Below are 114,246 nucleotides of genomic sequence, written 5' to 3'. Positions count from 1 at the left end.
ACTCTCTTGTCCAGGCCATGAATCGATGGCGATGTGCGCGGCGATTGGCCACGCAGACCGATGCAAGGTTCGGCAGTCCACGATCGCCGGGAGTTCCCTGGATGGCGAGCAGGCGCCAGGATCCGACGATCCCTTATTATGATGTCGTCTTTACCCGATGCGAGACGACCATGCATTATCTGATCCTGCTCCACGAGGCCGAGAATGGCTCGGCACGGCGGCCCGATGCTCGCCCAGCGCATCTAGCGCGACTCGACGAACTTCGCCAGCAAGGCCGGCTGGTACTGGCCGGGCCCTTACCCAAAATCGACGCCGACGACCCAGGCGCGGCGGGTTACAGCGGCTCGGCCATCGTGGCGCAGTTCAACGACCTGGATGCCGCGCGGATCTGGGCCGAAGCGGATCCTTATCGCACAGCCGGGGTCACCGAACGCATCACGGTCTTCCCCTTCAAGCAGGTCATGCCATGAGCACCCCATCGATTCCCGAACGCATTCGATTCCTGCTCGAGGCGGAATTTTGCCCCACGCAATTGGTCATCCGCGATGACAGCGCCCTGCATGCAGGACATGCCGGCGCCGGAAACGGTGGGCATTATCACGTTCTGATCCGCTCCTCGCGCTTTAATGGCTTGTCGGCGCTTGCCCGTCACCGAGCGGTCTATGCAGCCGTGGATCCCCTGATGGGGAGCGCGATCCATGCGTTGACGCTACAGACCCTGGCCCCCGATGAGGCCATTGCGTGAAAAGGCGGGCGTTTTAATCCGTCTGGGGCTACCATTCAGTTCTTTCCAATCCTTCAAGGACCGTTATGATCACTCGCAAATCGTCTCTTCCCGTCCTGCTTGGCTTGACCCTGGTATTGACCGCCTGCGACCAGCCGAAAACCACCGGTCCCGGTTATCAGAGCGCGGTCCCCGGAAAAGCCGTTGTCACCGTCGACGGCACGTCGATCAGCGAGCCGGTGTTCGAGTCCTTTGCCGCAGCCCAAGGCCTGAGCCCGGCCACTGCCGAAAACCGCGAGGCGCGGCAGAAGCTCGCCGAGCAGCTCACCGATCTGGAACTTCTGGCTCAGGACGCTGCGCGCCAGAAGCTGGATCAGGACCCCGAAATGGCCTCCTCCCTTTTGGCACAGTACTACACCACCATGGCCGGCCTTGCGGTGCAGCACTACACCACGGATCATCCTCTGACCGAGGAGCAGATCCAAGCCGCATACGCGGATTGGGTCAACACTCTGCCCAAGACCGAATATCACGCCCGTCATATCCTGGTGAAGGACGAAGCCACGGCCCAGGCGATCCTTGAAAAACTCGATCAGGGCGCTGATTTTGCCGAACTGGCCGCCGAGCATTCGCTCGATCCCTCAAAAAGTGAGGGCGGCGATCTCGGCTGGTTCACGCCGGATCAGATGGTCGAGCCGTTCTCAGCCGCGGTGATCGCGCTCAAGGCCGGGGAAACCGCCGAAGCGCCGGTCCAGACCGATTTCGGCTGGCATGTGGTGCGCTTGGACGAAACCCGCGAGGCCGAGATCCCCAAGCTGGATGAGGCGCGCGACACCGTCACCAATCATGCCAATAACAAGCAGATCGAAGACTACCTGGCCGAGCTGCGCAAGAACGCCAAAGTCAAGGTCGATAAAAAAATCATCGCCGGCGACAAGCCGGTGGAATCCAAGACCTGAGCGCGGTTGCGGCACGCCCGATCGCACATCGCTTCGGCCGCTTCAATGGGGTCAGCCGGGTCGCCAGGCTGGCCCTTCTTCAGGGCTGGCACGAGCACGGTTCGATGCACCCCCGGGGCCCTCATCCCGGATCACCACGCTGCAACGCGGACCCCGGCGCCGAAGCGGCATCGGCCCGCGCCATCAAAGCGCGCAGCAGTGGAATAGTCAGGCGCCGCTGCGCAGCCAGCGCCTCACGATCGAGACTGTCCAGAATCGCGAACAGATGGGCCGGATGTCGGGCCTCCCGTGCAAGCAGATAGCGGCCAACCGTGTCGCTGAGCGCCAACCCGCGGCGCTCAGCCCGCATCTGCAGGGCCCTGAGCTTACCCTCATCGTCCAGCGGCTGCAGACCAAACACCCCGCCCCAACCCAGTCGAGAGGCCAGATCGGCGAGCGCCCACGGGTAGCCCGCCGGGGGCTTGGCGGCCGCCGCGGCAAAAACGCCACCTGTCTCCTGAACCTCGTGGTAAAGCGCGAGAATCGCCGCTTCCCAATCGCGTTTTCCCGCGATGCGGTCGATGCCATCGAGCGCCACCACGGCGCATACCGGCGCCCACCCCTCGAGCAGCTCGGGCCGCCATTGAGCATGTTGATCCAGACACAGGTACCGCACCGGCCGATGGACCTGACTGTCCCGACACAGCGCCTTGAGCAAATGGGTTTTGCCGCTGCCCGAAGCCCCCGAGAGAAACACCGTGCCGGTGGCCGCCGGATGGGCCAGCGCCTGAACCGCCGCCAAGGTAATGCAGTTGCCGTCATCGCCCGCGGCGGCCCGATAAAAATTCTCGAATACGGCAGCGTCATCGAGTTGAACCGGCAAGGGCAGCTGCCCGCTGGGCGCATGAGACGACGAGCCCGCTCCGCCGTTCATGGGCTCGCGGTCCATTCCAGTTCCAGCCGGTCCGCACGGACGGCGTCGGTCCCGAATTGGCGTCGCAAACGCCCCCCCGACTCGAGCAGCTCGATCAGGGACTCCGGCGGCACGTTGGTGTTGGTCAACCAGATGAAGGTCGTCGGGCTGGCCTCCTCGAGAAACAACTCGGTGAGTGCACCGAAGGTGCGCAGCTCGCTCGCCACACCGACATAATCGCCGTACTGCAGGATCCCATGCACCGCGATCCGCACCAGCCGGCGCTCACGCCGGGCCGGTGAAGCCCCGGTCGCTGCAGCTTCGGATGGCGCCAATCGCGCGCGCAGGATCGCTTCATGATGCGTCATGGCCGCCTCGGCCAATGCGCGCGCAGTAGCTGGGCCGGCCTGCGAGGTGCCCGCCTCCTGCCCCCCCAGGAGAGTCTGGATCCGCGCATCCCATTGCCCCTCGCCAGCCTCGGAGAGCGTCAACGCCAGCACCAGATTTCCCGAGTCAGCGGCCGCGCCTTCTTCGCCTGCATCGATACCCGGCGGCGCGGGATTCAGCGGCAAGCCCAGCCGGTCGGCCTGCGCAAGGCATTCGGCAACCAGGGTTGCATGTGCGCCCGCCTGGTCTGTCATGTGCCCGGCTTGCGCCCGCACTACCAGCCGGGTCGTTGGACGCGGCGCCGTCCAGGGCGTTGCACCCAGTCGGGCCAACGCCGCCTCAACCGCCGCTGCGTCGTAGGTTGCCTCGAACACCCGGCGCCCCAGCGCATCACGCGCATAGCCGTAGCGGATCACGAGATCCTCGACACGCACGTCGGTCAGCTTCCGGCCGGGCCCGACCAGACGCCGGACCACCTGGTCGAGCCCCTGGCTGAACAAGGCTGACTGCTCCGGCGCGGCACCGGCATCCAGGGGAAGCCGCGCCTGATACAAATCCCGCACAGCCGCTTCGGCGTGCAGCGGCACCGCCAGCACGGCGAGCCATAACCCGACGCACCACAGGATGCGCCGCACCGCTTCGGTCACTCGCATGCATTCTCCTTTTTCGAGCCCCTGCTCTGGCTGGGGTAAGATACACCATGCACCGTTTTTCACCTCGCATCGCCCAAGGAACCCCATGAGCGGCAAAACGCCTCTGACCTATCGCGACGCCGGCGTCGACATCGATGCTGGCAATCGTCTGGTGGACCGCATCAAACCCGCGGCACAACGCACAACCCGTCCCGAAGTACTCAGTGGCCTGGGCGGCTTCGGCGCCCTGTTCGCACTGCCGATCGATCGCTACCGCGAGCCAGTGCTGGTCTCCACGACCGACGGTGTAGGGACCAAGCTCAAGCTCGCGCTGGACATGAACCAGCTCGACACCATCGGTATCGACCTGGTGGCCATGTGCGTCAACGACCTCATCGTCCAGGGCGCCGAACCGCTCCTGTTTCTCGACTACTACGCCACCGGCCGGCTTGATGTCGATCGTGCCGCCATGGTTATCGAAGGCATTGCGGCAGGCTGTGCCGAAGCAGGCTGCGCCCTCGTCGGCGGCGAAACCGCGGAGATGCCGGGCCTTTACGCCGAAGCCGATTTCGACCTCGCGGGTTTCTCGGTCGGCGTGGTGGAACGCTCGCGCATCCTCGATGGACGCGCGGTCGTGCCGGGTGATGTCATCCTCGGCCTATTCTCCTCGGGTCCTCATTCCAATGGCTATTCGCTGATCCGGCGCATCCTCGCCCGCACCGATAGCACGCTCGATGCACCCTTCGACGGGACAACGCTGGGCGCGGCACTGCTGGCGCCCACCCGGCTCTACGTCAAACCGCTGCTCGCCTTGCTGCAGTCTCAGCCAGTGCACGCCCTGGCTCACATCACCGGCGGCGGACTGGTGGAAAACCTGCCGCGCGTGCTGCCCCGCGGCACACGTGCCCTGATTGATCCGGCATGCTGGACGCGCCCGGCCATCTTCGACTGGCTCCAGCAGCAGGGCGAGGTGCCCCAAGCCGAAATGTGGCGCACCTTCAACTGCGGGATCGGGATGTGCGTCTGCCTGCCATCCGATGCCGCCGCGCCGGCGCGCGAACTGCTCGCCCGGCAGGGGATCGACAGTGCCCTCATCGGCCGGATCGAGGCAAGCGACGAAGAACGGCCGACGGTGGTTCTGGGCGCCTCATGAGTCCGCCCTTGCGTGTCGTCATCTTGATATCGGGAACCGGCACCAACCTGCAGGCCATTCTCGATGCCCAGCGCACCGAAGGCTATACAGTGGCCGGCGTGATCAGCAACCGGCCGCAGGCGGCAGGCCTGGCCCGTGCTGCGCAGGCCGGTGTACCGTCATGCGTCGTCGATCACACCCGCTACCCCGACCGCCCGGCATTCGAGGCCGCGCTCGAAGCCGAGATCGTCCGGTTCGCCCCCGACCTCATTGCGCTGGCTGGCTTCATGCGGGTCCTCACGGCCGATTTCGTAGCCCGCTTCGAGGGTCGAATGCTTAATGTGCACCCGTCTCTGCTGCCCGCCTATCGCGGCCTGCATACCCACGCCCGGGTACTGGCCGCCGGTGAGCACTGGCACGGCAGCAGCATCCATTTCGTCACGGCCGAGCTTGACGGCGGACCCGTCGTCCTCCAAGGCCGGCTGCCCATCCGGCCGGGGGAAAGCGAAGACACTCTGCGTGAACGGGTGCAGGGTCTGGAACATCGGCTCTACCCCACCGCGCTTGGCTGGATCGCCGGCAGGCGATTGCGCTGGCAGGACGGGCCATGGTTCGATGGCGCGCCGCTTCACGAACCCATTCAGTGGAGTGAAGCGGTGGACTGCGTATCATGAGTCGCCGCGTCTGCAGACGCATCGGCGCGTTGCTCCTGTTGGTGAGCGCGATGTCCATGACCGGGATTGCGTCAGCGGCCGCCGCTGCCCCCTTCGGTACTCTGCTCACGCCCTATCAGGCCACCTATCGCTTGCGACAGGGCCCCATCACGCTGGCGCGGGCGACTTTTTCCCTGCGCAAGGTCAGCGGCCAGGACGAATGGGAGCTGACCTCGCTGACCGAGACGCAAGGGTGGCTGTCCACCGTGCGCGCCGATCGTATCGAGGAAACCAGCCGTTTCCGCATCCAGGGCGATCGTCTGCTGCCCCTGCACTACCAGATGCGCCATGAGGCGCCCGGCGAGATCAAAACCGAGACCGCAAATTTCAATTGGCCCGCCCAGCGGGTCACGGGTGCCGTCGACCAAAGCGCTTTCGATCTAAGCCTGCAGGCGCATACTTACGACCGTCTCAGCCTGCAGGTTCTGGTCCGGGCAGCCGCCCTCCGTGACATCAGCCCGATACGCATCCGCATGCTGGAAAAGAACAAGATCAAGCCGATCCGCTTTGAAAGCACGGCGGCGGTCGAAACGCTGGAGACGCCCGCCGGCCGATTCGAAACGCGGCGCATGACCCAAGTCGACAGCAAGAAGCCGATGACCTTCTGGCTTGCGCCAAAGGCCCACTATCTGCCAGTGCGGGTGGAACAGGACCGCGGCAGTCTGCATCTGAAGCTGGAATTGGAAGCCTTGAAAATGGGGCCGGCAAGCGTCACGCCCGCGGCAAGGTGACGCCGACCTGACCCTGATATTTCCCGCCACGATCCTTATAGGACGTCTCGCAGACCTCATCCGATTCGAAGAACAGCATCTGGGCCACGCCCTCATTGGCGTAGATCTTCGCCGGCAAGGGCGTGGTGTTGGAAAACTCGAGCGTCACATAGCCTTCCCATTCGGGTTCCAGCGGCGTGACGTTGACGATGATGCCACAGCGGGCATAGGTACTCTTGCCGAGGCAGATGGTGAGCACATTGCGCGGGATGCGGAAGTACTCGACCGTGCGGGCCAATGCGAAGCTGTTCGGCGGGATAATGCACACCTCGCCGGTGAAGTCGACGAAGCTGTTGGCACTGAATTCCTTGGGATCGACGATGGCCGAGTTGATGTTGGTGAAAATCTTGAACTCGTCGGCGCAGCGCACATCGTAGCCGTAGCTGGAGGTCCCGTAGGAAATGGCCTTGTGGCCCGCCCGCTGCTTCACCTGACCGGGCTCGAAAGGTTCGATCATGCCGGCCTCTTCGGCCATGCGGCGGATCCAGCGGTCGGATTTGATGCTCATCGGACGTCCTGATTGTGAGTAGCCCATGGGAAACGGGGCAATTTCGCACGAATCGCGGCCCGGGAAAAGGCTCAGCCCCGGGACCGTCATCGGCGCACCCATTCGCCGGAAACCCGCAACGCCATGGAACTGAAGCATGTCGGCATGCGTCTTAACTGCCATGAACTGGCGCGGCGTTATCGATCGCGCCGCACCACTGATGGAGTTCCGATGGATCTGCTGCGCATCGTCATCGCCATTGTGCTGCCACCCTTGGGCGTCTTCCTGCAAGTCGGTTTCAAGGGCGCGTTCTGGCTCAATATCGTGCTTACCTTGCTCGGATATGTCCCGGGTCTGGTGCATGCCATCTGGATCATCGCCAAGCGCTAGAGCCAGACGCCTCCGCCAGATCGCTCGCTGCGCTGGCCAACGGCTCAGTCCTCGACGATCCGGATTTCCGGAAAATCGCTCGGACCGGCATCCAGAACCAGCTGGGCCGTGGCCTTGCGGGCGATGTCGTGATAGGCCTGCGCCAGCGCGCCGCCCGGCTCGGCCACGACAGTCGGCCGGCCGCCATCGGTCTGCTCCCGAATACGCAGGTCCAGCGGCAGGCTGCCAAGGAACGGCACACGGTACTGAGCTGCCATGCGCTCGCCACCGCCTGCGCCAAAGATGGGTTCCTCGTGGCCGCAACGCGAGCAAATATGCGTGCTCATGTTCTCGATGACCCCCAGCACCGGAACCGCGACCTTTTCGAACATGCGCAGCGCCTTGCGAGCATCCAGCAGCGCGATATCCTGCGGGGTGGTCACGATCAGCGCGCCGCTGAGGGGCACCTGCTGGCTGAGCGACAGCTGCACATCGCCCGTTCCCGGCGGCAGATCGATGATGAGGTAATCGATTCCGCCCCAGTCGGTGTTGCGCAGAAGCTGGGTCAGCGTCTGCGTCACCATCGGCCCCCGCCAGATCACCGGCTGATCCTCGTCCACCAGATAGCCCACCGACATGGTGCGCAGACCATGGCGCACGATGGGCGGCAACCGCCCGTCTGGACCCGCTTGGGGCGCGCCGCCCACATAGCCCAGCATGCGCGGCTGACTGGGGCCGTACAGGTCGGCGTCCAGCAGGCCGACGCGCGCGCCATCGGCCGCGAGCGCCAGGGCCAGGTTCACGGCGGTGGTCGATTTGCCCACACCGCCCTTGCCGGAGGCGACTGCCAGTATCCAGCCGACATCCGGTATGGACTGCCGAGTGGCGTTCTCGGCCGGCTTTTTCAACACCCTGCGCGACTCGACCCGAATCGCCATACCGGGCAGCGCGCGAGTCAAATGATCCTGGGCTAGTGCGGCCAGTGTGGCGGCATGTTCGCCGCACGGATAACCCACCTTCAGCTTGACCACCCACTGATCGTTGGCCTTGGTGACGGCATCCACCATACCCGCGCGATGAAGATCGCAGCCACTGTAGGGATCCTGTACCTCGCCGAGCAGGCTTTCGATTCGGCTTCGAACGGCGGCATCGTCGCCCATATCGCATCCCCTCGAGATCAAAATCGCGATTCTACGCCAGAACAGTCGGCATCGGCCGCTCATGGGGGCTATGGCATACTAGAGGGCATTTCCAGCAGCCCCCACCACCTCCAATGAACACCCCACGCCGCATTCTCGTCACCAGTGCCCTGCCCTACGCCAATGGCCCGATCCACCTGGGCCATCTGGTCGAATACATCCAGACCGACGTCTGGGCGCGGTTTCAGCGAATGCGCGGCCATCAGTGCTTCTATGTGTGCGCGGACGATGCCCATGGCACGCCGATCATGCTGAAAGCGCGCGAGCACGGCATCGCACCCGAAGACCAGATTCAGCGCGTGTGGGCCGAACACACCGCCGACTTCGCCCGCTTCGGCATCGGCTTCGACCATTACCACACCACCCACTCGCCCGAGAATCGCCACTTCGCCGAGCTGATCTATACCCGGCTGCGCGATGCCGGGCATATCGCGCGTCGCAGCATCCGCCAAGCCTACGACCCCTCGCAGAAAATGTTCCTGCCCGACCGCTTCATCAAGGGCGAATGCCCACGCTGCGGCGCGGCGGATCAGTACGGCGATTCCTGCGAGGTCTGCGGCGCCACTTACGCCCCGACCGACCTCAAGAATCCCGTTTCGGTGCTCTCCGGGGCCACGCCGGAGGAGCGCGATTCGGAGCACTACTTTTTCCGGCTGGCCGACTTCGAGCCGATGCTGCGCCGCTGGATCGACGACGGCGCGCTCCAGGGCGCGGTCCGCCACAAGCTCGCGGAATGGTTCGACGCCGGACTGTCGGACTGGGACATCTCGCGCGATGCGCCTTATTTTGGTTTCGAGATCCCCGATGCACCGGGCAAGTATTTCTACGTCTGGCTAGACGCCCCGATCGGCTACATGGCGAGTTTCCAGGCCCTGTGCGAGCAGCGCGAAGATCTCGTCTTCGAGGACTTCTGGGCGCCGGGGACAGACACCGAGCTGTACCACTTCATCGGCAAGGACATCGCCTATTTCCACACGCTGTTCTGGCCGGCCATGCTGCACGGCGCGGGCTTCCGCATGCCAACCGCCGTCTTCGCCCACGGCTTCCTCACCGTCAACGGTCAGAAGATGTCCAAGTCGCGCGGCACCTTCATCCGCGCCGAGACCTTCGCCCGCCACCTCACGCCCGAATACCTGCGTTATTACTTTGCCGCCAAGCTGGGGCCCGAGGTCGAAGACATCGACCTCAACCTCGAGGATTTCGCGGCCCGCGTCAACGCCGATCTGGTCGGCAAGCTCGCCAACATCGCCAGCCGCTGCGCTGGGTTCATCACCAAACGCTTCGACGGCAAGCTGGGCGCGGTCCTGATCGGCGGCGCAGACCCGCAGCGTAGCGGTGATCACGTCGATTCGCTCACCTTCGACCTGATGCAGGCGGCCGATGAAATTGCCGCCTGCTACGAGCAGCGCGAATACGCGCGTGCGATGCGCCGAATCATGGCGCTCGCCGATGCAGTGAACGCCTACGTCGATCAAAAAAAGCCCTGGGAACTCGCCAAAAACCCAGCCGATGCTGCACAGCTCCATATCGTGACCAGCATCGCGCTCAATGCCTTTCGGCTCCTCATCCTCTACTTGAAGCCGGTGCTGCCGGCCATGGCCGAGGCCGCCGAACATTTCCTGAACATTCCACCCCTCACCTGGAATGACGCGGCAAGCCTGCTGCCGACCGGTCACGCCATCGGCGTCTACCAGCATCTGGCGCGGCGCATCGAACCTGACGCGCTGGCCCGGCTCGTCGCTGACTCGACAGAAGCCGCAAGCCGCACGACTGCGCCGGAAGAAGTACCCGCCATCGCGCCAATCGCGCCGACCATCGGCATCGAGGACTTTTCCCGGATCGACCTGCGCATCGCCCGCATCGCCTCGGCCGAGCACGTGGAAGGGGCCGACAAGCTGCTGCGTCTGCAGCTCGATCTCGGCGGTGAGCGGCGCCAGGTATTTGCCGGCATCAAGGCGGCCTATCGCCCTGAAGAACTGGTTGGCCGGCTCACGATCATGGTCGCCAACCTCGCCTCGCGCCAGATGAAATTCGGCCTTTCCGAAGGCATGGTGCTCGCTGCCGGCGACGGCAAAGGAATTTTCCTGCTCTCCCCGGATCAAGGGGCCGAGCCGGGCATGCGTGTGAAATGACCGCCGTCATCACCGCCATCCGATACGGACCTGATGGATAACTGGACCACCCCTTTCGTTGCCACCGCCCTGTTACAGAATGCGACACTCGCGTTGGGGTTGGGGGTGAGTCTGGCCCTGGCGGCACCGGCACGGCTGGAGCAGGTCGTGATCGGCTGCCTGCTTGGCATTCCGCTGCTGACTGTGGTCAGCGCGCTGAGCTATCTGCTGGACGTGCTCTGGCTCCACCCCCAAGGATGGGAAGTGCTCCGGCTGCCCCTCGTCATGGGGCTCACCGCGCTCCTGGCGCAGGCCGCTGCGTTGATGCTGCGCCGGCAATCGGGCGCGGTCCACCGCGCAGGGCGAACGGATCCATGGCTGAGCCTTTACTGGACCTTGTTGGGAATCGCGCTGGTCCTGGCCCCGCCCCCCCGATCGCTGGGATCGGCGCTGGGAATGGGAATGGGGACGGCAGGCGGCGCCGCATTGGTCCTCATTCCCTTTGCCGCGCTCACCGCGCATCTGGCGGCGGCCGCAGTGCCCGCCCCATTCCGGGGCCTGCCGATTGCCCTCGTGTCACTGGGCGTGATCGCGCTGGCCTTTCTGGGCTTCAACGGACTGGTGAAGGTCTAGCCGATGAATTGGCTCGCACTGCTGGCATTGACCGGACTGTTCGCGGGCCTGGGCATGGCTCTTCCCTGGCTGGCGCGCCGCCCGGTGGCCGCACAGGCCGATCTGGCGGCGACGCTTGACGCGCTGCTGCCCCAAACTCAATGCGGCCAGTGCGACTATGCCGGCTGCCGGCCGTACGCGGAAGCCTTGGCGGCGGGAACCGCTCCCCCGAACCGTTGTGTGCCGGGCGGAACCCGTACCCGCGATCAGTTGCTGGAACGACTGGAGCTCTGGCATCTGGCGGAGGCCTACCCCGCACCCCGACGCCCCGAGCCGACCCTCGCCCGAATCGATGAGGCGCGTTGCGTCGCCTGCACCTTGTGTCTGGACGCCTGTCCAGTCGACGCCATCGTCGGCGCACGCGGCCTGGCCCATACGGTCCTGACCGACGAATGCACGGGCTGTGCGTTGTGCCTGCCAGTCTGCCCGGTCGATTGCATCGAGCTCGATCCCGTGCCGCCCGCCGCTTGGCTGTGGCAGGCGCCCACCCCGTTGCGCCCGGAGCATCTCCCTCGTGGCCACCATTGAAACCAGCCGTCACCCCTTGCACGGCGGCCTGGCACTGGAACCCGCCCGACCCGCTGCCGCGTTGCCCTGGTCAGACGGGCCCATCCCATCGGTACTGGTGCTGCCACTGGAGAGCCCATCGGGGGTCCGAGCCACCCCCTGCGTCGCGGTGGGGGACAAGGTCAAGCGCGGGCAATGCATTGCCCGGCCACCAGGGCCTTGGGATGCTGCCATTCATGCCAGCAGTTCGGGGGAGGTCATCGCCATCGAACCGCATCTGGTGGCCCTTCGAAATGTCGCCGCGCGCGCCTGCATGCTGATCCGCACCGACGGCGAAGACCGTTCCGAGGCGCCCATGTCACGCTGCGATCCAGCAACCGAGAACCGCGCCGCCGTACTGCGACGCCTGGCCGAGTCCGGCGTGGTCGGCCTGGGTGGTGCGGTGTTTTCCACCGCAGCCAAGCTATCCTGCGCCAGCGCAACACCGATTGGCACGCTGATCGTCAACGCAGCTGAATGTGAACCCCACATCCGCTGTGATGAGGGACTGCTGGCCCACTGCCCAGCGGACATCGCACAGGGCATTCATGCGCTGTCTACGTTTCTCGGGCAGCCGGAAGTCCTCATCGGACTGAAGGAAACGCTTGATTCGACACCCCTCGCGGGAGCCTTGGATGCAGCCGGCCTGAATGCCGTCCGCATCATCCGGGTGCCCGCCCGCTATACCGCCGGCGCCGAGGAGGTGCTCATCCGCCTGCTGACCGGTCGGGAGATCCCCCGCGGCGCCCTCCCGACCGAAGTGGGCTGCCTGTGCCTGAACATCGCCACGGTCGCGGCCGCCGGCAAGGCACTGCTGGAAGGCACGCCGGTGATCTCCCGCATCATTACAGCCAGCGGCCCTGGGCTGGCCCGGAGCGCCAATCTCAGTGCCCGCATCGGGACTCCGGTATCCGCCATCCTCGCCGCTTGTGGTGGCACCACGGACACGGCCGGCTCGCTTATCCTCGGTGGCCCGATGATGGGCGTGGCGCTGCCCAACGATGCCATCCCCATTACCAAGGGCAGCCAGGCGCTGTGGGTCCCGACCCAACAACCATTCGAGGAGAGTGCGCCGGTCCAGCCCTGTATCCGCTGTGGGGCGTGCGCGAGCGTCTGCCCGATGAATCTGCTGCCGCAGCAGTTGTACTGGCATGCGCGTACGATGGACCAGAATGCCCTGGAAGCCCATGCACTCGATGCCTGTATCGAATGCGGGTGCTGCGATGTGGTCTGCCCGAGCCGTATTCCCTTGGTCGAAACGTTCCAGACGGCCAAGTTTCAACTGACCCGTGCAACCAGTCTCGATCAGCGTGCGGCCTGGCTCAAGGAACGGATTGAAGCGCGGGAAAGCCGCCTGGAAGACCGCAGGGCCCAACAGGTGACCCAGTCCGGTACACGCGGCGAAGATCCCCGCGAACGATTGGCCCGGCTCCGGGCTCATCGTGCGCGCAAAGACGCCACACCGAATCAGGAGCCCTGATGAGCAAGGCGTTTCCGACCGCCTCAGCGCCTCACTTGCCGCATGCACGCCCGGTCAGCTGGGTGATGAGCCAAGTGCTGCTGGCGCTGTTGCCTGGTGCGGCGGCGACGCTTTTCTATCGCGGTCCGGGGGTATTGCTCAACTTGGCTCTGTGTCTGGCAACGGCCTACGGCTGTGAAATCCTCGCCATGAGACTGCGCGGACATCCGCCCAAGCCGGCCCTCCAGGATGGTAGTGTGGCGGTGACGGCAACGCTCATCGCACTGGCGCTTCCGCCCTGGTTGCCGCTCCCGCTACCGATTCTGGGCACGGCATTCGCCGTGTTACTGGTCAAACACGCTTACGGCGGGCTGGGGCAGAACCCCTTCAATCCCGCCATGGCCGCCTACGCCCTGTTGCTGGTGAGCTTTCCCGTGGCCATGACCCGGTGGCCCGCTGCGGCATCGGCCTGGGATTGGCACCTGGCAGCACTGGCTTGGACCGGTGCAGAACACGCTTGGGATGGATTGACCGGCGCCACCGCGCTGGGTGATACCCGCACGCGACTGGCCCTCACCCATACCTTGTTCGAGATCCACGCAGAGGGCGGCCCCGCGGGTAGCCGGGCGGGGCTGGTGGTGAACCTGGCCTACGCAGCCGGTGGCGGTTACCTGCTGGCACGGGGCGTCATCGGCTGGCGCATCCCCGTCGCCGTGCTCGTGGCGGTTGCCACCGGAGCGCTGGTTTTTCAGGTCATCGACGCGGATCGCTATCCCTCGGCGCTGTTCCATCTGACACAAGGGGCGACGATGCTGGGCGCGTTTTTCATTGCCACCGATCCCGTCTCGGCGAGCACCACCCCGCGCGGCCGGTTGCTTTACGGCGCGGGGATCGGCGCGCTGGTTTATCTGATCCGCACTTTCGGCGCCTATCCCGACGGCTTCGCCTTTGCCGTTCTGCTGATGAATCTGGCTGTCCCCCTGATTGACCGCCTGACCATCCCGAGACCTTATGGCACGCCCCGCGACGACTGAGTCCGCCCGCTGGAGCCTGCTGCGCGCCGGCCTCAGCGTCGGCGGCTGCGCGCTGGGCGTGCTGGGACTGGTGCTGGCGACGATGTACTGGACTGAACCGCGCATGAGCAAAAACCGCGAATGGGACCGGCTGGCCCAGGTGCGGGAAATCGCCGGATCCCGCATCGCCCAGCCGGATGCCCTGCGCTCGCTGAGACTTCCACCGGCCGGAGAACTCCACCAGAATAGCCCGTTCAATGCCTATCAGGTGGTGGTGGACGATCGCGTCGAGACCGTGATCGTGCCGGCCGTAGCGCCCGATGGGTACAGCGGTCGGATCGAGCTATTGGTGGGAATCGATGTTTTGGGCGCGATCGTCGCCGTGCGGGTAACGCGCCACCACGAAACCCCGGGGCTGGGCGATCGCATCGATCGGGCGCGCTCGGCCTGGATTACCCAGTTCGACGGCCACAGCCTGGGAAGTCCTCCGGAGGGACGTTGGAACGTGCGTAAAGATGGTGGTGATTTCGATCAGATCACAGGCGCGACCCTGACCCCTCGCGCCGTCATCCATGCGGTGGCCGGTGCCCTGAAGTATTTTGAACGCCACCGGGTGCTGCTGCTCACCCCTGCGCCGCAGGACGCCGTGAAATGACCATTGCACCCTCACCGGAATCTGCAGCCGGCGAGACCCCACGGATTGCGCTGGCGGCGGTTCCTCTAGCCATCGCGAGCACCTCGCTCATCTCCGGGCTGGCTTTGGGACTCGCCGCCGGCGCCCTGTTCGCAGCCATCAGCGTCTTGCAGCCGCGGCTGACCCGTCTTCCGGACGCGGAACTGCGACTGCCTATCGCCACACTGCTGCTCGCCGGCTTCATTGCGATCCTGGACCGTCTCATCGATACCTACCTGCACCATCTGCATGCCGCCATGGCTGGCCCCCTCCCCCTAGTGGCGGCAACGGGACTGCTTCTGCTGATGGTGCCGGGTCATCCAATAGAACCGGCGCCGGCGGTGCGGCCATCGTTCTCGCGGCGTACGCTGCTGATCGTCGCGGGACTGCCGCCACTGATGGGCGCACTCCGAGAACTGGCTGCCAGTCTCCGCATTGGACTGTTGCCCCTGATCGGGACCGGTCCGATCCCCGTCCCTCGCCACCTGGTCTTCCCCATCGCGGCCTGGCCCACTGGAGGTTTCGTGGCGTTCGCCCTGCTGATCGTCATCGGACGGACCTTGAGACACCGGACGCCATCGCGGACCATACCCCCCATGTCTGCGGAGTCGATCGAATGACGCCCGAATGCTGCGCCACCTTTTTTGCGCGCCTGGCTGCGGCCAACCCGGAACCCGAAACCGAACTGGTCTACCACAACACCTACCAGCTGCTGGTCGCGGTCATTCTCTCGGCGCAGGCAACCGATGCGGGCGTGAACAAGGCGACCACGCCCTTGTTCGAAAAAGTCCGCACGCCGGAGGACATGCTGGCGCTGGGCGAACCAGGGCTGACGCAGGCCATCCGCACCATCGGACTGTATCGATCCAAGGCCCGCCACGTGATCGCGATGAGCCGCATGCTGGTCGAACGCCATGGCAGCCAGGTCCCGCGCAGCCGCGCCGAGCTCGAGGCCTTGCCTGGGGTCGGCCGCAAAACCGCCAATGTGATCCTGAATGTCGCGTTTGGGGAACCAACCCTGGCGGTCGATACCCATATCTTCCGGGTCGCCAATCGCACTGGCCTCGCGTCGGGCAAGACCGTACGGGAAGTCGAGGATCAGCTGATGCAGTGTGTTCCATCCGCCTACCGCCAGCACGCCCATCACTGGCTGATTCTGCACGGACGCTATGTGTGCAAGGCACGCAAGCCCTTGTGCGCGCAATGTTCGGTGCGTGACCTGTGCGCCAGCGCCGCGCTCTTCGGCGATTCGGCTCCGCGACACGCCCATGCCCCAGAGACTCAAACCGGAGTGCACTGAATGTTCGGCAACGACCGCGCAGGCCTGCGCGCCCAATATGCAACCGCTTGGCAAAAAGCCCGGGCCGGCGAAGCTCTGAGCCCCCTCGAAACCGCCCTCGCGACACTCGTCGAGGAGCATCCGGAATACCAGTCGCTATTCGAGGGCAGCGGCGAAGCGCTGGCGCAGCATGAATTTCCACCCGAGCGGGGAACGGAAAACCCATTCCTGCATCTTGGCCTGCACATGGCGCTACGGGAGCAGGTCACGACCGACCGACCGAGCGGCATTCGCCGCATCCACCAGCGCCTGAGCAGCCGTCAAGGTTCGGCCCACGCCGCCGAACACCGGATGATGAGCTGCCTCGGACAGGCCCTGTGGGAGGCACAACGATCCGGACAGCCGCCCGACGAGAACCGCTACCTGGAATGCCTCAAAGGGCTGTAGCACGAATCCGACCCTGAGGCCTGCATGGAACCGGCTCCGAACCAGCGTCCCGCCGACAGTACCCGCCTGCAGCACATCATGCGCGAGGTCAGCGAGCTGTTGCGCAAGCAGCATCTGGTGGAACAGCTTCTGGACCGCACCGATACGCCGCGCCATGCCCTGGAACAGCAGGTATTGCACCGGCAGCACCTGAGCGAACTGGAACGCAAGCTCAGTCGTCTGCATCCGGCAGACATCGCCCATATCCTCGAAGCCCTTCCGCTGGAGGAGCGGCTGACAGTCTGGGATCTGGTCCGCGCCGATCTGGACGGCGAGATCCTGCTCGAGGTGTCCGATGCTGTCCGCGAAAGCCTGATTGCCCGCATGGATCAGGCCGAGCTTCAGGCCGCAGCGGCCCAGCTCGATGCCGATGAGTTGGCCGACCTGGCGGCCGACCTGCCACGCGATGTGCTGCAGAGCGTACTGGATGCCATGGACGCGCAGAATCGCGCACGACTCCAAGCCGCTCTGTCCTATCCCGAGGACACGGTGGGCGCCCTGATGGACTATGCTCCGGTCACGATCCGGGAGGACATCAGCTTGGATGTGGTCTACCGCTATCTGCGGCGCATTGGCGAGCTGCCCGATCACACAGACAAGCTGTTCGTCACCAATCGACACGGCCAGCTCACCGGGATCCTGCTGCTGCGGCGCCTCGTGGCCGAAGATCCGGCGCGGCGGGTGTCGGAGGTCATGGCGCGGGATGTGGTCACGTTCTCTCCCGGCGACCCTGCCGAAGAAGCGGCACAGGCCTTCGAGCGCTATGACCTCGTCTCGGCGCCCGTCGTCGATGAACGGCGCCATGTCCTCGGACGCCTGACCATCGACGTGGTGGTCGATTACCTGCAAGAGCTGCGCAATGCGGAGATGCTGGGGCGCGCAGGGCTACGGGAGGACGAGGACCTCTTCGCCGGCGTTGGGCCGAGTGTCCGCAACCGCTGGCCCTGGCTGGCTGTGAATCTGGTCACGGCACTCATTGCCTCGCGGGTCATCGGCCTGTTTGAAGGGACCATCGAAAGGCTGGTGGCCCTGGCAGCGCTGATGCCCATCGTCGCCGGCATCGGCGGCAATACCGGCAACCAGACTTCGGCATTGATCATCCGTGCCCTGGCGCTGGATCAGCTCAACGACAACAACACCCATCGCCTGATCCGTAAGGAAATCCGGGTTGCCCTGCTCAATGGCTTGGTATGGGGCAGTGTGGTCGGGGCAGTGGCCTATGGTCTGTATGGCAACCCCGCCCTGGGGGTGGTGATGAGTGCGGCGATGCTGCTCAACCTCCTGCTCGCAGCATTGGCCGGCATGCTCATCCCACTGGCCATGCATCGGCTGCGCCGAGACCCGGCGCTGGGTTCGAGCGTCCTTCTGACCGCAACGACCGACAGCGGTGGATTTTTCATCTTCCTTGGCCTGGCCAGCGTGTTTCTGCAATGATTCCCGATATCCTGCGTCCTGGAGACCGGCCTTTGAAACCGATCATCCCCCGCGCCATCCTGCTCAGCCTCGTGATGATGCTGGTCGCGTGCGCACCCACATGGGGGCCCGCCACCCGCATGCCGTCGGGATCGGCCGCAAACGCCGATGTGGCGTCCCGGCGGATGGAAGTGGTGGCACACGCCTTGGCAATGACCGGCCAGCCCTATCGCTGGGGCGGCGCCGAACCCGGCGGGTTCGACTGCAGCGGGCTGGTGACCTACGCTTATCGGCAAGCCGGATTTTCATTGCCTCGTCGCGCGATCGACCAGGCCGAACGGGCGCGGCGGGTGCCGCCACATGCACTGGCCCCCGGGGATCTGCTGTTTTTCCGCGTCGATGGTGCCATCTCCCATGTCGGGATCTACATGGGTGACGGACGCATGGTGCATGCGCCTGGCTCAGGAAAGGTCGTGCGGATCGATGCGATCGATGCGAACTATTGGGCGCCGCGCTACGCCGGTGCACTGCCCATGCTTCAGTTGATCGCCAACGATTCCTGAGGGTCTGTTACGCCATCACGGCTCCGAGCAACGACCCAACACTGGCATCATGACCCCCGTCCCGATTCAAAGGGACCAAACCGTTGATGTCCCCCGTCAGGAGAGCAATTCATGGTCACTGCATCCCCCCCTTCTGCCCACCAGATTGTTGTCATTGGCGGTGGCGCCGCTGGTCTCGCGGTCGCCGCCCGCCTCTTGCGATTGAACAATCATCTGGATGTTGCGGTCATCGAGCCAGCTGAGTTCCATTTCTACCAACCCGGCTGGACGCTGGTGGGGGGCGGGGTTTTCCCCGCCACCGCAACCCGCCGGCCCATGCATGGCTTGATGCCGCTGGGCGTGACCTGGATACGCCAAGCGGTGGCCGCGCTCGAACCCGACCAGAATCAGCTCGTCCTGGACGATGGGCGACTCGTCCACTACGAGCATCTGATTGTCTGCCCGGGCATCGTCAGCGACTGGGGCGCCGTGGCCGGATTGGAGGAAACACTTGGACAGAATGGCGTCTGCAGCAACTACCACTACGATCTCGCGCCATACACCTGGCAGTGCATCCAGGAGTTCAGCCGCGGACGCGCCGTCTTCACGGCAGCGCCCATGCCCTTCAAATGCCCAGGCGCCCCGCAGAAGATCCTCTATCTGGCGGCCGATCACTTCCAGCAGAATGGCCGCGAGGCCGAGCTGCACTATTACTGCGCCACGCCGGTAATCTTCGGAGTCGCCCCCTTTTCCCGCGCGCTGGAGCGGGTCGCCGACCGCTATGGTGTGCAGCGCCATTATCAGCATACACTCGTCGCCGTAGACGGACCGGCGCGGGTCGCCACCTTCGAGCACACCGGTGCGGATGGCCAGAAAACCCGAATCGAGCAGCCGTTCGATCTACTGCATGTCACGCCGCCGCAACGACCGGCCGATTTCGTTCGCCACAGCCCACTCGCCAATGCGGCAGGCTATGTGGACGTGGACAAGTTCACGCTGCGCCATGTGCACTATCCCAACGTCCATGCGCTGGGTGATGTCGCCTCGACACCAAACTCCAAAACCGCCGGCGCAGTGCGTCAGCAGGCGCCCGTGGTGGTGCGCAACCTGCTGGCGGAGCTCGGCGGCAAGCAACCGACCGCGCGCTACGATGGCTATGGGACCTGCCCGCTGACCACGGCCAAGGGCAAGGTCATGCTGGCCGAGTTCGTCTACGACGGTGTGGTCACGCCCACCCTGCCGCTCGACCCGTATGTCGAACGGCGCAGCATGTGGTGGCTCAAGACCAGTCTGCTGCCCTTCCTGTATTGGGAAATCATGTTGCGCGGCTATGAGATCAATACGCCCCATCACCGCGCCCGCAACTACCCGGAGCCAGACTGAACGAATCGCGGACCGTTGGGCGAAACGCTTCCGTGACACAGAGTGATCATCGAAAAATGTGATCGCCTTCTGATCATTTTTGGATTGCACCCATCCGACCGGCTTGCTTTAAGATGTCGGTCGAGTCCATCCACCCCTTCGCAAAGGAGCCCCCTCATGAGCGTTCTGGTCAGCCAACCTGCCCCTGATTTCACCGCCGCCGCCGTGCTTCCCGACGGCAGTATCAACGAAAACTTCCGTCTTTCGGATCTGAAGGGCAAGTACGTCGTTCTGTTCTTCTGGCCGCTGGATTTCACATTCGTGTGCCCTTCCGAAATCATTGCTCACGACCACCGTGTCTCCAAGTTCAAAGACCTGGGTGTGGAAGTGGTCGGGGTTTCCATCGACTCTGCCTTCACCCACCATGCCTGGCGGAACACGCCGGTCGAAAAAGGCGGCATCGGTCCGGTACAGTTTCCCATCGTGGCGGATGTGCGCCACGACATCGTCCGTGCCTACGGCGTCGAACATCCGGACGGCGTCGCGCTGCGCGCCTCTTTCCTGATCGACAAGAACGGCATCGTGCAGCATCAGGTCGTCAACAACCTGCCGCTGGGCCGGGAAGTGGATGAAATGCTTCGCCTGGTGGAAGCCCTGCAATTCACCGAAGAGCACGGTGAGGTCTGCCCCGCCGGCTGGCGCAAGGGCAAGCCTGGCATGAAGCCCACTGCCGAAGGTGTGGCAAGCTACCTCGCGGAGCACAGCAGCGCGCTGTGAGACACGCCGTGCCGGGCGTCAGTCCTCGCGCGAACAGGCGATAGGCCGCGCCCGGCATCGGACCTCACGATTTCATCGACTATTCGGGTTTCGAGGATTTTTCAATGGCCGAAAGCAGCCATGCGCGTTTATTGATTCTGGGTTCGGGTCCGGCCGGCTACACCGCCGCCATCTACGGCGCCCGAGCCAATCTCAAACCGGTTCTCATCACTGGCATCCAGATGGGCGGGCAACTGACCACCACGACCGAGGTCGACAACTGGCCAGGCGGCCAGGAAGGTCTGCAAGGCCCCGCGTTGATGGAAGAACTCAAGGCGCATGCCGAGCGCTTCGAGACCCAGGTGGTGTTCGACCATATCCATACCGCGGATCTCGGGCAGCGCCCGTTCCGGCTCGAAGGCGACAGCGGCGTGTATACCTGCGATGCCCTGATCATTGCGACCGGAGCCAGCGCCCGCTATCTGGGCCTTGCCTCCGAACAGGCGTTCATGGGCAAGGGGGTTTCAGCCTGCGCCACCTGCGACGGGTTTTTCTATCGCAACCAGAATGTCGCCGTGATCGGTGGCGGCAACACGGCTGTGGAAGAAGCGCTGTATCTGGCCAACATCGCGGCGCACGTCACCGTCATTCATCGCCGCGACCGGTTCCGGGCGGAGAAAATTCTGCAGGACAAGCTGTTCGCCCGCGAGCGCGAAGGCAAGATCACCATATTATGGAACCATGAACTCGACGAGGTTCTGGGCGACGAATCCGGCGTGACCGGACTGCGGGCACGCAGCACGACTGGTGAAACCCAAGAGATCGCGGTCGCAGGCGTATTCATCGCCATTGGCCATACACCCAACAGCCAGCTCTTCGAAGGACAGCTCGACATGCAGGGCGGCTACCTGAAAGTCAACAGCGGACTGGAAGGCAATGCCACGGCCACATCCATCCCGGGTGTATTCGCCGCAGGTGACGTGATGGATCATGTCTATCGCCAGGCCATCACCTCCGCCGGCACCGGCTGCATGGCGGCCCTGGACGCCGAGCGCTTTCTCGACGAACTCACCAACGACTGAACGCCTGGCAGCCGGCCCGACCGGGCCGGTCTGTGCGCCGATGCATCCATTCGTGGATTCCCTCGTGATCCGCGTAGCGAAGCTCGGCTGCTGGGCACGCAATGGTGCGCCGGGATCTTGATTCCAGCCGCCGGCTCGAGCGCGCGTCGCCTCGCCCCTTCACCTTAGCGAAACAGTTCAGCTCCTTTACAATAGGCCACTTGACGCCATCTCATCGCACGAAGGGGAACTACCGATGCAAGCACGCCTGATCCTGATCCGGCATGGCAAATCCGTCTGGAATGCCCAGAACCGATTCACCGGTTGGGTCGATGTCCCCCTAGCGGCGGATGGCTGGGAAGAAGCAGCCCAGGCGGGCCGCCTGCTCGCCGACCGCGCGTTCGATGTCGCCTTCACCTCTCACCTCCAGCGCGCTATCACGACCCTGCAGGTCGTGTTGCGAGAAAATCGCAGCGGCCGGACGCCCATCTTCCTACCCGCCGAAGGTACGCTGCCACGCGAGTCCTACCGGCCCGGCGCAAATGAATTTCCGGTCTATCTGCATGTGACCGCCCTGGCCGAACGTCACTATGGCGACCTGCAGGGCCTCAACAAGGATGAGGTTCTGGCCCGCCATGGTGAGGCGCAGTTCAAACAGTGGCGGCGCGGCTACGATACACCGCCGCCCAACGGCGAGAGTCTGAAGGACACCTGCGAGCGGGTACGCCCCTATTTCGAGCAGCACATCCGGCCCGAGCTGGCCGCCGGCAAGCAGGTGCTGATTTCCGCTCACGGCAATTCGCTGCGCGCGCTGACCAAGGATCTGGAAAGCATTTCCGATGCCGACATCATGGGCCTGGAAATCCCCACCGGTGTGCCGATCGCCTATGATCTCGAGGTGACGCCGGAAACGATCGACATCCGGTCCAAATCGATCCTGGCGTAACGGCGCGAGCACCAACCTGCCGCGGAGGTGTGCCGCATCAAGGAGAGTCACACATGGCATGGAGCCTGTTACTGATCCGGTTTCTGGCCGGTATCTTTCTGGCCAACGGCATTCCGCATTTCGTTCACGGCGTATCCGGCAAACCGTTTCCCTCCCCGTTCGCGCAACCGCCCGGCGTCGGGAACTCCTCACCCGTGGTCAATGTGCTGTGGGGATCTGCCAATTTCGTCGGCGGCTGTCTGCTGTTGGGCGCAATGAGCCCCTATCAGCCTGGCTACAACGGCGAAACGGCCGCGCTGGCGCTGGGCGCATTGACGCTTGCACTGGGCTTGGCGTGGCATTTCGGACGGGTCCAGGCTGCGCGCGGCGAGACATGAACGGGCACATGGGTATTCGGCATTGGCCAGCTTTGTTATCGTTCTGAAATATCCCGCCGGGAGCCTTCTTCATGTCGATGCGATCATCCGCCTTTCCCCAGACCCCGTCCTGTGAGCTGAAAGGCAGCGGCTTCACCTTCACGGTCCTGAAGGTCTTCGATCCCACCCCCGAACGGGTGGTTTCGGACGTGCGGCGGCGCATCGATCAGGCGCCCGGATTCTTCAAGGGCGCGCCGATCATCGTTGACGTGCAGGCAGTCGAACAGGTGGCGTGGACGATCGCCGCACTGGTCGAAGCGCTGCGTGCACTCGAGCTGATCCCCATCGCCATCCGCGGAGCAGACCCGATACACGAACAGCAGGCACGCGATCTGGCGCTGGGTGTGCTGAACGAGACCCGTTCATCGGCAGTCGATTCGCAACCCAAGGCGGTCGAACGGAATATGCCCGCACGCCTGATTACTGAGCCGGTGCGATCCGGACAACAGGTCTATGCCAAAAGCGACCTGATTGTTGTTGGACCGGTCAGCCATGGCGCGGAATTGCTCGCAGACGGCAACATCCATGTCTATGGCGCGCTGCGGGGTCGCGCGCTCGCGGGCCTGCGTGGCGACCGGACAGCGCGTATTTTTTGTCGATCGCTTGAAGCAGAGTTGATTTCCATTGCGGGTTATTACCGGCTGGCCGACGATCTGGAACCGGCGCAGCGCGGGCAGCCGGCACAGATTCATCTGGACGGCGAGAACCTTCACGTCCAGGCCCTGTGACGCAGCGCTGGGCGATCCATGCCCCCTGCACTGAATGTCATGACTTTTACGGAACAAAATGAGGAGCATCTCCCTTGGCACGCATCATTGTGGTGACCTCTGGCAAAGGAGGGGTCGGAAAAACCACCACTTCCGCTGCTTTCGGAACTGGCCTGGCGCTGCGCGGTTTCAAGACCGCGGTGGTCGACTTCGACGTCGGCCTGCGCAATCTCGACCTCATCATGGGGTGTGAGCGCCGCGTCGTGTATGACTTTGTGAATGTCATCCACGGCGAGGCCTCCCTGGGTCAGGCCCTGATCCGCGACAAGCGTCTGCCCAATCTCTCCATCCTCGCCGCCTCACAGACGCGGGACAAGGATGCCCTCACTCAGGACGGCGTCGGTCGCGTCCTCGAAGAGATGTCCCAAGACTTCGATTACATCCTTTGCGATTCGCCGGCGGGCATCGAGAAGGGCGCACATCTGGCCATGTATTTCGCCGACGATGCCATCATCGTCACCAATCCCGAAGTGTCCTCGGTCCGCGATTCGGATCGGGTCCTGGGACTGCTCGCCAGCAAGACACGCCGCGCCGAGCGTCAGGACGGCAAGATCAACGAGCATCTGGTCATCACCCGCTATGCACCCAAACGCGTCAGCAAGGGTGAAATGCTCAGCCTTCAGGACGTGCAGGAGATTCTCTCGATCCCGTTGTTGGGTGTGATTCCCGAATCACCGACCGTGTTGCAATGCTCCAATGCCGGAACACCGGTGATCCTGGAGGACAAGAGCGAAGCCGGCCAGGCTTATGCCGATACCGTCGCCCGTTTTCTCGGCGAGTCCCGCCCCCTGCGCTTCGTGGAAGAGGAGCGAAGCTTCCTGCGACGGCTGTTTGGAGGCTGAACCATGGGTATTCTCAGTTTCTTCCGTTCATCCAACAAGTCCAGCGCCTCGGTGGCGAAAGAGCGTCTGCAAATCGTGGTCGCCCACCAGCGCCGCGAGAGTCAGCGCCCGGATTACTTTCTCAATTTGCAGCGTGATTTGTTGGAGGTGGTTCGACGCTATGTCACCGTCAACGATGATGCCGTGAAGGTCGAGGTCGATCACCAGGGTGATTGCGACATCCTGGAACTGAACATCATCCTTCCGGAACGCTGATGCGCATCGCATGATCCGCGTCAAAAGCCGGTTTTGAAGTTTTGCTATCGTGCAGACGACACGACCTTACTTTGGAGACGGCGCCATGACGCATGCTGAGCAGACAGTCTGGATTCTCGTCGCGGACGCAGCACGCGCTCGCTTCTATCAAGCCCAGGGTGCCCGCGGTCCCTTGCTCGAACTCGAGGATGCCGTGCACCCTGCATCGCGCCTTCCAGGCCATGAACTGCTCGCCGACCGGCCCGGACGTGCGCTGGACTCCCATGGTGAACACCGCCACGGGATGGAGCCGACGATCGACCCCAAGGATGAGGAAGCCCGGCGCTTCGCCGCCGAGCTCTGCGCGCGACTGCGGGAACGATACCAGGCCCACGCCTTTAACCATCTGGTCTTGGTCGCGCCCCCGCGGTTCCTGGGATTTCTGCGTGACGCGCTGGATCATCAGCTTGCATCGCGGGTGCTGGCCAGTGTCGATCTGGATCTCACGCACTGCACGACGCCGGATGTCGTCCGCGCCCATCTGCCGGATCCGCTCTACTGATCTACTGAAATTCCAGGCGCCATCCAAGCCGCCCGGTCCGGCGAAGCCGGTCTGGGCGGATAGCTGCTCAAGCTACCGTCGTACCGCCCCGGCCCAGACCTATCCCTGCTCAGACCTCAGCCGGCTGTGATGGCGGGCATAGAACACATAGACCGCCATGCCCAATGCCATCCAGGCCACGAACCGCCAAAGCGTCACGGCATCCAGACTCGCAATCAGATAGGCGCAAAAGGCGATGGCCAAGAGCGGAATCAATGGCACCAGGGGCGTCCGGAACGGGCGATGGAGATCAGGGCGCGTGTAGCGCAGCACCATGACCGCCACCGAGACCAGGATGAAGGCGGCAAGTGTACCCACGTTTACCAGTTCTGCGACCTGACGGATCGGCATGAAACCGGCAACCAGCGCCACCACGAGCCCGGTCATCAGCACCACCTGGAACGGGGTTCTGAAGCGGGGATGTACGCGCGAGAAAACGGGGGGCAGCAGTCCGTCACGGGACATGGCGAAAAAGATGCGACTTTGCCCGTAAAGCAACACCAGCAGGACCGAGCTCAGCCCGGCGATGGCGCCGACGCTGATCAAACCCGCTACACTGTGAGCGCCGATCAACGCCAAACCCGCTGCCACAGGATCGGGCACATTGAGCTGGGTGTAGTTGACGATCCCGGTCAGTGCCCCGGCTACCAGAATGTAAATCAGCGTGCAGATCACCAGGGAGCCGAGAATTCCGCGCGGGATATCGCGTTGTGGGTCGCGCGCCTCCTCCGCTGCTGTGGACACCGCATCGAATCCGATATAGGCAAAAAAGATCAGCCCTGCGCCACCGACGACGCCACTCCATCCGAACGGAAAATAGGGATCCCAGTTGGTGACATCGATCTTGGGAATGGCCGTGACGAGAAAGAGCGCGATGATTCCGAGTTTCAGCACCACCATCGCGTTGTTGAATCGGCTGGTTTCCCGGACACCGACTGCCAGCAGTGCGCTGACCACCAGAATCACGACGAATGCAGGGAGATTGATCCAACCCCCATCGAATGGCGTGCGGGTCAGCATCTCAGGCAGACCGAGGCCCAGTCCTTCCAAAACCCGGTTGAAGTAGCCCGACCAGCCGATTGCAACGGCAGCCGAAGCGACCGAATATTCCAGGATCAGATCCCAACCGATGATCCAGGCCGGCAGTTCGCCAAGGGTCACATAGGAGTAGGTATAGGCACTGCCGGAGAGTGGAACGGTGCTCGCAAATTCGGCGTAGACCAACGCCGCGAACAGGCAGGCCATCCCGGCAATGACAAAAGACAGGGTCAGCGCCGGACCGGCTTTGGTCGCGGCGGCAATCCCGGTCAGGACGAAAATACCCGCGCCGATGACGGCACCGATACCGAGAAACGTCAGGTCCAACCCAGACAGAACCCGATGCAGGCCGCCCTCTCCTGCTTCGAGCGCCTGATCGATCGGCTTGGTCCGCCACCATCCTTGTCCCGCCATTTCCCCTCCTGACTCAACCACTATCCGATGCCCCGATCACCCGGGCACTCTGCCGAACACATGCCATTTTCGTGCCGCCCGTCGTCGCGCGTTCGCCTGACTGACGGCAGATGGTTCACACTCACCGCTGCCTCGTTGTCGAGGATGCCCGTCAAGACCCTGCGCAAAGGAGACACGGTCGGCCGAAATCAACCATTCCGAGCCGCCAGGGGTGGGAGCGCGAACGACGTCGTCGCAGAAAAGTGGCGGAGAGAGAGGGATTCGAACCCTCGATGGGCTTTTGACCCATACTCCCTTAGCAGGGGAGCGCCTTCGGCCTCTCGGCCATCTCTCCGTGATCGGTAGACAGCAGCATCGTCGAGAACCGCCGGTGCTGCCAAGAGAAGAGCGCCGATTCTATCGGGATTGCGACGCGGGGTAAAGCCGCCCGGCTCAACGCCCGATTACATCCCCCGGTTCCATATCGTCATGCTCGTGCTTGATGCGCTGGTAAATCTCTTCCCGGTGAACCGCTACATCCTTGGGCGCATTGATGCCGAGACGTACCTGGTTGCCCTTGACGCCCAGAACGGTAATGGTGATCTCATCGCCCACCATGACCGTTTCGCCCACTCGCCTTGTCAAAATCAGCATTGAATGCTCCTTGCTGTCTATCAACGTGTTGGGGTCGCCACATCCTGTGATACCCCGTTTTGATATCGGCCCAAGACGGGTCTGTTTGAACGTTAGCGATGAGGCGCCCGATCCAACGCGAAGGCCTCATGAAGCGCCCGAACCGCCAACTCGACATATTTTTCGCTGACCACGACCGAAATCTTGATCTCGGAAGTGGAGATCATCCGGATGTTGATTCCTTCGGACGCGAGAACACTGAACATGCGCGCCGCGACGCCGGCATGGCTGCGCATCCCGACCCCGACCAGCGAGATCTTGGCGATCGCCGAATCACCGGCGATCTCGCGGGCGCCCAGATCCTTCTGTCGCCCACGCAAGATCTCCATTGCACGCTCATGGTCGTTGCGATGGACCGTGAAGGTGAGGTCGGTCGTCCCGTCACGGGCAACGTTCTGCACAATCATGTCCACTTCGATGTTGGCATCGGCAACCGGCCCGAGCACGCGGTAGGCCACACCCGGATGATCGGGAATTCCGCTCACCGTGATCTGCGCTTCGTCACGATTTTGCGCGATTCCGGAGATGACGACCTCTTCCACTTGCTGCTCCTCATAGGTGATCAGCGTGCCGGGCCCTTCCTGGAAGGTGGACAGGACACGCAGCGGAACGTTGTACTTGCCCGCAAATTCGACGGATCGGATCTGCAACACTTTGGCTCCGAGGCTGGCCAGCTCAAGCATTTCCTCGAAGGTGATGTGATCCAGTCGCCGCGCTGTGGGAACAATGCGTGGATCGGCGGTATACACCCCATCGACATCGGTAAAGATCTGGCATTCATCTGCCTTCAAGGCTGCCGCCAGGGCCACACCCGTGGTATCGGAACCACCCCGTCCGAGTGTGGTGATGTTGCCCAGGGCATCAACGCCCTGAAAGCCCGCCACCACGACCACCTGGCCGGCGTCCAGAGCCGCGCGCACCTGGTGCGGATCGATGCGCGCGATCCGCGCCTTGCCATGCGCCGAATCGGTGATGATGGGCACCTGTGCGCCCGTATAGGAGCGTGCGGGACAGCCGAGCTTCTGCAGCGTCATGGCAAGCAGGGCGATGGTGACCTGCTCACCTGTCGAAATCAGCACATCGACTTCCCGGGGTTCGGGACGGGACGCGATCTGGCGCGCCAGCCCGAGTAACCGGTCGGTTTCCCCACTCATTGCCGATACGACGACGACGACCTGGTCGCCTCGCGCGCGGGCGGCGATCACCTTGCGAGCCACGCGTTCGATCCGCTCGATGGTGCCGACCGAGGTGCCTCCGTATTTTTGGACGATCAAGGCCATGGTACCTGCTGGATCCTTCGCTGAATTGCGGCTCGCGCCAAGGCTCATTGCGGCGGATTGTCACCGCCCGAGCATCCGGGGCCCAAAGGCGCCGATTATAACTGAACCGCAACCGGTGCAGATGCCGGCGGCATGGCTTCAAACATCCACCCAGATCCGCCCCTCCTTCACTTCGACCGGATAAGTGGTCAGTGGCTTGTGACCGCGCAAGAAGTTGAGCAACTGAACGCCCGGCGGAAAATTGGCCCATTGCTTGACCGCCCCGGTGCGCACATCGAAGCGCGCGCGATGCAAGGGGCACACGACGCATCCGTCCTCGAGCTTTCCGCGGTCCAACGGCCCCCAGGTATGGGTACACAACCGCTGGGTGGCGTAAAAGCCGTCCTCGAGCCGATAAAGGATGATGGCGGTTCCGGCGACATCGAATTTCTGCATCCCGCCGACCGTCAGATCATCCACTCCGCAAACTTGTCTCAGCATTGCCCTTCCTCCTGAGTTTATTCAGCTCCACGCTTTTGGCGTGTGCGATGTTCCTGCCTGCAATCTTAGCTTGCTTGCGAACATCGTACCCGCCAGCGAGATCATTGAGGCAATCCGCACACCATGGCGGTGATTGCGGTATCGAGTGGGCGCAGGACGCTCCCACAGACGCGACATCGATAGATCGTCCGGCCGGTCTGACTGCGTCGATGCGCCACAGCGCCGAGGGTATGCTGCCGGCAAGCGCACCGGTAGGCGTACCGCCGCCCCGTCTTGAGACGCGCTCGCGTGACATCGAAGTCGTGGCACCGTTGCGCCGGCGCACCCAGCCACGCCATGACCTGCCGCCACTCCGCACCGTGAGGCGAGGCGCCCGGACGCCAGCGGAATACGATCCAGTGCGCCACTTCATGCGGCAACGTCAGCGCCATGAATGCCGCAGTATTTTCGCGAAGCAGCACGGGATTGAGACGAATCGTGCCCGCGCTGTCCGAACTCCCGGCTCGGGTACCGCGCAAATCGAACACCAGCCGCGGAGGGTGCGGCGTCAACCCCGCATGGCTCGCCCCACAACACTCCAGTGCCGCTGCCTTCCGGATCAGCAGTGCCACCGTGTCCGGCTGCTCGGCCAGCCACTGATGCGCCTGCTCATAGGGGTTCAAGCGTTGCTGTCCTTGGGCTCCAGAGCCTTCTGTCGCAAGGCAGCCTGGACCGGTGCGGTATCCGGGCGCACGCCACGCCAGAGCTCAAACGAGAATGCCGCCTGTTCAATGAGCATGCCCAGACCATCCTCGGCGCCCGCTGCGCCCTGTGCCCACGCCCAGCGCTGAAATTCCGTCGGCTCCCGACCGTAGGCCAGGTCGTAACACTGCGTGTGACTGGCCACCAGGCCCAGCGGCAGCACCGGCAGCGCGTTGGACAAGCTGGCGGATGTCGCATTGAGGATCAGATCGAAAGCGCCGATGCCGAACAGATCGTGCAAACCACAGCCGCGCACCGGCCCCAGAGAGTGGAATCTCGCCGCCAATGCTTCCGCTCGATCGGGGGTGCGGTTGGCGACCACGAGTTCCCGTGGCCCCTCTTCCAGCAGAGGCCCCAGGATGCCGCATGCCGCGCCTCCGGCGCCAAGCACCAGCAAACGACGCTCGCATAACAGCCAACCCAGAGCGTCTTTCAAGTCACGGACCAATCCGATCCCATCGGTATTGTCGCCCCACAAACGGCCGTCGACACCGATACCTATCGTGTTCACCGCGCTGGCTTGCGTGGCGCGCGGCGAGCAGACATCCACCATCACAAAGGCCTCGGCCTTGAACGGCACTGTCACATTGAGTCCTTTCCCGCCCTCGGCCAGAAATTCGCGAACCGCCACGCCAAACCCCTCCAGCGGCGCTAAGCGCTTCTCGTAGACCATGTCTTGCCCGGTCTGCGCGGCGAACAGTTGATGGATCAACGGCGACTTGCTATGGGCGACGGGATTACCGATCACGGCGTAACGATCGGTCATCTCCCGCCTCCTGTAGCGTCGTCATGCAGCCAGCGCAATGCCCGCGGCGCAAAATAGGTCAGAATGGCGTCGGCACCGGCTCGCTTGAAGGCCAGAAGGGATTCCATCACAACCGCCCGTTCATCGAGCCAACCCGCCCGCGCCGCAGCCATGAGCATGGCGTATTCGCCACTCACCTGATAAGCCAGTGTGGGGACACCGAAACGGTCCTTCACCCGCCGCACCACGTCGAGATAGGGCATTCCCGGCTTGACCATCACCATATCCGCACCTTCCGCGAGATCGAGCGCCACCTCGCGCAGGGCCTCATCGCTGTTGGCGGGATCCATCTGATAGGTGCACTTGTCGGCCTTTCCCAGCGCGGCTGCGGAACCCACCGCCTCACGGAACGGGCCGTAGAAGGCCGAAGCGTATTTCGCTGCATAGGCGAGAATGCGGGTATCCGAATGCCCGGCAGCCTCCAACGCGGCGCGAATGGCGCCGACCCGCCCGTCCATCATGTCCGAAGGCGCCACGACCTGAGCACCTGCATCGGCATGCGACAAGGCTTGCCGGACCAGCACTTCGACCGTTTCGTCGTTGAGTATGCGCCCGCTCTCACCCAGGATCCCGTCCTGGCCATGGCGCGTGTAAGGATCGAGTGCCACGTCGGTGATGATGCCGAGTTCGGGAAATGTCTGGCGCAATGTGCGAACCGCGCATTGCACCAATCCATCCGGGTCATAGGCCGCTTCGGCCAGCAGGGATTTGCATGGTGCAGGTACCACCGGAAACAAGGCAACCGCCGGGAGACCCATGGCAACCAGTGGCGCCAGGGTCTCTTGCAGGATCTCCAGGCTCACACGCTCGACACCCGGCATCGAGGCCACAGGCTCACGCCGGCCGGCCCCATCCAGCACGAACACCGGCCAGATGAGATCGCCCGGAAGCAATGTCTGCTCACGCATCAGGCGCCGGGAAAAGGCATCCTGGCGCATGCGACGCATACGGATGCGAGGAAACACGGCATCGTTCACAGCAGCATTCCTGAAACCACGGGGCTTCTCATTGTGCCCACGGGCGTGATCTGCGACAACGACCTCGCCGGCCCGGGGCCGTTCAGTGCAGCCGCTGAGCCTGCGATTGGGCTTGTGTCGCGGTGGCAGGCGGAACGGAAATCACCTTGGTGGACGATGCACCAGCCGGGACGGGTTCAAGGCTGAAGTAGGTCGCTGCAATCGCGTTGTGACATTCGGCGAGCTTGAGCTGCAGTTCATCCATGAACAGATGCAGGGTCCCGGACTCGTGTGCCAGCGCACCGATGTCCGCACGCTGCAGCATGCCCCGTAATTGGGCAACGGCACGCAAGGGCGCCTCATTATGAGGCAGCTTCGACAGGCAATCCTCTTGGGTCCGAATGCAGGCCTGGACCGACCGAGGGAAGCGCTCCTCTCTGAGCAGAAAACGCATCACGTCGACGCCGGACACCCGGCTGCGCACCAGACGCCGGTACATCTGGTAGGCCGTGAGCGATTTGAGCACACTCATCCACTGCATGCGGCTGTAGGCCATCAGGTCAGTCGGCATCTCCGCCAGCAGATCCCCGGATCGGACATCGATGATGCGGGTAGTCATGTCGGCGCGTTCCAGGTAGCGCCCCAGACGCATGAACTCGAATGCCTCGTCCCGACTCATGGCGCCATGCAGCAATCCGACGATCTGCTGGCAATGACCGATGATGGCTTGCAGAAACTCATGGCGTCCCCGGCGTGACAGCCCCTCGCCCATCTTGTCCTGGACGATCAGATGAATCCGGTTGAGCTGTTCCCAGGCCTCGGCAGGCACGATATCGCGCGTCGTGCGAAGATTTTCGCGCGCTTTGGCAAGCGAGCTGATCAGTGAGCCGGGATTAGCGCGATCGGCCAGCAGGAACTGCACCACGCGATGTTCGCTCATCTCGCCGTGCCGTTCCATGAATACGTCGCGGCTGCCGGTGATATCGATCAGCGGCTCCCAGTCGGTGGCAATCCGCCGGGGCAGATCCAGCATCAGATTGGTGGTTACCGTCACCAGTCTGGCGGTATTTTCGGCCCGCTCCAGATAGCGGGCAAACCAGTACATATTCTCGGCCATTCGCGACAACATCAGTAAAGCTCCTTGTGGCCGTCATCGTCCGGACTGAGCCTCGGCGTCGCCGAGTTCAACCACCCAGGTGTCCTTGCTTCCACCCCCTTGCGACGAGTTCACCACCAGCGATCCTTTGACCATCGCCACACGGGTGAGGCCGCCAGTGGTGACCTGGATCTCGTTGCCACTGAGGATGAATGGGCGCAGATCGACATGGCGCGGCTCGGGGACATGATCGGTGAGCGATGGAACCGTCGACAGCGCCAGCGTCGGCTGGGCGATATAGTTGCGCGGATCGCTTTGAATCAACTGCCCAAAGTGCGCGCATTCGGCGCGGCTGGCCTTGGGTCCGACCAGCATGCCGTAGCCGCCCGACTCGTTCGCCGGCTTGATCACCAGTTCGGGAAGCTGGGCCAGCACGTGTTTCAGCGATACCGGGTCCTCACAGCGCCAAGTCGGCACATTGGGCAGAATCGGATCCTCATCCAGATAGTATTTGATGAAGTCCGGAACATAGGTGTAGACCACCTTGTCATCCGCAACCCCCGCGCCGGGCGCATTGACCAAGGCCACCTTGCGCGCTCGCCAGGCCCTCAGCAGCCCCGGCACGCCCAAGGTGGAGTCGGCCCGGAAGGCTTCTGGATCGAGAAAATCGTCATCGATGCGACGGTAGATGACGTCGACCCGCTCCGGCCCCTGGATAGTGCGCATGTAAACACAGTCATCCTCGCCGACGTACAGGTCCGAACCCACCACCAGTTCCACGCCCATCTGCTGGGCCAGATAGGCGTGTTCGAAATAGGCCGAGTTATAGATACCCGGGGTCATCACCACGACGCAGGGATAGTCACCCGGGCGAGGCGACATCGCCGCCAGCATGTCGAAGAGCTGCGAGGGATAGTCATCCACCGGCAGGATGAGCTGGTCCTCGAACAGTTCCGGAAAGACGTGCTTCATCACCATGCGATTCATCATCATGTAGGACACACCCGACGGCACCCGCAGGTTGTCTTCCAGGACATACAGCGTTCCATCACGGTCGCGCACCATGTCTGAACCGCAGATGTGCGCCCAAACCCCAAGTGGCGGCGTGAAATCGCGGCATTGCGGGCGAAAATTCCGGGAACTGGCGATGAGCGCTTCGGGGAAATGCTTGTCCCGAATGATGTGTTGCGGCCCGTAAATGTCGTTGATGAACAGATTGAGCGCCTGCACGCGCTGCTTCAGGCCCGCCTCGGTGCGCCGCCATTCGGGCGCCGGAATCACCCGTGGAATGATGTCCATCGGCCAAGCCCGGTCGATGGCGTTGCCGTCACTGTAGACCGTGAAAGTGATGCCCAGCGTCTTGATCTCGAGTTCGGCGGCGCGTTGCCGTTCGCGCAGCGTCTCGGGTCCCAGTTTGTTCAGATGCTCGATCAGATGACGCGCCGCCGGGCGCGGCCCATCGGGGCCAATGAGTTCATCGTAGAAATCCTGCTGCAGGTAATCGCGCCATTGCTGCGACATGTGGGCTCCCGATCGTGAGATGAATCCAACGGCCATCTCAGTTTTTCACAATTTCCTTACAAGAAACGCGCCGGATCACCCTAGACACGACAGGAGCAGGTCGTCCCCAAACAGCCCGAGTAATTCGTGCCGAGATGATCAATCCACCTTTCGGGCATCTCAGCAGGGTCACAAAAGAGCCTCATAATGGTGCGCCAGCGGTATCTTGGGGGCGTAGCGATTCTTACGCCAGCCAGTACAGGCGGGGAATCACCTGAATCCGGAAACGCCACCGGGCTGGCATGATGTTGGCTAGTCAAGCGGCATCAATCGCATCCCACCAACGCTCGGGTCACAATCACTTGCTGAGAATCCCCCCCTGGAGGCCCTGATGTCCCTGCGCGTGGCGCTCAACCACAAGACCGTCTACCACTATGATCGCCCCGTTGCGCTGTCCCCGCAGGTGATCCGCCTGCGTCCGGCGGTGCACAGCAGGACGCCGATTCTGTCCTACTCGCTGCGCGTGACGCCGGAGGATCATTTCATCAACTGGCAGCAGGACCCGTTCGGCAACATCCTCGCCCGGGTCGTCTTTCAGCAGGAAACCCGGACTCTCGGCATCGAAGTCGACCTGATCGCCGAGATGGTGGTCATCAATCCCTTCGATTTCTTCGTGGAGGAATATGCCAAGCATTTCCCCTTCACCTACGACCGCCAGTTACGCAAGGAATTGACGCCTTACATGGAGGTCACGGAGAACGGCCCGCTGCTGCGCAAGTGGTTGTCTGGCGTGGAACGCGGAAAACGCCCGTATGTCGTCGATTTTCTGGTGGACCTCAACAGTCGGCTGCAACGCGATATCGGCTATCTGATCCGGATGGAACCCGGCATCCAGAGTTGCGAGGAGACTCTGAAAAAAACCACCGGTTCGTGCCGGGATTCGGCTTGGCTGCTGGTCCAGATCATGCGCCACCTCGGTCTGGCCGCACGCTTTGTCTCCGGTTATCTGGTTCAGCTCAAACCTGATGTCAGGTCACTGGACGGCCCCTCCGGGCCCGAAGCCGATTTCACGGATCTGCATGCCTGGTGCGAAGTGTATGTCCCCGGCGCGGGCTGGATCGGCCTCGATCCCACTTCCGGGCTGTTCGCTGGCGAAGGCCATATCCCGCTGGCCTGCACGCCGGATCCGGTGAGCGCCGCCCCCGTGACCGGCAACTTCTGGGGTGATCCCGACACCGAAGTGACGTTTTCTCACCATAACGAAGTCCAGCGCATTCATGAGGATCCCCGCGTCACCAAGCCCTACAGTGACGACCAGTGGCAAGCGATCACACTTCTGGGACGTGCGGTGGACGATCAGCTTCGGGCCGGCGACGTGCGGCTCACCATGGGCGGGGAGCCCACCTTCGTGTCGGTCGACGACATGGAGTCTCCCCAATGGAACACCGCGGCGCTAGGCCCGCACAAGCGAGAACGCGCCGGCGTGCTGTTGCGCCGGCTGCAGGATCGATTCGCACCCGGCGGGGTCTTCCACGTGGGACAGGGGAAGTGGTATCCCGGCGAGGAACTGCCCCGCTGGGCCTTGTCGCTTTACTGGCGGACCGATGGCCGGCCGGTGTGGCAGCGGCCCGACCTACTTGCCGATGATGGTAAGGATTATGGATGCACGATCGACGATGCGCTGTGCTTCGGCCGCGAACTGGCTCGTCGCCTCGGGGTTGCGCCGGACCACGTGCAGCCGGGTTATGAGGACACGCTCTATCACCTCTGGAAGGCGGACAGCCTGCCGCTCGACCTCGACCCCCTGAAACTCGCGGACAAACAGCACCCCGATCATGCGAGCCTGCGGCAGGTCCTGGAACGAGGACTCGACATGCCGGTGGGTTACTGCCTGCCGGTGCGCTGGAACTACGGCTCGAACCGGTGGGAGAGCGTGCATTGGCCGTTCCGCCGCGAGGTGATGTTTCTGCTGCCCGGCGATTCGCCCATGGGCCTGCGCCTGCCCCTGGATCAATTACCCTGGAGCGCCCAGCAGCGTGAACGGCGCGAGGTCGTTCCGGAACCAAGCCCGTTCGAGCCCCGACCACCGCTGGATGACCTGCAGGGCGAAGTCGCACGCCATTACAGCACCTGGACACCAGCGCCGCCCCAGCCCATCCGTGAAATGGAACAGGCTGATGATCTGAACCCGGCGCGCTGGGCGGATGTGTTTCGCACTGCACTGTGCATCGAACCCCGCGACGGCTGCCTCCATATCTTCCTGCCACCGGTCAGCTATCTCGAACACTACCTGAATCTGCTCGCCTGCATCGAAGCCACCGCGGCGCAGCTCGGCCTGCCGGTCCGCCTCGAAGGCTATGAGCCGCCGCATGACTGGCGCCTCAAACGGCTGCATATCACACCGGATCCGGGCGTGATCGAGGTCAACGTCCACCCCGCGGAAAACTGGGCGGAGATGGTCGAAATCACCGAAACGCTGTATGACGAAGCCCACCGGGCGCGGCTCGGTACCGAAAAATTCATGCTCGACGGCCGCCACACCGGCACCGGCGGCGGCAATCACGTCACTCTCGGCGGCAGCACGCCAGCCGACAGCCCCTTCCTGCGCCGACCCGACCTGCTGCGTAGCCTGATCACCTTCTGGCAGCATCATCCGGCCATGAGCTATCTGTTCTCGGGACTGTTCATTGGTCCGACCAGCCAGGCCCCCCGGGCAGATGAAGCGCGCATCGAAAGCCTCTATGAGCTCGATATCGCCTTCAAGGAGATGCCGGATGGCGAAGTGCCGCAGCCGTGGCTGGTCGATCGGCTGCTCCGCAACCTGCTGACGGACCTGACCGGCAACACTCACCGCGCCGAGTTCTGTATCGACAAGCTCTATTCGCCGGACAGCCAGCGCGGCCGGCTGGGACTGCTTGAGTTGCGCGCCTTCGAAATGCCGCCTCATGCCCGCATGAGTCTGGTGCAGATGCTGCTGCTGCGCACCCTGGTCGCGCATTTCTGGTACCGCCCCTACCGCCATGATCTGGTGCGTTGGGGAACCGCATTGCACGATCGCTTCATGCTGCCGCATTTCGTGTGGCAGGACATCCAGGATGTCACCCGTTTCCTGCGCGAATCGGGATTTCCCTTCCATCCGGAGTGGTTCGCCCCCTTTCTGGAATTCCGCTTCCCCCATTACGGCGAAGTCCGTGTTGGCGACATCCATCTGGAGCTGCGCGGTGCACTGGAGCCGTGGAATGTGCTGGGCGAGGAATCCACCAATCTGGGCACCGCCCGCTTCGTCGATTCGTCGGTCGAGCGGCTGCAGGTACGGGTAACCGGCCTGACCGATTCGCGCCATGTCATCGCGTGCAACGGCCGCCGCGTCCCCTTGCACAACACCGGCACGCATGGCGAGTATGTGGCCGGGGTGCGCTACCGCGCCTGGCAGCCGCCCTCTGCCCTGCACCCGACCATCGGAATTCACTCGCCGCTGATCTTCGACATCATCGACACCTGGAATGGCCGATCCATCGGCGGCTGCACCTATCATGTCGCCCATCCCGGCGGGCGCAGCTACGATGTCTACCCGGTCAATGCCTACGCCGCCGAAACCCGGCGGGTCAGCCGCTTCTGGGGATTCGGCCACACACCCGGCGTATTGGAAGTCCCGCCGGACATCGCGCGCCTGAGCCGTTTCCTTCCCAATGGTCATCCATTGGGGCCCATGCAGCCTCCACCGGAGGAGACCAATCGCGAATATCCGCATACGCTGGATCTGCGCCGGCGCTCGATCTGGATGCCGCGCTGAATCGGCCCCCATCACCCAGGGTCCCGGGTCGGGTAAAATAGGTCAGTTATCCGGTCCGAAGCCGGGGTGGGTGAGGAACCGTGGAATGAGACGAGTGAGCCGAAGCGCATCGCGCGGCCATCGCCGGATCGACGAACTGGTGCAGCTGGCATTGGGACTAGGCCGTTCGGAATGCGCGCAGGAAGACCGATTTTATCAAGATCGCCTGAAGCCCCTGATCCGCGCCCTACTGGCCGATGGTCACGAAAAGAGCCTCATTGAAGCGCTTGATCGACTCCATACCCAGCTTCCCCGGGCGTTCGAAGGCTTGTCGGACCTGATCGAGGCTGAAGCCATGGGAGGTGAGACGGGACTGTTGATCGCCCTGCCGATCCTGGCCTGGTCCCGGTACGACATTCCCGCTCGTTCACTCAACCCCGAGCAGTGCCATGAGTTGTGCGCGCTGCTGAAGGATGGCGTGGTCGCGGCCGGGGCTTCACTGGTCCTGGCCGATTTTCTGTTCGGCCCCGACCAACTGCCCGCCGGATATTGCGGTGCCTACTCCCTGACTTCGCATCTGCGACAACGGCTGGCTGAGGCCGAGCCGGTTCTGGCCGTCGATGCCGCTGCAATGCCCACCAGCAACCGCTATCTGGCGGACCCGCGCTATCTGCTGGGGCTGATCCGCGCCCGCCCGGGCGATCAGGCCTTGTTTCGCTGGCACGACGCTGCCGCAAGCCGAGACGACATCGATCAACACTGGCAGCAGGTGGCTCACCGGCCATTGTCTGACCTCCTGAGCAACTGCGCGATCACCCTGCTGTCGCCAGATGCATATTTCCCGGCCTTGCGCCGTACCGATGAACATGGGCGCTCATTCACGCTGCAGGCCTGTGCGGCCCAGATGCAGGCGCAGTACGACCTGACACCGGACCGGATCCATGCGGTGATTGCGCCGTGCTATGACAACGCTGTCCTGGTCGAATATCGAATCGGTCTGTTGCGGGAGAATCACCCAGAAGTACTGCACGGCTCCGTATGGGGTTTGCTGGAAGGCGAAGATGATCTCTCGGATGTTGCCACTCAGATCCGCGATGTATTGCAGCAGATGGGCATCAAACGCATCGACGTGCTCCGCGGGCGGTTCCCCGTTGCCGACTGCGAGGATTGTGGCGCCCCCCTGTTCCCGGGGGCGGATGGCGAACTGACCCATACACAGACCGTCGACGCACCGCTGCCGGTCTCGAAACAACTGCACTGACCTGGAATCGATCATGTCCGATATCGTCGCCTTGTCTGAGACCGAATACGCCCTGTTGGTGGCGCCGCCCATGAAGGTGACGGCCCACCTCGCAGCCGCGCGCGGACATCGCCAGCTATTTGACGACCTTCCCGCAATGCTGGTCCTGATGCATCTGGTTCGTGGTTTGACCGAGTGGTACTGGGTGAGCCCACAAGCGGGAGATACACACTCTCGCTCCCCCTGGGCCACCTTGTCCCTGGCGCCCCTGGGTGCGTGCAGCATGGCCATCGGTCTGGCGGACATGGACGAGGAAACGCGCCTCACGTGTCTGAAAGCGCTACAGGCTGGCCAGGAATTGCTGAACATGGAGGGCGTCCTGCCATCTCCGACCATGCTGACCGAAAATGCCTGGCACGCCTTGCAGCATCAGGATCAAGGCTCTGCGGAAACCGCGTTGCGAAACGCGGGTCTGCTGGCACTTCAAGCCATCGAAAACTGGGAGGCTCGGCGCGCTCAGACGCCTGCACGAGAGCATTGACCGATCCGATCGATCACTGGCGCGATCGTTTTTCGACTCAGAACCGAGAACAGCACCGAACACCCACGCGTCAAGCATCGTATACGCCCGCCGATGCCACACGCCGCCCAGATTGGCCGCGAATGGCTGAGCGGCGTCAGGCCGTCATCCCGAAGCATCAGAGTCGCCCAGCCACTTTTCCGGAATGGGTTGAGCATAGATCGCAGGGAATGATCCACTCCGGCTGATTGTCATTGAAACGGCACTATAGTAGCTTCCGAAAGCTTGTTGCCATTGATCCCAAGGAAGGAAACTCATGCCGAAAAGGCTTCCACGCGTTCTGGTCATCGCGTTTTTCCTGTTGTTCGTCGGCGTCGTTATCCAACGTCTCTTCGTCTCCAACGCAGATAAGCCCGAGGCAGCCGCAGTCATTGCAGTCGAGGCTGCGGCAGTGCGCCAACTCGACATGAATGACTATCGTTACTTCAATGGCACGCTGCGCCCGAATGCCCAATTCCTCATCACACCCAAAGTCGGTGGTATTTTGCTTAAGCTGACCGTCGGAGTCGGTGATCAGGTGGAAAAGGGTCAGCTCATTGCGGAACTGGAAGATGACGAGATCGCCCAGGAAGTGATTCGAATCCGGGCTCAGCTGACGGTCGCAAAGGCCCAGTTGTCCGAGGCCACCGCCTCGGCGCAGGTTGCAGAACGTGATTTCCAGCGCACCAAGCAGCTACTGGATCGCAAGATTGCCTCAGAGGCCGAATACGATGGCGCATTGACCCGCGTCACCGCCAGCCGAGCTCGCTTGAGCGTGGCCAAAGCCCAGTTGCAACAAGCGCAAGCCGCGCTCAAGGCTGCGGAACTCAAGCTGTCCTACACCAAAATCTATGCGGATTGGCCGGACGAGGATACGACGCGTGTGGTGGGGCAGCGGTTTGTTGATGAAGGCGCCTTGTTGCGTCCAAGCGAACCCGTTGTCCAAGTATTGGCGTTTCAGCCGATCATCGCTCAGATGAGCGTGACCGAGCGGGATTACAGCCGCCTGACCATCGGCCAACCCGTCACCCTGACTACCGCGGCGTATCCGGATCAGGAGTTCACGGGCGTGATTTCCCGTATCTCACCCCAGTTCAACGAAATGTCCCGACAAGCCTTGCTCGAAGTCACGATTCCCAATGAATCCGGAGACTTGAAACCCGGTATGTTCGGCCGGGCCCGTATCCTTTTCGACCAAGCGCCGAATGCCATCGCTGTTTCCAACGATGCGCTCGTCGAGCGCCAGGGCAAGATGGGTGTCTTTCGTGTCGAGCAAACCGAGGATGGTGCAATCGCTCGTTTCGTTCCTGTAGAGACCGGCCTACAGGACGGTGACCTCACACAGATCGTCTCCCCCCCCTTGCAAGGACAGGTGGTCACACTCGGCCTGCATTTGCTGGATGATGGGAAAGGCGTGGAAGTTTCCCGCGTCCGCGAACCCTGATCCAGATTGAAACATCGTCACACGCCATTGCAAGGACGGCCGGGAAATCGAACATGAACATGCCGCGCTTTACCGTTACTCATCCGGTGTTCACCAGCATGGTGATGCTGATCATGGTGATCCTGGGCAGCTTTACCCTGATGCGCACCAACATCGATCTGATGCCGGAGCTGAGCCTACCGACGCTCACTGTGATCACGACCTACGAAAACGCGAGCCCCGAAGAAATCGAAGAGCTGATCACCAAGCCGATCGAGGAGATTCTCGCAGCGATCCCGGGCGTGGAAACGCTTTCCTCCACCTCTCGAGAAGGCCAGAGCGTCATTCGCGTCAGCTTCATCTGGGGCACCGACCTGGATGGCGCAGCCAATGACATCCGCGACGGTTTCGGACGCATCCGCGAGTTCATGCCGGCCGATGCCGACGAACCGATCATGCTAAAATTCGATACCAATGCATTCCCGGTCATGATTCTCGGCATCGGTAGCAATCTCGATGCGCTCACCCTGCGCAAGCTCATCGATGACCAGATCAAGTTCCGCCTCGAGCGGCTCAAAGGTGTGGCCGCCATTAACATCTGGGGCGGCCTGGAACGCGAGATCCAGGTACAGATCTATCCGGACAAGATCCGCGCCCTGCGTCTCAGCCTCGATGAAGTGGTTCAGGCGCTCCGCACTGCCAACGTCACACTGCCCGCGGGCAGCATCGATCGCGGCAATGCCAACATCCGCATCCGCATTCCAGGGCGATTTGACAACCTCGATGAAATTCGCGGCACCCTGATCGCCAATCGAGGCGGACCGATCTACCTCCACCAGATTGCCGATGTCGTGGATACCACGGCAAAAATCGATCGTAAGGCCTTGGTCAACGGCGTTCCGGGCGTCCAGCTGATGGTGCGTAAGCAATCCGGCTACAACACCGTGGAAGTCACCAACCGGGTGGAAGCGGAGATGGAGAAGATCCGCCGCGACTTTCCGCAGCTTTCGTTTGTGACCGTGGTCAACACCGGACAGTACATCCAGCGCGCAATCGACAATCTGACCACGTCGCTGTTCGGGGGTGCCTTCCTAGCCTTTGCCATCCTGCTGTTCTTCCTACGCAATGCACGCGCCGCATTGCTCGTCGCCACGGCCATGCCGATTTCGGTTCTGGTGGCGTTCGTACTGATCTACTTCTCGGGTTTCACCATCAACATGATGACCCTTGGCGGTCTTGCGTTGGGTGTCGGGATGATGGTGGACAACGCCATCGTGGTGCTTGAGAACATTGCCCGGAAACGCGAGGAAGAAGGGCTCGATCCGCAGAACGCGGCCATCGAGGGTGCGCAGCAGATCGCGCTGGCCATTGCAGGCGGTACGTTTACGACCATGGTGGTGTTCCTGCCGCTGATCTTCGCCGAAGGGATCGCCGGGGAAATGTTTGGCCAGCTCGGCTGGGTCGTGAGTTTTTCGCTCATCGCTTCGCTGTTGGTTGCACTCACGTTTACGCCCATGCTGGCTTCGCGCCTGCTCAGTCGCCAGATCAATCTCGGCAACCAGGTTCATGGCCTGGCCGAACGCATCGGTCGGCTCATCGCCCAGGCCGAAACACGCTACAAGCGTGCCCTGGATCCCTGCGTACGCCATCCCGGGCGCACGCTCACGGCAACGGCGTTGCTGGTCCTGCTGTCGTTTGCCCTGATTCCGCTCATCGGTACCGAATTCATGCCGCCTTCCGATGAAAGCGAGGTTCGGGTGGAATTCGAGATGCGTCCCGGAACGCGACTGGACGTTGTGGAAGAGAAAATCCAGGAAATCTCCCAGATTGTCCGGGACAATGTCCCTGAGCTCAAGCACATGGTCGTCGCAGTCGGTCCCACGCTGTTCAAGCCCGAGGCCACCTCGACAGCTGAAATGACTGCGGCGCTGATTCCCGTCGTCGAGCGCAAACGTTCCAGCCACGAAATCGCCGATGACCTGCGCGTCGCGCTCGCCGATTACCCAGGTGGGGTGCTCCGCTCGCGCGCGCCGCAGGATGTGATGCTGCAGATGATCGGCGGTGGCGAAGCCCTTCAAGTCGAGATTCGCGGCCCGGATCTCGATAGACTGAATGATTTGGCCGATCAGATTGCCGATGCGGTGGAAACGGTGCCCAATGTAACCGACGTGCGGCGCGCCGATCGCGAAGGGGTTCCCCAAGTCGAGCTTCATGTCGACCGCGCCAAAACCGCGGACCTCGGCGTGAGCGTGGCTCAGATTGCACGCACGCTGGAAATTGCATTGGGCGGCACGATTGCGAGCCGTTATGCCGAAAGCGGCGATGAATCCAACATCGTCGTGAAACTCAAAGACGCCACTCTTTTGACTGTGGATGAGATTCTGGATCTCAATATCCTCAATCCATTAGGTCAGCAAATTACCTTGCGCAATCTCGTCAACACCGAGGCGAAACTCGGCCCGATTCGGATTCTGCGCAATGACCAGCAACGCGCCATTCAGATCGGAGCTAACATCTCGGGCTCCGACTTGGGCACGGTTGTCAGCAACGTCCGCAAGGCGATTGCCGGTGTCCCTATTCCAGCCGGGTATCAGGTGCTGTTCGTCGGCGAATATGAGGAACTCCGGGCTGCATTCAAAGACCTGATCACCGTCATGATCCTGGCCATCATTCTTGTCTACATCATCATGGCCATGCTGTATGAATCGTTGCGCGACCCGTTGATCGTCATGTTCTCCGTGCCGTTGGCACTGATTGGCGTGAATCTCATGCTGCTCTTGACCGGAACGACCTACAACATCGTGTCGTTGATCGGCTCGATCATCCTGATCGGTGTCGTGGTCAACAACGCCATTCTGCTGGTCGATCAGGCCAATCACCTGCGCTATGACCGTCAGTTCGCATTGCACGATGCCCTGCTCGAAGCCGGACGGACGCGTCTGCGTCCCATTTTAATGACCGCCCTGACCACCATGCTGGCCTTGGTACCACTTGCCGTGGCGCAGGGTGAAGGGGCACAGATCCAGCAGAGCATGTCGCGCGCCCTCATCGGCGGACTGATCAGCTCCACCTTCATCACCCTGTTCGTGGTCCCTGTTATCTACACGCTGTTCCATCGCAAGGACGCTGCCCGATGAAACAAATGACCGTTCGCCTGAATCTCATCGGCGGGGCTCTGTTGAGCCTGACCATCCCAGCCCATGCCGCAATCCCGGAGACGCCTGCACCGCAATCCAAACCGGGTCCGACACCGCTGCAGGACAGGATCGTCAGGGACAGCACGCCCGGTGTGAATCAGATCAAAGGTGGCAAAGCAGCACCGTCGAATCCGGCAGGCCCGTTGCGAATCACCCGCGAAGAAGCCGTCTTGCTGGCGCTCAGGAACAACAAACTGCTCAACATCCAGATGTTGACGCCCGTATTAAGAGGCGCCTTCGAAGATATCGAGCGATCCCGCTACGACACCAATCTGTTCCTCCAGGGCTCCCTGGGCCGGGAAAAATCGGAATTTTTCTTTCCAGGCGTCGGCACCATTCCCGAGGACTTGGATTTCAATCCGCGTGTTGCGCTGCCGAGCCCGTTCCGCCGAAATCGCGATCGCGATGTGATTGACGCGTCCGACAGCAGCGGTCAGGGCAGCGTCATCGACGGCGAACGCAGTGAAGTCAAAGTCGGCGCCACCAAGCGTCTGGTCACCGGGACACAGATCGAAGCGTCGATCTCCAATGAGCGAATCAAGAGCCAGAGCGATACCATCGAGCGCATCATCCTCGAGGATCTGGAGGGTAGTGCGCGAGACGCCCAAAATCAGACCCGCATCGGCCTGACCTTGACGCAGGCGCTGCTGAAAGGCGGCAGCCCCTCCGCCAACCTGGCGCGCATCCAACAGGCGGAAACCGAAACACTGGCAACCCAGTACCAGTTACGCGGCTTTACCCAAACGCTAGTCAGCCAGATCGAATCGCTTTACTGGGATTACTATCTGTTCAAGCGTCAGCTGGAAATCCTGGAAGATTCCGTCCGGCTTTCCGAAAAGCAGCTCCATGAAATCGAGGAGCGGGTTGAGGTTGGCCAGATTGCCCAAACCCAACTCCCTGCCCCACGTGCTGAGTTGGCCCTGCGTCGCCAGGCGCTCATCGATGCGCGTAGCGCATTCGATAAGCTGCGCCTGCGATTTCTTCAGCAACTCAATCCCCAAGGTGTGGATGGCTGGCAGCGGATGATCGAAATCGCCGATGTCCCGACCCTTCCGGCATCGTTCACCGGAAATGTCGAGGATCACGTCAAGCTTGCATTGCGTTACCGGCCCGATCTCAACGAGGCCCGCATGCAGCTGCGCAGCGGAGAGTTGCAAGTGGTACAGACACGAAATGGTCTGTTGCCCGCGCTCAACCTGTTCATAACGCTTGGGCGCAGCGGCTACGCCGAATCGTTCAGCGACAGCGTCGATAACATCAGCAACGGAGACGAGGAATTTTGGGACGCGGGAGTCGGCCTAAGGCTGGACTTCCCGGTCGGTAACCGGCAATCCCGAGCAATCCATCTTCAGTCGCTAACGGCGCGGGACCAACGTGAACTCGCCTTGCAGAACCTGGAGCAGCTCGCGGAGCTGGATGTGCGAAGCGCCTTCATGGAAGTCAAGCGGGCGGAGGAGCAGGTCACCGCAACTGCCGCAACACGCCAGCTTCAGGAAGCGGCCCATATCGCAGAACGGGAGAACTTCCTGGTCGGTAAATCGACCGCCACCCTGCTCGCTCGCGCCCAGCGGGATCTGGTTTCTGCCCAGATCGAAGAGGTTCGCTCCGTGGTGAATCTGCGCAAAGCGCTGATTGACCTGTATCGGCAGGACGGCACGCTGTTGACTTATCGCGGAATCTCTGCTCCCGGTGCCATTGAATGAGGGATCCATTGGCGTGCAGTCGGCCCTAATAGGAGCCGATGTTGCTGTCAGCCAAAGCGTACAGGACCAAACTCTCCCGAAGAATCATCGCCTTAGTAAAAAGCGGGTTCTTTTTACTTGTACAATTTACGGGATCAATAGGTTGACCTCTTTTTATTAAAGCTCAATAATAATCCTAATACCCTGAATTCAGGGTTTTCTTTACAGATTCATGTAGCAGTGGCGCCCTCCTGAAAGGCGAGGGCATGTACTGTTTTCCCTCGAGGACATTCCCAATGCAACGGACACCTGAACCCTCCACGGATGGGAGCTGGCTCAGCTTCAAGAACCTCGGCCAGATCTGGCGCGGGCGGCGGCGCTATCTGAATGCGATCGTCACGGTCTACAAGATCGACCGGTCTTACCGGAAAGTGCGTGCGCGCACCAAGCATCTGTCCGATTGGAAAGAGCGCAAACCTTACTTCAAGGCAGCACATCCGAAAAACGCCGAACTGCTCTACAACCTTTGCAAGCACAATGGCGCAACCTGGGTGAAGCTCGCGCAGTTCATGAGCGCGCGTCCCGACATGCTGCCGCGTGAATACATCGACGCGCTCAAGAAGCTGCAGAACGACGCCAAACCGGTTCCGTTCCACGATGTGGTGCCGGTCATGGAAGACCAGCTCGGTGCAAACTGGCGTGATCACTTCGAGTGGGTGGAGGAAGATCCCGCTGCAACCGCGTCGATCGGCCAGGTGCACCGGGCCAAGCTCAAAGATGGCCGGCTGGTCGCCATTAAGGTTCAGCTGCCGAATGTCAAGGAACTCTTCTACCAGGATTTCGGTCTGTTCCGGATGATGGCCGAACTGCTCAAGAGCCGTGTGCCACAGATCGACATCAAGCAGATGATCGAGCAGCTGCTGAAAATGACCGCCGAGGAGCTGGATTTCCGTATCGAGGCGGAAAACATGCGGATTTTCTCGCAGCAACAACACCATCCACGCATTCGCATCCCGGTGCTGGTGGAAGATCTGTCCAAAGAAAAGGTCATCGTCACCGAGTGGATCGAGGGCACCCGGCTGGTCAGTCACCTCGATCGCAACAATAAGGAAGAAGCGCGTGATCTGCTGTCCGTCGTCCAGGACAGCTACATGCAACAGATCACCAAGTTCGGTGTGTTCCAGGCCGATCCCCACCCCGGCAACTTCATGGTCGACCAGGATAAGAATGTCTGGATTCTGGATTATGGTGTGATCGGTCGGCTGACGCCCAAAGAGACGATGAACTACACCCGGCTGATGCTCTACATGCTCAATCAGGGCAAAGGACAGGATGAGACGCAGGCCGGCGAGAATCTGGGCAAGCTTATGCAGGAATGCGGTTTCGGCGGCATCGATGCGGAAACGGTCGAGGATCTGTCGCAGTACTTTATCCGGACCAAGCGAGGCAAGCCCGAAGCCAAGACCCGCGCTGGCGAAATCATGCGTGACATGAAGAAGAAAGGCGTGGACGAGGTGATCGAGGAGCTGATGGAAGTGTTCCAGGAACACCGGATCATCGTCCCAGACTCCTTCGTCGGCATGAGCCGTGTGCTCATGACGGTGGGGGGTCTGATGCAGATCTACCGAGTCCCCTTCAACATGATGCCGGGCATGTCCAAGGCATCCTGATCCCTTCGACATCGTAGCGCTTCGGCGTACAGAAAAAAGCCGGCCTTCAAAGCCGGCTTTTTTTCATATCACCTATAAAGACACATCCTCAGCTGGCGACCCGCAGACTCTGAATCATCCCCCACAGGGCCAGCAGCACACCGATCTGCGGAACCCACCACACCCAGCGCGTCCAGTGACGCCGCTGAAGCGCCCAGCTTCCAAGTCCGAAGAACACGCTTGCGGCCAGGAACCAACCCGTCACGCGGGTTAGAAACGGCAAGTCGCGAGGCATTCGCGGATCCATGTCGATATAGATGACGTAAACCAACAGTACGACCCCCATGATCACCGTCATCACCGCAAACAAGGCCGTCAAGGCCAGTTGTCCAACCAATCCGTAACGCGACATTGCACCCATCATTCCCTGCGCCTCATGCTCCGGTCACTCATCGGGCCCACGGTTGTTCAGCTTGCGGCGCCGCTCGGCCGCCGTCCGCAAGATAGCCCAGCGCCCTTCCCGGTCCAGACTGAGCCAGCACCGGATTTCCTCGGCGCTTCGCCCACAACCAATACAAATTCCCTGGCCATCGAGCTGACAGACCTGGCAACAGGGGGAACATGGCTCCGGAACTTCAGACACCGCCGGTGAACTCCGAGGGCAATTGGGAAAATTGCTGGCGCAGGGCAAGTTTATTGAACTTGCCCGTGGATGTTCGGGGGATCGCAGGTTCGATCATGTACTGATCCGGCACCATCCATTTGGCAAATCGCTCGGCCAAAAATGTCCTGAGTTCGTCACTCGAAGCCGATCGATCAGATTTGAAAACAATGACCGCGAGGGGCCGCTCCCCCCAGCGGGGATGCGGAATCGCAATCACGGCGGCCTCATGCACCGCGGGATGATCCATCAGTGCATTTTCCAGGGCCACTGAGCTGATCCATTCGCCTCCGGACTTGATCAGGTCCTTGGTCCGATCGGTCAGAAACACATAGCCCTCGGGATCCACGACGGCGACATCCCCCGTTCGAAGCCACCCGTCGGCAGTGAATTTGTCCTGACCCTCGCCGCCGTGATAGGAGCCGGTAATCCACGGCCCACGTACCTGAACCTCGCCCATGCGCTCGCCATCCCAAGGCAGCGTATTCCCCGCATCATCTGCAATGCGTAAACGCACCAACGGACAGGCAAGGCCTTGGCTGGTCTGGTAACGTATCCGTTGATCGGGCGGCAAGTCTTCGTGCGCAGGCTTGAGTTGTGCCAATGCAGCCAGAGGCGAGGTTTCAGTCATTCCCCACCCCTGAATCACCGACATCCCGAACGTCGCCAGCCCCTGAATCAAGGAACCCGGCACCGCAGACCCCCCCACCACCGTACGCATGCGGGGCAAGGACCACCGCTTTGGTTCGGCGCGCAAGGCCTCAAGCAGTCCCAACCAGATGGTGGGCACCCCGGCCGTCACGGTCACCTGCTCGCCTGCGAACAGGTCGAGGAGACTTTCCGCATCCAGATGCGGGCCGGGCAACACCTGGCTCGCTCCCACCAGTGTGGCGGAAAACGGTAGGCCCCACGCATTGGCATGGAACATCGGCACCACGGGCGTCACCGTATCGCGGCATGACAATCCAAGCTCATCCGGCAACGCGCTGGCCAGGGCATGCAGCACGGTGGACCGGTGGGAATACACCACTCCTTTCGGCCGCCCGGTCGTGCCCGAGGTATAGCACATCAAACAAGGATCACTCTCGTCGATCACGGGCAGCGTCGAACGGCCCGTGCCCGATGCGAGCAGTGCTTCATAGTCCGAGAGCGTCGCGTCGTCGACCGAAGCATCCTGCCAACAAACCACCCAGACCCGCTCCAGGCTCAAACGGTCCCGGATCCGCGCATACACGGGGAGCAGGACATCATCCAGGATCAGGAATCGATCGCCGCCGTCCTGGATGATGTAACAAAGGTCTTCGTCAGAAAGCCGCGGATTGAGTGTATGCAGCACGCCCCCGGCCAAGGGAACACCGAAGTAGGCTTCCAGATGGGGCTGGTGATTCCACATCAGGCTCGCCACACGATCGCCCGGCTGCAATCCCGCTACCTGCAATCCGCCGGCGAGATCGCGCACCCGGCGCGCCATGGCGGCATAGGTCGAGCGCCGCAGCGTTCGATCAGGGGCTCTGGAGACAATTGGCGTGTCCGGAAACAAGCGCTCGGTGCGTTCCAGCAACAAGTCCAGTGTCAATCCATCAGGCATCATCGTGCTGCGCATAACCTCGCTCTCCCACACCAGAGTCGTTTTGACTAATAGGTATTCATTCGGCCCAAGTCAGAACCAGCTTGCCGAAGTGGCCCCCGCGGGCCATGTCGTGATGTGCCTGGGCGGCATTGGACATCAGATAAACGCGTGAAACCGGCATCTGCAATTGACCTTCAGCCAGAACGGGAAGGATCTGCCGCTCAAATCGCCGGACCAAGGCCACGCGACGTTCGATGGGCTGACTGCGCATGGTCAGGGTGCGAATACTCTGCCGACGCATAAGCAATCCCGCCAAATCGATTGTATCGCGGGATCCGCCCAGCAGCCCGACCACGACCAGGCGCCCCTCTTCACCGAGCAGGGACAGGTTTTCCGCCAGCCGGCCGCCCCCCCAAAGGTCGATAATCACCTGCGCGTGGCCACCCAGCGCATCCTGCGCGCGGCGCGCCATATCGGGCACCCCTTCGATCAACGGATGATCCAGTCCCAGGTCACGGAGAAGATCCAGACGGGCGGCATCACGCCCGGTACCCGCCACGACGTGATCGGCGAGGCGCGCCAGCTGGATCGCAGCGATGCCCACACTGGCCGTTGCCACCCGAATCAGCACGGCATCCCCAGAGGCCAGCTCACCTTCGCCCCACAGGGCGCGAAATGCGGTCAGAAAGGCCTCGGGAATTGCTGCGGCTTGCACATGCGTCAACCGTTCCGGAACCGGGAGCGTTTCCCGTTCCGGAACGGTAATGAATTCCGAACAAGCGCCCCCGACGACCAAACCCATGATGCGATCACCCGGCCGACGCAGCACGCAGTGCGCGCCCACCTCTTCCACGTCCCCGGCGTATTCCAGGCCCAGCCGGTGCGGATCCCAGCCTGCCGGCGGTGGATAGAAACCGCTGCGCTGCAGTAGGTCGGCGCGATTGAGCCCGACGGCACGGACTCGCACTTTGACCTCATCCGCCCCGAGTTGAGGCGGCGCGACCTCGGCGATCTGCAACACTTCCGGACCACCCGATCGACTACAGATCAAGGCTTTCAAGACGCCGTCCTAGAGCTACATTGCGCCAAGCAATGCAATGATGAGCAGCACTTCGCCGAAAAAGGCGGCAAAGAAGCTGACGGTTCGGGCGATAGGGATGCCGAGCGTATAGATCACATAGTGCGCCAGCCGGCCCCAGAAATAGAGCGCGGCACCGAAGCCGGTCATGGCGGAATTGGCGCCGACCAGCTCCACCAGGAGAACCAACGGTGCGAACACCACCAGGTTTTCGACCGCATTGGCATGCGCCCGCATCGCGCGCTGCGCCCAGTCCGATTCGGGCAAGTCATCCTTGCGCGGATTACCCATTGCCCCGAAAAGACCACGGATGCTGATACGGTTCAGCACATAGGGCACGAAGAAAAAGGCGGTCAGGATCACAGTCCAGGTGAGCCAAAACAGTTCCGCCGACATCGAACACACTCCTTATGAAAATTTCCTTGGCATTGCCAGCATCCCGGAAAAGAAGCTGGTCGAAGAACATAAACCGCCCAACCGCAATGCCGCAAGCGTGCTGTCGCTTCATTGCGTCATCCAAACCATGCCGGACAAAAAAAGAGGGAGGCAAGCCTCCCTCTTTTCACGCGATACCCGCAAGTGCCGGACGGTAACCGGCACCTGTAGATGTCCCGAGCCTAGACCAGCTTTTCCAGTTCCGGCAACACCTGGAACAGGTCACCGACGAGACCGAGATCAGCCACCTCGAAAATCGGCGCTTCTTCGTCCTTGTTGATGGCCACGATGGTCCCGGCATCCTTGATGCCGGCCAGATGCTGAATGGCGCCCGAAATCCCCACCGCGAAGTAGAGCTCGGGTGCAATGATCTTACCGGTCTGCCCAACCTGCATCTCATTGGGAACGAAGCCGGCATCGACTGCAGCGCGCGAGGCCCCGACCGCTGCACCGATCTTGTCCGCAAAGCCGAAGATGATCTTGAAGTTCTCCGCACTGCCAACACCGCGGCCGCCGGAGACGACCTTGGGAGCGCTTTGCAGATCGGGACGATCGCTTTTGCTGGTCTCCTGCGAAACGAATCGGGTATGGCTGGGCAGCGCCACATCCAGACTCACCGCTTCGACCGTCGCCGAGCCACCCCCACCGACGGCGGGATACGAGGCACCACGGACCGTGCCGCAGATTACGCCGCTACCTTCGACTTCGACGGTAACGATCGCGTTGCCGGCATAGGTCGGCCGCTTGAAACTGCGCTCTCCCAGCACCTGCATGATGTCGGTAACCTGCGGCACACCCAACAGCGCAGCCACCCGCGGCAGCGTGTCCTTGCCGAAACTGGAGTTACTGGCCAAGACGTGGCTATAGCCACCTTGCTGGGCCAACGCGACCACTTGCGGAGCCACGAGGGCCGCCAACGGATTGGCATTGGCCGGATTGCTCACGGTCACCACGCGGGTCACACCATCCAGCGCCGCAGCGGCCTGCGCCACATTCGCCAGATCATCTGCGCCAAACAGCGCCACCACGACTTCGGCTGGATTCAGCTCCTTGGCACAAGCGACCGCTCGGCCCACGGCCTGTCCCAGGACGCCACCCGCCTGCTCGCCGATAATCAATACCTTGCTCATTACAGCAGCCCCTTGTTCTTCAGTTCAGCAACCAGATCCTCGGCGCTGGCGACCTTGCGACCACCGCTGCGCGCTGCAGGCGCTTCGGTTTTGATCACCTTGAGCGCAGCCGCCGGCTCCACACCCAGATCCGCCAGGGCGATGGTCTCGAGCGGTTTCTTCTTCGCCTTCATGATGTCCGGCAGCTTGACATAGCGGGGTTCGTTCAGGCGCAGGTCGGCACTGATGACTGCAGGCAGATCCACTTCAATGGTCTGCAGACCGGCATCCACTTCCTGTGTCACCTTGGCGCTGCCCCCGTCGATCTCGATCTTCGAGGCATAAGAAGCCTGCGCGCAGTCGAGCAGGGCCGCCAGCATCTGCGGGGTCTGGCCGGCATCGTCGTCGATGGCCTGCTTGCCCAGAATGATCAACTGGGCGCCTTCCTTCTCCACCAGCTTGCCGAAGATGCGAGCCACCGTCAGGGGCTGACAGGCTTCAGTCGTTTCCACCAGGATGGCGCGATCCGCCCCCATGGCCAGCGCCGTACGCAGTTGTTCCTGGGAGGCGGAGGTCCCGATAGACACCACGATCACTTCCGTGGCCTTACCCGCTTCCTTGAGCCGCAATGCCTCTTCGACCGCAATTTCGTCGAAGGGGTTGACACTCATCTTGACGCCGTCGAGGGCCACTCCGGAGCCATCCGGTTTGACCTGAACGCGGACGTTGTAGTCAACGACCCGCTTGACACCCACCAAAATTTTCATGACCGCAGTCGCTCCAAGTCATCCAAAGTAAAAACAAGATCGGGCCTGCTCGGCCTCCGCTGCGCGGGAACGCCATGAGACCGCCATAGCATGGCCCCAGTCAGTTTCCGGCGCTGAAACCAAAGCTGGTGATTCTAGCATGCCCGACCGAACAAGCCCAAAATTGGACCCATGCAAAAAGGCCCGGGGCAGAAAGGCCCCGGGCCGCAGAGGTTACGGGTCGTCTGCCTCACACCACTTCGAAGAGGCCGGCCGCACCCATACCCTGAGCAATACACATGGACACCACGACATACTTGACGCCGCGGCGCTTGCCTTCGAGCAGGGCCGCACCGACCATGCGGGCACCGGACATGCCGTAGGGATGGCCGATGGCGATGGCACCGCCGTTAACGTTGCACAGGTCCATGGGGATACCGAGTTCCTTGATGCAGTACATGGCCTGCACGCCGAAGGCCTCATTCAGTTCCCACAGGCCGATGTCGTCCATCGTGAGGCCATGGCGCTCGAGCAGGCGCGGAATGGCAAACACCGGACCGATCCCCATGATGTCGGGTTCGCAACCCGCAGTGGCGAAACCACGGAAGATGCCCAGCGGTTCAACACCCTTCTTTTCGGCGTATTCGCTGTTCATGACGACGACCGCTGCGGCGCCGTCGGAGAGCTGACTGGCGTTGCCGGCCGTGACCGTGCCAGTGGGGCCGGCAACGGGCTTGAGCGAGGCCAGCTTCTCGAGCGTGGTATCGACGCGGTTGCCTTCGTCCTGGCTCAGCGTCACCTCAACCTTCTCGGTCTTGCCGGTTTCCTTGTCGGTGACTTCCATGGTCACCGTGATCGGCACGATTTCTTCGGCCAGCTTGCCGCTGCGCTGCGCTTCGGCGGTCCGCTGCTGACTGATCAGTGCGAGCTGATCGGCTTCCTCGCGAGTGATGTTGAAGCGTTTGGCAACGTTCTCAGCCGTCGGGATCATCGGCATCATGATGGTAGGCTTCATCTTGAGCAGCCCCTTGTCCATCGCGTGCTTCATGTTCATGTTGTTCTGCACCAGGCTGATCGACTCCAGCCCGCCGCCGACGGCGACTGGGACCTTGTCGACGATGCAGCGCTGCGCCGCGTGGGCGACGGCAGAAAGACCCGAGCCGCAGAACCGGGCAATGGTCGCGCCGGTCGCAGTGACGGGAATACCGCCGCGAATCCCGGCCAGACGGGCGATGTTGTTGCCGGTCGCGCCTTCGGGCAACCCGCAACCCATGATGATTTCTTCGACTTCAGCCGGATCGATCCCAGCCCGCTCGACGGCGTGCTTGATCACGTGACCGCCCATCTCGGCGCCATGGGTCAGATTCAAGGAACCCTTGAACGCCTTGCCAATACCCGTGCGGGCGGTGGAAACAATAACTGCATCAGCCATTTCAATTACTCCTGTGCGGACGTTCCTGCCGAGTACTCCATGTGCTCCATGCCTGCGTCTGCACCCGGCCCCACCGGTCGAACCCGAGGGCCTTCGATTCTCTCGCACCGGATTGGGGCAATGAACTCGCCATCTTTCCTGGGGCATTGAGCGGGTTGCCGCGACCCTGCGGCAACCGGAGAGCGCTAACGGTACAACGAACCTCGTTCAAGTTCCAGCACGCTGGTTAATTCGCAGTGCGCACGCGCAGCAACGCATCGAAGGTTTCAAGCGTGGGGGCCGGCACCCCGGCGGACCGCGCCCGATCAAGTATCGCGCCGAGAATGGCCTCGCGTTCCAACGGACGACCGTGCAGGGCATCAAGCGTCATGCTGGTCAGATATGGTGGCATTCGTCGCGTGTTTTCCAGCATTGCGTCGACCGTCTGCGGAGGCAGCGGATGCCCCGCGGCGGCAGCGACCTCACATACCTCAACCATTGCGCGCCGGATTGTGCGGACCGCGGCATCATCAGCCATAAGGCGTCCGGTATCGATACAGCCCGCCAAGACCGATGCCGGATTGAAGGCGGCATTCCAGACGGCCTTGCGCCAGCGCGCTGTGACGATCGCATCGCATGATTCCACCGGCATCCCTGCGGCACGAAACGCAGCGGCCAGCCGTCGCACCGCGCCCGAAATCCCGGTGGGATAGTTGCCGAGCGTCAGGCCACCGTAAGCCTGATGGTGAATATGACCGGGTGCGGTACGCGATACACAGACGAAGGCCAGCGCACTGATCAGTTCGTGATCCGGAAACGCGGCAGCGAACGGCGCCTCGATATCGACGCCGTTCTCCAGTAACACGATGACCGTCCGCGGCCCCACGGCCGGCCGAATCAGTTCCGCGCGATCCTCTCCCGCCAGCACCTTGGTGGTAAGCAGCAGATAATCCGGGGCTTCTTCGAGGGCCGTGACATGGGTAGCCGTGGCGGCTGGGCGAAAGCGCCATTTCCCCAGGGTATCGCTGTGAATGGCGAAGCCTCGTTCAGAGACGAGGGCCGCCTCGCTCCGGCACACCACACTCACTGGCCATCCCTGGCGCGCCAGCAGGCTGCCGTAGAAACCACCTATCGCGCCGGCGCCCACCACCAACACGCGCGCGGCGGCCTCGGGACCTCCAACCAGCGTCTCGTTGGACTCGATCGTCATGTGCCAGCGCGCCCGGGTGAAACCGGTTCGGTGACCGGGCGGCCAATGGCGTAATAGCTAAAACCCTGCTCCGCCATGCGGACCGGATCGTACAGATTACGGCCATCGAAGATCACGGGCCGGCGCAGTTGCTGCCGAATGGCTGCGAAATCGGGGCTGCGGAACCGATTCCACTCGGTCATGACGACCAGCGCCTCCGCGCCATGCAGACAATCATCCGGGTTCTCACACAACGTCAACGCCTCGGCATCCGGATACAAGCGTCTGGCCTCGGCCATCGCCGCCGGATCATAGGCGCGAACCCGTGCACCGGCCTGCCACAGGGCCTCCATCAACACACGGCTGGGCGCCTCGCGCATGTCGTCGGTCCCCGGTTTGAAGGCGAGCCCCCACAGCGCAAACGTGAGCCCGGACAGATCGTGACCGAAATGCGCCTGGATCCGTTCGAACAGGCGCCGCTTCTGACGCTGATTCACGGCCTGAACCGCTTCCAGAATCTCGGCCGGATGCGCATTTTCCCTTGCGGTGTGAATCAGTGCGCTGACATCCTTGGGGAAACAGGATCCCCCATAGCCGGCGCCCGGGTAGATGAAATGGAAGCCGATGCGCGGATCCGAACCGAGCCCGATCCGGACCTGCTCGATATCCGCCCCTACCCGCTCGGCGATACCGGCGAACTCGTTCATCAGGCTGATCTTGGTCGCCAGCATGGCATTGGCGGCATACTTGGTCAGTTCAGCGGATGGGGCATCCATGACCAGCAGCCGGTCGTTCTTACGGTTGAACGGCGCATAAAGCTGCTGCATCTCGGCAATGGCACGCGCATCTTCAGCACCGACGATGATGCGGTCGGGCTTCATGAAATCCTCGACCGCATTGCCTTCCTTGAGGAACTCTGGATTGGACACTACCGCAAAGGGAATCGTCACCCCACGCTGCGCCAAGCCCTCATCAATGACGCGCGCCACCCGCTGCGCCGTTCCGACCGGCACCGTCGATTTGTCGACGATGATGCGATAGTCGGTCATATGCGTCGCGATCGTTGCCGCTACCGCCAGCACATGGCTCAAGTCGGCTGATCCGTCTTCATCGGCCGGCGTACCCACGGCAATGAACTGGAACAAGCCATGCGCGACCCCTTCGCCGGCATCCGTTGTAAAGCGCAGATTTCCCGACCGAACGCCCGCCATCACCAGATCGTCCAGGCCATGCTCCCGAATCGGCACCTTGCCCTCGCGCAAAGCGGCCACTTTGGCGGCATCGATGTCCACGCAGAGCACCTGGTTGCCCATATGAGCAAAGCAGGCGGCCGTGACCAGCCCCACATACCCGCTGCCGAATACGGTGATCTTCATGTGATTCCCCATGTTGGCGGGCACGGCGCGGCCCGGAGCGCATCAGACTGGCGATTGTACCAATGGCCGTTGCGTTTCAGGCGACCCGGCGAGCGTACAGATCCCCCGCGGGCTGATCGGGTGTGAGCCGGCCGAGATCGGCCAGCGCCCCCTCCGGCGTCATCCAGTCCCCGCTCCAGTGCAGGCTCTCGCCGACCGATCGCCGATACTGATAGCGACCCAGCTCGCCCAAGCGCGCAATACAATCCCTTACGCCCTGCGGATCTGCGGGAGAATACTCCATCGAGAGCGTCGGCAACGGTTGGGACAGTCCGGCCAGAACCAGCGCTTCAGCGCCTTCCACATCCAGCTTGCAAAATGCGGGCACGCCGTAACAGTCGATCAAGTCATCCAGCGTGAGCACCGTGACTTCGCAGGTCGCATCCCAACGCACACGCCGAAAGCGGGGGTTGACGGCCATGACTTGGCGCCAGGCTGGATTCAGCGTACTGACGGTTGGGGTCCGCCGGCTGATCATCAACGTGCATCGGCCGGGGCGCTCGCCCAAGGCCACGGCTTCCAGGTGAACGCGCTCGTCGTCGCGGTAGCGGCGGCGCAAGGCCCTTGCAAACAGCGGTTGGGGCTCGACCGCCACGACATGCGCGCCGAGGTCCCGCCACGCATCGACCCGGTTCCCCATGTGCGCCCCGATGTCGAAACACAGACTGTCCCGACCGATGAAGGACCGGTAGAATGCCGCGAGTCGTCGTCGATGCAGGGGATTCGACCGATAAAGCACCCAGGAGCGCATCCAACCCCACTGCGACCGCCAATCCATGGTGTCCCCGATCGATTCCCTGCTGCTCCGAACGCATCCTCGGCACGATCTTGCCCCCGTCTTCACCGCTTCGTCCAGTCTCGGGAAAATTGTGTGAATCAGTCTGAAGTTGTCTTGGATGAGCCGCTACGCGAAATCACCGTCGGATCGAGCCGGATCACCCTGCTCGGTACCGCGCATGTCTCGCGCGCCAGCGAAGCCGCGGTCCGCCACCTCATTGCGAGCGATGGGTTCGACGCCGTTGCCGTCGAGCTGTGCCCAAGCCGGCATCAGGCACTGCGCGATCCCGACGCATTGGCCCGGATGGACCTGCTTCAAGTTGTCCGCGAGGGCAAGATGGGGCTCGTTGCCGCCAACCTGGCGCTGACCGCCTACCAGCAGCGTCTGGCCGATCAGCTGGGCGTGGAGCCCGGCGCGGAACTGCGCGCCGCCCTGGAGGCCGCTGACGACGCCGGATTACCGATTTTGCTCATCGACCGCGAGGTGGGCGTCACCTTGCGTCGGCTGACCGGCGCCGTGCGCTGGTGGCAGCGACCCGGCCTGATTGCCGGATTGGTGGCCAGCCTGCTGACTCGGGAAGAGGTGGCCGAGGAAGACATCGAACGGCTCAAGTCGGGCGACCTGCTGCACAACACATTCGCCGATTTTGCCGATCAGGCTGAACCGCTCTACCGCGCGCTTATCGGGGAACGTGACGCCTATATGGCACTGAAGCTGCGCGAACAGGCGGAGCTGCACCCCAATCAGCGCATCCTGGCGGTTGTAGGCGCCGGGCATCTCGACGGCATCATCCGCCACCTGGAGGCCGCGCCGCCGGCGCAACCCGATGCACTCCTGGAATCCCTGACCCGGACACCCCCGAGAAGCATGATCGGAAAAAGCATCCCCTGGCTGATCATGATCCTGATCCTGGGCGGGTTCTTGGTGGGCTTCGTCCGCGGGCCGGAACTCGGCTGGCAGCTCGTGCTGGACTGGACGCTGACCACCGGCGGCCTGGCCGCTGTCGGCGCCCTGATCGCACTGGCGCATCCGCTGACGCTTGTCGGCTCGTTTCTGGCGGCGCCGATCACCACCCTGCATCCGCTGATCGGCGCGGGTATGGTGGCCGTCGCGCTTGAACTGTGGCTGCGCAAGCCGCGAGTGGCCGACTTTTCGACGCTTCGCGAGGATATCGCGCACATCAAGGGCTGGTGGCGCAATCGCGTAGCCCACACCTTTCTGGTCTTCATGCTGGTCAATCTGGGCGCCTCGATAGGAACCTACGTCGGTGGCTTCCGCCTCTTTGGTCAGCTAGCCGGACACGGCTGAGGGACCTGCACCGATCGGATCCTGACGGCCGCCTGAAGCGCAGACCGGATCGGGCCGCGCTCGTTCATGGCACCCTTGCCCGCCGCACGTTCCGCCATCGCCGACTTGTCCTATCCTGCGCTGGCCCTCATCAGTAGCGCTCCCCACAGATTGCAGACCAGAAAAAACCCCGGACGCGGACGCCCGGGGTTCGATTTTCACATCATCGATGCGGGCCGGTCATGCCACCCCGCCGGACGTGCATCGTTCTTAGTGGAACTGCTCTTCTTCGGTGGAACCGGTCAGTGCCTTGACGCTGCTTGACCCACCCTGAATCACCGTGGTGACATCGTCGAAATAGCCGGCACCGACTTCCTGCTGATGCGACACGAAGGTGTAGCCCCGCTCACGCGCAGCGAATTCCGGCTCCTGCACCATTTCGGTGTAGTGCTTCATGCCTTCTCCGCGAGCGTAGTTGTACGCGAACTGGAAGGTGTTGAACCAGTTGATGTGAATGCCGGCGAGGGTGATGAACTGATACTTGTAGCCCAGCGCGGACAGTTCGTCCTGGAACTTGGCAATGGTCTTTTCGTCCAGGTTCTTCTTCCAGTTGAAAGAAGGCGAGCAGTTATAGGACAACAGCTTGCCAGGGCACTTCGCGTGCACGGCCTGAGCGAATTCACGCGCGAAGCCCAGGTCCGGCGTACCGGTTTCGCACCACACCAGATCGGCATAGGGGGCATAGGCCACACCCCGGCTGATGGCCTGCTCCAGGCCGTTCTTGACGCGGAAGAAACCTTCCTGCGTCCGCTCGCCTGTCAGGAAGGGCTTGTCATTGGCATCGTGATCAGAAGTGATTAGGTTGGCGGCTTCGGCGTCGGTGCGGGCCAGCACAATGGTCGGCACGCCCATGACGTCGGCTGCAAAACGCGCCGAGATCAGCTTCTCGACGGCTTCCTGGGTCGGGACCAGCACCTTGCCGCCCATGTGGCCGCACTTCTTCACTGCGGCGAGCTGATCTTCGAAATGCACGCCAGCGGCGCCGGCGCCGATCATGTTCTTCATCAGCTCGAAGGCATTGAGCACACCACCGAAGCCTGCTTCGGCATCCGCAACGATGGGCAGGAAGTAGTCAATGTATTCCTTGCTGCCCGGCTCGATCCCGCGCGACCACTGGATTTCATCGGCACGCTTGAAGGTGTTATTGATCCGACGCACCATGGTTGGCACCGAATCATAGGCATACAGCGACTGATCGGGGTACATGGTCTCGCTGGTATTGCCGTCGGCAGCGACCTGCCAGCCGGACAGATACACCGCTTCCAGACCCGCCTTGGCCTGCTGCATGGCTTGGCCGGCGGTGATAGCGCCAAATGCGTTGACGTAGCCCTTCTTGGCTTCGCCATTGACCAGCTTCCACAGCTTTTCGGCACCCCGACGCGCCAGGGTGTGCTCGACCTGCAGGGAGCCCCGAAGCCGTACAACGTCGGCAGCGGAGTAACCACGCTTGACATTCTTCCATCGGGGGTTTTCGGCCCAGTCTTGTTCCAGGGCCTTGATCTGTTGCTCGCGCGTCATCGACATCATTTTCTCCAACACGAAATTAGGGCAGGTGGTCGTAGGCAGCCAGGGTCAGAAAATCGACGCACTCATCGGCGGTAGTGATCCGATCCATAATCTGGGCGGCATCACCGAAGCGCCCCTGGCCGTAGGCGTCGTCACCCACTTCCTTGCGAACCACTTCAAGCTCTTCCGCCAGCATGCGCCGGAACAGCTCGGCCGTGACGGCCTCCCCATTGTCCAGGCGAATGCCGTGGCGAATCCACTGCCAAATCTGGGTGCGACTGATTTCTGCCGTGGCGGCATCTTCCATCAGGTTGTAAATCGGCACCGCGCCGCGGCCGCTGATCCAGGCTTCGATGTACTGCACGGCGACACGAATGTTTGCCCGCATCCCCACCTCGGTCGCCGGCCCTTCGGAGGGTTCCAGCAAGTCGCGCGCAGTGATGGATGCATCCGCTTCCCGCAATACATGAAGCTGATTGAGCCGACCGGGCCCGATGTACTGATTGAACACCTCGGTCGCCACGCCCGCGAGGCCGGGGTGAGCGATCCAGGTGCCGTCATGGCCGTTGCGCGCTTCCCGTTCTTTGTCGGCGCGAACCTTGGCCAAGGCGATCTCGTTCTGCCCGGGATCTTTGACCGGAATGAACGCTGCCATGCCGCCCATGGCCAGAGCACCCCGCTTGTGGCAGGTTTTGATCAGCAGTCGCGAGTAGGCATCCAGAAACGGCTTGTCCATGCTCACGACACCCCGGTCGGGCAGAACCCGATCCGAGTGATTCTTCAGCGTCTTGATATAGCTGAAAATGTAGTCCCATCGACCGCAGTTGAGCGCGACGATGTGATCGCGCATCTCGTAGAGGATCTCGTCCATCTCGAACACGGCCGGCAGGGTTTCGATCAGCACGGTCGCCTTGATGGTGCCCCGCGGCAGGTCGAAGCGATCCTCGGAATAGTCCATCGCCTGCGCCCACAATCGGGCTTCGAGATGGCTTTCCATCTTCGGCAGGTAGTAGTAAGGACCCGTACCCTTGGCGATCAGCTTGCGCGCGTTGTGGAAGAAATACAGGCCATAGTCCAGCAACGCGCCGGGAATCGGCTGCCCATTCAGCGTGATGTGCTTTTCGGGCAGATGCCAGCCGCGCGGACGGGCGATCAGCACGGCCGTCTTGTCGGCCAGCTGATAGACCTTGCCGTCGGGATTGGCAAAGGAAATGCTGCCTTCCACGGCATCCCGCATGTTGACCTGCCCCTGGATGACATTGTCCCAAGTCGGCGACAGGGCGTCCTCGAAGCAGGCCATGAAGCATTTGACCGGCGCGTTCAGGGCATTGATGACCATTTTGCGATCGACCGGACCGGTAATCTCCACCCGCCGGTCCTGAAGATCGGCCGGAATCGGAGCGACCTTCCAATCGCCGTTGCGAATCGCTTCGGTTTCAGGAAGAAAGTCGGGCAAGGCCCCGGAATCAAACGCCTTCTGGCGTTCGCGACGCCGCTCCAGCAGGCGATTCCGCTCGGGCCCGAAGCGCGCGACCAGTTCGGCGACGAACTCCAGCGCATCTTCGGTCAGGATCTCCTGATAGGCAGGCGTCAATGGACCCAGGATCGCAACCTCGCCGTTGCGGGTCTTGTAAGGCATCATGGCAGTCTCCTGCGAAACATGAACATCAATGGATGGAAGGCCAATTCTATCGGGCGCGCCCGATCACCGCAGCCATCCACGGATGCCTCACGGCTGGAATGCACGAAACGAGACCGGAAGCGTAGATCCGCATCACAAAGGATCGATCCAGCGGTCTGATGATATGGATTCACTCTCGCACACCCGTCTAGTTCGGGTCTTTCGTCATATCTATAAATGATAGAATCTTTATAGCTATTTGACAATCCAATATATTCTATTTTTAATATTTTCCTCATCAATCATTGACGGCACGCAGGGAGCATCGCCTGATGGAGGAGCCTTCTCGGCACTACTACAAGCACAATCGCTTGCAGCAATTGCGCGGCTTTTGCTATGCCACGCAAACCGGCAGCATTTCCAAGGCCGCTGAACGAATGGCGTTGAGCCAGCCGTCGGTATCGCTTCAAATCCAGGCATTGGAACGGGAACTGGATGTCGTCCTGTTCGAGCGCCGCGGGCCGAAGATCAAGCTGACACCCGAAGGGCATGTCCTCTATGAACTGGCGCTACCGCTGGTGGAGGGCCTCGAAGCGCTTCCGGAAAACTTCTCGGCCCGGCGCGGATCCCTGGAATCCGGGCAATTGAACATCGCTGCGGGCGAATCCACGCTGCTTTACCTTCTTCCAAACCTGATTCGGCAGTTTTCCGCCCGTCATCCCGGCATTCACTTCAACCTGCACAATGTGACGGGCCGCGACGGCATGGAAATGCTGCGCGCCGACGATGTCGATCTGGCCGTGGGGTCGATGCTCGATGTCCCCGATGACATCACCTATTGGCCGATATATGCCTACGATCCCATGCTGATCACGCCGTTGGACCACCCCCTTGCCGCCAAGGAGAAGGTCACGCTGGAGGAAATCAGCGAATATGGCCTGCTGTTGCCGCCCCGCCATCTCAGCACCTGGCGCGTCGTGCGCATGGTCTTCCAGCAACACAACCTGGAGTTCAAGGTCACCCTGGAAGCCGGGGGCTGGGAGGTGATCAAGAAATATGTCGAACTGGGCTTTGGTATTTCCATCGTCACCAGCATCTGCCTGACGGGCGATGAGCGCCTTCACGCCATCCCCCTGAACGACTATTTCCCGCAGCGCACTTACGGGGTCGTGGTTCGCAAGGGTAAATTCCTCACTCCCGCCGCGAAAAGATTCATCGAAATGATGGATCCTGACTTCTTCGAGCGGCTTGGTGAAGAGGATTCACATGCGTTGGCCAATACAGTGGAATAGTTCGAACCCTTGCCGACGGCGGCAACCGTGACCCTGCGCATCGGCTTGGCGCTGGGTAGCGGGTCCGCCCGAGGCTGGGCCCACATCGGCGTTCTGGAAGCGCTGGCGCAGCAGGAAATCCGCCCGGACATCGTGGCTGGCGCGTCCATCGGCGCACTGGTCGGCGCAGCCTATTGCGGCGGCGAGTTGGAGGAGCTCAAGAGCTGGGTGCTGAGCCTCGGCAGACTGGACGTCATGCGCATGCTTGATTGGAGCATGAGCGGCAGCGGACTGCTGCACGGCCGTCGCGCCCTCACCCTTTTCAATGAACGACTCGGGTCACGGCCGATCGAGACTTTTTCGCCCCGTTTCGCCGCCGTTGCCACCGACCTCGGGACCGGGCGGGAAATCTGGCTGACGCAGGGCCCCGTACTCGATGCGGTCCGCGCCTCGATTGCATTGCCGGGCCTGTTCACCCCGGTCCAGTCCGAAGGGCGCTGGCTGGTGGATGGCGGACTGGTCAATCCCGTCCCCGTATCGGTATGCCGCGCCATGGGCGCCGATGTGGTGATCGCGGTCAATCTCAACGGAGACATTCTGACCCGACGTCAACGGCAACCCCCGCTTCCATCCACCGAAACCAAGGCAGTGGCCGAAGCAGCTACCCCGTTGCCCGTATGGAATCCACGCGCATGGCTATCGTTCTTCCGCGATGAGCACGCTACCGGAGACTCCCCGCCGCCCGGCCTGTTCGATGTCACGGCCACCTCGATCAACATCATGCAGGATCGGATCACGCGCAGTCGCATGGCCGGCGATCCGCCGGACTGGCAGATTGCTCCTCGCCTCGGTCACATCGGGTTGATGGAGTTCTATCGGGCCCAGGAAGCCATCGAACAAGGCCGGGCGGCAACCGAACGGGTCGGTGAGGAATTGCGCCGCTTGACCGGCCTTGCCGATCGCCCCTGAACCTCATGCGCTCATTGGCAGATCGCTCAGGATCAATCCGTCACCGTCGGCATACAGCCAGGCGCCAGGCCGAAACTGGATGCCGGCAAAACGAACCGGAATATCCCGCTGCCCTTCGCCGCGCTTGATGCTTTTCACCGGGTGCGTCGCCAACGCCTTGACGCCCAGTGGCAAGCCGCCGATGGCCTCGGAGTCCCGAATGCAGCCGTAGACGACCACACCCGCCCAGGCGTTCCGGACAGCCAGCTCGGCGAGCTGATCGCCCAACAGCGCACAGCGCAGCGATCCGCCGCCGTCGACCACCAGAACGCGGCCTTCGCCGGGGGTTTCCAGTGTGCCGCGAACCAGCGCATTGTCCTCGAACAATTTGAGCGTCACCATCGGGCCATGGAAGGCCAGACGGCCGCCGAAATCCCGGAAAATCGGTTCTGCCACCTGGAAGGCCTCCGGATGAGCATCGGTCAGATCGGTGGTCGCATAGGACATGCACAATCTCCTGAAGTGAAGCCGCCAGGCGGACTATTTCTGATAACGCGATTTCCATTCCGAATACGGCATGCCATAGATCCGCTCGCGCGCCTGCAAGTCGTCAACCGGCTCTCCGAGCCGTTCACTTTCCTCGGCATACCATCTGGCCAGGCAATTGCGGCAAAACCCGGCCAGATTCATCAAATCGATATTCTGCACGTCCGTGCGATCCTGCAAGTGCGCCACGAGTCGGCGAAAGGCCGCAGCGGCAACCCGATCATCGAATTCAAGCGCCATTCGTTACTCCTGTAAGAGGATCCGGATCAGGGCGCCATCCTAACATCATGCACTTCCGCCTCCGATGCCGCTCATGACAACCCTGGGGGTGTACACTGAACCTCAAGGGGGCCGGATCCATTGTCTGTCAAGAATCTACTCATCGTCTTTCATTCCCAGACCGGCAACACCGAGCGACTGGCCGAAGCCGCAATGGAGGGTGCGACAGGCACCGGTGGTGTGTCGGTCCGGCGTCTCTGGGCCAAGGAGGCAGCAGCATGCGATTTGCTCTGGGCCGATGGCGTACTGTTCGGCACGCCGGAGAATCTAGGTTACCTGTCTGGGGGTCTCAAGGATTTCTTCGATCGCACCTACTACGCGGTACAGGATCTCATTCAGCCTCTGCCCTATGGTCTGTTCATCAGCGCCGGCAACGATGGACGCGGTGCAGCCCAGCACACCCGACGCATCCTGCGTGGCTATGCCATGCGACCCATCGACGATCCACTGATCTGCCGCGGCGCGATTACAGCCGACCATCTCACCCAGGCTCGCGCACTCGGCGAAACGCTGGCGACCGGATTGGAATTGGGGATCTTTTGACGCGCCGCGCTTTTCATGCCGGCGCCGCTGACCTATGATTGCTGGATTGCTTACGAGCCTGAGCGCAGCAAGGATTGCTGAATGTCCGACGAGACGTCCCTGTTCGAGCGAGATCCCGACCAGGTGCGCCGCCTCCACGGCGGCTTCTTCAATGCCATCCCGCATTCCAAAGAGCTGGGTCTCGAGGTCGTCGACATGGGGCCAGGCTGGGGGATCCTGAAGGTGCCCTACCGCCCGGAACTGGTCGGCAACCCCAAGACTGGCGTATTGCACGGAGGGGTACTCACCTCATTGATCGACAGCACCTGCGGCTTAGCGGTCTTTTGCCGTCTGCCCCGCATGGAAGCGATCGCGACGCTTGATCTGCGCCTCGACTTTCTCAAGCCCGCCGTCACCGGAGAGGATTTGTTCGCCCGCGCCGAATGCTACCGGCTGACCCGACAGATTGCCTTCGTGCGCGCCACGGCCTATCAACGCAACGCAGACGATCTCGTCGCGACCAGTGTCGCTACCTTCATGCGTTCGAGTTCGAACCCCAAGCGACCGTTCCCGCCGCGTGAAGGGCAATGACCGTCATGGAATTCGATCAAATCATATCGAACGCCCGACAGCAGGGCGATCTCACCCGGCTCATGGAGCATATCCCGTACGCACGGCTGATCGGGATGGTGATGGCACTTGATGAGGCGGGAAGCCCGGTATTCCACCTGCCTTTCCAGAAAAAGAACATCGGCAACATCGCCCTGCCGGCATTGCACGGTGGCGTCATCGGCGGATTTCTGGAGAACAGCGCCATTGTCCACCTGATGTGGACCCGGGAATCCACCCAGATGCCCAAGACCATCGATTTCTGCGTCGACTACCTGCGTTCGGCACGGGCGGTGGATACCCACGCCCGCTGCGAAGTCACGCGTCAGGGGCGGCGCATCGCTCATGTCACGGCCACCTGCTGGCAACATGATCCTGCCGCGCCTGTGGCCGTGGCCCGTGTTCATTTCTTGCTGACCTGAAAACAGTGGACTGCGATCCAGCAGGTCGGCGTTTTATCGCAAACCAACCTCCAAGGGAGCATTCCAATGTCCGAAGTACGTTATGACGGCAAGACGGTAGTGGTCACCGGCGGCGGCGGCTCGCTGGGCCGCGCCTATTGTCTGCTGTTCGCCTCGCGCGGCGCCAACGTGGTCGTCAATGACCTCGGCGGCAGCTTCAGCGGCGAAGGCGCCAGCAAGTCCGCAGCCGACAAGGTCGTCGACGAAATCGTCGAAATGGGCGGCAAGGCCGTGGCCAGCTATGAGTCGGTCTCGACCATGGAAGGCGCCGAAAAGACCATGCAGGTCGCCAAGGACGCCTTTGGCAGCGTGCATATGCTGATCAACAATGCCGGCATCCTGCGCGATGTGTCTTTCGCCAAGATGACCGAAGACGACTGGGACAAGATCATGGAAGTGCATCTGCGCGGCGCCTTCTGCATGACCAAGGCGGCCTGGCCCTTCTTCCGCGAACAATCCTACGGCCGCGTCATCCTGACCGCTTCGGCTGCCGGCATCTATGGCAACTTCGGCCAGACCAACTACTCGGCGGCCAAGTTGGGCCTCTATGGCATGGGCCAAACCCTCGCCCACGAAGGCAAGAAGTACAACATCAATACCAATGTCATCGCCCCGGTCGCCCGCTCGCGCATGACCGAAACCGTGATGCCGCCGCCGCTGCTGGAGAAGCTGCGCCCGGAAGCCGTCGCGCCGCTGGTCGGCTGGCTGTGCGCCGAGGAAAGCAAGGAAAGCGGCTCGCTGTTCGAAGTCGGCGCGGGTCGCTTCTTCAAGCTGGGCTGGATCCGCACCAACGGCTACAAGAGCGAAGCCGAAGGCGGCGTGGCCAGCCTGGAGGAGCTGCGTGACAACTGGAAGACGGTGACCGATTTCACCGACGCCAAGATGGTGCGCAACATCCAGGAATCCACCATGGCGTTCATGCGCTAAACTGGATGAGCAAAAGAGGGGACGGCGAGGGGCCGTCCTCCTTGCTCAACGAATTTTCCCATAAAAATCACATTGATATGGAGGAGACGATTATGGGACGCAAAGTGTGTGTCATCGGCAATGGCATGACCCAGTTCGCCAAGCCCGGCAGCAGCCCGGACTATCACATGATGGCCAAGGCGGCAGGGCAACAGGCCCTGGAAGATGCCGGAATTCCCTATGATCTGGTCGAACAGGCCGTGGTCGGCTACGTCTATGGGGAGAGCACCTCGGGCGAGCGCGCCATGTACGAGCTCGGCCTGACCGGCATCCCGATCTACAACGTCAACAACAACTGCTCCACCGGTTCAACCGCCCTGATGCTGGCCAAGCAACTGGTCGAAGGCGGTATCGCCGAATGCGTGATGGCGATGGGGTTCGAAAAGATGGAAAAGGGCGCCCTGGGCGCCAAGTACACCGATCGCCTGAACCCGATGGACAAGCATATGGGCGTGATGTTCAAGGCCCAAAAATTCACCAACGCGCCGCCCACCGCCCAGCTCTTCGGCGGGGCCGGACGCGAACACCAGGAAAAATACGGTACTTCCAACGAAGCCTTCGCCAAGATCGCCGTCAAGAACCGACAGCATGCGCTGAATAATCCACGCTCCATCTTCCATGATCCCCTGACCGTGGAAGAGGTCCTCGAATCGCCACACTACTACGGCCCCATCACCCGGCTGCAGTGCTGCCCGCCCACCTGCGGCGCCGGGGCGGCGATCGTGTGCTCCGAGGAATTCGCGAAGAAACATGCGAAGAACACGCCGGTCTACATCGTCGGCCAGTCGATGGTCACCGACATGCCGTCTTCCTTCAACGAAGCATCGATGATCAAGGTCGTCGGCTATGACATGACCAAAGAAGCCGCGCGCCAAGTCTACGAGCAGTCCGGTCTGGGCCCGCAGGATGTGGACGTCATCGAGCTGCACGACTGCTTCACGGCGAATGAGTTGATCACGTACGAGGCCTTGGGCCTGTGCGAGCCGGGCGGTGCCGAGCAGCTGATCGATGAGGGCAACGTGACCTACGGTGGCCAATGGGTGGTCAACCCCTCGGGCGGCCTCCTCTCCAAGGGCCATCCACTGGGCGCGACGGGTTTGGCCCAATGCGCGGAAATGTGTTGGCAGTTACGTGGCCAGGCTGACAAACGCCAAGTCGAAGGCGCCAAGGTCGGACTTCAACACAATCTGGGACTGGGCGGCGCCTGCGTCGTAACGCTTTACAGCGTCTAAGCCCGAGCCACTCCAACAACCGGCGCAGGCCGAGGGTTTTCCTCAAGGCCCCTTCGGGGGCCTTTTCTTGACGCATCGAATCATGGATCGCCCGGCGATGCATCCGTAATTTCAGGCGCCTGAAGCACACGCGGCACCTGATCGACCGGGTCGAGCGTCGACACATCCGGCGCTTCAACCGCGACATGCAGGTCGCGGAACCGCCGCGCGGAGACCAGCACCCGACTTTCCAGTGCCGCGGTCGCCTTGTTGTAGGCATCGGTTGCCTGCCCCAGATTCTTGCCCAGACGAGCCCAGTGATCCGCCAGCGTCACCACACGTTTGTAGAGCTCCTTGCCCAGGTCGCTGATCGCCTGTGCATTCTCGGCCATTCGCTCTTGGCGCCAGCCGTAGGCAACGGCCTTCAACAGGGCAATCAGGGTGGTCGGGGTGGCCAGAATCACCCGCTGCTCGACACCCAGCTCGATCAGCGACGGATCGGCCTTCAAGGCCGCACTGTAGAAAGCCTCGCCCGGAACGAACAACACAACGAACTCGGGACTGACACCATACTCCCCGGACAGATATTCCCAATAGGACTTTTCCGCCAGCTTGCGGATATGATCCCGCAGTTGCCGCGCGTGTTCGGCCACTTTGCGTTCCGCTTCACCCGGATGCCCCTGGGATTCCAGTTCTGCTGCGGTAAAGTAGGCATCCAATGGCGTCTTGGCATCCACCGCGATGCGCTTGCCGCCTGGCAGACGAACCACCAGATCCGGCCGGAGCCGCCCCCCTTCGCCAGCCATGCTTGTTTGCTCGGTGAAATCGCAGTGTTCCAGCATGCCGGCCAGCTCGACCACGCGCTTGAGCTGGATTTCGCCCCAACGGCCTCGCACCGCCGGTTGGCGTAGCGCCTGCACCAGGCTGGCCGTTTCACGATGCAATTGCGGCAGATGGTGCTGGAGCAGTGCTTTGAGCTGCTGGTCCAGCGCGCTATAGGCATCGATGCGGGCTTTCTCGACCTCCCCGATGCGCGTTTCGACCTTGGTCAACGATTCGGAGATGGGCTTGATGAGGCTGTCCATCGCCTTTTGCCGCGCCTCCAGATCACCCTGAGCGCGCTGTTGGAAATGCCCCAGATTCTCGCGCGCCAGTTCGAGAAATCGTTGATTGTTGGACTGAAGGGCATCGACCGAAAGTGCCTTGAAGGCATCCGCCAGGCGCAGGCGGGCGTCCTCGAGCAAGGCAAGCTTTTCCGCTGCCCCCCGCCGCTCCTGCTCCAGTCGTTCCTGCAGCTCCGCGTTGTTGGCGCGCAAGTCCGTCACGGCCTCCTGTAACTGGGCCTGGCGCATGGATAGCTCGGAAAGGTGCGTGATGCGACTCTCCGCGCGCGCGCGGTGCTCGATCTCGTTGCGCAGTTGGCGTTCGGCCTGCCCGGCCTGCTCCAACCCTGCGGCATGCGCCTGATCGGCCCGTTGCCGCAGGCGCTTTTCGACATTCAGGCGCGCACGCAGATGAACAACCAGGATGCCAAGCACCACGGCGATCACACCCAGTCCTATTGCCAATATCAGCTCCCACCTCATGAGTCGGTCCCGTTTTGGTTTACAGTGAGCGATTGCCAGGCACACATTGGCCCTTGTTGCATGACCCAAGTCATGCCGCTGTTGAATGGCGCTTCAGGAGGCGCCCATCTGGCCGATTCAAGGCGGCAAACGGCCATTAATGGGGCAACTTGCCATGGTCGATCAAAGCGAAAGGCATCCGGCAAATTCCGCATATCCGGACAAGGAGGCATCCCATTATGAATTCCGACTTGCCACGTGTCTGCATTATCGGCGCGGGCTCCAGTGGAATTGCCGCTTGCCGCAACTTCAAGGCCTATGGCCTGCCCTATGTCTGCTATGAATCCGCCGATCGCATTGGCGGGATGTGGGCCTTCACTAATAAGTCAGCCGCCAATGGCGGGTCTGCGGCCTACCGCTCACTGCACATCAATACGTCCCGCACACAAATGGGTTACCGGGATTTCCCGATGCCAGCGGACTATCCCGACTTTCCGGGGCATGCGCAGGTCGCGGCATACTTTGAATCGTTCGTCGATCATTTCGGCCTGCGCGACACCATCCGGCTCGGCACAACCGTGACCCGCTGTGAACGTCGCGCGCAAGGCGGCTGGACCGTTCATCTCGGTGATGGAAGCAAAGCGGAGTTCGATGCGGTCGTGGTCGCCAATGGCCATCACTGGGATCCTCTCTGGCCGAAGCCGCTGCCATCTGGCCGTTTCGACGGGATTCAAATGCACGCCCATGACTACGTCGATCCCGCGAATCCCCATGACTTGCGGGGCAAACGCGTCGTCGTTGTCGGCATGGGCAACTCGGCCATGGACATTGCATCCGAACTGGGTCACAAGGAAAACGCTGAAGCGGTTTATCTCTCTGTACGCTCAGGCACCTACATCCTCCCCAAATATCTGGGAAGCAAGCTGGTCTATGACATTCTGCTGCGTCATCCAAGCAATCACCCCGGTCTGCTTGAGCGCCTGCTCTGGTCGTTGCCCGATGCGGTCTTTGACCGGCTGCTCTACCCATTGGCGACCCTGGGATTGAATCTCTTGGTCGGCCGCCCGGAACGCTATGGATTACCTCGACCGAAAGGCTGGTTCGGTCAACAGCATCCGACTATCTCCAGCGAAATTCACATCCGTCTAGGCAGTGGCGATGTTCTGCCGAAACCACCCATCGCCGAGTTGCTGGGGGATCGGATCCGTTTCGCAGACGACTCGGTCGAAGCGGCGCAGGCCATCATCTATTGCACCGGCTACCGCATCCGCTTCCCCTTCCTTGATGAACAGCTGATCAGCGCACCAGACAACGATATCGCGCTTTATCAGCGCATGATCGACCCCCGCTATCCCGATCTGCTGTTCCTCGGGCTGGTGCAACCGTTCTGCGCCATGATGCCGATCGCCGACGAACAGTCCCGCTGGATGGCGGAATACCTCACGGGCCAATATCACCCGCCAACGGCGGATGAAATGGCCCTGCGGATGCAGACCGAACACCGGCGCATGAAGCGTCGTTTCGTGGCAAGTCCGCGTCACACCATCCAAATAAACTGCCAGGAATACACCTATCGACTGGCTCAGGATCTCGCGGAAGGACGGCGCCGCGCCCGGTCTGCAGCCAATGCCCTTCTCGTACCGCATCAAGCATTCCCACCGACTGCCGTTAACGCCTTGGAGATCGCGGCCGGATTGGACGGATCGGCGAAGGCCTGCTAGACCTGAAATGAGCGTTTCACCACCCTTTTCTCGGTGAAGCTCAGCGGGATGGCGACGGACCGAGCGCATTGGATCGAGACCGGTAGCCATCTCGAATTGCACTCCCTGGAACTGGGCATGGGTGGCCATCTGCACCCATGCCTTTTTTTGAGCCCGTTGACCATGCAACTCTCACGCCGCTGCGCGGTTGACGCCACCGCATGGCTTGGGTAGTTTGAAACAATCGGAACCATGGCCTAGCTGGCCATCCCTGACGAATCCAGCGGAGTGAGTCTCATCATGGCGAAAGCGGTCGCCTCTTTGCTTTCCCTTGCGATGTTATGGCTCCTGCTTTCCGGACATGCCGATGCTCTGCTGCTGTCATTGGGCGGCCTGTCGGTGCTGCTGGTCTGGCTATTGTCGCGCCGGATGCCCGACGACAACCGGATAATCCGCCCCGGTTTCGGCGCCGCGCGCTATCTGGGATGGCTGCTCAAGGAAATCATCCTGTCCAATCTGCAGGTTTCGCGCGAAATCCTTCGGCCCACACTGGCCATCACGCCCACATTGGCGCGGGTGCCCGCAACCCAGACAACTCCATTGGGGCGCACTGTGTACGCCAATTCCATCACCCTGACGCCCGGGACGGTCTCGATCGACGTGGACCACCAGGACATCCTGATCCACGCGTTGATCCGCGAAGCCGCCGAATCATTGATCGAAGGTGACATGGATCGGCGAGTCACCGCCCTGGAATCCTGACACCATGGCCAGCCTGGCACTCAAAGGGGCCGTCGCAGCCCTATTGGTCACCATGCTGATCGGCTTGCTGCGAGCCGTCGTCGGACCGACATTCTATGACCGGCTGCTGGCCGTCAATCTGTTCGGCACCAAGACCGTATTGCTGGTGGCGCTGCTGGGTTTCGTGATGGGTCGGCCGGAGTGGCTGGACATCGCCCTGGCCTACGCGATGATCAATTTCATCGGAACCATCGCCGTACTGCGCTTCGTGCAACGTCGCGACTTCGGCGATCAGATTGCGGCGCCTGACGAAAACAAGGACCCGCTGCCATGATGGCCGGCCTGCTCGACCTGCTGGCCACGGCATTGCTGCCGATCGGCTCGATATTTCTCATCATCGGCGGGATCGGCCTCATGCGTTTTCCGGATTTCCTCACCCGCATCCACGCTGCGGGCGTGTGTGAAACTCTGGGAACGTTCACCATATTGATCGGGCTGATGATGCTGGGTGGCGGGTGGCTGGTCACCGTCAAGCTGGGCCTGATTTTCCTGTTTCTGGCCGTGACCAATCCGGTATCCAGCCACGCCTTGTGTCATGCCGCGCTTCACGACGGCACCATCCGCGAGCATATCCAGAAGGGAATCCTGTCGTGGAAACGCTGATTCTGATGGTCCTGATGAGTTTTCTCGGCATCACGGCGCTCGCCATCCTGCGCTTGCGCGATGGCATTACGGCCGTCATGTTATCCGGCATCTACAGCCTGCTCTCGGCTGGCGTCTTCGTCATTCTGGATGCCGTGGACGTCGCCTTCACGGAAGCAGCTGTGGGTGCAGGGATCTCGACGGTCCTGCTGTTGGCCACCCTGCACCACACCACCCGGGTCACCCGGCCGTCGCGAAACCGCGGCGCGATACCCTTGGTCGTGGTGCTGATCACCGGTGCGGCTTTGGTCTACGGTACCTGGAACATGCCCCCGTATGGCGAGGCATCGTCCCCGGCCAATCAGCATGTGGGTCTGCGCTATCTGGAAGAAAGCCCCAAGACCACCGGTCTGCCCAACGTCGTGACGTCGGTTCTCGCCAGCTACCGGGGTTACGACACCCTGGGGGAAGCCACCGTGGTCCTCACCGCCGCTGTCGGCGTTCTGGCACTGCTCGGAAGTCGGCGGAAGAAGGTGCAAGCACATGATTCATGATCAGGTCATCCTGCGGGTCACGGCCCGGCTTCTGGCGCCCATCATTTGGCTGTTTGCGCTGTACGTCCAGTTTCACGGCGACTACGGCCCCGGCGGCGGCTTCCAGGCGGGGGTCCTGTTCGCCGTGGGCTTCATCCTTTACGCTCTGACTCATGGGCTACCGGCAGCGGAATCGATCATCCCCGCGCGCTGCTCAGAGGCCATGATGCCCTTGGGCGTCTTGATTTATGCCGGCGTGGGTTTCTCCAGTCTCCTTGCTGGCGGAAATTTCCTGGACTACGGCGTGCTCGCCCATGACCCCAAGCATGGGCAGCATCTGGGTATCCTGATCATTGAGCTCGGCGTCGGCATCACCGTCGCTGGCGTCATGATCCAACTGTTCTCGGCTTTTGCTCGCCGCGCATGATGACCGTGCTTGACCATTATCCCTATTGGATCGTCATCGTACTGATGATGACCGGCTTCTACATGCTCATCGCCCATGCCAATCTCGTGCTGAAGATCATTGGGCTGAACATCTTTCAAACTTCGGTATTTTTCCTGTATATCCTGCTCGGCAAAGTGGAAGGTGGCACCGCCCCTATTCTCGACCCCAGCTGGACGCGCTACAGCAATCCCCTCCCGCATGTCCTCATTCTCACCGCGATCGTCGTGGGCATTGCCACGACCGCCTTGGCCGCGGCGCTGGTGATTCGGATTCATCGCGCCTATGGCACCATCGAGGAAGACGAGATTCATCGCCAGGACGACAGCTTGTGATTGCTCCGCATTTACCCATTCTGCAAGTGGTGCTGCCGCTTGTCGCGGCCCCCTTATGCGTCCTGCTGCGCCGGGAAGTCCTGGCCTGGTGGCTCACGCTCGCCACCACCTGGGTCATCCTCGTCAACGCAGTACTGCTTCTTGATCGGGTCGCGCTGCTGGGCCCGATCCACTATGCACTGGGCGGCTGGTCCGCGCCGTTGGGCATCGCCTATCGCATCGATGCACTCAATGGCGCATTGTTGCTGCTGATCAGCGCCACCGCGGCCGTCCTGTTGCCTTACGCCCGCAGGAGTGTTTTGCGGGAAATCGGTGCAACGCAGGCCGCACTGTTCTACGCCGCACTGCTGCTGTGCATGACCGGCCTGATGGGCATGGCCGCGACGGCGGATGCGTTCAACGTGTTCGTGTTTCTCGAAATCTCCAGCCTGTCCACTTATGCCCTGGTTGCCATGGGGCAGGACCGTCGCGCGCTCACCGCCGCATTCCAGTATCTGATCATGGGGACGCTGGGGGGGACGTTCATCCTCATCGGCATTGGCTTCATGTACGCGGCCACCGGAACGCTCGGCATGGCCGATCTGGCAGAAAAGCTTCCCATCGCGGAGAACCAACGCGCCGTACAAACCGCTTTCGCCTTTTTCATCGTTGGCATTTCCCTGAAGCTTGCCCTGTTTCCTCTGCATTTGTGGTTGCCGAATGCCTATGCCTATGCGCCATCGGTCGTCACCATCTTTCTGGCGGCCACCGCGACCAAGGTCGCGGTTTATGTGATGCTGCGCTTTACGTTCGACTTGTTCGGTGTCCACCACGCCTTCTCGGGATTGACCGTGGCGCGTGTGTTTCCCACTCTTGCCGGGTTGGGCATCATTCTCGCCTCGATCGCTGCGCTCTATCAGGACAACGCCAAACGCAGCTTCGCCTATTCGAGCGTCGCCCAGATCGGCTACATCGTCCTGGGCCTTGCACTACTCACCCCGTCCGGGCTCACCGCCGGACTCCTGCATCTGCTGAATCACGCGCTGGCCAAGGGTGCCCTGTTCATGGCACTGGGCTGCCTCTACTACCGCCTGGGCTCGATGGCGCTGCCTGCACTGGCGGGCGCTGCGCGCGAGATGCCGCTTTCGGCAGCCGCCTTCGTGATCGCCGGACTCAGTCTGATCGGCGTGCCGCTCACGGCGGGCTTCATCAGCAAATGGTATTTGCTCTTGGCCACCTTGGAGCAAGACCAGTGGCTGCTCGCCGGCATCATCGTCGTGGGTTCGTTGCTGGCCTTGGGCTATGTATGGCGCGTTATCGAGCAGCTTTATTTCCGCGATTCGCCTCACGATCGCCCGGCCGTCCGGGAAGCACCATGGTCCCTGCTGATTCCCACCTGGACGGTCATCGCCGCCAACGTGTATTTCGGCATCGACAGCCATCTGACGCTCAGCCTGGCTGAGCGCGCGATGCAGGCCTTGATGGAGGCGGCGCCGTGACTGCTGAACACGCCTTGGCGTTGGCCATTTTCGCGACCCCGCTTGCCACGCCGTTGATCGCAATGGCCCGCAACCACCCCAACCTGCGCGAAACGGTGACCCTGGCCACGGCCGCGGGGCTGTGGCTCGCCGTCATTGCGATCGTGTCTGCGGTGCACGGAGGTAGCCAACCTGCGCTGCAGGTGGCACAGATACTTCCCGGCATGGCGCTGGCATTTTCGGCCGAGCCTTTGGGTGCCCTGTTTGCCCTGGTCGCCGCCACGCTCTGGATCCCCACGGCGATTTACGCCATCGGCTATATGCGCGGGCATCACGTCCCAAACCAGACTCGGTTTTTTGCCTGTTTTCCATTGGCGCTCGCCAGCGCGATGGGCATCGCCTTTGCCGACAATCTGTTCACATTATTTGTCTTTTACGAACTGCTGACGCTCTCCACCTATCCGCTGGTCGCTCATGCCGGCAACGAAGCAGCCCAGCGCGGGGCGCGCACCTATCTGTTCCTGCTGATGGGCACCTCCATCGGCTTATTGTTGCCGGCGCTCATCTGGACGGCCATGGCGACAGGCACCTTGGAATTCCGGCCCGGTGGAATTCTCGCTGGCCATCTGCCGCCCCACAGCGCGGCAATACTCTATGCCCTGTTTCTGTTCGGCATCGGCAAGGCCGCACTGATGCCGTTTCACCGCTGGTTACCGGGTGCCATGGTGGCGCCCACACCGGTCAGCGCATTGCTGCATGCCGTGGCTGTCGTCAAGGCAGGCGTATTCACAGTGCTGAAAGTGACCTACTACATTTTCGGCCTGGAATTTCTGCAGGAAACCGGAGCCAGCACTATTTTGGCTTACGTTGCGGGCTTTACCTTGGTCGCGGCTTCGTTGGTCGCGCTGACTCAAGACAATCTCAAAGCCCGGCTCGCCTACTCTACGGTCAGCCAACTTTCCTACATCATTCTCGGGGCTGCCACGGCCACTGCCGCGGGCATCATGGGCGGCGGACTGCACATCGTCATGCATGCTTTCGGAAAGATCACGCTGTTCTTCTGCGCCGGCGCAATCTTGGTCGCCGCACATAAGAGCCGAGTGAGTGAGCTGGATGGACTGGGACGCCGCATGCCGCTGACCTTTGCCGCATTTGCCATTGCGGCCGTCAGTGTGGCGGGGCTACCGCCAGGTGGGGGTACCTGGAGCAAATGGCTGCTCGCCACCGCCGCGATGGAAGACCAACAGCCGCTGTTACTGGCTGCCCTGTTATTCAGTACCTTGCTGAATCTGGCCTATCTGATGCCGGTCGTGGGACGGGCCTTCTTCCGGCCCTTGCCGGCAGGAAGCGCCCCAGGCATCAGCGAAGCACCCCTGGCCTGTCTGCTGCCGTTGTGCTTCACGGCCCTGGCCACACTGGCCTTGTTTTTCTGGCCTGATCCCATCCTTGCACTCCTGAGCCCACTGCACCCAGGGGTCTTTGCACTGGGACCATGAGGGAGAAATCCGAAGGCCGCTCCGCTCTCATGTGTCGTGTTCATCGCGCAACCGACCGCTTTGCGTATGTTCACGATTCCCGGAAAGCCGGCCATGCCGCAGCCTTCGGCATGCCCTCATTTTCTTGTACCGATCAATTCTTGTACCGATCAACGATGCCCCACCATGGAAATCACCCTTCACCTCTCCCAACTCCTTGCGATGTTTGGCGCCATGGTGGTACTCGCTGCAGCCCCGAGCGTCAGCGTACTGACCGTAATGACGCAGACGACGAATTTCGGCTTCCGGCTGGGTGCTTGGCTGGTCCTGGGTGTCGTAACCGGCGATATCGTGTTCATTTTTCTGGCGACATTCGCCCTGACACTGTTGACGGACCGGCTGGGGACGCTGTCAGATTTGTTGCGATATGCCGGCAGTGGCTATCTCATCTGGCTCGGAATCACCCATTGGCGGCGTGTGGGATTGCCGGCCGAAGCGATCCGAACGCACCCACCCGGCCGGGCTGCGAGCTACCTGGCTGGCCTGCTGATCACCTTGGCAGACCAAAAGGCAATCCTGTTCTATCTGGCATTTTTTCCGGCCTTTTTCGATCTGGCGCGCGTTACTCCGGTCGACCTCGCCCTGGTGATCCTGATCTGTGCACTCGCCGTCGGCGGAACCAAGCTTGGATACGCTGCTACCGCACATGTGACGGGCAGAATGATCGGCCAAGGCATGCGCACCGGGTTTCAAAGACTTGCCGCCTGCAGCATGATGCTGGCCGGTCTCGCAATTCTGCTGCTGGAATGAATCACCAGTGCCCCGGCATTCGGCCCGTCAACAGACTGCCGCTCCGATCGTGTCGGGCACGGCTTGCGGCATAACGCGCGGGGCGCTAACGAATCAAGCCATGAGCCGAATCCGATCCGATCGACATTGCACCGCTTATCATTGGAGTACATGAGCCATGGGTCACGACACGCTGCCTTGGCATCTTCCCCCCGGTTGGCCGTTGATTCTGGGCGCCCTTGTGCTTGCAGGATGTCCACGCCGCCTGCGTGCCTGGCTGTTGCCGATACCCGCCCTGCTGGCCTTGATGCATCTCGATCAATTCAACAGCGGGACATTCGGTCAAGTATCCCTGCTCGGAAAGACCTTGGTCACGGCACGCCTGGATGCATTGTCTGCGCCTTTTGCTTGGCTGTTTGGATTTGCGGCGCTGGCAGGCAGCATCTATCTGCGCAGCAGCCCGCGTCGCCTTGAAATCGCCGCAGGCCTGGCTTATGCCGGTACCGCGATCGGAGCGATTTGTGCCGGTGACTTCATCACCCTGTTTCTTTATTGGGAACTGACGGCGCTGGCCTCGACATTGCTGCTGGTTCGAACTGGCGCCGCACCCGATTATGGCGTGGCCCTGAGATACCTCGTGATCCAGGTCATCTCCGGTGTACTCCTGATGGGCGGTGCGGTCGTCCATGTCCAGGAGACCGGGTCGCTTGCATTTGATGCCTTACCCCTCGGAACCGGCGCCCATGCATGGCTCCTTGCCGCTTTTGCCATCAAGGCGACGTTCCCGTTGCTGCACGGCTGGGCGATTGAAGCCTACCCTGCAGCCTCCCCTGCCGGCACCGTGTTCTTGAGCGCATTCACGACCAAGCTGGCCATTTACACCCTGGCCCGCGGCTTTTCCGGCACCGAAGCGCTGATCCCCATCGGTGCAGTCATGATTCTCTTCACCCTGATTCAGGGGCTGCGGGAAGACGATCTGCGGCGGACCCTGGTCTACGGCCTGATCAATCAGCTGGGCTTCATGATCATCATGATCGGCATCGGCACACCCCTCGCCCTGAGCGCAGCCGTGGCACATGCCATCAGCCATGTGCTGTACAGCGGGCTGTTGTTCATGGCACTGGGCGCCGTTCTGCAGTCCGCCGGGACTACCCGAATCAGCGAATTGGGCGGACTGGCGCGGCAGATGCCCTGGACATTCGGCTTTTGCCTTCTCGGCACGCTGGGCATGGCCACCCCGCTGTTTGCCGGCTTCGCCAGCAAGTCACTGATCCTTGCGGCGGCCCATGAAACGCATCAGCCGATGCTGTGGGAACTACTCATGGCGGGATCGGTGGGCATCTTCATCATGGCCGGACTCAAGCTGCTTTATCCCGCCTTCCTGGGACCGCAGCGCCAGCACCGAAAGATCAACGACGCGCCGCGCGCCATGCGCATGGCCATGCTCCTCAGCACTCTGGGGCTTCTGCTGCTAGGCTGTCGTCCCAACCTGCTCTATCAGATCCTGCCCTACCCGGTGGACTACTCGCTTTACACGGTGGCACATGTGGTCGAACAGTTGGTGCTGCTCACCTCGGCCACGCTGATCTTCGCCCTACTGATGCGCTGGGGAATCTGGCCACGCCAAACCGCCATGGTTTGGGATGTGGATACCCTGCAACGGGCCGTTCCGAGCCATTGGCTTGCTTACCAGCAACGGATCCAGGATGGCCTTGCTGGCCTGATCCGGGCAATCGCTGCCGTGGGCGGGATCGTTTCGAGGCGGCTTCGCCAGGATCAAGGCGAGGAATCCGCGCTGGTCCGGCACTGGCAGACCGGGAGCATGGCCCTGTGGGTAGCCATTTTTCTGTCCGGCTATCTGCTGCTGTACTTTTTCTGACCTAATCGGCTGGGGTCGATTCCAACTGCCGCCATAGACAACGGCCTGCGCTGGCCTTGTCCAGATCGGCCAGCATGCGTTCGTGCGCTGCAAGCTCCTGCTCGTCGAGCACAGTGACCACCCAACGCCCCTGTTCCGGCCGATGCAGCGTGACCGGCCCCGACTCGCGGTTCAGTGCATCAACGGCCATGGACTGGCCTTCAAGCGACAGAACCACCTGACCGCCTGTCATGGCCAGATAGACCTCGGCCAGAATTTGCGCGTCGAGCAACGCGCCATGGAGCTGACGCTGGCTGTTGTCGATTTGGTAGCGCTTGCACAAGGCATCGAGCGAGTTGCGCTGCCCCGGATGCCGCTGGCGCGCCATGACCAGGGTATCGATCACGTCGAGGCGCCGCTCCAAGGCTTCGATGCCCTGCCGGCAACGGGCCAGTTCAGCATTCAGAAAACCCAGGTCGAAAGCGGCATTGTGGATGATGAGGTCGGCATCACCCAGAAAATCGAGCAAGGCTCCCGCCACCTCGCCGAACCGGGGCGCATCAACCAGCTGCTCGAGGGTGATCCCGTGTACTTCGATCGCACCCGCGTCGATCTCGCGATCCGGGTTCAGATACTGATGAAAGGAGCGTCCGGTCAGCCGGCGGTCAATGAGTTCGACACAGCCGATTTCGATGATCCGGTGGCCCTCATCAACACTCAGGCCCGTCGTTTCCGTATCCAGAACGATCTGTCGCATCAGACGCCGCTCGCCGATGCCGGCCGGTCTACCCGCAACGCATCGATGGCCGCATTGGCGAGCGCATCGGCACGTTCGTTTTCGGGATGTCCTGCATGCCCCCGCACCCAATGCCACCGGATGTGGTGACGTTGTTCGAGCGCGTCGAGCAGACGCCATAGATCCTCGTTCTTGACCGGATCCCGACTTGCGGTGCGCCATCCACGACGCTTCCAGCCTGCCAGCCATTGCGACATGCCATCGCACAGATAACGAGAGTCCGTGTACAAATCGACGTCACAGCGCTCCTTCAGTGCGGACAGCGCAGCGATCGCGCCCGTCATCTCCATGCGGTTATTAGTGGTGTGCGGCTCACCCCCCTGCAACTCGCGCTCATGGTCCCCGAAACGCAGGATCGCGCCCCAGCCTCCCGGACCGGGGTTACCCCGACAGGCGCCGTCGGTGAAGATCTCGACTTGCTTCATGCATCCTTTTCCGAAGTGGTATTGACGGGCAATGCGGAACCCAGCCGACCGGCTGGCACCAACCGCGGCACCCAGCGCCGCCGTCGGCGTAGGGGCGTCAGTGTGCGAACGCGCTTGCGCGCCACCAAGATATACCCGCCGCCTGTCCACGGCGCGAACCGTGCCTTCCACCGATGCCAAGGGAAGATGTCGGTGAGCAACTGGCCATGCGCCAATGGCAAGCGGTGCAGTCCGTAACGCACGTCGGTAACATCGTAGCCGAGCAACGACAACCAATCCCGAACGCGGTGTTCACTGATCAGACGCCGTGTACGCGGCACGACCCGCCCGGATCGACTCAATCTGACGCGCAGCCCCCAGCTGCTGTACGGATTGAACCCGACGACCACCAGGCGACCCTCACCGATGAGCACCCGATCGATTTCACGCAGCAAAGGATGCGGATGCGGCACCTGTTCCAGCAGGTGCGACAGCACGACCACGTCGACGCTTTCTGTGGCAATGGGCAAATGGTGCGGATCGGCCTGAACATCGACCGAGCCCACATACGCATTTTGACTTGGCGAAATCACGAAGCAGCGATGCAGCTGATCGTCCTGCCGCGGGAACAGGCGCTTACCCGACCATTCTCCGAGCTGGAGACCAAAGCTTCCATACATGCCTTCAAGCCCACCGGACAGCAATGCATTTTCGGAACTCCGGACATAGCTGCCCAACGGGGTCTCCCACCAGGCACCCAGAGCCTGGCCTTTGCTGGTTACAGATTGCCTGGCCATGCCAACCTCCTTTCCCGCGTCATGAACTATCTTACCCCACCCTTGCCTTGACCCGCGCCAATCAAGCTGACACGATATCGGCCATGCTGCGCGTTCACGCCGTCAGAGCATTCAGTGACAACTACATCTGGGTGTTGGCGGATACCGACACTCATCAGTCTGTGATCGTCGATCCCGGCGATGCTTCTCCCGTGCGCGCGTTTCTGGATCAGAACGCCTACCACGCAACGGCGATCTTGGCGACACATCACCATCCGGATCACGTGGGCGGCATCCCCAAGCTCGCCTCCCCCGAGGTTCAGGTGATCGGTCCCGCCCAGGAAAAGATTCCCGGCAAGACCCACAGCGTGAGCGACCAAGAGAACTTCGTTCTGCCCGGCTTGGACCTGGATGTACACGTTTTGGAAATTCCCGGTCATACGCTGGGGCATGTGGCATTCTACGTTCCGCAGCTCAGCGCCTTGTTTTGCGGCGATACGTTGTTCGGCGCCGGCTGCGGCCGTTTGTTCGAAGGCACCGCCGATCAGATGCATCGTTCGCTGCAACGTCTTGCCGCACTTCCGGGAGATACCCTAGTGTATTGCGGCCATGAATACACCTTGGCCAACTTGAAATTCGCACTCGCAGTCGAGCCCGACAATCCTGCCTTGGCTAGTCGACGCGACAGTGATCAAGCGCGGATCCACCAAGGGCAACCCACGTTGCCCAGCCGCTTGGCCGACGAGCTTCAGACCAACCCGTTCCTACGCGCAGAGGTCTCGGCTGTTCACGCCGCAGCCGAGCGGCATGCCGGCCGTCCACTGCATGACGCAACTGCTGTTTTCGCTGCATTGCGCCACTGGAAGGACCATTTCAACGCATGAACCGTCCTGGCAAACGTCGCGATTCCTTTTTGAAAGCGGCCCGAGAGGGGATTTCTGAACCCCGACTATCCGCAGTCCCGACCTGGATACTCATCAGTGGGGCGTGTCTTACCCTGTTCGGTTGCAGTGGACACCAACCTCCCTCATCCGCTGGCCTGGCTGAATCAGCCAAACTCCGAAACGCACCCATCGTCGCCGCCCCAACTGCGAAGGTCGTAAAGGCTGCACCGGCGACGCAGCATTCACGCAACGGCACGGCGATCGAAAGCGCCGCCAAGCAGTTCATTCAGCCATCGCTGGACAAGCAGTCCGAGTACGACGAAGCCACTGCCCATCATCCGTCGACTGTCGGTGCGCAACATACACGGATGATCTGGCAACGGCTTCAAAGCGGCTTTTCATTGGATTTCGATGACACTCAGGCTGTTCGTCAGGAGCTCAACGCGCTCGGAACACGCACCATCGAGCGGCGCTTGGCACAATCATCCGAATACCTTTATCTGGTACTCGACGCGGTGGAACGCCGTGGCTTGCCGTCGGAAATCGCGCTGCTGCCCCTCGTGGAGAGCGGCTACAATCCCAGCGCCGTATCACCGGGCAAAGCTGCGGGACTGTGGCAGTTTCTCCCCGGAACCGCTCGCAACTTCGGCTTGACACTATCCCATGGCTACGATGGGCGTCATGATATTGTGGCCTCGACGCACGCCGCCCTTGATTACCTTGAGTATCTGGGTGATCTATTTGGTGGGGACTGGTTGCTCGCCCTGACCGCCTACAATACGGGCGAAGGGAACGTGCAGCGCTGGATGCGGAAAAATCGCACCGAAGGGAAACCGATCGAATGGTCCGCATTGCCGGTCCCCGATCAGGTTCGCCGCTACATTCCGCGCCTGATCGCCATGCGCGAGGTCATCGAGAATGCCAAGCGCTATGGGGTCGAACTTCCGGACATTCCCGATCGTCCGGTTCTAGACAGCATCGATGTCAAGGGCCGGCTGGATCTGGCTGCGGCGGCTGCGGTAATCGACCTCACGCCCTCGCAGATCTTGCGCTACAACCCGGGCATCCAATCCCGGACGATCGCGGCACTGCCTGGTCCCTTGCTCCTGCCTGCGGTCCATGCGAAGCGCCTGAAAGACTACCTCGATAGCGGGAATGCCACTCCGGCCGCCTCGATCACCGAAGATGTCGCCTCGCCACACCTGACGATCGATCCATCCCCGTCTTTGCGACAAGAAGCCGCGCGGGCGCTTAATGAGCCTCGCATCGTCCATACCCGCGCTTCCCCAAAGACACATACGGTTCGCAGCGGGGAATCGCTGTACGTGATTGCCAAGACGCATCGCGTCGACACAGCGGACCTGGCCAAATGGAACAAGTTGTCCCCTACCGCCGTTTTGCAGATCGGCCAACAGCTGATGGTAGAGGATCCGCGCGCTCGCCCATCAACAAAACAGGACATAGCCGCCCAGAAGACCCTGAGCTACTCGGTTCGCGCAGGCGACTCGCTGTCGTCCATTGCCAACCGCTTTGGGGTCCGCGTCGATGACCTCGCGCTCTGGAACGGCATCAAGACCACGCATATCCTCCAAACGGGCCAACGGCTGATCGTTCGCATTCCTGCAAGGACATCACAAGAATCTGGCGCCGTATCCGGGTGATATCATGGTCACCCGTTACTGAGTGTCACAGCAAGGAAGAAAGCAAATGGGTTTTTTGAGCGGGAAGCGTGCTCTGATCGTGGGTGTGGCAAGCAATCGATCGATTGCCTGGGGTATCGCCAAAGCCATGCATCGGGAAGGTGCTGAACTTGCCTTCACGTATCAGGGCGAGAAACTGCAGTCACGCGTGACTGAGATGGCAGCCGAATGTGGTTCATCACTGTGCATCCCCTGTGATGTGAGTGACGATCAACAGATCGCGGCCCTGATCGACGCGCTCGGCAAGGATTGGGACGGCCTGGACATTCTGGTGCACTCCGTTGCTTTCGCGCCGCGTGAGCAGCTGGAAGGGCGATTTGTCGACAGTGTTACCCGCGAAGGCTTTCGGATGGCACATGACATCAGTGCCTACAGCTTCGTGGCCTTGGCCAAGGCCGCCTATCCACTGCTGAAGGATCGCAAGGGCGCGCTTTTGACCATGACTTATGCGGGCGCGGTGCGCGCAATTCCGCACTACAACGTTATGGGGCCGGCCAAGGCGAGTCTCGAGGCGAGTGTGCGTTTCCTCGCCCAGGATCTGGGGCCTGAGGGAATTCGAGTCAATGCTATTTCAGCAGGGCCGATCAAGACACTTGCCGCCGCAGGCATCAGCGGCTTCCGCGGCATGCTCGGAAAGGCCGAAGAAGCCTCACCGTTACGCCGCAATGTGACCATTGAGGAAGTCGGAAACGTCGGAGCGTTCCTCTGCTCGGATCTGGCCTCGGGAATTACCGGCGAAATCACCTATGTCGACGCCGGCTACAATATTTTGGGATTGATCGCCTGAGTTTCGGCTGGCGGATCAGTCTCCCTGCTCCCGTAGGCGATGTTCACGCACATCGGGAGATTCGATCAGAATCTCCTGTTCTCCCTCAAGCCGCGCAACCACCACGGCGCCGACAGTGTCCCCAAAGACATTGACCGCCGTCCGGCTCATATCCAGGATTCGGTCTACGCCCAGCACCAGCCCCAAAGCTTCTAGCGGCAGCCCGAGTACGGAAAGAATCATGGCAATGGACACCAGGCTCGCTGAGGGAATGCCCGCCACACCGAACGATGTCAGCAATGCAACGGCCAATACTAACGCCTGCTGGGCAAGCGTGAGGTCGATGCCATAGAGCTGGGCCACGAACAGAACCACTACGCATTCGAACAAGGCGGTGCCATCCATGTTCACGGTAGCGCCCAGGGGAAGCACGAATCCGGCCGTGCGACGACTCACCCCGGCGCGCCGCTCCAGACAGTCCATAGTGACCGGAAGCGTCGCTGCGGAAGAGCTAGTGGAAAATGCCATCAGAAGCGCCGGCATCATCGCCTGAAAATGGCGCCGAGGCGGCACCCGGGCGATCCAGCGAAGCAGCAGGGGCAGCGTCACCATCAGATGAATCAGCAATCCGGCCATGACAGTCGCCATGAACCACAACAACGGGCCTGCGGCAGAGAAACCAGTACGGGCGGTCATGGCGGCGATCAGCGCAAATATGCCAACGGGCGCCAGCCGCATGATACCGTCGGTGATTGCAAGCATCACTTGGTTCAATCCCGTCCAAAAGCGCACCTGGGTTTCCGCCGCTGCGCCGTGAAGTCGACGCAAAGCCAAACCAAACAAGAGGCTGAACAGGATCAAACCCAGCAACTGCCCCTCAACTGCCGCCTCGACAAGATTCGAAGGGACCAGTCGCTGCAGAAACAGTGCGATGTGTTGCTGTCCGGACAGCAAAGTCGGATCGAGATCGCCGGGAAGCGTCTGCAGACCGATCTGAGCCGCCAAGGGAACGCCATTGAGTTCGCCAGGGCGAATCCAATTGGCCAGGACAATTGCAACGGTCACCGCGATCAGGCCTGTCGCGATATAGAAGACCAAGGTCGTCCAACCCATGCGCCCCAAGGGTGAACGGCTCCCTTCCTGATTCAACCCAGCAATGATGGATGCCATGATCAGGGGGATCACCAGCATCTTGAGCGCGCTCAGAAAAAGCTGTCCGACCTGCGCAAGCCCTTCACCCAAGGCCGGCCCAATAAGCCCCTGCTCACCCGCCAGAAGCGGACCGACCGCCGCCCCCGAGATCAGGGCAACCAGGATCTGGATGTGTGACGGCCAGCGTAGCGGATTCCGCATAAGCCCGGTCTAGAGTCGATCGGGGTAGGTGGTGACCTTCACCGTCTTCTTCAGCGCCTCGAGATAGAGCGCCAAGACCTGATCACCGCGCACCTCCGAAACCCGCTTGCGCATCTTATCCAGTGTGGCTTGGTCGACTGCCCGGGCATCGCCATCCTTGACCTCACGCACCAGGATCAAGAGACGATCATCGTTCGGCAAAATCACCCGCTCATAACTCAGCTGCCCGTCCTCCGGTGGAGCCAGAGCGAAGGCTTTGGTCGTGACTTCGACCGGAAGATTCTTCCCGCCTTGCCGGTCAATCCAACCGATTTCACGGTAGTTCCCTTTGATTTCGGCTGCGGCCTCCGCAGGTGAACTCCCTTCAGATAATGCCTGTTCCGCCTGTTGAATTTTCTGATCTGCCAGCTTGATGGCTTCGGCCTTCAAATAGGCTTCACGAACCTGAGCGTGGATTTCCTTCAACGGAGGTACCCGGCTCGGCTGATGATCCTCCAGGCGAACAACCACCATAGAATCCTCATCCAATTGGATGAGCGCGCTGTTCAGCCCATCCTTGAACACCTCTTCTGAGAAGCTGGCCTCGCGAAACCGAGGCGAGTTGGCTGGCGCGTCACCCACATCACGGGTGAACCAGTCCGTCGTCTTGATGGGCGAATTGGCCAGCTTAGCCACCGGATCGAGGGACGATGGCTGCTCGAAATTGACGGTTTCGATCGTTTCGATCAGCTCGTTCCAACGTGCACTCAGCTGCTCGTTGCGATATTCCTCAAGCAGTTTGCCACGTAGCTGTTCGAAGGACTCCTGCTTTCCGGCCTCAACCGAATCGATCCAGAGCAGGTGATACCCATCCGGGCTCTTGATGGGACCAACGGGCTCTTTCGGCTCCGCCATGTATGCCGCCTGGTCAAGAGTCGTCGGCAGCATGCCGGGCTCAACCCAACCCAGATCCCCACCCTTCGAAGCGCTGCCGGAATCCTCGGACTTCTCCCGAGCGAGCGTTGCGAACGACTCAGGCGATTCCTTCAACCGCTGGGCTAGCGCCTGAGCCGTTGACTCGTCTTTCACCTGAATGTGGCGAACACGACGCCGCTCAGGGGTGCCAAAGCGATTTTTCTCTCGCTGATACAGCTCGCGCAGCGCTGTTTCATTCGGCTGGATCTGCTCGGCCAATGCTTCGCGCTCTACCCGCACATAGTTGACGCGAACGCGATCCGGGGTTTCGAACAAGGCCGTATTCTGTTGGTAGAACGCTTCAAGCGCAGCGTCCGTCACCGTCACCTGCGACGTGAGGGAGGCCAGCGTGACACCCATCACCGCGATGTCCCGCTGCTGCTCGGTTAACTCTACTACACCTTCCAGCTCTTTCGGGGTCACAAAGGCCGTATTGCGGACCCCCGCCCTGACTTGTTCAGTCAGCAAAGACCCGCGAAGCTCGTTTTCAAACGCCGCAGGCGAATATCCCCGGGCCTGCAGCCATTGCTGATAGACCGATGGCGAAAACTCACCGTTTTCCTGAAAGGTGGGCAGTTGGTTGATTGCCTCGGCCAACTGGGCATCAGTAATCACCATCCGCTGCTGAATCAAGTGCTGGCGCAGGGACGCATCGGCAATCATGGCATCCAGTACCTTGCGCTTGAATGCGGCCTCATCGACCATTTCGGGCCGAAACGCATCGCCATAAAGGGACTGAACCTGACGATATTGCTGCTGATAGAAGCGACTGAATTCATCGGCCGTGATCGTGCGCGCACCGACCTTCGCCACCGCATTGCCTGTCGGGCCAGTGAAATACGAATTGATTCCCCATAACGCAAAAGTGAGCGCGATAAAACCCAGCAGCAGGAAGCTCAACAGGCCTTTGGAGCGCTCGCGAATGAACTGCATCATCAGTGGCATCCCTCAGCTTTTCTAGTTAAGGAGTATAAGACCGGGAGAAACGACAGGCGTTCTTGTGGGGAAGACGTTCACCGAACCTCGAAAGACCGGGAAGTATGGAACCTGGAGTTGACAAAAAAAAGGGCGCTTGTTGGCGCCCTTCACAATATGGCGGAGTGGACGGGACTCGAACCCGCGACCCCCGGCGTGACAGGCCGGTATTCTAACCGACTGAACTACCACTCCTGAAACTTTTCCCGGCTGGTGGGTGCTGAGGGACTTGAACCCCCGACCCTCGCCTTGTAAGGGCGACGCTCTACCAACTGAGCTAAGCACCCTGGAAAGCTGGCTAGTTTATAGCATCCTTAAGCGTTTTACCAGCCTTGAAGGCAGGAGATTTGCTGGCCTTGATCGAAATCGTTTCGCCGGTTTGCGGATTACGGCCCGTGCGGGCTGCACGCTCTCGCGTCCCAAAGGTCCCAAAGCCCACAAGCGAGACCTGTTCCCCCTCTTTAAGGGCGTCCGTCACGACATCGACGAACGCATCCAAGGCCCGTGTCGCCTCTGCCTTGCTCAGATCAGCCTTGGCGGCGATCTCCTGAATTAACTGAGTTTTATTCATACCGCATAATTCTCCTAGATTTCTTGACCCTGCCGCATCCAAGCGCAATGCGGGAATTCAGTCGGTTCCTACCCGGATGGAAAAAGGCTTACCCGAATCAGGCCATGCTGTCGAACTGAGAGCGTTCTTTATAGCAATCCCTGAAAATCCGTGTCAATCGCGGTGCTTTGGGCTGCTCAGCTCAATTTTGAGCACCGATCCCTTTTTTTGACCTCGAAATCCAAGAATTTGCAAAATTCCCACCGTTCAATGAGACCGCAGCGCAGACTCTCCACTTCCGGTTTCCTTCATCGGGACGATACCCCCCACCCCGGTCTCCTCCGGCATGGGCAAACGGGACAATGCCCGCTCAAGCACCTCGTCGATCCAGCGCACCGGAACGATCTCGAGATCCGATTTCACGTTTTCAGGGATTTCAATCAAGTCCTTGGCATTCTCGTGAGGGATCAACACGGTCTTGATGCCGCCGCGATGAGCGGCAATCAGCTTTTCCTTCAATCCACCAATGGCCAGGACTTCACCCCGCAAGGTGATCTCGCCCGTCATGGCGACCGAGGAACGCACGGGAATACTCGTCAGCGAAGAGACCAACGCGGTGACCATCCCGATGCCTGCACTCGGACCATCCTTCGGAATGGCACCTTCCGGCATATGCAGGTGAATATCCTTTTTCTGATGAAACTCGGCATCAATCCCCAGAGAGGCTGCCCGCGAACGCACAACCGTCAACGCTGCCTGAATCGACTCCTGCATCACTTCACCCAGAGAGCCCGTATGGATCAACTTGCCCTTGCCGGGAACCACCGCTGACTCAATAGTGAGCAATTCGCCGCCGACCTCGGTCCAGGCCAGTCCCGTGACGCGACCGATTGCATCATCCTGCTCTGCAAGTTCGTGGCGATAGCGGGTTACCCCAAGGAAATCAACCAGATTCGCCGAAGTAACTTCCACACCTTTCAGGCTCGAATCGAGCGCCAGACGCTTAACCACCTTGCGGCAAATCTTGGCGATTTCCCGTTCCAGGTTACGAACACCGGCCTCGCGCGTGTAGTGCTGGATGACATGGCGCAGCGCCTCTTCACTCAGACTCAACTCCGCCTCGGACAGGCCATGCTTTTCCCGTTGGCGCGGCACAATGTGCTGCTGGGCAATATGCAGCTTCTCATCCTCGATATACCCCGCCAGTCGAATCACCTCCATCCGGTCCAGCAGCGCAGCCGGAATGTTGAGCGTATTGGCGGTGGCCACGAACATCACATCGGACAGATCGAAATCGACCTCCAGATAATGGTCGTTGAAGGCGTGGTTCTGTTCAGGATCAAGCACCTCAAGCAAGGCAGAGGCCGGATCCCCGCGAAAATCCATCGCCATCTTGTCCACTTCGTCCAGAAGAAACAACGGATTACGGCTTTCCACCTTGGAAAGGTTCTGCAGAATCTTCCCCGGCATGGAGCCGATGTATGTGCGGCGGTGGCCTCGAATTTCGGCCTCATCGCGCACCCCACCCAACGCCATGCGGGTAAACTTCCGGTTGGTCGCGCGCGCGATACTCCGTCCCAGCGAGGTTTTCCCGACACCCGGCGGCCCGACCAGGCACAGAATTGGACCCTTCAGCTTGCGAACGCGCTTTTGCACGGCAAGATACTCGATGATCCGTTCCTTCACCTTTTCAAGGCCATAGTGATCCTCGTCCAGCACCCGCTCGGCACGAGACAGATCGGAACGCACGCGCGTTTTCTTGCTCCATGGCGCGGAGATCAACGCATCGAGATAATTGCGTACAACGCCCGCCTCTGCAGACATGGGGGACATCATGCGCAACTTGGCCAGTTCGGACTCAGCCTTTTGCTGCGCATCAGCAGACATTCCGGCCTGCTCGATCCGGCGTGCCAGCTCATCCATCTCGTTCCCGGGCGCATCCTCAAGCTCGCCGATTTCGCGCTGAATCGCCTTCATCTGCTCGTTGAGGTAATACTCGCGCTGGCTCTTTTCCATCTGTGCCTTCACGCGCCCACGGATGCGTTTCTCGATCTGCAGCAGATCAATCTCCGTCTCGATCAGTGCCATGACCCGTTCCAGCCGTCGGGCCACGTCCTGCAACTCGAGTACTTCCTGTTTCTGTTCGACTTTGAGCGACATGTGCGCCACGATGGTATCGGCAAGACGGCCGGCATCGTCGATCGCCGCCAAAGTTGTCAGGACCTCGGGGGGAATCTTTTTATTGAGTTTGACGAACTGATCACACAGATTGAGTACTGACCGGACCAACACCTCAAGTTCTCGGCTCTTCTCATAACCCATGTTGGCAACGGCACGATACTGGCCGTTCAGATACCCCTCCGCAGCCACATCGACATGCTCCAGCTGGGCCCGTCGCAAGCCCTCGACCAGTACCTTGACCGTGCCGTCCGGCAACTTCAGTAACTGCAAAATGGTGGCTTCGGCGCCCAGTTCGTAAAGATCTTCCCGAGCCGGATCATCCTTTTCCGCGCTGGTCTGCGCGACCAGAAGGACCTTTCGATCCCCCTCCATGGCCGCCTCGAGCGCTCGAATGGACTTTTCCCGCCCGACAAACAGCGGAATCACCATATGGGGATAGACCACCACGTCCCTGAGGGGCAGTAGCGGTGCCGTAAACTGGGGGCCTTCCGCCACAAGCGGCAGGGAATCTTCTGGCTTCATGCGTCATCACCTCACAGGGCCGCGCCCGGCACCACGGTACCGAAACAGCGAGCCATCGATGATTTCCGGATGGAAATCTGCACAATCGATATGGGGATGATCCTGAGCGGATTCAAGCCATCCCCGTCTATGCCTCATTCCACCGCGGCGGCCTGTTGGGAAGGCAGGTCGGGATTTTCGTTGCGATACAGGATGTAGGGCTTCGACTCACCCAGAATCGTCCCCACATCGACGACGACCTTGCGAACGTTGCTCATGGACGGCAATTCGTACATCACATCCAGCAATGCCGTTTCGAGAATCGTCCGCAATCCTCGGGCCCCAGTCCGTCGTTCCATGGCCTTGCGGGAAGCCGCGCGCAACGCCTCGTCGGTAAATTCGAGCTCGCATCCTTCCATTTCAAACAGCCGGCGATACTGCCGCGAAAGCGCATTTTTGGGCTCGACGAGAATCCGCATCAGTGCCGCCTCATCAAGCTCCTCAAGCGTGGCAACGACCGGCAGACGACCCACAAATTCGGGAATCAGGCCGTACTTGACGAGGTCATCAGGTTCCACACCGCTGAGCAAATGCCCTATTTCACGGTCCGAATCAGGGCGTTTGATATCCGCCGAAAACCCGATCCCACCGGTTTGGGTGCGGCGCGCAATCACTTTATCCAGACCAGCGAAAGCACCGCCAACGATGAACAGGATGTTGCGAGTGTCGACTTGCAGGAACTCCTGCTGCGGATGTTTACGACCGCCCTGCGGCGGAACAGACGCCATCGTGCCCTCGATCAGCTTCAAGAGCGCCTGCTGAACACCTTCCCCCGAAACATCCCGAGTAATGGACGGGTTATCCGACTTCCGGGAAATCTTGTCGATTTCATCGATGTAAACGATGCCGGTCTGAGCCTTCTCGACGTCGTACTCGCACTTCTGCAACAGCTTCTGGATGATGTTCTCCACATCCTCACCGACATAACCCGCTTCAGTCAGTGTCGTTGCATCAGCAATGGTGAATGGCACATTGAGAATCCGGGCCAGGGTTTCGGCCAACAGGGTTTTCCCCGAACCGGTCGGTCCGATCAAGAGGATATTGCTCTTGGACAATTCGACCTGATCCTTGCCGCCCCCCTTGACCTGGATTCGCTTGTAATGGTTGTAAACGGCAACCGCGAGGATTTTCTTGGCCGATTCCTGACCGATCACATATTCGTCCAGAACCTTCTTGATTTCCATCGGCTTAGGCAGCCGATTGCGGTCAGATTCAGCCTTATCCTGCAGTTCCTCGCGAATGATGTCATTGCACAGCTCGACACATTCATCGCAGACGAAGACCGATGGCCCGGCAATCAACTTGCGGACCTCATGCTGACTTTTCCCGCAAAAAGAGCAGTACAACAACTTGCCGCTCTCATTGCCTTTGCCGCGCGTGTCTTCGCTCATGTCAGAACCTCACCGTAAACCACTTGGCCATCATGGTTTTGCACCAATCGTGCCACAAATATAAATCTGCCCAAGCCCGCCTTATGCTTCGTCCTGCGGATTGTCGCGGTTGGTCAAAATAGCATCCACAAGGCCATAGGCCATGGCCTGCTCAGCGCTCATGAACCGGTCGCGATCGGTGTCCTGTGCAATCTGGGAAAGATCCTGACCGGTATGCCGGGCCAGGATGGCATTGAGTCGATCTCGAATGAGCAGGATTTCGCGGGCATGGATTTCGAAATCCGTAGCCTGTCCCTGAAATCCGCCGAGGGGTTGATGGATCATCATGCGCGAGTGCGGCAGGCAATAGCGCTTGCCTTTGGCTCCCGCCGCGAGCAGCACAGCGCCCATGCTGGCCGCCTGCCCGACGCAGATCGTGCTGACCGCCGGCTTGATGAACTGCATCGTGTCGTAGATCGCTAACCCGGCGGTCACCGACCCACCCGGCGAATTGATGTACAGGTGGATGTCCTTGTCCGGATTCTCCGATTCCAGAAACAGGAGTTGGGCGACAATCAGGTTCGCCATGTGGTCTTCAACCTGCCCCACAACGAAGATCAGCCGTTCTTTCAGCAAGCGCGAAAAGATGTCGAAGGCACGCTCCCCGCGCGGAGTCTGCTCCACCACCATCGGGACGAGGTTCGCCTGCGGGGACAACATGCTTTCGGAATGGGGCGAGGGCATCACATTTCCTCTCCTGCCGCGCTGTTGGCGCGGGACATCAACTCCTCGAAAGATGTGGCCACGTCAACCACATCCACTTTTTCCAGCAGGAGATCGACAACCTGATCTTCCAGGACGATCCCCTGGATGCGCTGCATCACTTCGCGGTTTCCGCGATAGGCTTGCGCCAACGCATCCGGCTGTTCATGGTTGGCAACCAGAGACTCGATCACACTATCGACCCGCGAGGGGTCAGGCTGAATCGCTTCCTGCTTGATCAACTCACCAACGATCAGACCCAGCGCCACGCGCCGCTGCGCACGATCGGCAAAGATTTCCCGGGGCAGCTGGTTACTTTGCTGCGTCTGTAGCCCCATGCGCTGCGCCATTTCCGACGCAAGACGGTCGACTTCCTGCTCAAGCAGCGCGCTCGGCACCGGAATGTCATGCAGCGACAGGAGAAGATCCATGACCTTTTCCTTGATCTGCGCGCGGACAGCCTGCTCGGCTTGCGCCTCGAGGCGCTCGCGAATGCGCTCTCGCAAAGTCGCAATCCCACCTTCTGTGACACCGGCCTGAAGCGCCAGTTCGTCGGTCAGTTCCGGCAGATGCTTTTCAGCCACCTCATGGACGGTGACCTTGAACACCGCCGTCTTGCCGGCCACCTCAGCGGATGGATAGTCCTCGGGGAAGGTCAGATCGATATCCAGAGTCTGCCCCGACGTCGCACCCAGCAAAGCGTTCTCGAAATCCGCCAGCAACCGTCCTGCCCCAAGCTCGATCTCAACGCTCTCGCCACGGTTTCCCGAGAACGCCTCGCCGTCGATGGTGCCCTCGAAATCCATCTTGATCCGGTCGCCCGACTGCGCCGGCCGCTCGACCGCATGGAAATGCGCCTGTTGTTCACGAATCTGACCCAGCACACGCTCGACGTCTTCCTCGCCAATCGTCACCTGGGGGCGCTCGAGCTTGTGTGACTCGACGGAGACCAATTCGATCTGAGGATAGACTTCCACCACAGCCGTATAGGCCAGATCAGCGCCGGGCGCCAAGGATTCAGCCTCGATCTGCGGCGACCCCGCGGGCTGCAGCCCCTGTTCCTGGATTGCGTTGGCATAGGACGTCCGCAGCACCTCCTCCACTACTTCCTGGCGCACCTGGTCGCCGTACTGGCGGCGGATCACCGAAATTGGGGCTTTTCCGGGACGAAAACCCTTGATCTTGGCACGCGGGCCCAACGAGCGCAGCCGATCCTCCACTTGACGATCCACTTCCTGGGCCGGAACCTGCACCCGGATCCGCCGTTCCAGGGCCCCGGTCACCTCTACTGCGCTCTGCATTCGTTCTTTCTCCAACGACAAATTCATTCATTGCAGGCTCGCCCACGAGCATGCATCCAAATCGCGTACCACCTGACCTGGTGCGAAAGGAGAGACTCGAACTCTCACGGGGCCAGCCCACTGGAACCTAAATCCAGCGCGTCTACCAATTCCGCCACTTTCGCTTCGACAAGGTCAACCTGCGCACACGGCGGCGATCCGCCGACATGCCTTCTGCGAGTATACATCAACCCCAAAAGCCACTAGGGGAACGGCGAAGCGATCCGGCGGCTGGAGGCCGCACCGCACGCGCTCTTGGGGAACCATTCTCGCGTAAAGCGTTTAGAATACGGCACCTTTCCAGAATCTTCAGAGTAATACGCCGCTCATGACTTCCTTCACCCCTTATACCGCGGTCGCCGGCGGCTTGCTGATCGGCGTCAGCGCCCTGATGCTCCTCCTGGCGATCGGCCGCATTGCCGGAATCACCGGCATCGTCTTCGGATTACTCCCCAGCCGACCCGGCGAACAGGGCTGGCGCTGGGCTTTCCTCGGCGGCTTGCTGCTCGGCACCCTGCTGATGCGCCCCATGGAACGCTTGGCATTCGAACCCCGCCAAGGCTTTCCTCTGCTGGCATTGCTGACAGCCGGTTATCTGGTGGGCTACGGCACCCGGATGGGCAATGGCTGCACCAGTGGACACGGCGTCTGCGGGCTGGGGCGGCGCTCCCCACGTTCGCTGGCCGCGACCATGACCTTTATGACTGTGGCCATGCTGACAGTGTTCACGCTGCGCCACGCTTTGAACATCCTGCCATGAGAGCGCTTGCAGCGGCATTCGTCGCGGGGCTTCTGTTCGGCATCGGCCTGTTCATGGCGCAGATGGTCAATCCGCACAAAGTCATCGCGTTTCTCAATGTGCGCAGCGACTGGGATCCGAGTCTCGCCCTCGTGATGGGCAGCGCGGTGCTGGTAACGGCCGTCGGCTTCCCCTTGGTATTCCGGCGGAGAAGCCCACTATGGGCGTCCACGTTCAGCCTTCCCGATTATCACGACATCGACCGCCGGCTGCTGGGTGGCGCCGCGCTGTTCGGCATCGGCTGGGGCATCGCTGGATACTGCCCGGGACCCGCGGTGGCGGCATTGCTGATCAATCCGGCCGAAGCCATTCCGTTTGTCGCCGCGATGCTGCTTGGCGCCTGGATGCAGTCACGCCGGACCCCTGGCTGAGCCGTCCACCAAGGTGGCAAACACGACATATCGCTCCGAGTTGTCGGATTGTCGACACGCCCATCAAGGCGACATCGACGCGTCATCCAGCCCGGCGATGTAGGTCTCGACCGCCACACCACGCAGTACCTGGGCCGCTGACCAGGCGACAGCCGCGCCGGCCCGGGCCTGCGTCAGACGCGCCTCCGATTCCAGAAGATCACGCTGCTGGCGCAGGAAATCCTCCAGAGACACCAGACCGACCCGCTGCAGTTCGGCCTGAACGTCGACCACCTCTCGGCGCGCCGTGGTTTCGACTGACAAGGCCTCGGCGTCGGCGCGGGCGCTTTCATAGGCCGACTGCAGCGCCGTCCAGTCTTCCTGCACTTGGCGATGCACCGCCTGCCGCGCATGCATCGCCGCTTCGGCCTGGGCCCGAGCCACGTCGACACGTTTCCAGCTCGCCGGGTCGATCGGTATCGTCATCCGCGCAGATACGCTCCAAGCGTCCGGGTCTGCGTTACCGCTGTCGAATTGCAGATACTCGCCGCGCGCGGCCAGTGCCGGCCACAAAGACCGGCGCAGCGCCTGCACCTGGGCGGCAGCCGAGTCCGCCTGCGCACCAGCCAGACCAATCGGCAACAGATTGCCCACCGGCTCGTCTCCCCACAGCGGGATGTCGATCGCATTCGTGGCTGGCAGCAGACGGCGCCCAATGGCTTCCTCCAGCACAGCCTGTTGCGTGGCGACCTGACCATCGAGGCGCACTTCATCCGATCGCAGACGAGCCAGCTCGGCCTGCGCCAGACGCAGCTGCGCAGTGGATGCCTGCTCGGTCTGAACCTGCGCCTGCACCCGCTCGACGGTCTGACCCACGCGTTCGCGCTGGACCGCGAGGACCTCGCGCTGGCTGAGCAGGGCCTGCAAGCGCACATAGGCCGAGGTTGCCGCATGCAGCTTCATCAAGGCCACCTGCCGTTCGGCCAACCGCGCCGCCGCCAGATCCGATTCGCCGGCCTGACGCGCCGCACCGATCGCCCCGGCCCAATCGACCGGAACACTGTAGGAAACCCCATAGGTCATCAGATCCCGCGCGAACGGGGGTCGCGCGAAGGCCTGCGGCGACAGCACCCCGACGAAGCGCTGATCCTCGTAGCGCGCAGCTTCGGCCATGACACCGCCCGAGCCCAGATAGCGCCGGGTCGCGGCCGAAACCTGCGCCTTTGCGGCCACGACCCGACTGGACGCCGCGGCCAGCGCCGGATGGGTCTGGGTCTCTCGCAGCATTGCGGCAAGCTCTCCCGCCCACACCGGGCTGACAAAAAATACCGCGACCCACAAGCTGGCATATCGCCGGCGCATGCGTTGTTTCCGCTTGTGCCGCCCCATGAGGGACAGCGCTCGGGCCGGCGTCCCGGGCGTAATGCGTTCCGCCGCGGGCGACACGGCAACCTCGATGGAGGTTGCGGGGGCGTGTGGCCCGCTGATCCATCTCCCGGCCTCCGGGTGACCGATCCGGCTCATGGCGCGACCACCATCTGCTCAAGCTGTTGCAGGTTGAGCAAGCCGGCTTGCTGGCGCACCAGCTGGCCGGCGCGAAACAAGGCGAAGTTCGGAATGCTGCGCACCCGGTATTGAGCCGCCAGCTCCGGCTGCTGCTCGGTGTTCACCTTCACGACCAGTGCCCGGCCCGCCAACGCTGCAGCGGCCTTGGCCACCTCTGGAGCGGCCATCATGCAGGGGCCGCACCACGGCGCCCAGAAATCGACCAGCACCGGCACCCGGGCGGATTCGACCACGGTGCGGAACTGGGCGTCATCGACCTCCAGCGGTTCGGCCAGTGCCGGCAGGGGCTGCCGACACGCGCCACATTGCCCGCGATCGGCCAGATGACGTTCCGGAACACGGTTTTTGGCGCCACAGTGCGGGCAGATGCGAATCATGCTCAATCTCCTCCCCGGGATGCAGGCCAGTGAACGAAAAATGCGCCCCGCAGATCACCGGCGGCATATCCCCGAGCCTGATCGTCCGGATAGTGTCGGGCCAGCGCCTGTTCGACTTGCGGGTCAACCGTGGCGCCGTGGCAGTTCAGGCAGATCGGTTGGGTCACGATGGCCTTGAGATAGCGGGCCTGGCCATCCCGCATGACCTCGAAGGACTCAGGTGGACGTTCGACGCCGGCACGTATCGCCTGATCGAATCGCTCCAAAACCGCACGCGCATCCGCATCCGGTTGATTGGCCGGGTTGCGCACCCTGAGCGCCGTGCGCCCGACCCGCGCCCCGGTTTCTGCAGACAGACGCGCGGCGATCGCCGGCGCTTCGCGCTGGCAGACAGCGATGGCCGCAACCGGCCCGCCGGCTGTCAGTGCCTGCTTGAGCCGCTGACCAAGGGTTTCCTGGAATCGCTCGACGATCTCGGCAGACTGCACACGGCGCGCATCCTCGGTTGCTGCAGTTGCGGCGACCGGAACCATGAGCCCGAGCAGGAACAGCACCATGGATTTCATACCAATCACCCTTTCAGACGCACGATCCCCAGCACCTTCAGCACATATTTCTCGAAGATGGGTTCGGAGTTGCCGGTTTTCATCTTGCGCAGGAAATACTTTTCAAAGGCAACTTTCGCCCAGTGCACCCACTTGCCCTGCTTCGCCCAGGTGACATTGCGCGGTGGAATCTGCGGCAGGGCCACGAACGCCACGCCATCGTCACCGAGATCGGCCAGACAGATCGCGTTCCAGGTGGCCTTATGGCCGGGTTCCCGCCCTTCGATGGTGTCCTTGATGTTGTGCACGATGGCCGTGACCATCGATTCGATCATGTATCCGGTCTTGGGTGCACCCGTCGGTACCGGCGTCGCTTCAACCGGTGGAATGGCCACGCAGACACCGGCCGAATAGATGTTCGGATAGGTCGGGTTGCGCTGATACGCATCAATCAACACGAAGCCGCGGGGATTGCACAGCCCCGGAACCGTCGCCACGGCATCAACACCCTTGAACGCGGGAATGAACATCGTATAGACGGAAGGCAGCTCGTGCGCCCGAATCGGCTCACCGCGCTCATCGTGTTCCGTAACCTTGACGTGATCCGCCTCCACAGCGTCAACCTTGGCGTTGGTGATCCACTTGATGTGGCGCTGACGCAGCTCGGACTCCAGCAGGCCCTTGGAGTCGCCGACGCCACCCAATCCCATGTGTCCAATGTAGGGCTCGCTGGTAACGAAGGTCATCGGCACCCGGTCCCGCATGCGGCGGCGACGCAAATCCGCATCGAGAATCATGGCGAACTCATAGGCGGGTCCGAAACAGCTGGCACCCTGTACCGCGCCCACCACGACCGGGCCGGGATTCCGCAGAAACGCCTCGTAAGCCGCGCCGGCCTGCTCTGCGTGGGGCGTGGTGCACACGCTGTGCGTATGCCCGGACGGCCCCAGTCCGGGAATTTCATCGAAGGCCAACTGCGGGCCTGTGGTGATCACGAGATAGTCGTAATCGACTGTCTGCCCGTCGGCCAGAGTCAGCTGGTTCGCCTGCGGATCCAGCGCAGTCACGGCCTGGGCGATGAAACCGATGCCCTTTTTCTCGACGACCGGGCGAATGGGCACCAGAACCTGCTCCGGCTTGCGCCAGCCCACGGTCACCCAAGGATTGCTGGGCGTGAACTGGAAATGCTCGGCGGCATTGATCAAGGTCACCGCATGCCCGGCACCCAATGCATTGCGCAACTCGTAGGCGGCAGGCATTCCACCAAGCCCTGCTCCGATCACGACCACATGTGCCATTGGAGTCTCCTCTGATCCACTGAGCGGGGATTTGCATCCGCCGGTGAACTTCATTATATTTTTCGAAACTTATTTAGCAATACCTAATTTAGGTTTAAATCATGAATAGCTGGCCGACCGACGTGACCCTGCCTTCAGCCGCCGAAATGAGCACGCATGCCCATACGGCCGCAGATCTGTTGAAGGCACTGGCCAACCCCCATCGCCTGCAGATTCTTTGCGCCCTGGCCGAGGGCGAGCTGTCTGTCGGGGCGCTGAACGCGCGGATCCCACTGTCGCAGTCCGCGCTATCCCAGCATCTGGCGGTCTTGCGCAAGGACGATCTGGTCGCCACCCGGCGCGAATCACAGACGATTTTCTATCGTGTCATGCCCGGACCAGCCCTCGACTTGATCCAGGTCTTGCATGCGCATTTTTGCGCGCCCTCATCATGATCAAAACTGAATCCCAGCCTGAGGCGCAGGCACACGTTCCGGCTGATTGGGTTTTCACGCCGCTTGCCACAAGGAGATCGTCATGACCCACACCGACTCCAACATCGATCGCTGGGTGCTGCGCGTCGCCGGTGGCATGGTGCTGCTGTCGCTCATCCTGTCACAGCTGCACAGCGGATACTGGCTGTGGCTGACGGCCTTTGTCGGGGCCAATCTTCTGCAATCCTCCTTCAGCGGTTTTTGCCCGCTGGCCGTGATTCTGAAACGCCTTGGCGTCCAGCCCGGCGCAGCCTTTTCCTTCTCAGGTCAAACCGACTGAGCACGCACTGCCACCCATCGCATCGAGAGACTGCCATGCCGACCGTCATGCGTTTTGGCCCGTTGCTGATCACACTGACCTTGCTGTCCGGTGCGACGATGACCGCACCCGCTGCTGCCGATCAGCCCGCACCGCTGAGCACCGTTGTCGCCGAAAGCGCCTCGGTCGCCCGCGAAGCGGCCTTCGATGGCACGCTGGAAGCCATCGAACAGTCCACCGTCGCCGCCCAGACCCGCGGTCGGGTGACGGAAATTCTCTATGACATCGGAGATCATGTAGAGAAGAACGCCGTCATCGTGCGCCTCACCGGAACCGAGCAGCGCGCGCAAACAGTCGCTGCCAAAGCAGTCTTGGCCGAAGCCCGGACCCGACTGGCCGAAGTGCAGCTCACTTATGCGCGGATCAAGGCGGTCTATGACAAGAAGCTGATCGCCAAGGCCGATTACGACAAGGCGGCGGCGGACCTCAGCGCCGCCCGCGCTCGGGTCGATGCCGCCCGGGCCGCGCTCGATCAGGCGCGCGAGGATCTCGGCTACACCGTAGTGCGCGCGCCCTATCCCGGCATTGTCGTGGCCCGGCTCGTGCAGATCGGTGAAACCGTAGCGCCGGGCAAGCCCCTGATGACCGGCGTTTCGCTGGAGCGTCTGCGCGCCGTGGTGGCGATCCCCCAGCAACATGTCGGCCCGCTGCGCAAGCATCGAAAGGCACGCATCATCCTCCCTGACGGCCGTTCGCTGCCTGCCGAGTCGATTCGTTTTCCGCCGACGGCCGATCCGCTGACCCACACCTTTCAGGTCCGTGTCGATCTGCCCAGCGGCGATTACGGCGCTTTTCCGGGCACGCTGGTCAAGATCGCGTTCGTCAGCGGAGAAGACAATCGGCTGCTCATCCCGGAAACCGCACTGCTGCGTCGCGGCGAGCTGACCGGTGCCTATGTGGTGGACGAGCAGGGCCGGATCGAGCTGCGCTATCTGCGCGTTGGAACGCCAACCGCCGAGGATCGGGTGCCGGTGCTGGCGGGACTCGATGCCGGTGAACGGATTGCGACCGACCCGATCGCCGCAGCCATCGCCTACAAGCAGACTGATCGGCGCGAGGAAACCCGATGAACGGTCCTGAGCCGGTGCGACTGGGGATTTCGGGACGCATTGCCCAAGCGTTCCTGCAATCGGAAATCACACCGCTACTGGCGCTGACCGGCCTCCTGCTCGGTCTGTTCGCGGTGTTGATCACTCCCCGCGAAGAAGAGCCGCAGATCGACGTCACCTTCGCCAACGTCTTCATTCCCTATCCCGGCGCTGCGGCGGCCGAGGTGGAATCACTGGTCGCCACGCCGGCCGAACAGATCATCTCGGAAATCCAGGGCGTCGAGCACATCTATTCGGCCTCGACCCCCGGGATGGCGGCGCTGACCGTCCAATTCAAGGTAGGCGAACCGCGCACCGAGGCCATCGTCCGCCTCTACAACGCGTTTTACTCCAATCAGGACTGGCTGCCGCCCAAGGCCGGGGTCGGCCAGCCGCTGATCAAACCCAAAGGCATCGACGATGTCCCGATCGCCGCCGGAACGCTCTGGAGCGAGAACCCCGACATCACCGCGGCCGACCTGCTGCGCATCGCTCGCACCGTGGAAACCGAAATCCAGCGCGTACCGGGCACTCGCGACATTGACATCATCGGCGGACCGGAACGGGTGGTTCGCGTGGCCTTCGATCCGACCCGCCTGGCCGGCTACAACCTATCGCTGGACGATCTGCGGCGGGCGCTGGCCGCCACCAATGCTTCCAGCGACGCCGGCAGCTTGGTCGACGGCAACAACGAAGTCCTGGTCCAGGCCGGCACTTTCCTGACCACGCCCGAGGAAGTGGCCAATCTCATCGTCGGTGTTCACGACGGGGCGCCGGTCTTCCTGCGTGAGGTGGCCCGGATCGAGGAAGGCCCCGATCAGCCCGTTCAATATGTGACCTACGGCATCGGGCCGGGCCATGGAGATGCCGCTGCCACCGGCCGACGCTACCCGGCCGTCACCCTCGCCGTGTCCAAAAAGCCGGGCGAAAACGCGGTCGACGTGGCCCGGGCGGTAACCGACCGCTTCGAGCAGATGCGCGGCATCTACTTCCCCCAGGGCGTCCACGCGACCATTACCCGAAACTACGGCGAAACCGCGCAGGAAAAAGCGCAGACGCTGATCAAGAAGCTGATCTTCGCCACGGTCTCGGTGGTGCTGCTGGTGCTGCTGGCCCTGGGCCGGCGGGAGGCGCTCGTGGTGGGGGCGGCGGTCATCGTCACCCTGGCCCTGACCCTGTTCGCCTCCTGGGCCTGGGGGTTCACCCTGAATCGGGTGTCGCTGTTCGCGCTGATCTTCTCCATCGGCATTCTGGTCGACGATGCCATCGTGGTGGTGGAAAACATTCACCGGCACATGGCCATGGGCCAACAATCCCTGACCGCGGCGATTCCGGCAGCCGTGGACGAGGTCGGCGGCCCGACCATCCTGGCGACCTTCACCGTCATCGCCGCGCTGATGCCGATGGCCTTCGTGAGTGGCCTGATGGGCCCCTACATGCAGCCGATTCCGATCAATGCCTCGACCGGCATGATGATCTCGCTGGCCGTGGCCTTCATCTTCACCCCCTGGCTGTATCGCCGCCTGTTTCTCAAGGCCGCTCCGGCCCATGCGACGACTGAACCGGGGGATGATTTCCTGCATCGGACGTTCCGGCGCGTGATGACGCCCTTTCTGGGCGGTGCCCAGGGGGGGCGCAATCGCTGGACGCTGATTGCGGCCATGCTCCTGCTCATCGGCCTGTCTTTCGCGCTGGTCGGTATGCGTGCCGTGGTCATGAAGATGCTGCCGCTGGACAACAAGAGCGAATTCCAGGTGGTGCTCGACATGCCCGAGGGCACGCCGGTGGAACAGACCCATCGCGTGCTGCAAGCCTTGGCCGACCATCTGGAAACCGTGCCCGAGGTCACCAACTACCAGCTCTATGCCGGCAGCTCCGCGCCGATCAACTTCAACGGACTGGTGCGCCAGTATTACCTGCGGCGTGCGCCCCATCAGGGAGACATTCAGGTCAATCTGCTGGACAAGCATCACCGCGACCGCAGCTCGCACGCCATCGCCCTGGCGGTGCGGCCGCCGCTGGCCGAGATCGGCCGGCGCTTCGGCGCCAATGTGAAGGTGGTCGAGGTGCCGCCCGGCCCGCCGGTGATGGCGCCACTGGTGGCCGAAATCTATGGTCCCGACTACCCGCGGCAGATGGCCGTCGCCCAGACTGTCCGACAGGTCTTCGAAGCCACACCGGACGTGGTGGACGTAGATGACAGCATCGAGGCACCGCAGAGGAAACTGGTCGTCGCGGTGGACCGCGCGCGCGCCGCACGCCTCGGCATTTCCCAGCAGACCGTGGCCGCCGCCGTCGCTGCCGCGCTGCGCGGGGAGGACATGTCCTATCTGCATGACGAACAGGCCAAACATCCGGTCCCGATCCGCGTCGAACTGCCATCCGGGGCGCAGGACCGGGCCGATGTGCTGGCCAGCCTGCGGTTGCGCTCGGCCTCCGGGACCCTGGTGCCGCTGTCCGAGATCGCCACAGTCCGGCACACCACGCGCGAGCAGACCATCCATCACAAGGATCTGTTGCCGGTGGTCTATGTCACGGGCGATGTGACCGGTGCCACCGACAGCCCGCTGTATGGCTTGGCGGCGATTGCCGCGACACTCGGTGAAACGCCCATCGAAGGCGCGCCGCTCATTCAGTATCTGACCCACCAGCCAGACGAACCCTATCTCTGGAGCCTGAAATGGGACGGCGAATGGCAGGTGACCTACGAGACCTTCCGCGACATGGGCATCGCCTACCTGGGCGGACTGGTGCTGATCTATCTGCTGGTGGTGGCGCAGTTCCGGTCCTATGCGGTACCAATGCTGATCATGGTGCCGATCCCGCTGACCCTGATCGGCATCCTTCCGGGCCATGCGCTGCTCGGCCAGCACTTCACCGCGCCCTCCATGATCGGCATGATGGCCCTGGCCGGGATCATCGTGCGCAACTCCATCCTGCTGGTGGATTTCATCCAGCAGGAGGTCGGGGCCGGAAAACCGCTAGCCGAGGCCACCATCGCCGCCGCTGCCGTGCGCGCCAAACCGATCGCTCTCACCGCGCTGGCGGCGATGATGGGCGGATTCTTCATCCTCGACGACCCCATCTTCGGCGGTCTTGCGGTCTCGCTGATCTTTGGCCTCTTCGTCTCCACCCTGCTGACCCTGATCGTCATCCCGGTGCTTTACTACCACTACCAGTGGCGCCGGGCATGACCGGACGCGATCCTTGGCCGTGACCCGGCAGCCCCCCCGCCATCGCTGAACCGCTCCGGTCTCGCACAAGACGGGACCGGGCACCGCAGGGGGCCTGCCCAGTCGCAAGCACCGCTTGCCCAGACCTGCCCAACTACTGTAAATTTTTACAGTATGAACAGCCCCACTCCCCGCCAGCAGCAGATTCTCGACCTGATCGGTCGGGCCATCGAGCAGGACGGCGCGCCGCCCACCTTGGCCGAACTCGCGCGCGAACTGGGATTCGCCTCAGTCAATGCGGTTCGTGATCAGTTGCGCGCCCTGCAGCGCAAGGGGCATCTGGAGCTGACACCGCGCGCAGCGCGCGGCATCCGGCTGAAGTCCCCGCCCCGGCTCGGATTGCCGATTGTCGGACGGGTTGCAGCCGGTCAGCCCATCCTGGCCGAGGAGCATGTCGAAAAGCAGGCACCGATCGATCCGAGCTGGTTCAAAGGCAAGGCCGACTACCTGCTGCGCGTGCAGGGCATGAGTATGCGCGATGCCGGTATTCTGGATGGCGATCTCGTGGCCGTGCAGCGCAGCGCCGAGACCTGGAATGGCCGTATCGTGGTCGCGCGATGGGGCGGGGAGGCCACCGTCAAACGTCTCCGCCTGCGGGACGAAATCGCCCATCTGGAGCCCGCCAACCCCGACTACCCCATCCTGACCGTCGATCTCTCGCGGGAAGAGCTGGTCATCGAGGGTGTCGTGGTCGGGGTCATCCGAACCACCATCGATTAGCCATGGACCGCCTGGAGCGACTGCTGGCCGACTGCCCGACGCTCTTTCGGGGCGGGCGGACGTCCACCCCGGCTTCGGCGTTCCGCCCGACAGGCCATCCTGAGCTGGACGCCCTGCTGCCGGGGGGTGGATGGCCCATGGGACGGCTGATCGAAATCCAGACGCCCACGCCGGGACTGGCTGAGATTCGCCTGCTGCTGCCCGCGCTGCGCCAAATACAGGCAGAAGGGCGCTGGATCATCTGGGCCGCGCCGCCCTATCGCCCCTACACACCCGGGTTGACTCAGGCTGGCCTGGATCTGTCCCGCATCCTTTGCGTCGATCCTGTCGTGCCGGCTGATCTGTGGTGGTGCCTCGAAAAACTCCTGCGCCACCCCGCCTGCGGGATCGTCATGACCTGGCCGGCCCACTGCGACGCCACAATCCTGCGGCGTCTGCAACTGGCAGTCGAGGCCGGTGGCGGACTGGGTATCCTGTTCCTGCGGCAGACAATGGCCCATTCGCCCGCGGCGGTGCGACTGGAATTGGCGTACCGGGCCGATGCGCTGTGGGTACATGTAAACAAGGCGCGCGGCAGCTGGAAACAGGGCTGCATCCAGCTGGGCCGGGCCGATGCCCCGGCACGATCCTGAGTAGATGACCGATGTCGAACATCGCCCTTGCTGCCCCGTTCTCCGACCCCGACATACCGCCCGCCGCGCCGCTCGCCCGGCAGGAGCTGTGGCTGTGCATCCACCTCCCCGAACTGGCGCTGCAGGGCCTGTCATGGCCACCGGGAATCGCCGGCGCCGTGATCCACACGCAGGGCGGCCAATCCGTCGTTCATGCCGCAAACCATGATGCGGCAGGTCACGGCGTTCTCCCCGGGATGTCTCTGCCCGCCGCCTGTGCCCTCTGCCCCTCACTGCAGGTACAGGCCCGGGATCACCGGGCCGAGATGCGCTGGCGGCGACGAGTGGCACGGCATTGCCTGCGCTTCAGCGATTGGGTCAGCCTCGATCGGCCGGATGCCGTGCTGCTGGAGGTGGGTGGTAGCCTGCGTCTGTTCGGCGGATCGGAATCCCTGATCTCACAGATGCGCCAGAGGCTCGCCCAGCTGGGCGTTCACGGCCGCATCGCCCTTGCACCAGCGCCCTTGGCGGCCTGGATGCTGGCGCGATCGGGACAGGAAACCACTGTCCTGGAACCCACAGCCTTGCGTTCGGCGCTTGGCTCGCTCCCGCTGTCCGCCTTGCCAGTCGCGCCCAAAACCCTGCAGCGATTGTCTCCGCTCGGTGTCCGGACGTTACGGGATCTCTGGCGATTGCCTCGGGATGGGCTGGCGCGCCGCCATGGCCGTCCGCTGGTGAATGTACTGGATGAGGCCCTTGGCGCCTCACCCGCCCTGTTGAGCCGCTACCAACAGCCACCCCGGTTTCGGCGCCGCGTCGAACTGGGCCTGGAAACCGATGGGCTTGACGGGTTGACGCCGATCCTGGCGTCCCTGATGGGCGAGTTGGGTCGTTTTCTGACCCAGCGAGCCGCCGCGACGACTCGCATACGCCTCCGGCTGTTCCACCCCCGCCAGCGGGTTTCGGCGGTGACCCTGCAGCTCTCCGAACCCACCCAGGACAGCCGCTACAGCACGCAACTGCTGAACGAAAAGCTGGCCCGCAATCCTTTGCCCGCCCCTGTGGTGGCCCTGGAACTGGCCAGTTTCGATCTGCACCCGCATCACCCTATTGCCCCGGATCTTTTCCAGACGCATGCCGAACATGAACGCAGCTGGTCGCAATTGCTCGACGAAGTGCGCAATCAGCTGGGTGCGCACGCCCTGAATTTCCTCTCGCTCGGCGATGATCACCGCCCGGAACAGGCCGGCCAGGCCCATGCCAACCCCGGGCACAATCCACTACCCGCCGCGCCGCGCCCCCTGTGGCTGTTGCCCGAACCTGTGCCGACATCGGCCGTGCACTGGCGCGTGATCGCCGCGGCCGAACGCATCGAGAGCGGTTGGTGGGATCCGCAAGCAGTCTGCCGCGACTATTACCAGGCACTGGATCACGAGGGTCGCCTGCTGTGGGTCTTCCGCGATTTGCGCCGGGGTCACTGGTCGGTGCACGGCGTATTCGGCTGATGACCGGGGCCGGCCTGTTGATCCAGCTGGATGCGCTGGAGGGATGACGGGGGCATGTCACACGCACGCTTTGCCGAACTGCATTGTGTTTCCAGTTTCACGTTTCTGCGGGGCGCCTCGCACCCCGAGGAACTGGTGGCACGAGCCGCCCAACTGGGCTATCGCGCGCTGGCACTGACTGATGAATGCTCGGTGGCGGGGGTCGTGCGTGCACACCGGGCCACCCGGGACCATCCCCTTCACCTCATTATCGGCAGTGAATTCACCTTGGCCGACGGTTTGAAGCTGGTGCTGCTCTGCCCAGATCGCGCGGCTTACGCCGGCCTGTGCGGCTTGATCACCCGAGCACGACAACAGGCCGGCAAAGGCGACTACCGGCTCGATCGGACAGATCTGGCCAACGCGGCCTTGGCCGAATGCCTGTGCATCTGGCTGCCCGGCGAGTCCTGCCCTGCGTCCGACGGTCGCTTCCTGCAGACACTGTTCGCGCAGCGGCTGTGGATCGGCGCGAGCCGCTTCATGGAGGGCCGCGACCGGGAGCGTCTGTGCGCCCTGCGGCATCTGGGTGAAACCCTGGGCCTGCCGATCGTCGCCTGCAACGACGTGCACATGCATCGCCGCTCTCGCAAGCCCCTGCAGGACGTGCTGACCGCCATCCGCCTCAAGATCCCGCTGCAGATGCTCGGCACCCGGCTGCAGCCCAATGCCGAACGCCATCTGCGCTCCGAGCAGCGGTTGGCGACGCTCTACCCCGCTGCATGGCTGGAAGAATCGGTGAGGATTGCCGAACGTTGCCGGTTCTCCCTGGACGAGCTGCAGTACGAATACCCGGCCGAGCTGGTGCCCGCAGGGCAGACCCCCACGTCCTGGCTACGCGAATTGACCGAATCCGGCGCGCACCAGCGGTGGCCGGCGGGGGTGCCCGCCAAGATTCAGGCACTGGTGGACCAGGAACTGGCTTTGATCGCCGAGATGCGCTACGAGCCGTTTTTCCTGACCGTGCAGGACCTCGTTCGCCATGCCCGAAGTCTCGGCATTCTGTGCCAGGGACGGGGTTCTGCCGCCAATTCGGCCGTGTGCTATTGCCTGGGCATCACCGAAGTCGACCCCAACCGCATGGATCTGCTGTTCGGCCGGTTCATTTCCCGCGAGCGCAACGAACCACCGGACATCGATGTCGACTTCGAACACGAACGGCGCGAGGAAATCATCCAGTACATCTATGCCAAATACGGTCGCCATCGGGCAGCGCTGGCGGCAAGCGTGATCACCTATCAAACCCGCAGCGCCATCCGCGATGTCGGCAAGGCCTTGGGCATGGACCTGCCCGAGGTCGAACGGCTGACGCGCACGGTAGACCGGCTGGACGGCTATCGGCTCAATCCCGCGCAGTTGCGGGCGAACGGCTATGATCCTGGCGGCCGGGTGCTGCGTCAGCTCTCGGCGCTCGTCAATACCCTGGTCGGCTTTCCGCGACACCTTTCGCAACACGTCGGCGGCTTCGTCATCGCGGCTGAGCAATTGTCGCGACTGGTGCCGGTCGAGAACGCCGCCATGGCCGGGCGCACCGTGATCCAGTGGGACAAGGACGACCTGGAATCCCTGGGCCTACTGAAGGTCGATGTCCTGGCCCTGGGCATGCTGACCGCGATCCGCAAGACCCTGGCCTATGTCTCGGCCTACAGCCCTCGCCCGATCGCGCTGGTCGATGTGCCCGCCGAGGACCCGGCGGTTTACGATATGCTCTCGGCCGGTGACAGCGTGGGCGTGTTCCAGGTCGAATCGCGGGCCCAGATGAGCATGCTGCCACGCCTTAAGCCCCGCAATTACTACGATCTGGTCGTCCAGATCGCGATCGTGCGTCCCGGGCCGATCCAGGGGCAGATGGTCCATCCCTATCTGGCACGCCGGGCCGGCCGCGAGCCGGTGTCCTATCCCAGCGCTGCCGTTCGCAAAGTGCTCGATCGCACGCTGGGCGTGCCCATTTTCCAGGAACAGGTCATGCAGCTGGCCATGGTGGCGGCAGGTTTCAGTGCCGGCGAGGCAGACCAGCTGCGCCGCGCCATGGGCGCCTGGCACGCCAAGGGCCGTCTGGAACAGTTCGAGCAGCGCCTGTTGAACGGCATGACCCTGCGTGGTTACCGCGAGACGTTCGCCCGCCAGATCATCCAGCAGATCCGGGGCTTCGGTGAATACGGATTTCCGGAGAGCCATTCGGCCAGTTTTGCCTTGTTGGCCTATGTGTCGGCCTGGCTCAAACGCCATCATCCCGCGGCTTTTTGCGCCGGGCTGCTCAACGCCCAGCCGATGGGCTTCTACGCACCGGCACAGCTGGTGCGCGATGCCCGCCAGCATGGCGTAACGATCCGTCCCATCGATGCCGACATCAGTCAATGGGACGCCACCGTCGAGGGACCGGAGCGGGCGCTGCGCCTAGGGCTGCGTCTGGTGAAGGGCCTGCCCCGCGAAGCCGCCGACCGCCTGATCCACGCGCGCCGCGTCCGCCCGTATCGCGACCTGAACGATCTGGCACGTCGGGCGCGCTTGTCCCGGCGCGATCTCGAATCGCTCGCCGCCGCCGATGCCCTGCGGGGCCTGACGGGCCATCGCCATGAGGCCTACTGGCAGACGAACGGCATCGAGGCTGCAACACCCCTGTTCGAGGATCTCCGTATCGCGGAAGCCGAGCCGCTGCTACGCACGCCCAGCGAAGGCGAATCGATCGTGGCGGACCATGCCGCCAGCGGGCTGAGCCTGCGCCGGCACCCCATCGCCCTGCTGCGAGCACGACTGGAACGCGCAGGCGCGTGCCCGCTCGCGGAGGCCTGGGACGTCCCGGCGGGGAACACGCTCCGCGTGGCCGGCCTGGTGATCTGTCGCCAACAACCCGGAACAGCCAAGGGTGTCACCTTCGTGACCCTGGAAGACGAAACCGGCCAGCTCAACCTCATCGTCTGGCGCCAGCTTGCCGAACGGCAGCGATCCACCCTGCTGCGATCCACCCTGCTGCTGGCCACCGGCACGGTGCAGCAACAGGACGGCGTACTGCACCTCGTAGCGAGCCACCTCCAGGATTTCAGCGCCTGGCTGGGGGGGCTCACCCATCGGGCGCGGGAATTCCATTGATACCGGTGCCGAGACCCTATCCCGATCCCCTGACTCGCCCGCATCAGCGATGCGGGAAACGCCCTCCACCAGCTGGCACGTTGCCCTCCGACGCCCGCCACCGCGACAGGTATAATCGCCACTTTGATCCTGGGTTTGCCAACCGCATGGAGTGCTTGTGAACGATCCGCTTCCCCCGACCGGCCGTGTGGTCTCCGGCATGCGCCCCTCCGGCGCCCTGCATCTGGGCCACTACCACGGTGTGCTGAAAAACTGGCTGGCCCTGCAGCAGGAGACGGACTGCCTGTTTTTTGCGGCCGACTGGCACGCCCTGACCACGCACTACGAAAACCCGGGCCAGACCGGCGAGCTGACCCTCGAGATGGTCATCGACTGGCTGGCGGTCGGCATCGATCCTGAGCAGGCCACGATTTTCGTGCAGTCCCACGTGCCCGAGCACGCCGAGCTACATCTGTTGCTTTCCATGATCACGCCGCTGGGCTGGCTGGAGCGTGTACCCACCTACAAGGACCAGCAGGAGAAGCTGAAGGAACGCGATCTGGCGACGTATGGCTTCCTGGGCTATCCCGTGCTGCAGGGCGCCGACATCCTCATCTACCACGGCAGCCGCGTGCCGGTGGGTGAGGATCAAGTGGCGCACGTCGAGCTGACCCGCGAGATCGCGCGCCGCTTCAATCATCTGTTCGGCCGCGAACCCGATCTCGCCGAGCGTGTGAGTGCCATCCTGAAGAACCTGGACCCGCAAGCCGGAGCAGACTATCACCGGCTGCGCCAGTGTCACCAGGAACAGGGCGACGCCGAAGCGCTGGCCACAGCGCGCCGATGGATCGATGAATACCCCGGCCTGTCCACGCCCGATCGCGACCGGCTGCGCGCGCACCTCGAAGGCGGCGCACGCCAGATCCTCACCGAACCCGCGGCCCTGCTCACCCGCTCTGCCCGCCTGCCCGGCATGGACGGGCAGAAGATGTCCAAGTCCTACGGCAACACCATCGCCCTGCGCGAGCCCCTGGATCAGGTGGCGCAGAAGCTGCGCACCATGCCGACCGACCCCGCCCGTGTGCGCCGCACCGATCCGGGCGAACCGACCCGGTGTCCGGTCTGGGCACTGCACCAAGTGTATTCCGACGCCGAGACGCAAGCCTGGGTGCAGGAGGGCTGCCGCAGCGCCGGCATCGGCTGCGTGGAATGCAAGAAGCCGCTCATGGAAGCCGTCACTGCCGAACTCGAGCCCATTCAGGCGCGGGCGCGGGAACTGAGCGCCGACCGGGGTCAGGTCGAGGCCATCCTCGCCGCGGGTAGCGACAAGGCCCGCGCGCTGGCCGGCGAAACGATGCACGAGGTGCGTCGGGTCATGGGGCTGCGCAGCCGTTGAGTGGTGCTGCGGGCCCACCTGTCACGAACCCGGCGCGCCTCCCGGCCGATGCGATCGAGGCGCGCATCCGGGTCCGCGGCGCGCCGCTCGAGCGGCTGCCGCGCGATCTGTACATCCCGCCCGACGCGCTGGAGGTGGTGCTGGAGAGCTTCGAGGGACCGCTGGATCTCCTGCTCTATCTCATCCGGCGCCAGAACCTCGACATCCTCGACATCCCGGTAGCCGAAATCACCCGCCAGTACATGGCCTACATCGGCCTCTTGCAGTCGCTGCGCCTGGAGCTGGCGGCGGAGTACCTGCTCATGGCCGCATGGCTGGCGGAG

111 protein-coding genes and 4 tRNA genes (1 of these 115 cut by a window edge) are annotated in these 114,246 nt (G+C 62.2%); 68 read left to right on the top strand and 47 right to left on the bottom strand.

What is annotated here, in order from left to right; all coding sequences use genetic code 11:
* The first annotated feature begins 170 nt into the window (after positions 1-170).
* The 3 genes from E4680_RS03535 (at position 171) to E4680_RS03525 (ending at position 1,683) form a co-directional block, all read left to right on the top strand.
* The gene (locus E4680_RS03535; RefSeq protein WP_135281070.1) at positions 171-470 is read left to right on the top strand and encodes a YciI family protein; all 300 of its coding nucleotides are present in this window, start codon (positions 171-173) and stop codon (positions 468-470) included.
* Positions 467-745 (top strand): BolA family protein, encoded by a 279-nt coding sequence (locus E4680_RS03530; RefSeq protein WP_135280998.1) that lies wholly within the window; start codon positions 467-469, stop codon positions 743-745. Before E4680_RS03535 ends, E4680_RS03530 begins: the two co-directional genes overlap by 4 nt.
* 65 nt (positions 746-810) lie before the next feature.
* The gene (locus E4680_RS03525) at positions 811-1,683 is read left to right on the top strand and encodes a peptidylprolyl isomerase (RefSeq protein ID WP_135280997.1); all 873 of its coding nucleotides are present in this window, start codon (positions 811-813) and stop codon (positions 1,681-1,683) included.
* Between the two features lie 121 nt (positions 1,684-1,804).
* Here E4680_RS03525 and hda read toward each other — a convergent pair whose 3' ends face one another.
* Both hda and E4680_RS03515 read right to left on the bottom strand, forming a co-directional pair.
* The gene (gene hda / locus E4680_RS03520; protein ID WP_167792361.1) at positions 1,805-2,596 is read right to left on the bottom strand and encodes a DnaA regulatory inactivator Hda; all 792 of its coding nucleotides are present in this window, start codon (positions 2,594-2,596) and stop codon (positions 1,805-1,807) included.
* Complete coding sequence (locus tag E4680_RS03515) at positions 2,593-3,615, bottom strand: DUF2066 domain-containing protein (protein WP_167792360.1); 1,023 nt, start codon at positions 3,613-3,615, stop codon at positions 2,593-2,595. Before E4680_RS03515 ends, hda begins: the two co-directional genes overlap by 4 nt.
* 85 nt (positions 3,616-3,700) lie before the next feature.
* On the opposite strand from E4680_RS03515, the gene purM reads away from it, so the two are divergent.
* From purM to E4680_RS03500, 3 genes are read left to right on the top strand one after another with little or no spacing between them, the layout of a single operon-like run.
* Positions 3,701-4,747: a phosphoribosylformylglycinamidine cyclo-ligase gene (gene purM / locus E4680_RS03510; protein ID WP_135280994.1), complete on the top strand. Its 1,047-nt coding sequence runs from the start codon at positions 3,701-3,703 to the stop codon at positions 4,745-4,747.
* Positions 4,744-5,400: a phosphoribosylglycinamide formyltransferase gene (purN, locus tag E4680_RS03505; protein ID WP_135280993.1), complete on the top strand. Its 657-nt coding sequence runs from the start codon at positions 4,744-4,746 to the stop codon at positions 5,398-5,400. Before purM ends, purN begins: the two co-directional genes overlap by 4 nt.
* Positions 5,397-6,170, top strand: a complete 774-nt coding sequence (locus tag E4680_RS03500) for a DUF3108 domain-containing protein (RefSeq protein ID WP_135280992.1) — start codon at positions 5,397-5,399, stop codon at positions 6,168-6,170. Before purN ends, E4680_RS03500 begins: the two co-directional genes overlap by 4 nt.
* On the opposite strand, the gene dcd is transcribed toward E4680_RS03500, so the two are convergent.
* Positions 6,151-6,717 carry a dCTP deaminase gene (gene dcd, locus E4680_RS03495; RefSeq protein WP_135280991.1) on the bottom strand — a complete coding sequence of 189 codons (567 nt, stop codon included), beginning with the start codon at positions 6,715-6,717 and terminating at the stop codon, positions 6,151-6,153. The genes E4680_RS03500 and dcd overlap by 20 nt on opposite strands.
* A 210-nt stretch (positions 6,718-6,927) precedes the next feature.
* On the opposite strand from dcd, the gene E4680_RS03490 reads away from it, so the two are divergent.
* Positions 6,928-7,086: a YqaE/Pmp3 family membrane protein gene (locus E4680_RS03490; protein WP_135281069.1), complete on the top strand. Its 159-nt coding sequence runs from the start codon at positions 6,928-6,930 to the stop codon at positions 7,084-7,086.
* A gap of 44 nt (positions 7,087-7,130) precedes the next feature.
* Here the strand turns inward: E4680_RS03490 and apbC are convergent, their stop codons facing one another.
* Positions 7,131-8,225 carry an iron-sulfur cluster carrier protein ApbC gene (gene apbC, locus E4680_RS03485; protein WP_135280990.1) on the bottom strand — a complete coding sequence of 365 codons (1,095 nt, stop codon included), beginning with the start codon at positions 8,223-8,225 and terminating at the stop codon, positions 7,131-7,133.
* 113 nt (positions 8,226-8,338) lie between these two features.
* Here apbC and metG point away from each other — a divergent pair, with 113 nt between their 5' ends.
* The 20 genes from metG (at position 8,339) to E4680_RS03385 (ending at position 25,404) form a co-directional block, all read left to right on the top strand.
* Positions 8,339-10,396 carry a methionine--tRNA ligase gene (gene metG / locus E4680_RS03480; RefSeq protein ID WP_135280989.1) on the top strand — a complete coding sequence of 686 codons (2,058 nt, stop codon included), beginning with the start codon at positions 8,339-8,341 and terminating at the stop codon, positions 10,394-10,396.
* A 33-nt stretch (positions 10,397-10,429) separates the two neighbouring features.
* Complete coding sequence (locus E4680_RS03475; protein WP_135280988.1) at positions 10,430-11,008, top strand: Rnf-Nqr domain containing protein; 579 nt, start codon at positions 10,430-10,432, stop codon at positions 11,006-11,008.
* A 3-nt stretch (positions 11,009-11,011) separates the two neighbouring features.
* Positions 11,012-11,575 carry an RnfABCDGE type electron transport complex subunit B gene (locus tag E4680_RS03470; protein ID WP_135280987.1) on the top strand — a complete coding sequence of 188 codons (564 nt, stop codon included), beginning with the start codon at positions 11,012-11,014 and terminating at the stop codon, positions 11,573-11,575.
* Complete coding sequence (gene rsxC / locus E4680_RS03465) at positions 11,562-13,073, top strand: electron transport complex subunit RsxC (RefSeq protein WP_167792359.1); 1,512 nt, start codon at positions 11,562-11,564, stop codon at positions 13,071-13,073. The genes E4680_RS03470 and rsxC overlap by 14 nt, the downstream gene beginning before the upstream one ends.
* Entirely contained in the window at positions 13,073-14,086 is a 1,014-nt protein-coding gene (locus E4680_RS03460) for an RnfABCDGE type electron transport complex subunit D (protein ID WP_135280985.1), read from the top strand. The genes rsxC and E4680_RS03460 overlap by 1 nt, the downstream gene beginning before the upstream one ends.
* Entirely contained in the window at positions 14,064-14,720 is a 657-nt protein-coding gene (locus E4680_RS03455) for an RnfABCDGE type electron transport complex subunit G (RefSeq protein WP_135280984.1), read from the top strand. Before E4680_RS03460 ends, E4680_RS03455 begins: the two co-directional genes overlap by 23 nt.
* Positions 14,717-15,358 (top strand): hypothetical protein, encoded by a 642-nt coding sequence (locus tag E4680_RS03450; protein ID WP_135280983.1) that lies wholly within the window; start codon positions 14,717-14,719, stop codon positions 15,356-15,358. Before E4680_RS03455 ends, E4680_RS03450 begins: the two co-directional genes overlap by 4 nt.
* The gene (gene nth, locus E4680_RS03445) at positions 15,355-16,038 is read left to right on the top strand and encodes an endonuclease III (RefSeq protein WP_135280982.1); all 684 of its coding nucleotides are present in this window, start codon (positions 15,355-15,357) and stop codon (positions 16,036-16,038) included. Before E4680_RS03450 ends, nth begins: the two co-directional genes overlap by 4 nt.
* Positions 16,039-16,464 carry a DUF1841 family protein gene (locus tag E4680_RS03440; RefSeq protein ID WP_135280981.1) on the top strand — a complete coding sequence of 142 codons (426 nt, stop codon included), beginning with the start codon at positions 16,039-16,041 and terminating at the stop codon, positions 16,462-16,464.
* A 24-nt stretch (positions 16,465-16,488) separates the two neighbouring features.
* A complete protein-coding gene (gene mgtE, locus E4680_RS03435; RefSeq protein WP_135280980.1) occupies positions 16,489-17,937 on the top strand; it encodes a magnesium transporter in 1,449 nt (482 codons plus the stop codon).
* Between the two features lie 32 nt (positions 17,938-17,969).
* On the top strand, positions 17,970-18,479 hold the full coding sequence (locus E4680_RS03430) for a C40 family peptidase (protein WP_205688732.1): 510 nt from the start codon (positions 17,970-17,972) through the stop codon (positions 18,477-18,479).
* Between the two features lie 111 nt (positions 18,480-18,590).
* Positions 18,591-19,841 carry an NAD(P)/FAD-dependent oxidoreductase gene (locus E4680_RS03425; protein WP_135280978.1) on the top strand — a complete coding sequence of 417 codons (1,251 nt, stop codon included), beginning with the start codon at positions 18,591-18,593 and terminating at the stop codon, positions 19,839-19,841.
* Positions 19,842-19,997: 156 nt separating this feature from the next.
* Complete coding sequence (locus tag E4680_RS03420; protein ID WP_135280977.1) at positions 19,998-20,597, top strand: peroxiredoxin; 600 nt, start codon at positions 19,998-20,000, stop codon at positions 20,595-20,597.
* Between the two features lie 104 nt (positions 20,598-20,701).
* A complete protein-coding gene (trxB, locus tag E4680_RS03415; RefSeq protein WP_135280976.1) occupies positions 20,702-21,658 on the top strand; it encodes a thioredoxin-disulfide reductase in 957 nt (318 codons plus the stop codon).
* 235 nt (positions 21,659-21,893) lie between these two features.
* A complete protein-coding gene (locus E4680_RS03410; RefSeq protein WP_135280975.1) occupies positions 21,894-22,583 on the top strand; it encodes a 2,3-bisphosphoglycerate-dependent phosphoglycerate mutase in 690 nt (229 codons plus the stop codon).
* A 53-nt stretch (positions 22,584-22,636) separates the two neighbouring features.
* Entirely contained in the window at positions 22,637-22,960 is a 324-nt protein-coding gene (locus E4680_RS03405) for a hypothetical protein (protein ID WP_135280974.1), read from the top strand.
* Positions 22,961-23,031: 71 nt separating this feature from the next.
* Entirely contained in the window at positions 23,032-23,727 is a 696-nt protein-coding gene (gene minC / locus E4680_RS03400; RefSeq protein ID WP_135280973.1) for a septum site-determining protein MinC, read from the top strand.
* A 74-nt stretch (positions 23,728-23,801) separates the two neighbouring features.
* Positions 23,802-24,608 (top strand): septum site-determining protein MinD, encoded by an 807-nt coding sequence (minD, locus tag E4680_RS03395; protein WP_135280972.1) that lies wholly within the window; start codon positions 23,802-23,804, stop codon positions 24,606-24,608.
* Positions 24,609-24,611: 3 nt separating this feature from the next.
* Positions 24,612-24,863 (top strand): cell division topological specificity factor MinE, encoded by a 252-nt coding sequence (gene minE, locus E4680_RS03390; RefSeq protein WP_135280971.1) that lies wholly within the window; start codon positions 24,612-24,614, stop codon positions 24,861-24,863.
* A gap of 85 nt (positions 24,864-24,948) precedes the next feature.
* On the top strand, positions 24,949-25,404 hold the full coding sequence (locus tag E4680_RS03385; RefSeq protein ID WP_135280970.1) for a host attachment protein: 456 nt from the start codon (positions 24,949-24,951) through the stop codon (positions 25,402-25,404).
* Positions 25,405-25,503: 99 nt separating this feature from the next.
* Here the strand turns inward: E4680_RS03385 and E4680_RS03380 are convergent, their stop codons facing one another.
* The 10 genes from E4680_RS03380 to E4680_RS03335 all read right to left on the bottom strand — a co-directional run bounded on the left by E4680_RS03380 (position 25,504) and on the right by E4680_RS03335 (position 34,446).
* Positions 25,504-26,895 carry an amino acid permease gene (locus E4680_RS03380; protein ID WP_135280969.1) on the bottom strand — a complete coding sequence of 464 codons (1,392 nt, stop codon included), beginning with the start codon at positions 26,893-26,895 and terminating at the stop codon, positions 25,504-25,506.
* 243 nt (positions 26,896-27,138) lie between these two features.
* Positions 27,139-27,229: transfer RNA gene (locus E4680_RS03375), tRNA-Ser, on the bottom strand.
* Between the two features lie 98 nt (positions 27,230-27,327).
* Positions 27,328-27,528, bottom strand: a complete 201-nt coding sequence (gene csrA, locus E4680_RS03370) for a carbon storage regulator CsrA (RefSeq protein WP_135280968.1) — start codon at positions 27,526-27,528, stop codon at positions 27,328-27,330.
* Positions 27,529-27,620: 92 nt separating this feature from the next.
* Positions 27,621-28,847 carry an aspartate kinase gene (locus E4680_RS03365; protein ID WP_135280967.1) on the bottom strand — a complete coding sequence of 409 codons (1,227 nt, stop codon included), beginning with the start codon at positions 28,845-28,847 and terminating at the stop codon, positions 27,621-27,623.
* Positions 28,848-28,985: 138 nt separating this feature from the next.
* On the bottom strand, positions 28,986-29,327 hold the full coding sequence (locus E4680_RS03360; protein ID WP_135280966.1) for a Rieske (2Fe-2S) protein: 342 nt from the start codon (positions 29,325-29,327) through the stop codon (positions 28,986-28,988).
* A gap of 101 nt (positions 29,328-29,428) precedes the next feature.
* Positions 29,429-29,989, bottom strand: a complete 561-nt coding sequence (locus E4680_RS03355; RefSeq protein WP_167792358.1) for a SprT-like domain-containing protein — start codon at positions 29,987-29,989, stop codon at positions 29,429-29,431.
* Positions 29,986-30,834 (bottom strand): shikimate dehydrogenase, encoded by an 849-nt coding sequence (aroE, locus tag E4680_RS03350; protein WP_135280964.1) that lies wholly within the window; start codon positions 30,832-30,834, stop codon positions 29,986-29,988. The genes E4680_RS03355 and aroE overlap by 4 nt, the downstream gene beginning before the upstream one ends.
* On the bottom strand, positions 30,831-31,850 hold the full coding sequence (hemB, locus tag E4680_RS03345) for a porphobilinogen synthase (protein ID WP_276605608.1): 1,020 nt from the start codon (positions 31,848-31,850) through the stop codon (positions 30,831-30,833). The genes aroE and hemB overlap by 4 nt, the downstream gene beginning before the upstream one ends.
* 82 nt (positions 31,851-31,932) lie before the next feature.
* Complete coding sequence (locus E4680_RS03340) at positions 31,933-32,958, bottom strand: alpha-E domain-containing protein (RefSeq protein WP_135280963.1); 1,026 nt, start codon at positions 32,956-32,958, stop codon at positions 31,933-31,935.
* 21 nt (positions 32,959-32,979) lie between these two features.
* Entirely contained in the window at positions 32,980-34,446 is a 1,467-nt protein-coding gene (locus E4680_RS03335) for a circularly permuted type 2 ATP-grasp protein (RefSeq protein ID WP_135280962.1), read from the bottom strand.
* Between the two features lie 370 nt (positions 34,447-34,816).
* On the opposite strand from E4680_RS03335, the gene E4680_RS03330 reads away from it, so the two are divergent.
* The 7 genes from E4680_RS03330 (at position 34,817) to E4680_RS03300 (ending at position 47,968) form a co-directional block, all read left to right on the top strand.
* Positions 34,817-38,218, top strand: a complete 3,402-nt coding sequence (locus E4680_RS03330; protein WP_135280961.1) for a transglutaminase family protein — start codon at positions 34,817-34,819, stop codon at positions 38,216-38,218.
* A gap of 85 nt (positions 38,219-38,303) precedes the next feature.
* Complete coding sequence (locus E4680_RS03325) at positions 38,304-39,458, top strand: DUF2863 family protein (RefSeq protein ID WP_167792357.1); 1,155 nt, start codon at positions 38,304-38,306, stop codon at positions 39,456-39,458.
* A gap of 13 nt (positions 39,459-39,471) precedes the next feature.
* A complete protein-coding gene (locus tag E4680_RS03320; RefSeq protein WP_135280959.1) occupies positions 39,472-39,978 on the top strand; it encodes a hypothetical protein in 507 nt (168 codons plus the stop codon).
* A 295-nt stretch (positions 39,979-40,273) separates the two neighbouring features.
* On the top strand, positions 40,274-41,440 hold the full coding sequence (locus E4680_RS03315; RefSeq protein WP_135280958.1) for an efflux RND transporter periplasmic adaptor subunit: 1,167 nt from the start codon (positions 40,274-40,276) through the stop codon (positions 41,438-41,440).
* Between the two features lie 53 nt (positions 41,441-41,493).
* Positions 41,494-44,556 carry an efflux RND transporter permease subunit gene (locus E4680_RS03310; RefSeq protein WP_135280957.1) on the top strand — a complete coding sequence of 1,021 codons (3,063 nt, stop codon included), beginning with the start codon at positions 41,494-41,496 and terminating at the stop codon, positions 44,554-44,556.
* Positions 44,553-46,319, top strand: a complete 1,767-nt coding sequence (locus tag E4680_RS03305) for a TolC family protein (RefSeq protein ID WP_135280956.1) — start codon at positions 44,553-44,555, stop codon at positions 46,317-46,319. The genes E4680_RS03310 and E4680_RS03305 overlap by 4 nt, the downstream gene beginning before the upstream one ends.
* A gap of 275 nt (positions 46,320-46,594) precedes the next feature.
* Entirely contained in the window at positions 46,595-47,968 is a 1,374-nt protein-coding gene (locus tag E4680_RS03300) for an ABC1 kinase family protein (RefSeq protein ID WP_167792356.1), read from the top strand.
* Positions 47,969-48,056: 88 nt separating this feature from the next.
* Here E4680_RS03300 and E4680_RS03295 read toward each other — a convergent pair whose 3' ends face one another.
* The 11 genes from E4680_RS03295 to E4680_RS03245 form a co-directional block, all read right to left on the bottom strand.
* Positions 48,057-48,359, bottom strand: coding sequence for a hypothetical protein (locus E4680_RS03295; RefSeq protein WP_135280954.1), 303 nt, complete (start codon positions 48,357-48,359; stop codon positions 48,057-48,059).
* Positions 48,360-48,392: 33 nt separating this feature from the next.
* A complete protein-coding gene (locus tag E4680_RS03290) occupies positions 48,393-48,590 on the bottom strand; it encodes a DUF1289 domain-containing protein (protein ID WP_135280953.1) in 198 nt (65 codons plus the stop codon).
* A complete protein-coding gene (locus tag E4680_RS03285) occupies positions 48,583-50,211 on the bottom strand; it encodes a long-chain fatty acid--CoA ligase (RefSeq protein WP_135280952.1) in 1,629 nt (542 codons plus the stop codon). The genes E4680_RS03290 and E4680_RS03285 overlap by 8 nt, the downstream gene beginning before the upstream one ends.
* Before the next feature lie 43 nt (positions 50,212-50,254).
* On the bottom strand, positions 50,255-51,238 hold the full coding sequence (locus E4680_RS03280) for a zinc-binding dehydrogenase (RefSeq protein ID WP_135280951.1): 984 nt from the start codon (positions 51,236-51,238) through the stop codon (positions 50,255-50,257).
* A gap of 15 nt (positions 51,239-51,253) precedes the next feature.
* A complete protein-coding gene (locus E4680_RS03275; RefSeq protein WP_135280950.1) occupies positions 51,254-51,652 on the bottom strand; it encodes an MAPEG family protein in 399 nt (132 codons plus the stop codon).
* 221 nt (positions 51,653-51,873) lie between these two features.
* Positions 51,874-52,821: an electron transfer flavoprotein subunit alpha/FixB family protein gene (locus E4680_RS03270; RefSeq protein WP_135280949.1), complete on the bottom strand. Its 948-nt coding sequence runs from the start codon at positions 52,819-52,821 to the stop codon at positions 51,874-51,876.
* Positions 52,821-53,567 carry an electron transfer flavoprotein subunit beta/FixA family protein gene (locus E4680_RS03265; protein ID WP_135280948.1) on the bottom strand — a complete coding sequence of 249 codons (747 nt, stop codon included), beginning with the start codon at positions 53,565-53,567 and terminating at the stop codon, positions 52,821-52,823. The genes E4680_RS03270 and E4680_RS03265 overlap by 1 nt, the downstream gene beginning before the upstream one ends.
* 229 nt (positions 53,568-53,796) lie before the next feature.
* Entirely contained in the window at positions 53,797-54,978 is a 1,182-nt protein-coding gene (locus E4680_RS03260; protein ID WP_135280947.1) for an acetyl-CoA C-acyltransferase, read from the bottom strand.
* A gap of 226 nt (positions 54,979-55,204) precedes the next feature.
* The gene (locus E4680_RS03255; protein WP_135280946.1) at positions 55,205-56,167 is read right to left on the bottom strand and encodes a ketopantoate reductase family protein; all 963 of its coding nucleotides are present in this window, start codon (positions 56,165-56,167) and stop codon (positions 55,205-55,207) included.
* Entirely contained in the window at positions 56,164-57,522 is a 1,359-nt protein-coding gene (locus tag E4680_RS03250; protein ID WP_135280945.1) for a UDP-glucose dehydrogenase family protein, read from the bottom strand. Before E4680_RS03250 ends, E4680_RS03255 begins: the two co-directional genes overlap by 4 nt.
* A gap of 76 nt (positions 57,523-57,598) precedes the next feature.
* A complete protein-coding gene (locus E4680_RS03245) occupies positions 57,599-58,312 on the bottom strand; it encodes an FkbM family methyltransferase (protein WP_167792355.1) in 714 nt (237 codons plus the stop codon).
* A gap of 120 nt (positions 58,313-58,432) precedes the next feature.
* On the opposite strand from E4680_RS03245, the gene E4680_RS03240 reads away from it, so the two are divergent.
* On the top strand, positions 58,433-59,647 hold the full coding sequence (locus E4680_RS03240) for a TraB/GumN family protein (RefSeq protein ID WP_240696102.1): 1,215 nt from the start codon (positions 58,433-58,435) through the stop codon (positions 59,645-59,647).
* A gap of 249 nt (positions 59,648-59,896) precedes the next feature.
* Here E4680_RS03240 and aceA read toward each other — a convergent pair whose 3' ends face one another.
* Positions 59,897-61,204: an isocitrate lyase gene (aceA, locus tag E4680_RS03235; protein WP_135281067.1), complete on the bottom strand. Its 1,308-nt coding sequence runs from the start codon at positions 61,202-61,204 to the stop codon at positions 59,897-59,899.
* Between the two features lie 25 nt (positions 61,205-61,229).
* Positions 61,230-62,834, bottom strand: a complete 1,605-nt coding sequence (aceB, locus tag E4680_RS03230; RefSeq protein ID WP_240696101.1) for a malate synthase A — start codon at positions 62,832-62,834, stop codon at positions 61,230-61,232.
* Positions 62,835-63,145: 311 nt separating this feature from the next.
* Between aceB and E4680_RS03225 the strand changes: the two genes are divergently transcribed.
* Complete coding sequence (locus tag E4680_RS03225; protein WP_135280942.1) at positions 63,146-64,105, top strand: LysR family transcriptional regulator; 960 nt, start codon at positions 63,146-63,148, stop codon at positions 64,103-64,105.
* 9 nt (positions 64,106-64,114) lie between these two features.
* Positions 64,115-65,053, top strand: coding sequence for a patatin-like phospholipase RssA (rssA, locus tag E4680_RS03220; RefSeq protein ID WP_240696100.1), 939 nt, complete (start codon positions 64,115-64,117; stop codon positions 65,051-65,053).
* Positions 65,054-65,056: 3 nt separating this feature from the next.
* Here the strand turns inward: rssA and rraA are convergent, their stop codons facing one another.
* Together rraA and E4680_RS03210 are read right to left on the bottom strand one after the other, a co-directional pair.
* A complete protein-coding gene (rraA, locus tag E4680_RS03215) occupies positions 65,057-65,539 on the bottom strand; it encodes a ribonuclease E activity regulator RraA (protein ID WP_135280941.1) in 483 nt (160 codons plus the stop codon).
* Positions 65,540-65,572: 33 nt separating this feature from the next.
* Positions 65,573-65,818, bottom strand: coding sequence for a DUF1244 domain-containing protein (locus tag E4680_RS03210; RefSeq protein ID WP_135280940.1), 246 nt, complete (start codon positions 65,816-65,818; stop codon positions 65,573-65,575).
* A gap of 120 nt (positions 65,819-65,938) precedes the next feature.
* Here E4680_RS03210 and E4680_RS03205 point away from each other — a divergent pair, with 120 nt between their 5' ends.
* From E4680_RS03205 to E4680_RS03185, 5 genes are all read left to right on the top strand, one after another.
* Positions 65,939-66,400, top strand: coding sequence for a flavodoxin family protein (locus E4680_RS03205; protein ID WP_205688731.1), 462 nt, complete (start codon positions 65,939-65,941; stop codon positions 66,398-66,400).
* An 81-nt stretch (positions 66,401-66,481) separates the two neighbouring features.
* Positions 66,482-66,970, top strand: coding sequence for a PaaI family thioesterase (locus E4680_RS03200; RefSeq protein WP_135280939.1), 489 nt, complete (start codon positions 66,482-66,484; stop codon positions 66,968-66,970).
* Positions 66,971-66,975: 5 nt separating this feature from the next.
* On the top strand, positions 66,976-67,410 hold the full coding sequence (locus E4680_RS03195; RefSeq protein WP_135280938.1) for a PaaI family thioesterase: 435 nt from the start codon (positions 66,976-66,978) through the stop codon (positions 67,408-67,410).
* A gap of 99 nt (positions 67,411-67,509) precedes the next feature.
* Positions 67,510-68,376: an SDR family oxidoreductase gene (locus tag E4680_RS03190; RefSeq protein ID WP_240696099.1), complete on the top strand. Its 867-nt coding sequence runs from the start codon at positions 67,510-67,512 to the stop codon at positions 68,374-68,376.
* A 92-nt stretch (positions 68,377-68,468) separates the two neighbouring features.
* Positions 68,469-69,647, top strand: coding sequence for a lipid-transfer protein (locus tag E4680_RS03185; protein WP_135280936.1), 1,179 nt, complete (start codon positions 68,469-68,471; stop codon positions 69,645-69,647).
* An 80-nt stretch (positions 69,648-69,727) separates the two neighbouring features.
* On the opposite strand, the gene E4680_RS03180 is transcribed toward E4680_RS03185, so the two are convergent.
* Positions 69,728-71,212, bottom strand: a complete 1,485-nt coding sequence (locus tag E4680_RS03180) for a DNA recombination protein RmuC (protein ID WP_135280935.1) — start codon at positions 71,210-71,212, stop codon at positions 69,728-69,730.
* Positions 71,213-71,430: 218 nt separating this feature from the next.
* Between E4680_RS03180 and E4680_RS03175 the strand changes: the two genes are divergently transcribed.
* The 11 genes from E4680_RS03175 to E4680_RS03125 all read left to right on the top strand — a co-directional run bounded on the left by E4680_RS03175 (position 71,431) and on the right by E4680_RS03125 (position 81,187).
* On the top strand, positions 71,431-72,912 hold the full coding sequence (locus E4680_RS03175) for a flavin-containing monooxygenase (RefSeq protein ID WP_135280934.1): 1,482 nt from the start codon (positions 71,431-71,433) through the stop codon (positions 72,910-72,912).
* Positions 72,913-73,191: 279 nt separating this feature from the next.
* Positions 73,192-73,653 carry a Na+/H+ antiporter subunit E gene (locus E4680_RS03170; RefSeq protein WP_135280933.1) on the top strand — a complete coding sequence of 154 codons (462 nt, stop codon included), beginning with the start codon at positions 73,192-73,194 and terminating at the stop codon, positions 73,651-73,653.
* A 4-nt stretch (positions 73,654-73,657) separates the two neighbouring features.
* The gene (locus tag E4680_RS03165; RefSeq protein WP_135280932.1) at positions 73,658-73,966 is read left to right on the top strand and encodes an MrpF/PhaF family protein; all 309 of its coding nucleotides are present in this window, start codon (positions 73,658-73,660) and stop codon (positions 73,964-73,966) included.
* On the top strand, positions 73,963-74,295 hold the full coding sequence (gene mnhG, locus E4680_RS03160) for a monovalent cation/H(+) antiporter subunit G (protein ID WP_205688730.1): 333 nt from the start codon (positions 73,963-73,965) through the stop codon (positions 74,293-74,295). Before E4680_RS03165 ends, mnhG begins: the two co-directional genes overlap by 4 nt.
* On the top strand, positions 74,283-74,828 hold the full coding sequence (locus E4680_RS03155; protein WP_240696098.1) for a DUF4040 domain-containing protein: 546 nt from the start codon (positions 74,283-74,285) through the stop codon (positions 74,826-74,828). Before mnhG ends, E4680_RS03155 begins: the two co-directional genes overlap by 13 nt.
* The gene (locus E4680_RS03150; RefSeq protein ID WP_135280931.1) at positions 74,818-75,234 is read left to right on the top strand and encodes a Na(+)/H(+) antiporter subunit B; all 417 of its coding nucleotides are present in this window, start codon (positions 74,818-74,820) and stop codon (positions 75,232-75,234) included. Before E4680_RS03155 ends, E4680_RS03150 begins: the two co-directional genes overlap by 11 nt.
* On the top strand, positions 75,231-75,587 hold the full coding sequence (locus tag E4680_RS03145) for a cation:proton antiporter subunit C (RefSeq protein ID WP_135280930.1): 357 nt from the start codon (positions 75,231-75,233) through the stop codon (positions 75,585-75,587). The genes E4680_RS03150 and E4680_RS03145 overlap by 4 nt, the downstream gene beginning before the upstream one ends.
* Positions 75,584-77,065, top strand: a complete 1,482-nt coding sequence (locus tag E4680_RS03140) for a monovalent cation/H+ antiporter subunit D family protein (RefSeq protein WP_205688729.1) — start codon at positions 75,584-75,586, stop codon at positions 77,063-77,065. Before E4680_RS03145 ends, E4680_RS03140 begins: the two co-directional genes overlap by 4 nt.
* Complete coding sequence (locus tag E4680_RS03135; protein ID WP_240696097.1) at positions 77,062-78,540, top strand: monovalent cation/H+ antiporter subunit D family protein; 1,479 nt, start codon at positions 77,062-77,064, stop codon at positions 78,538-78,540. Before E4680_RS03140 ends, E4680_RS03135 begins: the two co-directional genes overlap by 4 nt.
* 165 nt (positions 78,541-78,705) lie before the next feature.
* On the top strand, positions 78,706-79,329 hold the full coding sequence (locus E4680_RS03130) for a LysE family translocator (RefSeq protein WP_167792354.1): 624 nt from the start codon (positions 78,706-78,708) through the stop codon (positions 79,327-79,329).
* A 157-nt stretch (positions 79,330-79,486) separates the two neighbouring features.
* Complete coding sequence (locus E4680_RS03125) at positions 79,487-81,187, top strand: proton-conducting transporter transmembrane domain-containing protein (RefSeq protein ID WP_135280928.1); 1,701 nt, start codon at positions 79,487-79,489, stop codon at positions 81,185-81,187.
* Between the two features lies 1 nt (position 81,188).
* On the opposite strand, the gene dnaQ is transcribed toward E4680_RS03125, so the two are convergent.
* From dnaQ to E4680_RS03110, 3 genes are read right to left on the bottom strand one after another with little or no spacing between them, the layout of a single operon-like run.
* Entirely contained in the window at positions 81,189-81,923 is a 735-nt protein-coding gene (dnaQ, locus tag E4680_RS03120; RefSeq protein WP_135280927.1) for a DNA polymerase III subunit epsilon, read from the bottom strand.
* Positions 81,923-82,387 (bottom strand): ribonuclease HI, encoded by a 465-nt coding sequence (rnhA, locus tag E4680_RS03115; RefSeq protein WP_135280926.1) that lies wholly within the window; start codon positions 82,385-82,387, stop codon positions 81,923-81,925. Before rnhA ends, dnaQ begins: the two co-directional genes overlap by 1 nt.
* Positions 82,384-83,163 (bottom strand): class I SAM-dependent methyltransferase, encoded by a 780-nt coding sequence (locus tag E4680_RS03110; protein ID WP_135280925.1) that lies wholly within the window; start codon positions 83,161-83,163, stop codon positions 82,384-82,386. Before E4680_RS03110 ends, rnhA begins: the two co-directional genes overlap by 4 nt.
* A gap of 83 nt (positions 83,164-83,246) precedes the next feature.
* On the opposite strand from E4680_RS03110, the gene gloB reads away from it, so the two are divergent.
* The 3 genes from gloB (at position 83,247) to E4680_RS03095 (ending at position 86,513) form a co-directional block, all read left to right on the top strand.
* A complete protein-coding gene (gene gloB / locus E4680_RS03105) occupies positions 83,247-84,026 on the top strand; it encodes a hydroxyacylglutathione hydrolase (RefSeq protein ID WP_135280924.1) in 780 nt (259 codons plus the stop codon).
* Between the two features lie 401 nt (positions 84,027-84,427).
* Positions 84,428-85,687 carry a LysM peptidoglycan-binding domain-containing protein gene (locus E4680_RS03100; protein ID WP_167792353.1) on the top strand — a complete coding sequence of 420 codons (1,260 nt, stop codon included), beginning with the start codon at positions 84,428-84,430 and terminating at the stop codon, positions 85,685-85,687.
* Positions 85,688-85,733: 46 nt separating this feature from the next.
* Positions 85,734-86,513, top strand: a complete 780-nt coding sequence (locus tag E4680_RS03095; protein ID WP_135280922.1) for an enoyl-ACP reductase FabI — start codon at positions 85,734-85,736, stop codon at positions 86,511-86,513.
* A gap of 15 nt (positions 86,514-86,528) precedes the next feature.
* Here E4680_RS03095 and E4680_RS03090 read toward each other — a convergent pair whose 3' ends face one another.
* The 10 genes from E4680_RS03090 to E4680_RS03045 form a co-directional block, all read right to left on the bottom strand.
* Positions 86,529-87,845, bottom strand: coding sequence for a dicarboxylate/amino acid:cation symporter (locus E4680_RS03090; protein ID WP_135280921.1), 1,317 nt, complete (start codon positions 87,843-87,845; stop codon positions 86,529-86,531).
* 9 nt (positions 87,846-87,854) lie between these two features.
* Entirely contained in the window at positions 87,855-89,735 is a 1,881-nt protein-coding gene (locus E4680_RS03085; protein ID WP_167792352.1) for a SurA N-terminal domain-containing protein, read from the bottom strand.
* Positions 89,736-89,892: 157 nt separating this feature from the next.
* Positions 89,893-89,969 (bottom strand) — tRNA-Asp (locus E4680_RS03080).
* Positions 89,970-89,985: 16 nt separating this feature from the next.
* Positions 89,986-90,061: transfer RNA gene (locus E4680_RS03075), tRNA-Val, on the bottom strand.
* A gap of 11 nt (positions 90,062-90,072) precedes the next feature.
* The gene (locus E4680_RS03070) at positions 90,073-90,345 is read right to left on the bottom strand and encodes an HU family DNA-binding protein (protein ID WP_135280919.1); all 273 of its coding nucleotides are present in this window, start codon (positions 90,343-90,345) and stop codon (positions 90,073-90,075) included.
* A gap of 246 nt (positions 90,346-90,591) precedes the next feature.
* Positions 90,592-93,027 (bottom strand): endopeptidase La, encoded by a 2,436-nt coding sequence (gene lon, locus E4680_RS03065; protein ID WP_135280918.1) that lies wholly within the window; start codon positions 93,025-93,027, stop codon positions 90,592-90,594.
* Positions 93,028-93,161: 134 nt separating this feature from the next.
* Positions 93,162-94,457 carry an ATP-dependent Clp protease ATP-binding subunit ClpX gene (gene clpX, locus E4680_RS03060; protein WP_135280917.1) on the bottom strand — a complete coding sequence of 432 codons (1,296 nt, stop codon included), beginning with the start codon at positions 94,455-94,457 and terminating at the stop codon, positions 93,162-93,164.
* A gap of 81 nt (positions 94,458-94,538) precedes the next feature.
* Entirely contained in the window at positions 94,539-95,156 is a 618-nt protein-coding gene (clpP, locus tag E4680_RS03055) for an ATP-dependent Clp endopeptidase proteolytic subunit ClpP (protein ID WP_276605609.1), read from the bottom strand.
* A 23-nt stretch (positions 95,157-95,179) separates the two neighbouring features.
* Complete coding sequence (gene tig / locus E4680_RS03050; protein ID WP_167792351.1) at positions 95,180-96,499, bottom strand: trigger factor; 1,320 nt, start codon at positions 96,497-96,499, stop codon at positions 95,180-95,182.
* A gap of 78 nt (positions 96,500-96,577) precedes the next feature.
* A tRNA-Leu gene (locus E4680_RS03045) sits at positions 96,578-96,663 on the bottom strand.
* A 203-nt stretch (positions 96,664-96,866) separates the two neighbouring features.
* Here E4680_RS03045 and E4680_RS03040 point away from each other — a divergent pair.
* Together E4680_RS03040 and E4680_RS03035 are read left to right on the top strand one after the other, a co-directional pair.
* The gene (locus E4680_RS03040) at positions 96,867-97,298 is read left to right on the top strand and encodes a YeeE/YedE family protein (RefSeq protein ID WP_135280914.1); all 432 of its coding nucleotides are present in this window, start codon (positions 96,867-96,869) and stop codon (positions 97,296-97,298) included.
* The gene (locus E4680_RS03035; protein WP_135280913.1) at positions 97,295-97,708 is read left to right on the top strand and encodes a DUF6691 family protein; all 414 of its coding nucleotides are present in this window, start codon (positions 97,295-97,297) and stop codon (positions 97,706-97,708) included. The genes E4680_RS03040 and E4680_RS03035 overlap by 4 nt, the downstream gene beginning before the upstream one ends.
* 63 nt (positions 97,709-97,771) lie before the next feature.
* On the opposite strand, the gene E4680_RS03030 is transcribed toward E4680_RS03035, so the two are convergent.
* Genes E4680_RS03030 through E4680_RS03015 form a run of 4 tightly spaced genes read right to left on the bottom strand, consistent with a single transcriptional unit; the run spans position 97,772 to position 101,473 of the window.
* Positions 97,772-99,211 (bottom strand): TolC family protein, encoded by a 1,440-nt coding sequence (locus tag E4680_RS03030; protein ID WP_135280912.1) that lies wholly within the window; start codon positions 99,209-99,211, stop codon positions 97,772-97,774.
* Positions 99,208-99,630 (bottom strand): thioredoxin, encoded by a 423-nt coding sequence (gene trxA / locus E4680_RS03025; protein ID WP_135280911.1) that lies wholly within the window; start codon positions 99,628-99,630, stop codon positions 99,208-99,210. The genes E4680_RS03030 and trxA overlap by 4 nt, the downstream gene beginning before the upstream one ends.
* 2 nt (positions 99,631-99,632) lie before the next feature.
* Complete coding sequence (locus E4680_RS03020) at positions 99,633-100,196, bottom strand: Tll0287-like domain-containing protein (RefSeq protein ID WP_135280910.1); 564 nt, start codon at positions 100,194-100,196, stop codon at positions 99,633-99,635.
* A 5-nt stretch (positions 100,197-100,201) separates the two neighbouring features.
* The gene (locus tag E4680_RS03015) at positions 100,202-101,473 is read right to left on the bottom strand and encodes an NAD(P)/FAD-dependent oxidoreductase (protein WP_135280909.1); all 1,272 of its coding nucleotides are present in this window, start codon (positions 101,471-101,473) and stop codon (positions 100,202-100,204) included.
* Positions 101,474-101,574: 101 nt separating this feature from the next.
* Here E4680_RS03015 and E4680_RS03010 point away from each other — a divergent pair, with 101 nt between their 5' ends.
* The 10 genes from E4680_RS03010 to E4680_RS02965 all read left to right on the top strand — a co-directional run.
* The gene (locus E4680_RS03010; RefSeq protein ID WP_240696096.1) at positions 101,575-101,907 is read left to right on the top strand and encodes an ArsR/SmtB family transcription factor; all 333 of its coding nucleotides are present in this window, start codon (positions 101,575-101,577) and stop codon (positions 101,905-101,907) included.
* 82 nt (positions 101,908-101,989) lie between these two features.
* A complete protein-coding gene (locus E4680_RS03005; RefSeq protein ID WP_135280908.1) occupies positions 101,990-102,226 on the top strand; it encodes a YgaP family membrane protein in 237 nt (78 codons plus the stop codon).
* A 35-nt stretch (positions 102,227-102,261) separates the two neighbouring features.
* Entirely contained in the window at positions 102,262-103,335 is a 1,074-nt protein-coding gene (locus E4680_RS03000; protein ID WP_205688728.1) for an efflux RND transporter periplasmic adaptor subunit, read from the top strand.
* Entirely contained in the window at positions 103,332-106,547 is a 3,216-nt protein-coding gene (locus E4680_RS02995) for an efflux RND transporter permease subunit (protein WP_135280907.1), read from the top strand. The genes E4680_RS03000 and E4680_RS02995 overlap by 4 nt, the downstream gene beginning before the upstream one ends.
* 153 nt (positions 106,548-106,700) lie before the next feature.
* Complete coding sequence (lexA, locus tag E4680_RS02990) at positions 106,701-107,306, top strand: transcriptional repressor LexA (RefSeq protein WP_135280906.1); 606 nt, start codon at positions 106,701-106,703, stop codon at positions 107,304-107,306.
* 2 nt (positions 107,307-107,308) lie between these two features.
* Positions 107,309-107,938: a translesion DNA synthesis-associated protein ImuA gene (gene imuA / locus E4680_RS02985; protein ID WP_135280905.1), complete on the top strand. Its 630-nt coding sequence runs from the start codon at positions 107,309-107,311 to the stop codon at positions 107,936-107,938.
* 11 nt (positions 107,939-107,949) lie between these two features.
* Positions 107,950-109,422, top strand: coding sequence for a Y-family DNA polymerase (locus E4680_RS02980; protein WP_135280904.1), 1,473 nt, complete (start codon positions 107,950-107,952; stop codon positions 109,420-109,422).
* Between the two features lie 54 nt (positions 109,423-109,476).
* On the top strand, positions 109,477-112,548 hold the full coding sequence (locus E4680_RS02975) for an error-prone DNA polymerase (protein ID WP_135280903.1): 3,072 nt from the start codon (positions 109,477-109,479) through the stop codon (positions 112,546-112,548).
* A 157-nt stretch (positions 112,549-112,705) separates the two neighbouring features.
* The gene (locus tag E4680_RS02970; protein WP_276605607.1) at positions 112,706-113,923 is read left to right on the top strand and encodes a tryptophan--tRNA ligase; all 1,218 of its coding nucleotides are present in this window, start codon (positions 112,706-112,708) and stop codon (positions 113,921-113,923) included.
* Positions 113,920-114,246, top strand: partial view of a segregation and condensation protein A gene (locus tag E4680_RS02965; protein WP_422666660.1) — the 5' end (the start) only. 522 nt of this gene lie beyond the right edge of the window; the window shows 327 of its 849 coding nt (coding positions 1-327); the start codon lies at positions 113,920-113,922; its stop codon lies off the right edge, out of view. Before E4680_RS02970 ends, E4680_RS02965 begins: the two co-directional genes overlap by 4 nt.

The organism is Candidatus Macondimonas diazotrophica (assembly GCF_004684205.1).
GTDB lineage: Bacteria > Pseudomonadota > Gammaproteobacteria > UBA5335 > UBA5335 > Macondimonas > Macondimonas diazotrophica.
This window is presented reverse-complemented; position numbering and strand designations above follow the sequence as displayed.

Excerpts from the sequence above, each read along its gene's own strand:
- E4680_RS03535 (WP_135281070.1), top strand. The coding sequence starts at position 171 with ATGCATTATCTGATCCTGCTCCACGAGGCCGAGAATGGCTCGGCACGG.
- E4680_RS03530 (WP_135280998.1), top strand. The coding sequence starts at position 467 with ATGAGCACCCCATCGATTCCCGAACGCATTCGATTCCTGCTCGAGGCG.
- E4680_RS03525 (WP_135280997.1), top strand. The coding sequence starts at position 811 with ATGATCACTCGCAAATCGTCTCTTCCCGTCCTGCTTGGCTTGACCCTG.
- hda (WP_167792361.1), bottom strand. The coding sequence starts at position 2,596 with ATGAACGGCGGAGCGGGCTCGTCGTCTCATGCGCCCAGCGGGCAGCTG.
- E4680_RS03515 (WP_167792360.1), bottom strand. The coding sequence starts at position 3,615 with ATGCGAGTGACCGAAGCGGTGCGGCGCATCCTGTGGTGCGTCGGGTTA.
- purM (WP_135280994.1), top strand. The coding sequence starts at position 3,701 with ATGAGCGGCAAAACGCCTCTGACCTATCGCGACGCCGGCGTCGACATC.
- purN (WP_135280993.1), top strand. The coding sequence starts at position 4,744 with ATGAGTCCGCCCTTGCGTGTCGTCATCTTGATATCGGGAACCGGCACC.
- E4680_RS03500 (WP_135280992.1), top strand. The coding sequence starts at position 5,397 with ATGAGTCGCCGCGTCTGCAGACGCATCGGCGCGTTGCTCCTGTTGGTG.
- dcd (WP_135280991.1), bottom strand. The coding sequence starts at position 6,717 with ATGAGCATCAAATCCGACCGCTGGATCCGCCGCATGGCCGAAGAGGCC.
- E4680_RS03490 (WP_135281069.1), top strand. The coding sequence starts at position 6,928 with ATGGATCTGCTGCGCATCGTCATCGCCATTGTGCTGCCACCCTTGGGC.
- apbC (WP_135280990.1), bottom strand. The coding sequence starts at position 8,225 with ATGGGCGACGATGCCGCCGTTCGAAGCCGAATCGAAAGCCTGCTCGGC.
- metG (WP_135280989.1), top strand. The coding sequence starts at position 8,339 with ATGAACACCCCACGCCGCATTCTCGTCACCAGTGCCCTGCCCTACGCC.
- E4680_RS03475 (WP_135280988.1), top strand. The coding sequence starts at position 10,430 with ATGGATAACTGGACCACCCCTTTCGTTGCCACCGCCCTGTTACAGAAT.
- E4680_RS03470 (WP_135280987.1), top strand. The coding sequence starts at position 11,012 with ATGAATTGGCTCGCACTGCTGGCATTGACCGGACTGTTCGCGGGCCTG.
- E4680_RS03460 (WP_135280985.1), top strand. The coding sequence starts at position 13,073 with ATGAGCAAGGCGTTTCCGACCGCCTCAGCGCCTCACTTGCCGCATGCA.
- E4680_RS03455 (WP_135280984.1), top strand. The coding sequence starts at position 14,064 with ATGGCACGCCCCGCGACGACTGAGTCCGCCCGCTGGAGCCTGCTGCGC.
- E4680_RS03450 (WP_135280983.1), top strand. The coding sequence starts at position 14,717 with ATGACCATTGCACCCTCACCGGAATCTGCAGCCGGCGAGACCCCACGG.
- nth (WP_135280982.1), top strand. The coding sequence starts at position 15,355 with ATGACGCCCGAATGCTGCGCCACCTTTTTTGCGCGCCTGGCTGCGGCC.
- E4680_RS03440 (WP_135280981.1), top strand. The coding sequence starts at position 16,039 with ATGTTCGGCAACGACCGCGCAGGCCTGCGCGCCCAATATGCAACCGCT.
- mgtE (WP_135280980.1), top strand. The coding sequence starts at position 16,489 with ATGGAACCGGCTCCGAACCAGCGTCCCGCCGACAGTACCCGCCTGCAG.
- E4680_RS03425 (WP_135280978.1), top strand. The coding sequence starts at position 18,591 with ATGGTCACTGCATCCCCCCCTTCTGCCCACCAGATTGTTGTCATTGGC.
- E4680_RS03420 (WP_135280977.1), top strand. The coding sequence starts at position 19,998 with ATGAGCGTTCTGGTCAGCCAACCTGCCCCTGATTTCACCGCCGCCGCC.
- trxB (WP_135280976.1), top strand. The coding sequence starts at position 20,702 with ATGGCCGAAAGCAGCCATGCGCGTTTATTGATTCTGGGTTCGGGTCCG.
- E4680_RS03410 (WP_135280975.1), top strand. The coding sequence starts at position 21,894 with ATGCAAGCACGCCTGATCCTGATCCGGCATGGCAAATCCGTCTGGAAT.
- E4680_RS03405 (WP_135280974.1), top strand. The coding sequence starts at position 22,637 with ATGGCATGGAGCCTGTTACTGATCCGGTTTCTGGCCGGTATCTTTCTG.
- minC (WP_135280973.1), top strand. The coding sequence starts at position 23,032 with ATGTCGATGCGATCATCCGCCTTTCCCCAGACCCCGTCCTGTGAGCTG.
- minE (WP_135280971.1), top strand. The coding sequence starts at position 24,612 with ATGGGTATTCTCAGTTTCTTCCGTTCATCCAACAAGTCCAGCGCCTCG.
- E4680_RS03385 (WP_135280970.1), top strand. The coding sequence starts at position 24,949 with ATGACGCATGCTGAGCAGACAGTCTGGATTCTCGTCGCGGACGCAGCA.
- E4680_RS03380 (WP_135280969.1), bottom strand. The coding sequence starts at position 26,895 with ATGGCGGGACAAGGATGGTGGCGGACCAAGCCGATCGATCAGGCGCTC.
- csrA (WP_135280968.1), bottom strand. The coding sequence starts at position 27,528 with ATGCTGATTTTGACAAGGCGAGTGGGCGAAACGGTCATGGTGGGCGAT.
- E4680_RS03365 (WP_135280967.1), bottom strand. The coding sequence starts at position 28,847 with ATGGCCTTGATCGTCCAAAAATACGGAGGCACCTCGGTCGGCACCATC.
- E4680_RS03360 (WP_135280966.1), bottom strand. The coding sequence starts at position 29,327 with ATGCTGAGACAAGTTTGCGGAGTGGATGATCTGACGGTCGGCGGGATG.
- aroE (WP_135280964.1), bottom strand. The coding sequence starts at position 30,834 with ATGACCGATCGTTACGCCGTGATCGGTAATCCCGTCGCCCATAGCAAG.
- E4680_RS03340 (WP_135280963.1), bottom strand. The coding sequence starts at position 32,958 with ATGTTGTCGCGAATGGCCGAGAATATGTACTGGTTTGCCCGCTATCTG.
- E4680_RS03335 (WP_135280962.1), bottom strand. The coding sequence starts at position 34,446 with ATGTCGCAGCAATGGCGCGATTACCTGCAGCAGGATTTCTACGATGAA.
- E4680_RS03330 (WP_135280961.1), top strand. The coding sequence starts at position 34,817 with ATGTCCCTGCGCGTGGCGCTCAACCACAAGACCGTCTACCACTATGAT.
- E4680_RS03325 (WP_167792357.1), top strand. The coding sequence starts at position 38,304 with ATGAGACGAGTGAGCCGAAGCGCATCGCGCGGCCATCGCCGGATCGAC.
- E4680_RS03320 (WP_135280959.1), top strand. The coding sequence starts at position 39,472 with ATGTCCGATATCGTCGCCTTGTCTGAGACCGAATACGCCCTGTTGGTG.
- E4680_RS03315 (WP_135280958.1), top strand. The coding sequence starts at position 40,274 with ATGCCGAAAAGGCTTCCACGCGTTCTGGTCATCGCGTTTTTCCTGTTG.
- E4680_RS03310 (WP_135280957.1), top strand. The coding sequence starts at position 41,494 with ATGAACATGCCGCGCTTTACCGTTACTCATCCGGTGTTCACCAGCATG.
- E4680_RS03305 (WP_135280956.1), top strand. The coding sequence starts at position 44,553 with ATGAAACAAATGACCGTTCGCCTGAATCTCATCGGCGGGGCTCTGTTG.
- E4680_RS03300 (WP_167792356.1), top strand. The coding sequence starts at position 46,595 with ATGCAACGGACACCTGAACCCTCCACGGATGGGAGCTGGCTCAGCTTC.
- E4680_RS03295 (WP_135280954.1), bottom strand. The coding sequence starts at position 48,359 with ATGTCGCGTTACGGATTGGTTGGACAACTGGCCTTGACGGCCTTGTTT.
- E4680_RS03285 (WP_135280952.1), bottom strand. The coding sequence starts at position 50,211 with ATGCGCAGCACGATGATGCCTGATGGATTGACACTGGACTTGTTGCTG.
- E4680_RS03275 (WP_135280950.1), bottom strand. The coding sequence starts at position 51,652 with ATGTCGGCGGAACTGTTTTGGCTCACCTGGACTGTGATCCTGACCGCC.
- E4680_RS03270 (WP_135280949.1), bottom strand. The coding sequence starts at position 52,821 with ATGAGCAAGGTATTGATTATCGGCGAGCAGGCGGGTGGCGTCCTGGGA.
- E4680_RS03265 (WP_135280948.1), bottom strand. The coding sequence starts at position 53,567 with ATGAAAATTTTGGTGGGTGTCAAGCGGGTCGTTGACTACAACGTCCGC.
- E4680_RS03260 (WP_135280947.1), bottom strand. The coding sequence starts at position 54,978 with ATGGCTGATGCAGTTATTGTTTCCACCGCCCGCACGGGTATTGGCAAG.
- E4680_RS03255 (WP_135280946.1), bottom strand. The coding sequence starts at position 56,167 with ATGACGATCGAGTCCAACGAGACGCTGGTTGGAGGTCCCGAGGCCGCC.
- E4680_RS03250 (WP_135280945.1), bottom strand. The coding sequence starts at position 57,522 with ATGAAGATCACCGTATTCGGCAGCGGGTATGTGGGGCTGGTCACGGCC.
- E4680_RS03245 (WP_167792355.1), bottom strand. The coding sequence starts at position 58,312 with ATGCGCTCCTGGGTGCTTTATCGGTCGAATCCCCTGCATCGACGACGA.
- aceA (WP_135281067.1), bottom strand. The coding sequence starts at position 61,204 with ATGACGCGCGAGCAACAGATCAAGGCCCTGGAACAAGACTGGGCCGAA.
- aceB (WP_240696101.1), bottom strand. The coding sequence starts at position 62,834 with ATGATGCCTTACAAGACCCGCAACGGCGAGGTTGCGATCCTGGGTCCA.
- E4680_RS03225 (WP_135280942.1), top strand. The coding sequence starts at position 63,146 with ATGGAGGAGCCTTCTCGGCACTACTACAAGCACAATCGCTTGCAGCAA.
- rraA (WP_135280941.1), bottom strand. The coding sequence starts at position 65,539 with ATGTCCTATGCGACCACCGATCTGACCGATGCTCATCCGGAGGCCTTC.
- E4680_RS03210 (WP_135280940.1), bottom strand. The coding sequence starts at position 65,818 with ATGGCGCTTGAATTCGATGATCGGGTTGCCGCTGCGGCCTTTCGCCGA.
- E4680_RS03200 (WP_135280939.1), top strand. The coding sequence starts at position 66,482 with ATGTCCGACGAGACGTCCCTGTTCGAGCGAGATCCCGACCAGGTGCGC.
- E4680_RS03195 (WP_135280938.1), top strand. The coding sequence starts at position 66,976 with ATGGAATTCGATCAAATCATATCGAACGCCCGACAGCAGGGCGATCTC.
- E4680_RS03185 (WP_135280936.1), top strand. The coding sequence starts at position 68,469 with ATGGGACGCAAAGTGTGTGTCATCGGCAATGGCATGACCCAGTTCGCC.
- E4680_RS03180 (WP_135280935.1), bottom strand. The coding sequence starts at position 71,212 with ATGAGGTGGGAGCTGATATTGGCAATAGGACTGGGTGTGATCGCCGTG.
- E4680_RS03175 (WP_135280934.1), top strand. The coding sequence starts at position 71,431 with ATGAATTCCGACTTGCCACGTGTCTGCATTATCGGCGCGGGCTCCAGT.
- E4680_RS03170 (WP_135280933.1), top strand. The coding sequence starts at position 73,192 with ATGGCGAAAGCGGTCGCCTCTTTGCTTTCCCTTGCGATGTTATGGCTC.
- E4680_RS03165 (WP_135280932.1), top strand. The coding sequence starts at position 73,658 with ATGGCCAGCCTGGCACTCAAAGGGGCCGTCGCAGCCCTATTGGTCACC.
- mnhG (WP_205688730.1), top strand. The coding sequence starts at position 73,963 with ATGATGGCCGGCCTGCTCGACCTGCTGGCCACGGCATTGCTGCCGATC.
- E4680_RS03150 (WP_135280931.1), top strand. The coding sequence starts at position 74,818 with ATGATTCATGATCAGGTCATCCTGCGGGTCACGGCCCGGCTTCTGGCG.
- E4680_RS03145 (WP_135280930.1), top strand. The coding sequence starts at position 75,231 with ATGATGACCGTGCTTGACCATTATCCCTATTGGATCGTCATCGTACTG.
- E4680_RS03130 (WP_167792354.1), top strand. The coding sequence starts at position 78,706 with ATGGAAATCACCCTTCACCTCTCCCAACTCCTTGCGATGTTTGGCGCC.
- E4680_RS03125 (WP_135280928.1), top strand. The coding sequence starts at position 79,487 with ATGGGTCACGACACGCTGCCTTGGCATCTTCCCCCCGGTTGGCCGTTG.
- dnaQ (WP_135280927.1), bottom strand. The coding sequence starts at position 81,923 with ATGCGACAGATCGTTCTGGATACGGAAACGACGGGCCTGAGTGTTGAT.
- rnhA (WP_135280926.1), bottom strand. The coding sequence starts at position 82,387 with ATGAAGCAAGTCGAGATCTTCACCGACGGCGCCTGTCGGGGTAACCCC.
- E4680_RS03110 (WP_135280925.1), bottom strand. The coding sequence starts at position 83,163 with ATGGCCAGGCAATCTGTAACCAGCAAAGGCCAGGCTCTGGGTGCCTGG.
- gloB (WP_135280924.1), top strand. The coding sequence starts at position 83,247 with ATGCTGCGCGTTCACGCCGTCAGAGCATTCAGTGACAACTACATCTGG.
- E4680_RS03095 (WP_135280922.1), top strand. The coding sequence starts at position 85,734 with ATGGGTTTTTTGAGCGGGAAGCGTGCTCTGATCGTGGGTGTGGCAAGC.
- E4680_RS03090 (WP_135280921.1), bottom strand. The coding sequence starts at position 87,845 with ATGCGGAATCCGCTACGCTGGCCGTCACACATCCAGATCCTGGTTGCC.
- E4680_RS03085 (WP_167792352.1), bottom strand. The coding sequence starts at position 89,735 with ATGATGCAGTTCATTCGCGAGCGCTCCAAAGGCCTGTTGAGCTTCCTG.
- E4680_RS03070 (WP_135280919.1), bottom strand. The coding sequence starts at position 90,345 with ATGAATAAAACTCAGTTAATTCAGGAGATCGCCGCCAAGGCTGATCTG.
- lon (WP_135280918.1), bottom strand. The coding sequence starts at position 93,027 with ATGAAGCCAGAAGATTCCCTGCCGCTTGTGGCGGAAGGCCCCCAGTTT.
- clpX (WP_135280917.1), bottom strand. The coding sequence starts at position 94,457 with ATGAGCGAAGACACGCGCGGCAAAGGCAATGAGAGCGGCAAGTTGTTG.
- clpP (WP_276605609.1), bottom strand. The coding sequence starts at position 95,156 with ATGTTGTCCCCGCAGGCGAACCTCGTCCCGATGGTGGTGGAGCAGACT.
- tig (WP_167792351.1), bottom strand. The coding sequence starts at position 96,499 with ATGCAGAGCGCAGTAGAGGTGACCGGGGCCCTGGAACGGCGGATCCGG.
- E4680_RS03040 (WP_135280914.1), top strand. The coding sequence starts at position 96,867 with ATGACTTCCTTCACCCCTTATACCGCGGTCGCCGGCGGCTTGCTGATC.
- E4680_RS03035 (WP_135280913.1), top strand. The coding sequence starts at position 97,295 with ATGAGAGCGCTTGCAGCGGCATTCGTCGCGGGGCTTCTGTTCGGCATC.
- E4680_RS03030 (WP_135280912.1), bottom strand. The coding sequence starts at position 99,211 with ATGAGCCGGATCGGTCACCCGGAGGCCGGGAGATGGATCAGCGGGCCA.
- trxA (WP_135280911.1), bottom strand. The coding sequence starts at position 99,630 with ATGATTCGCATCTGCCCGCACTGTGGCGCCAAAAACCGTGTTCCGGAA.
- E4680_RS03020 (WP_135280910.1), bottom strand. The coding sequence starts at position 100,196 with ATGAAATCCATGGTGCTGTTCCTGCTCGGGCTCATGGTTCCGGTCGCC.
- E4680_RS03015 (WP_135280909.1), bottom strand. The coding sequence starts at position 101,473 with ATGGCACATGTGGTCGTGATCGGAGCAGGGCTTGGTGGAATGCCTGCC.
- E4680_RS03010 (WP_240696096.1), top strand. The coding sequence starts at position 101,575 with ATGAATAGCTGGCCGACCGACGTGACCCTGCCTTCAGCCGCCGAAATG.
- E4680_RS03005 (WP_135280908.1), top strand. The coding sequence starts at position 101,990 with ATGACCCACACCGACTCCAACATCGATCGCTGGGTGCTGCGCGTCGCC.
- E4680_RS03000 (WP_205688728.1), top strand. The coding sequence starts at position 102,262 with ATGCCGACCGTCATGCGTTTTGGCCCGTTGCTGATCACACTGACCTTG.
- E4680_RS02995 (WP_135280907.1), top strand. The coding sequence starts at position 103,332 with ATGAACGGTCCTGAGCCGGTGCGACTGGGGATTTCGGGACGCATTGCC.
- lexA (WP_135280906.1), top strand. The coding sequence starts at position 106,701 with ATGAACAGCCCCACTCCCCGCCAGCAGCAGATTCTCGACCTGATCGGT.
- imuA (WP_135280905.1), top strand. The coding sequence starts at position 107,309 with ATGGACCGCCTGGAGCGACTGCTGGCCGACTGCCCGACGCTCTTTCGG.
- E4680_RS02980 (WP_135280904.1), top strand. The coding sequence starts at position 107,950 with ATGTCGAACATCGCCCTTGCTGCCCCGTTCTCCGACCCCGACATACCG.
- E4680_RS02975 (WP_135280903.1), top strand. The coding sequence starts at position 109,477 with ATGTCACACGCACGCTTTGCCGAACTGCATTGTGTTTCCAGTTTCACG.